General features: G+C 67.8%; 124 protein-coding genes, 1 tRNA gene and 1 pseudogene (1 of these 126 running past the window's edge). 88 read left to right on the top strand and 38 right to left on the bottom strand.

Annotation, left to right across the window (positions count from 1 at the left end):
* From EFY87_RS10700 to EFY87_RS10690, 3 genes and pseudogenes are all read right to left on the bottom strand, one after another.
* Positions 1-396, bottom strand: a pseudogene (locus EFY87_RS10700) (adenosine deaminase) (it extends 668 nt beyond the left edge of the window).
* A gap of 105 nt (positions 397-501) precedes the next feature.
* On the bottom strand, positions 502-2,280 hold the full coding sequence (locus EFY87_RS10695) for an RICIN domain-containing protein (RefSeq protein WP_123271472.1): 1,779 nt from the start codon (positions 2,278-2,280) through the stop codon (positions 502-504).
* A gap of 114 nt (positions 2,281-2,394) precedes the next feature.
* Positions 2,395-3,342, bottom strand: a complete 948-nt coding sequence (locus EFY87_RS10690; RefSeq protein ID WP_123271471.1) for a GNAT family N-acetyltransferase — start codon at positions 3,340-3,342, stop codon at positions 2,395-2,397.
* A 179-nt stretch (positions 3,343-3,521) separates the two neighbouring features.
* Here EFY87_RS10690 and EFY87_RS10685 point away from each other — a divergent pair.
* The 5 genes from EFY87_RS10685 to rplA all read left to right on the top strand — a co-directional run bounded on the left by EFY87_RS10685 (position 3,522) and on the right by rplA (position 6,555).
* Positions 3,522-3,594 (top strand) — tRNA-Trp (locus tag EFY87_RS10685).
* Positions 3,595-3,633: 39 nt separating this feature from the next.
* Entirely contained in the window at positions 3,634-3,873 is a 240-nt protein-coding gene (gene secE / locus EFY87_RS10680; RefSeq protein WP_245988583.1) for a preprotein translocase subunit SecE, read from the top strand.
* A 343-nt stretch (positions 3,874-4,216) separates the two neighbouring features.
* The gene (nusG, locus tag EFY87_RS10675; RefSeq protein ID WP_181445476.1) at positions 4,217-5,116 is read left to right on the top strand and encodes a transcription termination/antitermination protein NusG; all 900 of its coding nucleotides are present in this window, start codon (positions 4,217-4,219) and stop codon (positions 5,114-5,116) included.
* 100 nt (positions 5,117-5,216) lie between these two features.
* Complete coding sequence (gene rplK / locus EFY87_RS10670; RefSeq protein ID WP_123271470.1) at positions 5,217-5,648, top strand: 50S ribosomal protein L11; 432 nt, start codon at positions 5,217-5,219, stop codon at positions 5,646-5,648.
* Between the two features lie 190 nt (positions 5,649-5,838).
* The gene (rplA, locus tag EFY87_RS10665; protein WP_123271469.1) at positions 5,839-6,555 is read left to right on the top strand and encodes a 50S ribosomal protein L1; all 717 of its coding nucleotides are present in this window, start codon (positions 5,839-5,841) and stop codon (positions 6,553-6,555) included.
* 106 nt (positions 6,556-6,661) lie between these two features.
* Here rplA and EFY87_RS20305 read toward each other — a convergent pair whose 3' ends face one another.
* Positions 6,662-6,898: a hypothetical protein gene (locus EFY87_RS20305; RefSeq protein WP_158607589.1), complete on the bottom strand. Its 237-nt coding sequence runs from the start codon at positions 6,896-6,898 to the stop codon at positions 6,662-6,664.
* Between the two features lie 19 nt (positions 6,899-6,917).
* Here EFY87_RS20305 and EFY87_RS10655 point away from each other — a divergent pair, with 19 nt between their 5' ends.
* Positions 6,918-7,526 (top strand): hypothetical protein, encoded by a 609-nt coding sequence (locus EFY87_RS10655; protein WP_158607588.1) that lies wholly within the window; start codon positions 6,918-6,920, stop codon positions 7,524-7,526.
* Between the two features lie 20 nt (positions 7,527-7,546).
* Here the strand turns inward: EFY87_RS10655 and EFY87_RS10650 are convergent, their stop codons facing one another.
* Both EFY87_RS10650 and EFY87_RS10645 read right to left on the bottom strand, forming a co-directional pair.
* A complete protein-coding gene (locus EFY87_RS10650) occupies positions 7,547-8,731 on the bottom strand; it encodes a GNAT family N-acetyltransferase (RefSeq protein ID WP_123271466.1) in 1,185 nt (394 codons plus the stop codon).
* Positions 8,732-9,245: 514 nt separating this feature from the next.
* On the bottom strand, positions 9,246-9,851 hold the full coding sequence (locus tag EFY87_RS10645; protein ID WP_148043306.1) for a DUF3800 domain-containing protein: 606 nt from the start codon (positions 9,849-9,851) through the stop codon (positions 9,246-9,248).
* A gap of 408 nt (positions 9,852-10,259) precedes the next feature.
* On the opposite strand from EFY87_RS10645, the gene rplJ reads away from it, so the two are divergent.
* The gene (rplJ, locus tag EFY87_RS10640) at positions 10,260-10,880 is read left to right on the top strand and encodes a 50S ribosomal protein L10 (RefSeq protein WP_123271464.1); all 621 of its coding nucleotides are present in this window, start codon (positions 10,260-10,262) and stop codon (positions 10,878-10,880) included.
* Positions 10,881-10,966: 86 nt separating this feature from the next.
* Complete coding sequence (gene rplL / locus EFY87_RS10635; protein WP_123271463.1) at positions 10,967-11,353, top strand: 50S ribosomal protein L7/L12; 387 nt, start codon at positions 10,967-10,969, stop codon at positions 11,351-11,353.
* A gap of 61 nt (positions 11,354-11,414) precedes the next feature.
* Here rplL and EFY87_RS10630 read toward each other — a convergent pair whose 3' ends face one another.
* Together EFY87_RS10630 and EFY87_RS10625 are read right to left on the bottom strand one after the other, a co-directional pair.
* Positions 11,415-11,843 carry a cupin domain-containing protein gene (locus EFY87_RS10630; RefSeq protein ID WP_245988581.1) on the bottom strand — a complete coding sequence of 143 codons (429 nt, stop codon included), beginning with the start codon at positions 11,841-11,843 and terminating at the stop codon, positions 11,415-11,417.
* 10 nt (positions 11,844-11,853) lie between these two features.
* Positions 11,854-12,111, bottom strand: a complete 258-nt coding sequence (locus EFY87_RS10625; RefSeq protein WP_123271462.1) for a peptide deformylase — start codon at positions 12,109-12,111, stop codon at positions 11,854-11,856.
* 43 nt (positions 12,112-12,154) lie between these two features.
* On the opposite strand from EFY87_RS10625, the gene EFY87_RS10620 reads away from it, so the two are divergent.
* The 11 genes from EFY87_RS10620 (at position 12,155) to EFY87_RS10570 (ending at position 26,716) form a co-directional block, all read left to right on the top strand.
* Entirely contained in the window at positions 12,155-12,391 is a 237-nt protein-coding gene (locus EFY87_RS10620) for a type II toxin-antitoxin system VapB family antitoxin (protein ID WP_123271461.1), read from the top strand.
* Positions 12,388-12,813, top strand: a complete 426-nt coding sequence (locus EFY87_RS10615; protein ID WP_123271460.1) for a type II toxin-antitoxin system VapC family toxin — start codon at positions 12,388-12,390, stop codon at positions 12,811-12,813. Before EFY87_RS10620 ends, EFY87_RS10615 begins: the two co-directional genes overlap by 4 nt.
* A gap of 47 nt (positions 12,814-12,860) precedes the next feature.
* A complete protein-coding gene (locus EFY87_RS10610; protein WP_158607587.1) occupies positions 12,861-13,625 on the top strand; it encodes an acyl-CoA thioester hydrolase/BAAT C-terminal domain-containing protein in 765 nt (254 codons plus the stop codon).
* A gap of 102 nt (positions 13,626-13,727) precedes the next feature.
* Positions 13,728-14,492, top strand: coding sequence for an META domain-containing protein (locus tag EFY87_RS10605; RefSeq protein ID WP_123271458.1), 765 nt, complete (start codon positions 13,728-13,730; stop codon positions 14,490-14,492).
* A 155-nt stretch (positions 14,493-14,647) separates the two neighbouring features.
* Positions 14,648-14,917, top strand: a complete 270-nt coding sequence (locus tag EFY87_RS10600; protein WP_148043305.1) for a hypothetical protein — start codon at positions 14,648-14,650, stop codon at positions 14,915-14,917.
* Complete coding sequence (locus EFY87_RS10595; protein ID WP_123271456.1) at positions 14,899-15,168, top strand: hypothetical protein; 270 nt, start codon at positions 14,899-14,901, stop codon at positions 15,166-15,168. The genes EFY87_RS10600 and EFY87_RS10595 overlap by 19 nt, the downstream gene beginning before the upstream one ends.
* 452 nt (positions 15,169-15,620) lie before the next feature.
* Positions 15,621-16,802: an acyl-CoA dehydrogenase family protein gene (locus EFY87_RS10590; protein ID WP_123271455.1), complete on the top strand. Its 1,182-nt coding sequence runs from the start codon at positions 15,621-15,623 to the stop codon at positions 16,800-16,802.
* Positions 16,803-16,808: 6 nt separating this feature from the next.
* Positions 16,809-17,897 carry an acyl-CoA dehydrogenase family protein gene (locus EFY87_RS10585; RefSeq protein WP_123271454.1) on the top strand — a complete coding sequence of 363 codons (1,089 nt, stop codon included), beginning with the start codon at positions 16,809-16,811 and terminating at the stop codon, positions 17,895-17,897.
* A 181-nt stretch (positions 17,898-18,078) separates the two neighbouring features.
* Complete coding sequence (locus tag EFY87_RS10580; protein ID WP_123271453.1) at positions 18,079-18,813, top strand: S1 family peptidase; 735 nt, start codon at positions 18,079-18,081, stop codon at positions 18,811-18,813.
* Positions 18,814-19,226: 413 nt separating this feature from the next.
* A complete protein-coding gene (rpoB, locus tag EFY87_RS10575) occupies positions 19,227-22,712 on the top strand; it encodes a DNA-directed RNA polymerase subunit beta (protein WP_123271452.1) in 3,486 nt (1,161 codons plus the stop codon).
* Between the two features lie 110 nt (positions 22,713-22,822).
* A complete protein-coding gene (locus EFY87_RS10570) occupies positions 22,823-26,716 on the top strand; it encodes a DNA-directed RNA polymerase subunit beta' (protein ID WP_123271451.1) in 3,894 nt (1,297 codons plus the stop codon).
* Between the two features lie 388 nt (positions 26,717-27,104).
* Here EFY87_RS10570 and EFY87_RS10565 read toward each other — a convergent pair whose 3' ends face one another.
* A complete protein-coding gene (locus EFY87_RS10565) occupies positions 27,105-28,091 on the bottom strand; it encodes a glycosyltransferase family 2 protein (protein WP_281276199.1) in 987 nt (328 codons plus the stop codon).
* 338 nt (positions 28,092-28,429) lie between these two features.
* Here EFY87_RS10565 and rpsL point away from each other — a divergent pair, with 338 nt between their 5' ends.
* The 6 genes from rpsL to EFY87_RS10535 all read left to right on the top strand — a co-directional run bounded on the left by rpsL (position 28,430) and on the right by EFY87_RS10535 (position 34,908).
* Positions 28,430-28,804, top strand: a complete 375-nt coding sequence (rpsL, locus tag EFY87_RS10560; protein WP_123271449.1) for a 30S ribosomal protein S12 — start codon at positions 28,430-28,432, stop codon at positions 28,802-28,804.
* A complete protein-coding gene (rpsG, locus tag EFY87_RS10555; protein WP_123271448.1) occupies positions 28,804-29,274 on the top strand; it encodes a 30S ribosomal protein S7 in 471 nt (156 codons plus the stop codon). The genes rpsL and rpsG overlap by 1 nt, the downstream gene beginning before the upstream one ends.
* Before the next feature lie 146 nt (positions 29,275-29,420).
* Entirely contained in the window at positions 29,421-31,535 is a 2,115-nt protein-coding gene (gene fusA / locus EFY87_RS10550; protein ID WP_123271447.1) for an elongation factor G, read from the top strand.
* A gap of 132 nt (positions 31,536-31,667) precedes the next feature.
* Positions 31,668-32,861: an elongation factor Tu gene (gene tuf, locus EFY87_RS10545; protein ID WP_123271446.1), complete on the top strand. Its 1,194-nt coding sequence runs from the start codon at positions 31,668-31,670 to the stop codon at positions 32,859-32,861.
* A gap of 179 nt (positions 32,862-33,040) precedes the next feature.
* Positions 33,041-33,685, top strand: coding sequence for a transcriptional regulator (locus EFY87_RS10540; RefSeq protein ID WP_158607586.1), 645 nt, complete (start codon positions 33,041-33,043; stop codon positions 33,683-33,685).
* Positions 33,682-34,908 carry an MFS transporter gene (locus tag EFY87_RS10535; protein WP_158607585.1) on the top strand — a complete coding sequence of 409 codons (1,227 nt, stop codon included), beginning with the start codon at positions 33,682-33,684 and terminating at the stop codon, positions 34,906-34,908. Before EFY87_RS10540 ends, EFY87_RS10535 begins: the two co-directional genes overlap by 4 nt.
* Here EFY87_RS10535 and EFY87_RS10530 read toward each other — a convergent pair.
* Positions 34,813-35,670: a DUF2785 domain-containing protein gene (locus tag EFY87_RS10530; RefSeq protein ID WP_123271443.1), complete on the bottom strand. Its 858-nt coding sequence runs from the start codon at positions 35,668-35,670 to the stop codon at positions 34,813-34,815. The two genes, EFY87_RS10535 and EFY87_RS10530, sit on opposite strands and share 96 nt — an antisense overlap.
* 36 nt (positions 35,671-35,706) lie before the next feature.
* Entirely contained in the window at positions 35,707-36,414 is a 708-nt protein-coding gene (locus EFY87_RS10525; protein WP_123271442.1) for a TylF/MycF/NovP-related O-methyltransferase, read from the bottom strand.
* A 210-nt stretch (positions 36,415-36,624) separates the two neighbouring features.
* On the opposite strand from EFY87_RS10525, the gene EFY87_RS10520 reads away from it, so the two are divergent.
* Positions 36,625-37,599 (top strand): glycosyltransferase family 2 protein, encoded by a 975-nt coding sequence (locus EFY87_RS10520; protein ID WP_123271441.1) that lies wholly within the window; start codon positions 36,625-36,627, stop codon positions 37,597-37,599.
* A gap of 13 nt (positions 37,600-37,612) precedes the next feature.
* Positions 37,613-38,917, top strand: coding sequence for a glycosyltransferase family 2 protein (locus EFY87_RS10515; RefSeq protein ID WP_123271440.1), 1,305 nt, complete (start codon positions 37,613-37,615; stop codon positions 38,915-38,917).
* Here the strand turns inward: EFY87_RS10515 and glf are convergent.
* Positions 38,877-40,016: a UDP-galactopyranose mutase gene (gene glf / locus EFY87_RS10510; protein ID WP_123271439.1), complete on the bottom strand. Its 1,140-nt coding sequence runs from the start codon at positions 40,014-40,016 to the stop codon at positions 38,877-38,879. The two genes, EFY87_RS10515 and glf, sit on opposite strands and share 41 nt — an antisense overlap.
* A gap of 84 nt (positions 40,017-40,100) precedes the next feature.
* Between glf and EFY87_RS10505 the strand changes: the two genes are divergently transcribed.
* The 6 genes from EFY87_RS10505 (at position 40,101) to EFY87_RS10480 (ending at position 47,842) form a co-directional block, all read left to right on the top strand.
* Positions 40,101-41,114, top strand: coding sequence for a glycosyltransferase (locus EFY87_RS10505; protein WP_158607584.1), 1,014 nt, complete (start codon positions 40,101-40,103; stop codon positions 41,112-41,114).
* Between the two features lie 45 nt (positions 41,115-41,159).
* Complete coding sequence (locus EFY87_RS10500) at positions 41,160-42,440, top strand: aspartate aminotransferase type Ic (protein ID WP_123271437.1); 1,281 nt, start codon at positions 41,160-41,162, stop codon at positions 42,438-42,440.
* Between the two features lie 70 nt (positions 42,441-42,510).
* Positions 42,511-43,365: a pyruvate, water dikinase regulatory protein gene (locus EFY87_RS10495; RefSeq protein ID WP_281276197.1), complete on the top strand. Its 855-nt coding sequence runs from the start codon at positions 42,511-42,513 to the stop codon at positions 43,363-43,365.
* Between the two features lie 34 nt (positions 43,366-43,399).
* Positions 43,400-45,781: a phosphoenolpyruvate synthase gene (ppsA, locus tag EFY87_RS10490; protein ID WP_123271435.1), complete on the top strand. Its 2,382-nt coding sequence runs from the start codon at positions 43,400-43,402 to the stop codon at positions 45,779-45,781.
* A gap of 147 nt (positions 45,782-45,928) precedes the next feature.
* Complete coding sequence (locus EFY87_RS10485) at positions 45,929-47,146, top strand: CynX/NimT family MFS transporter (RefSeq protein ID WP_181445473.1); 1,218 nt, start codon at positions 45,929-45,931, stop codon at positions 47,144-47,146.
* A gap of 36 nt (positions 47,147-47,182) precedes the next feature.
* Positions 47,183-47,842: a hypothetical protein gene (locus EFY87_RS10480; RefSeq protein ID WP_220093598.1), complete on the top strand. Its 660-nt coding sequence runs from the start codon at positions 47,183-47,185 to the stop codon at positions 47,840-47,842.
* 13 nt (positions 47,843-47,855) lie between these two features.
* Here EFY87_RS10480 and EFY87_RS20670 read toward each other — a convergent pair whose 3' ends face one another.
* The 5 genes from EFY87_RS20670 to EFY87_RS10450 form a co-directional block, all read right to left on the bottom strand.
* Positions 47,856-48,899: a mycothiol transferase gene (locus tag EFY87_RS20670; protein WP_220093597.1), complete on the bottom strand. Its 1,044-nt coding sequence runs from the start codon at positions 48,897-48,899 to the stop codon at positions 47,856-47,858.
* A gap of 133 nt (positions 48,900-49,032) precedes the next feature.
* Positions 49,033-49,755, bottom strand: coding sequence for an ABC transporter permease (locus tag EFY87_RS10465; protein ID WP_123271434.1), 723 nt, complete (start codon positions 49,753-49,755; stop codon positions 49,033-49,035).
* A gap of 13 nt (positions 49,756-49,768) precedes the next feature.
* On the bottom strand, positions 49,769-50,683 hold the full coding sequence (locus EFY87_RS10460; protein ID WP_123271433.1) for an ABC transporter ATP-binding protein: 915 nt from the start codon (positions 50,681-50,683) through the stop codon (positions 49,769-49,771).
* 64 nt (positions 50,684-50,747) lie between these two features.
* Positions 50,748-51,665: an ABC transporter permease gene (locus EFY87_RS10455; RefSeq protein WP_123271432.1), complete on the bottom strand. Its 918-nt coding sequence runs from the start codon at positions 51,663-51,665 to the stop codon at positions 50,748-50,750.
* Positions 51,662-52,579 (bottom strand): ABC transporter ATP-binding protein, encoded by a 918-nt coding sequence (locus EFY87_RS10450; RefSeq protein ID WP_123271431.1) that lies wholly within the window; start codon positions 52,577-52,579, stop codon positions 51,662-51,664. The genes EFY87_RS10455 and EFY87_RS10450 overlap by 4 nt, the downstream gene beginning before the upstream one ends.
* A 384-nt stretch (positions 52,580-52,963) precedes the next feature.
* On the opposite strand from EFY87_RS10450, the gene rpsJ reads away from it, so the two are divergent.
* From rpsJ to map, 24 genes are all read left to right on the top strand, one after another.
* A complete protein-coding gene (gene rpsJ / locus EFY87_RS10445) occupies positions 52,964-53,272 on the top strand; it encodes a 30S ribosomal protein S10 (RefSeq protein WP_114930053.1) in 309 nt (102 codons plus the stop codon).
* A 19-nt stretch (positions 53,273-53,291) separates the two neighbouring features.
* Positions 53,292-53,957 carry a 50S ribosomal protein L3 gene (gene rplC / locus EFY87_RS10440; protein WP_181445472.1) on the top strand — a complete coding sequence of 222 codons (666 nt, stop codon included), beginning with the start codon at positions 53,292-53,294 and terminating at the stop codon, positions 53,955-53,957.
* A gap of 5 nt (positions 53,958-53,962) precedes the next feature.
* Entirely contained in the window at positions 53,963-54,616 is a 654-nt protein-coding gene (rplD, locus tag EFY87_RS10435) for a 50S ribosomal protein L4 (RefSeq protein ID WP_123271430.1), read from the top strand.
* 2 nt (positions 54,617-54,618) lie between these two features.
* Positions 54,619-54,918, top strand: coding sequence for a 50S ribosomal protein L23 (gene rplW, locus EFY87_RS10430; RefSeq protein ID WP_123271429.1), 300 nt, complete (start codon positions 54,619-54,621; stop codon positions 54,916-54,918).
* Positions 54,919-54,956: 38 nt separating this feature from the next.
* On the top strand, positions 54,957-55,793 hold the full coding sequence (rplB, locus tag EFY87_RS10425) for a 50S ribosomal protein L2 (protein ID WP_123271428.1): 837 nt from the start codon (positions 54,957-54,959) through the stop codon (positions 55,791-55,793).
* Positions 55,794-55,796: 3 nt separating this feature from the next.
* Entirely contained in the window at positions 55,797-56,078 is a 282-nt protein-coding gene (gene rpsS / locus EFY87_RS10420; protein ID WP_123271427.1) for a 30S ribosomal protein S19, read from the top strand.
* Between the two features lie 56 nt (positions 56,079-56,134).
* Entirely contained in the window at positions 56,135-56,503 is a 369-nt protein-coding gene (gene rplV / locus EFY87_RS10415) for a 50S ribosomal protein L22 (protein ID WP_123271426.1), read from the top strand.
* Positions 56,503-57,336, top strand: a complete 834-nt coding sequence (rpsC, locus tag EFY87_RS10410) for a 30S ribosomal protein S3 (RefSeq protein WP_123271425.1) — start codon at positions 56,503-56,505, stop codon at positions 57,334-57,336. Before rplV ends, rpsC begins: the two co-directional genes overlap by 1 nt.
* Entirely contained in the window at positions 57,336-57,755 is a 420-nt protein-coding gene (rplP, locus tag EFY87_RS10405) for a 50S ribosomal protein L16 (protein WP_123271424.1), read from the top strand. Before rpsC ends, rplP begins: the two co-directional genes overlap by 1 nt.
* A complete protein-coding gene (rpmC, locus tag EFY87_RS10400; RefSeq protein ID WP_281276195.1) occupies positions 57,755-57,997 on the top strand; it encodes a 50S ribosomal protein L29 in 243 nt (80 codons plus the stop codon). The genes rplP and rpmC overlap by 1 nt, the downstream gene beginning before the upstream one ends.
* Positions 57,994-58,296: a 30S ribosomal protein S17 gene (rpsQ, locus tag EFY87_RS10395; protein ID WP_123271423.1), complete on the top strand. Its 303-nt coding sequence runs from the start codon at positions 57,994-57,996 to the stop codon at positions 58,294-58,296. Before rpmC ends, rpsQ begins: the two co-directional genes overlap by 4 nt.
* Before the next feature lie 201 nt (positions 58,297-58,497).
* The gene (rplN, locus tag EFY87_RS10390) at positions 58,498-58,866 is read left to right on the top strand and encodes a 50S ribosomal protein L14 (RefSeq protein ID WP_123271422.1); all 369 of its coding nucleotides are present in this window, start codon (positions 58,498-58,500) and stop codon (positions 58,864-58,866) included.
* Positions 58,867-58,869: 3 nt separating this feature from the next.
* Positions 58,870-59,220 (top strand): 50S ribosomal protein L24, encoded by a 351-nt coding sequence (gene rplX / locus EFY87_RS10385; protein WP_123271421.1) that lies wholly within the window; start codon positions 58,870-58,872, stop codon positions 59,218-59,220.
* A 2-nt stretch (positions 59,221-59,222) separates the two neighbouring features.
* Entirely contained in the window at positions 59,223-59,792 is a 570-nt protein-coding gene (rplE, locus tag EFY87_RS10380; protein ID WP_123271420.1) for a 50S ribosomal protein L5, read from the top strand.
* Positions 59,793-59,794: 2 nt separating this feature from the next.
* On the top strand, positions 59,795-59,980 hold the full coding sequence (locus EFY87_RS10375) for a type Z 30S ribosomal protein S14 (protein ID WP_123271419.1): 186 nt from the start codon (positions 59,795-59,797) through the stop codon (positions 59,978-59,980).
* Between the two features lie 187 nt (positions 59,981-60,167).
* Positions 60,168-60,566, top strand: coding sequence for a 30S ribosomal protein S8 (rpsH, locus tag EFY87_RS10370; RefSeq protein WP_123271418.1), 399 nt, complete (start codon positions 60,168-60,170; stop codon positions 60,564-60,566).
* Positions 60,567-60,592: 26 nt separating this feature from the next.
* Positions 60,593-61,132 (top strand): 50S ribosomal protein L6, encoded by a 540-nt coding sequence (rplF, locus tag EFY87_RS10365; protein WP_123271417.1) that lies wholly within the window; start codon positions 60,593-60,595, stop codon positions 61,130-61,132.
* Between the two features lie 3 nt (positions 61,133-61,135).
* A complete protein-coding gene (gene rplR / locus EFY87_RS10360; protein ID WP_123271416.1) occupies positions 61,136-61,510 on the top strand; it encodes a 50S ribosomal protein L18 in 375 nt (124 codons plus the stop codon).
* Positions 61,511-61,544: 34 nt separating this feature from the next.
* A complete protein-coding gene (gene rpsE, locus EFY87_RS10355; RefSeq protein WP_123271415.1) occupies positions 61,545-62,219 on the top strand; it encodes a 30S ribosomal protein S5 in 675 nt (224 codons plus the stop codon).
* Complete coding sequence (gene rpmD, locus EFY87_RS10350) at positions 62,219-62,401, top strand: 50S ribosomal protein L30 (RefSeq protein WP_123271414.1); 183 nt, start codon at positions 62,219-62,221, stop codon at positions 62,399-62,401. Before rpsE ends, rpmD begins: the two co-directional genes overlap by 1 nt.
* A 74-nt stretch (positions 62,402-62,475) precedes the next feature.
* Positions 62,476-62,934 (top strand): 50S ribosomal protein L15, encoded by a 459-nt coding sequence (gene rplO / locus EFY87_RS10345; RefSeq protein ID WP_123271413.1) that lies wholly within the window; start codon positions 62,476-62,478, stop codon positions 62,932-62,934.
* Between the two features lie 308 nt (positions 62,935-63,242).
* Positions 63,243-64,562 carry a preprotein translocase subunit SecY gene (gene secY / locus EFY87_RS10340; RefSeq protein ID WP_123271412.1) on the top strand — a complete coding sequence of 440 codons (1,320 nt, stop codon included), beginning with the start codon at positions 63,243-63,245 and terminating at the stop codon, positions 64,560-64,562.
* Positions 64,562-65,137 (top strand): adenylate kinase, encoded by a 576-nt coding sequence (locus EFY87_RS10335; protein WP_123271411.1) that lies wholly within the window; start codon positions 64,562-64,564, stop codon positions 65,135-65,137. Before secY ends, EFY87_RS10335 begins: the two co-directional genes overlap by 1 nt.
* Positions 65,137-65,979, top strand: coding sequence for a type I methionyl aminopeptidase (map, locus tag EFY87_RS10330; RefSeq protein WP_123271410.1), 843 nt, complete (start codon positions 65,137-65,139; stop codon positions 65,977-65,979). Before EFY87_RS10335 ends, map begins: the two co-directional genes overlap by 1 nt.
* 6 nt (positions 65,980-65,985) lie before the next feature.
* On the opposite strand, the gene EFY87_RS10325 is transcribed toward map, so the two are convergent.
* A complete protein-coding gene (locus tag EFY87_RS10325) occupies positions 65,986-67,857 on the bottom strand; it encodes a putative nucleotidyltransferase substrate binding domain-containing protein (RefSeq protein WP_123271409.1) in 1,872 nt (623 codons plus the stop codon).
* Between the two features lie 156 nt (positions 67,858-68,013).
* On the opposite strand from EFY87_RS10325, the gene EFY87_RS10320 reads away from it, so the two are divergent.
* Both EFY87_RS10320 and EFY87_RS10315 read left to right on the top strand, forming a co-directional pair.
* Positions 68,014-69,621, top strand: a complete 1,608-nt coding sequence (locus EFY87_RS10320) for an amino acid permease (protein WP_220093595.1) — start codon at positions 68,014-68,016, stop codon at positions 69,619-69,621.
* 11 nt (positions 69,622-69,632) lie between these two features.
* On the top strand, positions 69,633-70,463 hold the full coding sequence (locus EFY87_RS10315; RefSeq protein ID WP_158607583.1) for a glutamate ABC transporter substrate-binding protein: 831 nt from the start codon (positions 69,633-69,635) through the stop codon (positions 70,461-70,463).
* Positions 70,464-70,472: 9 nt separating this feature from the next.
* On the opposite strand, the gene EFY87_RS10310 is transcribed toward EFY87_RS10315, so the two are convergent.
* The 3 genes from EFY87_RS10310 to EFY87_RS10305 all read right to left on the bottom strand — a co-directional run bounded on the left by EFY87_RS10310 (position 70,473) and on the right by EFY87_RS10305 (position 71,805).
* Positions 70,473-71,321, bottom strand: coding sequence for a metallophosphoesterase (locus EFY87_RS10310; protein WP_123271407.1), 849 nt, complete (start codon positions 71,319-71,321; stop codon positions 70,473-70,475).
* 83 nt (positions 71,322-71,404) lie between these two features.
* A complete protein-coding gene (locus tag EFY87_RS21140; RefSeq protein WP_281276194.1) occupies positions 71,405-71,533 on the bottom strand; it encodes a hypothetical protein in 129 nt (42 codons plus the stop codon).
* Positions 71,530-71,805: a hypothetical protein gene (locus tag EFY87_RS10305; protein ID WP_123271406.1), complete on the bottom strand. Its 276-nt coding sequence runs from the start codon at positions 71,803-71,805 to the stop codon at positions 71,530-71,532. The genes EFY87_RS21140 and EFY87_RS10305 overlap by 4 nt, the downstream gene beginning before the upstream one ends.
* Positions 71,806-71,815: 10 nt before the next feature.
* Here EFY87_RS10305 and EFY87_RS10300 point away from each other — a divergent pair, with 10 nt between their 5' ends.
* From EFY87_RS10300 to rplQ, 8 genes are all read left to right on the top strand, one after another.
* Entirely contained in the window at positions 71,816-72,130 is a 315-nt protein-coding gene (locus EFY87_RS10300; RefSeq protein ID WP_123271405.1) for a hypothetical protein, read from the top strand.
* Positions 72,131-72,374: 244 nt separating this feature from the next.
* On the top strand, positions 72,375-72,596 hold the full coding sequence (infA, locus tag EFY87_RS10295) for a translation initiation factor IF-1 (RefSeq protein WP_006946284.1): 222 nt from the start codon (positions 72,375-72,377) through the stop codon (positions 72,594-72,596).
* A 64-nt stretch (positions 72,597-72,660) separates the two neighbouring features.
* Entirely contained in the window at positions 72,661-72,774 is a 114-nt protein-coding gene (gene rpmJ, locus EFY87_RS10290) for a 50S ribosomal protein L36 (RefSeq protein ID WP_019286332.1), read from the top strand.
* 203 nt (positions 72,775-72,977) lie between these two features.
* On the top strand, positions 72,978-73,352 hold the full coding sequence (gene rpsM / locus EFY87_RS10285; protein ID WP_123271404.1) for a 30S ribosomal protein S13: 375 nt from the start codon (positions 72,978-72,980) through the stop codon (positions 73,350-73,352).
* Between the two features lie 62 nt (positions 73,353-73,414).
* Positions 73,415-73,816, top strand: a complete 402-nt coding sequence (gene rpsK, locus EFY87_RS10280; RefSeq protein WP_123271403.1) for a 30S ribosomal protein S11 — start codon at positions 73,415-73,417, stop codon at positions 73,814-73,816.
* A gap of 33 nt (positions 73,817-73,849) precedes the next feature.
* Complete coding sequence (rpsD, locus tag EFY87_RS10275; RefSeq protein ID WP_123271402.1) at positions 73,850-74,458, top strand: 30S ribosomal protein S4; 609 nt, start codon at positions 73,850-73,852, stop codon at positions 74,456-74,458.
* A 283-nt stretch (positions 74,459-74,741) separates the two neighbouring features.
* Positions 74,742-75,761: a DNA-directed RNA polymerase subunit alpha gene (locus tag EFY87_RS10270; RefSeq protein WP_123271401.1), complete on the top strand. Its 1,020-nt coding sequence runs from the start codon at positions 74,742-74,744 to the stop codon at positions 75,759-75,761.
* 67 nt (positions 75,762-75,828) lie between these two features.
* Entirely contained in the window at positions 75,829-76,560 is a 732-nt protein-coding gene (rplQ, locus tag EFY87_RS10265; RefSeq protein WP_123271400.1) for a 50S ribosomal protein L17, sunset domain variant, read from the top strand.
* 280 nt (positions 76,561-76,840) lie between these two features.
* Here rplQ and EFY87_RS10260 read toward each other — a convergent pair whose 3' ends face one another.
* Positions 76,841-78,001, bottom strand: coding sequence for an MFS transporter (locus EFY87_RS10260; protein ID WP_245988579.1), 1,161 nt, complete (start codon positions 77,999-78,001; stop codon positions 76,841-76,843).
* Between the two features lie 83 nt (positions 78,002-78,084).
* Between EFY87_RS10260 and EFY87_RS10255 the strand changes: the two genes are divergently transcribed.
* Together EFY87_RS10255 and EFY87_RS10250 are read left to right on the top strand one after the other, a co-directional pair.
* Positions 78,085-78,915 (top strand): tRNA pseudouridine synthase A, encoded by an 831-nt coding sequence (locus EFY87_RS10255; RefSeq protein ID WP_123271398.1) that lies wholly within the window; start codon positions 78,085-78,087, stop codon positions 78,913-78,915.
* A gap of 33 nt (positions 78,916-78,948) precedes the next feature.
* The gene (locus EFY87_RS10250; protein ID WP_123271397.1) at positions 78,949-79,449 is read left to right on the top strand and encodes an NUDIX hydrolase; all 501 of its coding nucleotides are present in this window, start codon (positions 78,949-78,951) and stop codon (positions 79,447-79,449) included.
* On the opposite strand, the gene EFY87_RS10245 is transcribed toward EFY87_RS10250, so the two are convergent.
* The 4 genes from EFY87_RS10245 to EFY87_RS10230 are packed head-to-tail and all read right to left on the bottom strand — an operon-like array spanning position 79,355 to position 81,926.
* Entirely contained in the window at positions 79,355-80,293 is a 939-nt protein-coding gene (locus EFY87_RS10245) for a 5-oxoprolinase subunit C family protein (RefSeq protein ID WP_123271396.1), read from the bottom strand. The two genes, EFY87_RS10250 and EFY87_RS10245, sit on opposite strands and share 95 nt — an antisense overlap.
* Positions 80,290-80,937 carry a 5-oxoprolinase subunit B family protein gene (locus EFY87_RS10240; protein ID WP_158607582.1) on the bottom strand — a complete coding sequence of 216 codons (648 nt, stop codon included), beginning with the start codon at positions 80,935-80,937 and terminating at the stop codon, positions 80,290-80,292. Before EFY87_RS10240 ends, EFY87_RS10245 begins: the two co-directional genes overlap by 4 nt.
* On the bottom strand, positions 80,927-81,691 hold the full coding sequence (locus tag EFY87_RS10235; protein WP_123271394.1) for a LamB/YcsF family protein: 765 nt from the start codon (positions 81,689-81,691) through the stop codon (positions 80,927-80,929). The genes EFY87_RS10240 and EFY87_RS10235 overlap by 11 nt, the downstream gene beginning before the upstream one ends.
* A 34-nt stretch (positions 81,692-81,725) precedes the next feature.
* A complete protein-coding gene (locus EFY87_RS10230; protein WP_123271393.1) occupies positions 81,726-81,926 on the bottom strand; it encodes a hypothetical protein in 201 nt (66 codons plus the stop codon).
* Positions 81,927-82,043: 117 nt separating this feature from the next.
* Between EFY87_RS10230 and EFY87_RS10225 the strand changes: the two genes are divergently transcribed.
* Positions 82,044-83,744 (top strand): ABC-F family ATP-binding cassette domain-containing protein, encoded by a 1,701-nt coding sequence (locus tag EFY87_RS10225; RefSeq protein ID WP_123271392.1) that lies wholly within the window; start codon positions 82,044-82,046, stop codon positions 83,742-83,744.
* A gap of 49 nt (positions 83,745-83,793) precedes the next feature.
* Entirely contained in the window at positions 83,794-84,315 is a 522-nt protein-coding gene (locus EFY87_RS10220; protein ID WP_123271391.1) for a cupin domain-containing protein, read from the top strand.
* Between the two features lie 11 nt (positions 84,316-84,326).
* Here the strand turns inward: EFY87_RS10220 and EFY87_RS21340 are convergent, their stop codons facing one another.
* Positions 84,327-84,611 carry a double zinc ribbon domain-containing protein gene (locus EFY87_RS21340; protein WP_425459360.1) on the bottom strand — a complete coding sequence of 95 codons (285 nt, stop codon included), beginning with the start codon at positions 84,609-84,611 and terminating at the stop codon, positions 84,327-84,329.
* Between EFY87_RS21340 and EFY87_RS20910 the strand changes: the two genes are divergently transcribed.
* Positions 84,576-84,749 carry a hypothetical protein gene (locus EFY87_RS20910; RefSeq protein WP_245988578.1) on the top strand — a complete coding sequence of 58 codons (174 nt, stop codon included), beginning with the start codon at positions 84,576-84,578 and terminating at the stop codon, positions 84,747-84,749. The genes EFY87_RS21340 and EFY87_RS20910 overlap by 36 nt on opposite strands.
* 54 nt (positions 84,750-84,803) lie before the next feature.
* On the opposite strand, the gene EFY87_RS10210 is transcribed toward EFY87_RS20910, so the two are convergent.
* Entirely contained in the window at positions 84,804-85,376 is a 573-nt protein-coding gene (locus EFY87_RS10210) for a winged helix-turn-helix domain-containing protein (protein ID WP_123271389.1), read from the bottom strand.
* Positions 85,377-85,592: 216 nt separating this feature from the next.
* On the opposite strand from EFY87_RS10210, the gene rplM reads away from it, so the two are divergent.
* The 3 genes from rplM to glmM all read left to right on the top strand — a co-directional run bounded on the left by rplM (position 85,593) and on the right by glmM (position 88,773).
* Positions 85,593-86,042, top strand: a complete 450-nt coding sequence (rplM, locus tag EFY87_RS10205; RefSeq protein ID WP_123271388.1) for a 50S ribosomal protein L13 — start codon at positions 85,593-85,595, stop codon at positions 86,040-86,042.
* A 32-nt stretch (positions 86,043-86,074) separates the two neighbouring features.
* Positions 86,075-86,578 (top strand): 30S ribosomal protein S9, encoded by a 504-nt coding sequence (gene rpsI, locus EFY87_RS10200; RefSeq protein WP_123271387.1) that lies wholly within the window; start codon positions 86,075-86,077, stop codon positions 86,576-86,578.
* Between the two features lie 839 nt (positions 86,579-87,417).
* Positions 87,418-88,773, top strand: a complete 1,356-nt coding sequence (glmM, locus tag EFY87_RS10195) for a phosphoglucosamine mutase (RefSeq protein ID WP_123271386.1) — start codon at positions 87,418-87,420, stop codon at positions 88,771-88,773.
* 3 nt (positions 88,774-88,776) lie between these two features.
* On the opposite strand, the gene EFY87_RS10190 is transcribed toward glmM, so the two are convergent.
* On the bottom strand, positions 88,777-89,322 hold the full coding sequence (locus EFY87_RS10190) for an NADPH-dependent FMN reductase (protein WP_123271385.1): 546 nt from the start codon (positions 89,320-89,322) through the stop codon (positions 88,777-88,779).
* 104 nt (positions 89,323-89,426) lie between these two features.
* On the opposite strand from EFY87_RS10190, the gene EFY87_RS10185 reads away from it, so the two are divergent.
* Together EFY87_RS10185 and EFY87_RS10180 are read left to right on the top strand one after the other, a co-directional pair.
* A complete protein-coding gene (locus tag EFY87_RS10185) occupies positions 89,427-90,026 on the top strand; it encodes a TetR/AcrR family transcriptional regulator (RefSeq protein WP_158607580.1) in 600 nt (199 codons plus the stop codon).
* 61 nt (positions 90,027-90,087) lie between these two features.
* On the top strand, positions 90,088-90,513 hold the full coding sequence (locus tag EFY87_RS10180; protein ID WP_123271383.1) for an organic hydroperoxide resistance protein: 426 nt from the start codon (positions 90,088-90,090) through the stop codon (positions 90,511-90,513).
* Between the two features lie 4 nt (positions 90,514-90,517).
* Here EFY87_RS10180 and EFY87_RS10175 read toward each other — a convergent pair whose 3' ends face one another.
* The 3 genes from EFY87_RS10175 to EFY87_RS10165 are packed head-to-tail and all read right to left on the bottom strand — an operon-like array spanning position 90,518 to position 93,646.
* Entirely contained in the window at positions 90,518-91,330 is an 813-nt protein-coding gene (locus tag EFY87_RS10175; RefSeq protein ID WP_123271382.1) for an MOSC domain-containing protein, read from the bottom strand.
* Between the two features lies 1 nt (position 91,331).
* Entirely contained in the window at positions 91,332-91,964 is a 633-nt protein-coding gene (locus EFY87_RS10170; RefSeq protein ID WP_123271381.1) for a carbonic anhydrase, read from the bottom strand.
* The gene (locus tag EFY87_RS10165; RefSeq protein ID WP_123271380.1) at positions 91,964-93,646 is read right to left on the bottom strand and encodes a fumarate hydratase; all 1,683 of its coding nucleotides are present in this window, start codon (positions 93,644-93,646) and stop codon (positions 91,964-91,966) included. Before EFY87_RS10165 ends, EFY87_RS10170 begins: the two co-directional genes overlap by 1 nt.
* 210 nt (positions 93,647-93,856) lie before the next feature.
* On the opposite strand from EFY87_RS10165, the gene EFY87_RS10160 reads away from it, so the two are divergent.
* Genes EFY87_RS10160 through EFY87_RS10140 form a run of 5 tightly spaced genes read left to right on the top strand, consistent with a single transcriptional unit; the run spans position 93,857 to position 99,050 of the window.
* Entirely contained in the window at positions 93,857-95,167 is a 1,311-nt protein-coding gene (locus EFY87_RS10160; protein ID WP_123271379.1) for an extracellular solute-binding protein, read from the top strand.
* Entirely contained in the window at positions 95,164-96,120 is a 957-nt protein-coding gene (locus EFY87_RS10155) for a carbohydrate ABC transporter permease (RefSeq protein WP_123271378.1), read from the top strand. Before EFY87_RS10160 ends, EFY87_RS10155 begins: the two co-directional genes overlap by 4 nt.
* A gap of 3 nt (positions 96,121-96,123) precedes the next feature.
* Positions 96,124-96,984: a carbohydrate ABC transporter permease gene (locus EFY87_RS10150; RefSeq protein WP_281276189.1), complete on the top strand. Its 861-nt coding sequence runs from the start codon at positions 96,124-96,126 to the stop codon at positions 96,982-96,984.
* Between the two features lie 46 nt (positions 96,985-97,030).
* Positions 97,031-98,293, top strand: coding sequence for an ABC transporter ATP-binding protein (locus tag EFY87_RS10145; protein ID WP_123271376.1), 1,263 nt, complete (start codon positions 97,031-97,033; stop codon positions 98,291-98,293).
* 37 nt (positions 98,294-98,330) lie between these two features.
* Entirely contained in the window at positions 98,331-99,050 is a 720-nt protein-coding gene (locus EFY87_RS10140; RefSeq protein WP_220093594.1) for an SDR family oxidoreductase, read from the top strand.
* A 117-nt stretch (positions 99,051-99,167) separates the two neighbouring features.
* On the opposite strand, the gene EFY87_RS10135 is transcribed toward EFY87_RS10140, so the two are convergent.
* Both EFY87_RS10135 and glpX read right to left on the bottom strand, forming a co-directional pair.
* The gene (locus EFY87_RS10135; protein WP_123271566.1) at positions 99,168-100,085 is read right to left on the bottom strand and encodes a carbohydrate kinase family protein; all 918 of its coding nucleotides are present in this window, start codon (positions 100,083-100,085) and stop codon (positions 99,168-99,170) included.
* Between the two features lie 16 nt (positions 100,086-100,101).
* Positions 100,102-101,109, bottom strand: a complete 1,008-nt coding sequence (glpX, locus tag EFY87_RS10130; RefSeq protein WP_123271374.1) for a class II fructose-bisphosphatase — start codon at positions 101,107-101,109, stop codon at positions 100,102-100,104.
* Positions 101,110-101,216: 107 nt separating this feature from the next.
* Between glpX and EFY87_RS10125 the strand changes: the two genes are divergently transcribed.
* Entirely contained in the window at positions 101,217-101,858 is a 642-nt protein-coding gene (locus tag EFY87_RS10125; protein ID WP_158607578.1) for a DUF4245 family protein, read from the top strand.
* Here EFY87_RS10125 and EFY87_RS10120 read toward each other — a convergent pair.
* Both EFY87_RS10120 and xseA read right to left on the bottom strand, forming a co-directional pair.
* A complete protein-coding gene (locus EFY87_RS10120) occupies positions 101,855-102,097 on the bottom strand; it encodes an exodeoxyribonuclease VII small subunit (protein WP_123271372.1) in 243 nt (80 codons plus the stop codon). The two genes, EFY87_RS10125 and EFY87_RS10120, sit on opposite strands and share 4 nt — an antisense overlap.
* Positions 102,098-102,141: 44 nt before the next feature.
* Complete coding sequence (gene xseA, locus EFY87_RS10115; RefSeq protein ID WP_123271371.1) at positions 102,142-103,371, bottom strand: exodeoxyribonuclease VII large subunit; 1,230 nt, start codon at positions 103,369-103,371, stop codon at positions 102,142-102,144.
* A gap of 79 nt (positions 103,372-103,450) precedes the next feature.
* Between xseA and EFY87_RS10110 the strand changes: the two genes are divergently transcribed.
* The 3 genes from EFY87_RS10110 to EFY87_RS10100 are packed head-to-tail and all read left to right on the top strand — an operon-like array spanning position 103,451 to position 106,409.
* Complete coding sequence (locus EFY87_RS10110) at positions 103,451-104,170, top strand: 4'-phosphopantetheinyl transferase family protein (RefSeq protein WP_123271370.1); 720 nt, start codon at positions 103,451-103,453, stop codon at positions 104,168-104,170.
* Positions 104,171-104,175: 5 nt separating this feature from the next.
* Entirely contained in the window at positions 104,176-105,147 is a 972-nt protein-coding gene (locus EFY87_RS10105; RefSeq protein WP_123271369.1) for a phosphotransferase enzyme family protein, read from the top strand.
* 5 nt (positions 105,148-105,152) lie between these two features.
* Positions 105,153-106,409, top strand: a complete 1,257-nt coding sequence (locus tag EFY87_RS10100) for an alpha/beta fold hydrolase (protein ID WP_123271368.1) — start codon at positions 105,153-105,155, stop codon at positions 106,407-106,409.
* A 10-nt stretch (positions 106,410-106,419) separates the two neighbouring features.
* Here EFY87_RS10100 and EFY87_RS10095 read toward each other — a convergent pair whose 3' ends face one another.
* Positions 106,420-107,484 (bottom strand): NAD(P)-dependent alcohol dehydrogenase, encoded by a 1,065-nt coding sequence (locus tag EFY87_RS10095; protein ID WP_123271367.1) that lies wholly within the window; start codon positions 107,482-107,484, stop codon positions 106,420-106,422.
* 220 nt (positions 107,485-107,704) lie between these two features.
* Here EFY87_RS10095 and EFY87_RS10090 point away from each other — a divergent pair, with 220 nt between their 5' ends.
* The gene (locus EFY87_RS10090) at positions 107,705-108,745 is read left to right on the top strand and encodes a 4-hydroxy-3-methylbut-2-enyl diphosphate reductase (protein WP_123271366.1); all 1,041 of its coding nucleotides are present in this window, start codon (positions 107,705-107,707) and stop codon (positions 108,743-108,745) included.
* A gap of 54 nt (positions 108,746-108,799) precedes the next feature.
* On the opposite strand, the gene EFY87_RS10085 is transcribed toward EFY87_RS10090, so the two are convergent.
* Positions 108,800-109,996, bottom strand: a complete 1,197-nt coding sequence (locus EFY87_RS10085) for a DNA recombination protein RmuC (RefSeq protein ID WP_123271365.1) — start codon at positions 109,994-109,996, stop codon at positions 108,800-108,802.
* Between the two features lie 268 nt (positions 109,997-110,264).
* Between EFY87_RS10085 and EFY87_RS10080 the strand changes: the two genes are divergently transcribed.
* Positions 110,265-110,501 (top strand): hypothetical protein (locus EFY87_RS10080; RefSeq protein WP_148043304.1); only part of this gene is annotated, 237 nt, incomplete at its 3' end.

The raw sequence follows: 110,501 nt of genomic DNA, 5'->3' as shown, positions 1-110,501 counted from the left end.
CGGCAGCTCGGCGCTTGCGGCCTTCGCCTCGTCCAGCACGATCTCCAGTGCCGGGGTGATCCCGCCCAGCCGTGCGGCGTATGACGTGGGGTCGACCTGCAGTTCGAGCCACCGCGACCCTTCCGCGAGGTCGTCCTGTGCGGCCTCCCGCACCAGCCGCCGCAGGTCGGATTCGTCGCGCACGCACGCGCGGGCTGCGTCATACAGGCGCTGGAAGCGGAACCAGCCGCGCTCGTCCCGGGCCGACAGTTTCGGCGGCCACTGCGCCAGCAGTGCCTCGGGCAGCCGGACGCGGTGCTTGGCGGCCAGCTCGCGCAAGCTCGCGATCCGCAGTGACCCGGTGAAGTGGAGATGGAGATGCGCCTTGGGGAGCGTGGTCACCGGGCGGTCGGGCATGCCCAGAACCTACTGGACCCGGTCGAGTGGACCCCATCGGCAACGAGCGGACCCGATATGCGGTGCCAATGTCGGGTCCGCTCACTGCGTTGCGGGTCCCCTCGATCAGCCGACCGGAACGAAAGACAGCTCCTGGGTCGCCGGCTTGCGGGCGAAGCCGTTGCTCCCCTTCGGACCGGTCCAGTTGCGGTAGGGCTCGGTCCGGGCGAAGCTGCCGCTGCCGCCGCCCAGGTCCAGGACGAGCCCGCTGTAGCGGTTGACCAGCCGGAAGTCCCGCGTGCCCTTGTCGGTCGTCGCCTGGATGAACCACTGCTGCCCGGCGGTCGGACCCGACTTCGGGATCGCGGCCAGGTTGGTCGCCGCGCCCCACGCGCGGCCCGCGTTGCTGGTGTCGGTGACGCCGAGGGCGAGGCCGGAGAGCGTGTTCACGACCTCGTAGGAGCCGTCCCCGTTGGCCCGGAACGTCCACCGCGCGAACGGCGAGGTCCGGCTGGCCAGTGCCGTCCGCGTGCTGTGCCCCGAGGCCTGACCGAGGACTGCGCCCGAGCCGGACACCAGCAGGTAGTTGCGGCCGGTGCGTACCGGCGAGGTGGCGGGCGCGTTCGTGTCGACCGTGATGGTCGCGTAGTCGCCGTCGGACCCATTGGCGCACGCGATCGAGCAGTAGCTGTCGAACGTCCTGCCCACCGTCTGGCCCTGGGTCTTACTGACCGGGTCGATGAACCAGCGATACCAGGACTCGGTCTCGTATGCCGCGCCGGTGTCGCCGATGAGAGTCCACTTCGGGTGCGCGAGTGAGGTGGTGGCGTAGATGCGCTGCGGCTCGTTCGGCGTCAGATGCTCCGGTGTGCCGATGTACTTGCCGAGGTAGGCGTCATACGCGACGTTCAGGATGAACAGGTCGGAGTTCGCGGGGATGGTGCCCGCCGACTGCTGTTGCGCGATGCTGCCGGAGTTCCTGGGGTTGTATTGCTTGCCCGGTGCGACATACCCGGTGGCCGACCGCTGGGTGGAGACCAGGTCGCTCTCCTTGCCGCCGATGCCGGGCTGGTGCCAGGAGCCGTTGTAGTACTTCTGCCAGGTGCCGGTCGCCATCTTGCCGCTGATCGGAGCGCGTGCGACGTGCTCGGCGAAGCCGCCCCAGCTGCCGTTCTTGTCGACGATCCGTGAGCCGTAGTAGACGTAGAAGTAGCCCGATCGCATGTCGACGAACAGCCGCGGGTCGCCGTCGCCGTAGTAGTAGGTCTGCTGCGGGAAGGCTTTGGTGTCACCGCGTTTCGTGCTGTATGGCGAGGTGATCGCGTGCCCGGTGATCTTCCAGGTCTTGCCGTGGTCGGTGGACACGGCGTAGTCGATCGCGTCGTAGTGCAGCCCGTCGCCGAACGGTTGCGGCGTGAACTCGTTGTGCACGAGGCCGATCCAGTTGCCGGTGTCCGGGTCGACCCAGGTGCCGACCAGATCGCAGTAGTTCGCGAACGCATAGCCGGAAGGGGTCGGCGCCTGGGTCGCCTCACGACCGGTCGGGCCGTTGAGGCAGCGCCATACGGTGTTGTTGTTGGCATCCTGCGGGTTCGCCGGGTTGACGGCGTTCGACAGCGCCTTGTCCTCGGTCGCGGTGTCGATGTTCCGGCCGGTGTAGAAGTCCCACTCGTGCAGGTCGGTCGCGCCATACAGCGACGCGGACTCCTGGAAGTGGAAGGTGCCGTTGGCATCGATGAACGGCGACGCGGGCGTGTCCGTGGGGTAGTTGAAGGTGCCGATGCTCCCGACGCTGATCCGGTATGACGGTGCTGTCGCGGCATGCGCGCTCGGTGTGAAGGCGGTGGCACAGGCCAGGCCGGCGATCGCGACGGTGGCAATGCGCAGGGTGCTGGTGCGGTGCATGGGGACGACCTCGATTCTCTGCGGAACGGGCGGGGGAGTGCGCGCCCGACGCCATCGACGCTAGCCAATTTATGACGTTAAGCGATCGTTAGAGGTCGATTGATTCATCAATAATCATTCCAGCATGGGCTGCACCACCTTGGTGAACGCCGCACGGGTGCGCACGGGCGTGAAACCGACCGACGCGTAGAGCCGTCCCGCCCCGGTCGGGTTCGCGGTGTCGACCTCGAGGGTTGCCACGTCATACGAGCCGGACTCGATCGCCGCGTGAAGCGACGCGACCAGCACCCCCCGCGCGAGGCCGCGGCCTCGCGCTCGCTGCACGGTGCCGATCAGGCCGAAGTAGCACTCCCGCGCGACCCACTCCTCCACCAGTGCATAGGCCAGGACGGCGCCGTCGTCGTCGACCACGAGACGGGAGACCCCCGGGCGCAGGCCGCGCGAGCCGAGGTAGTCCTGCCACATCGCCGGCGTCTGTGCGGTCGAACCCCAATGCGTGGAGAAGGCGTCGTTCTGTGCCTGCCGCAGCGCCTCGCCGTGTTCGGCGGCCAGTGGCACCGTGTGTGCGGCCGCAGCCGGTAGTGCCTCGCCGGGAAGCGGCCGGCGCATGTCGGTGAACCACCGGGAGGGTGCGAAGCCACGCCGCGCGAACAGTGTTGCCGCGTCGCTGTCTTCGCGGGTCTGGGCCGGCCGCACCTGGATCGGCGCACCCGGATGGCGGGTGGCCGCCAGCCGGAGCGCCCGCGGCTCCATCCGGTCCAGCAACGCCGTGCCGATGCCGCGACCGCGCCACTCGGGGTGTACCCCGCCGTCGAGGCCGGCTCGCGCGAAACCGTCGGCGGTGAGCGAGCCGCTGACCCGCAGCTGCCCGTAGGCGACCAGCGTTTCGCCGTCCCAGACCGTCCAGCTGTCGGCCGCCGGCTCGAAGCCGTGCTCGGTGAGCTCTTCGGCCAGGTCCGCCGGCTCGTAGAACTCGCCGGTGTCGTCATACGCGGCGAGCAGGTTGGTCAGTTCGGCCCAGTGCGGCACGATCTGCGGGCTCAGGTGATCCCAGCGCAACATGGCTGCCAGGCTGCTGCATTGCCTGCCGGGCTGCAAGCGCGCCGCCGTCCGGAACCACGATCGGCCGGTCGTCGTTTTGTTGGGAGCGGGGCGCACCCCGTATGCTTGACCCACCGATCAATCTCAAGCTGATGCGGCATGCCCGGAAAACGGGCGCACCGCGGCGGTTTGAAGCTCGGAGGGCACTAGCTCAATTGGCAGAGCACCGGTCTCCAAAACCGGGGGTTGGGGGTTCAAGTCCCTCGTGCCCTGCAGGACAGGTCCATCAGCACCGACAAGGCAGGAACCATCGTGAGCACGAGCACCGCCTCCCCGCGTGGCTCGACCGAGGAGAAATCCCCGCGCGGGCTCGGGAAGATCTGGCTGTTCATCCGGCAGGTCATCGATGAGCTGCGCAAGGTCGTGCGGCCGACTCGGGACGAGCTGGTCAGCTACACGATCGCGCTGATCGTCTTCCTGGCGCTGATCATGGCCTACGTCCTCGGCTTGGACCAGCTGATGGAGCGCTTCGTCAGCTGGATCTTCGGCTGACAGGTGGCAGGTGCCGTCGCGACGAGTGACGGCCACCCGGTCCGACACGAACTTCAAGGAAAGCAGGGCAATGACTGGCGAGCTGAACCCGCAAGAGGCACAGGCCTTGGACGCGGTGCGCGCCGAGGGTGAGGCGTGGGACGCCGACACCGCGACCGAGGACGCACAGGACGTCGACGCACTCGACGACGCCCACCTGTCCGACGACGAGGCACCTGCGGACGACCTGCGGGAGACCTTTGAGGACGACCTCGACCTGGCCGACGGCGACAGTGACAGCGAGCAGACGCTGGCCAGCGCGCACGAGGGAGCCGACCCCGAGGACCCCGCGGAGATCGCCGCCATCCACCAGGACTATGACGGCGCGGACGGCGACGACGAGATCGACGCCGACGCCGACGAGGCCGGTGACGACCCCGAGATCGAGGCCGAGATCGCCGAGGCGGAGAGCGACGCTGCCGCCGAAGCCGACGCGGAGCGCGATGAGGAAGAGGTCGACGGAGCCGAGGGTTCCGGTGAGGCCGAGGCCGAGGTTGCCGCCGAGGGTGCGGACCTGGGCGAGGACGTCGCCGCCGACGAGTCGGCTGACGAGGACGAGGCCCCGGCGCTGAGTGTCGAGGAGCAGCGGGCGGCATACATCGCCGATCTCAAGATGCAGTTCGGCGAGTGGTATGTCGTGCACTCCTACGCGGGCTACGAGAAGCGGGTCAAGGCCAACCTCGAGACCCGTATGACGAGCCTGAACATGGAGGATTACATCTTCCAGGTCGAGGTGCCGATGGAGGAGTTCACCGAGATCAAGAACTCCCAGCGCAAGACCGGCACGCGGGTGCGGATGCCCGGATATGTGCTGGTTCGCATGGATCTGACCGACGAGAGCTGGGGTGCGGTGCGCCATACCCCCGGCGTGACGGGCTTCGTGGGCAACGCCCACCAGCCGTCGCCGCTGTCGATCGACGAGGTCGTCACCATGCTCAACCCGGTCTTCGAGGAGCCGGCCGGCACCGGCGACGCCGCTGCCCCCAGTGGTGGCACCGCGACACAACCGGGCAAGGCCGCGGCCGGCGCGGAGGTCGACTTCGAGGTCGGCGAATCCGTCACCGTCATGGAGGGCCCGTTCGAGACCCTGCCCGCGTCGATCTCCGAGATCAACACCGACACCCAGAAGCTCAAGGTGCTCGTGTCCATCTTCGGCCGGGAGACCCCGGTCGAGCTGTCCTTCAACCAGGTCGCCAAGATCTGAGTCGAGGCACGGCATACCGCCCGCGAGGAATGCTCGCCGGGCACAGCAACCGGGTCATCGCCCTGCGGCGTCGGCCCACCACCAGGAAGAGAACATCAGCATGCCTCCCAAGAAGAAGGTCTCCGGCTTCATCAAGCTGCAGATCCAGGCCGGCCAGGCAACGCCCGCCCCGCCGGTCGGTCCCGCGCTCGGTCAGCACGGCGTCAACATCATGGAGTTCGTCAAGGCGTACAACGACGCCACGGCGGACAAGCGCGGCAACGTCATCCCGGTCGAGATCACGGTCTACGAAGACCGCTCGTTCACCTTCATCACCAAGACCCCGCCGGCCGCCGAGCTGATCAAGAAGGCCGCCGGTGTCGCCAAGGGTTCCGGCGAACCGCACAAGACCAAGGTCGCGAAGCTGACCAAGGACCAGGTGCGCGAGATCGCCCAGGAGAAGATGGCCGATCTGAACGCGAACGACATCGAGATGGCCTCGCGGATCATCGCGGGGACGGCGCGCTCGATGGGTATTGACACCGAGCTCTGACGAAGGACGCAGCGGAGGTTGGCGCGAGCTTGTGAGTGCCGGCCGTAGCGGAGTCCGAGGAAGAGCGACAAAAGGTACTGAGTTCGGCGTAGTACCAACACACCGTGGATGGGCCCGCTTCGGCCCGGACAACCACACTCCCGAAGGAAGGATCGGCTGTGCCGATCGTTCCGATCAGATAGGACAGAACATGAAGCACAGCAAGAACTACCGCGCAGCGGCGGAGCAGATCGACAAGAGCACGGTCTACACCCCGCTGCAGGCGGTGCGCCTGGCCAAGTCGGGTGCGAAGACCAAGTACGACTCGACCGTGGAGGTCGCGTTCCGTCTCGGCGTCGACCCGCGTAAGGCCGACCAGATGGTGCGCGGCACTGTCAACCTGCCGAACGGCACCGGCAAGACCGCTCGGGTGCTGGTCTTCGCCAACGGTGACAAGGCCGCTGCAGCCGAGGCCGCGGGTGCGGACTTCGTCGGCTCGGACGAGTTGCTCGACAAGGTCGCCGGCGGCTGGACCGACTTCGACGCGGTCGTCGCCACCCCGGACCTGATGGGCAAGGTCGGCCGGCTCGGCAAGGTGCTCGGTCCGCGTGGCCTGATGCCGAACCCGAAGACCGGCACCGTCACGATGGACGTCGCCAAGGCGGTCACCGACATCAAGGGCGGCAAGATCGAGTTCCGTGTCGACAAGCACGGCAACCTGCACTTCATCATCGGCAAGGTCTCCTTCGACGAGAAGGCCCTGATCGAGAACTACGGTGCGGCGCTGGACGAGATCCTGCGACTGAAGCCGGCCGCGTCCAAGGGTCGCTACATCACCAAGGCGACCATGGCGACCACGATGGGCCCGGGCATCCCGCTCGACGCCTCGGTGACCCGCAACCTGATGGAAGAGGGCGCCGACGCCTGATCCGTCGCACGCACGAAGCGGCCGCTGCCCGGTGGGGCGGCGGCCGTTTTCGTCGTATGACGTGGGCGAGCCGGGCGAGACGATACGCTCCGGCTATGGGGATCTGTCATACTCGGCCGGCGCTTGCCTGCGCAGGCGTCGCCGTGGCCGTCGCGTTCGTCGGCGGTTGCAGCTCAGGGCATTCGGCCGGTGCCACGCACCCGGCCGGAGGTAGCCGGTCCACCACTTCGGCGGCGACAGCCAGCACGCCGGCCGCGCACCCTTCGGGATCGGCAACCACCAGTTCATCGCCGCGCCCGCCCACCAGTGGTTCGGGCTCGTCGGCGGCCGTCGTGCGGCTCACTGCGAAGGTCGGGGACCCGGTGCCAGGGGCGAAGCTCGCGGCGGCGGTCGAACGTGCCCGGAAGGGTAAGTCTGCCCAGATGACCCAGAGCGGTGCTGGCGGTGCCATGCGGTCCACGGGCATCGTGTCCTTCGCGCACGACGGCACCGCAGCGACCAAGCTGACCGAGCACGTCGGCTCCCAAGAGTTCGGAGTGGTCTATGTCGACAAGGTGCTCTATTTCAAGGTGGTGAGTGCCGGCACCGGCTGGCTCGCGATCCGTCAGGGTGCCTCTGACGCGCTTGCCAAGCAGTTCGGGCCGTTGGTGCAGGCGATGCAACAGAGTCAGCGTGGGGGGACGGCCGGATCTCCGGATGCGGTGTGGAAAGTGGTGGCGGTGACGCCGGCTGCCATCACCTACCGGACCCATGCGACACAGCGCCAGGTGGCGGCTGCGTTGGACAAGACGGGCATGTCGCAGGTCCAGGCACCGCCCGGTGGGGAGGACATTGTGGAGGCCATCGCGCCGAACGGGCTTGTCCGACAGGTTGACACGATCATCAATGGTGCCGTCACGCTGCAGGTGGACTACCGCGGGTGGGGTCCGGCGGTCACCATCAGCGCGCCCCCTGACTCGACCGACGCCTGACCTGGAAGCTGCCTGCACCGTCAGAAGTAGTCACAGATCTGGAAGGGCGTGCTGCACAGCGCATCCCACACCGGGTCATCGCCGGCGGGACCGTGCAGCAGCCCGGCGTGACGCAGGGCGGAGCAGCGTTGCGCCCCGCCATACAAGGCGGCGAGACCGCGCGCGGTGAAGACCGGTCCGTCGGCGGATGTGGTTGTACTGCAACGAAGTTCGCCGCCTTGGGCGACGAGTTCGTAGCCGCCGTCGACGCCCTTGGCGAAGCCGCCTTCGACCCGGAACGGCAAGGTCGCCGCGAGGCCGGGTATGCCGCGGCGCGCCCCGAATGCCGCGGACACGTCGAGCAGGGCGAGCATGCACCGGTGCTCGTGGACCGAAGGCGCGGGCTCGACAGGTAGCGCGGTCAATGCCTCGTCGCCGGACGGCAACTCAACGGTGATCCGGCCGCTGGTCGACGCGAAGCCGCCCAGGAGCCGCCACAGCGCACGGGTCGCCTCCGGGCTGACGCCGATGAGATCATCGACCTCGATCACCGAGGTCGCTGCATCGTCCCCGACTCCGCGAGTCCAGCGGACACTGCCGACAGGCCGGCCGGCTACGTCCAGCGCAAGCGTCACCTCCGCGGCGCCGGTGAGGTAGTCGGCGGTCAGCATCGGTTCGGCCGGGCCCGTGCGGGTCAGCGGGCCGAGGCGATCGGCCGCCCACTCGCCATACAGCCGCAGGAGCGCGGGTATGTCGGCCGGAGTCGCGCGGCGGAGCGTAATCCCTTGCGGCGCAGGGATTCTGGCGAGGTCAGCGGACGCGACCCTGCGTTGTTCGAGGCTGCCGACCACCTCGTAGCCGAACCGCCGGTAGATGCCGGCAGCGCTTGGGAAGAGGATGCTGATCGGTCGGCCTGCTTCCTGCGCGTCCCTGAGCCCGGTTCGCAGGAGTGGCGTGAGCAGGCCGCTGCCGCGCCATTCGGGCTGCACGGCAACCCCCGCGATGCCGCAGGCAGCGATGCGCCGGCCGCCGGGAAGGTGCACGTCGTAGTCGTGTAGCCGGATCTTGGCGACCGGCACGCCCTCGACGAGCGCGCCGAACACGCGACCGCCCTGCGGCGGCAACGTCGCGGGCTGCTGATCCTGCGGATAGCCGAATGCCTCCGCGCCGAGCCGGTGATTGGTCTCGCGGTCGGCGTCGGTCAGCTCCCGGATCTGTGGTTCCACCCGCTCGAGCCTACGAGGTGCCGGTGCTCGGCCTCCGCGCTATACAGAACGGGCGTCATACCGCGCGATCTGTATAGCGCCCGTTCCATACGCTGCCCGCGGGGCCGCCAACGCTCTTCACACCTTCGTCCACCTTCCCTTCGCGGCGACACACCGACATAAGGGCCCTGCGACCCCTGTCGCAATGCGTTAGCGCGGGAACTGGGCCGGCGCGTGCCGTGGCCGGCCGCTGTGAGACGGACGTCCCGCCGCCTGGCCGGTGCCCTCACCTGGTCTGGAGCCGCCCTCTGACATGACCTACGCCGATCACGCGACACGGGCCAATGATGCCCCGACAACAACGTGCAGGGCCCGCCGCCCCAGGTCAGATACTGACCTGGGTAGACCTGGGTTGACCTGGGTTGACCTTTCGTGGACGATAGAGGCGTAGCTAGTTCCACTGCGGTGAGAACTGGAAGTGAGCCTCAGGAGATCCTGCCGGATGACAGGGCCTGGGGCTTGCGTCGTGTACGGGTCAAATCTCCACGAGTTCGATCTTGCCCGCGAGCTGCTCGTAACAGAACGCGTTGTCCCATCGTGATTCCGATACCGCACCGCACACGGCGTCCGCGATCCACAGCATCGGGTCGCTGGGCCCGGGTGCGTGATCAAGGCGGATCGTGGCAGGCAACGCGCGCGTCCTGCGCAGGTGATCGAGCATCGCGCGGTCCCGTCTGTCGTCTGCGGGGCCTCGCGACTCCATGATCGCGTGACCGACATCCATCGACGTCAGCTCGAACAGGATCCGTTCAAGACACTTGCGACGGCGACGCTCAGGAGAGTCAGCACTATTGGTGGGCCGAGACCGAACCACCACGAGATGCTCGACCTGCAGACCGGCCACAACCTCAATCACGGCCCGGTGCCGCTTATCGTTGTCATCGCGCCAATGGATCTTCCGCTGGCCCTTGAGCGAAGCCTCCGACATCGCTGCGCGTGCCGTCTCGACGTTCTCCGCACGACAGATCGCAGCCGCCAGCATGTACGTATTCGGATCCAAGGCACTATTCGAACCTGATTCATCCAGCCAGGCGACGATAGGCGACGTCAACTGCACCGGGCCCACGGACGAATACGACACCTCGGAAGTGTGCCAGCCGCGGTCCGACACCCCAAGCGCACGTCTGGCTCACCCGGACGCGGCCGTGCGAGTACAGCCTGTCTTACAGCAAAAATTGAGAGTGGGCCGGTTCCCAGGAGCCACTGGCTCGCCGGTGGTGGAAGCCTCGATTTGGCGCCACCGCACGTTCGCCCCTACCATGGACAGACCGAAGACCGCCGGTTGTCACGTGGCAACACGTGACCGAAGGTTCCGCAGACGAGCGGGCGACCAGCGCAGGTGAACCTGGCAGCACGAATGTGCACGTCATACGGGTCGTATGACGTGCATCGTCTTGTGAGCCCCGGGCCATCTGCGCCGGGGCTCTTTTTCGTATGGCGAGCCGCGGCGATCTCTCGGGACGATCATTCACCGAACAAGGAGGTCCGCATGGCCACGTCCGACAAGTCGGCAGCCATCGCCGAGCTCACGGACAAGTTCCGTGACTCGGGTGCGGCCGTGCTGACGGAGTACCGCGGTCTGTCCGTGGCACAGCTCACCGAGCTGCGTAACTCTCTACGTGAGCACGCGACCTATTCCGTGGTGAAGAACACGCTGACCAAGCGCGCCGCCGCCGAAGCCGAAGTCACGGCATTCGACGGCCAGCTGCAGGGTCCGTCCGCGATCGCCTTCATCACCGGGGAACCGGTCGAGGCGGCCAAGGTGCTGCGTGACTTCGCCAAGGCAAACCCTCTCCTGGTGATCAAGGGCGGCGTGCTCGACGGCAAAGCCCTGTCATCGGAGGACATCACCAAGCTTGCGAGCCTCGAGTCTCGCGAGACCCTGCTCGCCAAGCTGGCCGGCGCGATGAACGCGTCGCTCAGCCAGGCGGTCTACCTCTTCGCCGCGCCGCTGTCGCAGACCGCACGGGTCGTCGACGCGCTGCGCGCCAAGGTCGAGACCGAGGGCCCGGTTGCCACCGACGCCCCGGCCGCTGCCGCCGAAGAGACCGCTGCCGAGGCTCCGGCCGAGGCTGCATCCGACGTCGCCGAGGGTGGCGACGAGAGCTGAGCCGCACGGCCCAGTTTGCTTAACGATCAACGCCACTCACGGCATACGGCCCGATCGGCCGTAGAAACGAACGAAAGGTTGCCACCATGGCAAAGCTCAGCACCGAAGAGCTCCTTGACCAGTTCAAGGAGATGACCCTGATCGAGCTCAGCGAGTTCGTCAAGGAGTTCGAGGACACCTTCAACGTCACCGCCGCGGCCCCGGTCGCCATCGCTGCCGCTGGTGGCGCTGCTGGTGGCGCCGCCGAAGAGGTCGAGGAGAAGTCGGAGTTCGACGTCGTCCTCACCGCTGCCGGTGACAAGAAGATCCAGGTCATCAAGGAGGTCCGCGCGCTGACCTCCCTCGGCCTAAAGGAAGCCAAGGACCTCGTGGACGGCGCCCCCAAGGCCGTTCTGGAGAACGTCGACAAGGACGCCGCCGAGAAGGCCAAGGAGCAGCTCGAGGGCGCCGGCGCCACCGTCGAGCTCAAGTGAGCTGACGCGTCACTGCTTCCCGAAAGGCCCCGATCCACTACGGATCGGGGCCTTTTCGCGTTCAGCAGTACAGGCTGAAGTCGGCGAAATCGAAGCCGGGAGAGACGACGCACGCCGCGAGCGTCGCGCGCTGTGGGTCGGCAGGTATGGCGCTCTGCCATTCGTCGGCCGCGACGACATGCTGGCCGCCGGGGCCGAGCGTCACGACGCCGGTCTCCTCAGGGCCCGCGCCTGTTCCGCCGAGGGTCAGGTGCACGGGCCCGCCGCCCTGCCAGATCCACAACTCCGCGGACCGCACGCGGTGCCAGGCGGAGATCTCTCCGGGGCGGAGCAGGAAGAGCACCGAGGTCGCGAGCGCCCTTGTGCCGTATGGCGTTTCGACCGTCTCGGGGTGCCGCCAGGTCTCGCGGAACCAGCCGCCTTCCGGGTGCGGTTGCAGTCCCAGCTCCTTCGGGTCTGCGGGGATCGGGTCGGACGGATAGGTGGGCACGGGTGTCTCCTCAGGCCGGCCAGTTCGCTGGATAGCTCACTGCGCGTTCGTCATGGTCGCTGCGCAACTGCCGCCGGGCCCTCTTCGACAGCCGGTCTCCCATCACGATGCCGTTGATGTGGTCGGTCTCGTGGTGCAGGCACCGTGCGATGTAGCCACGCCCGTGATCGTGACCGGCTGATCTTCGCGCAGCAACTGATCGAAGGGCATGACCCAGTTCTACCGCACCCGCTTTCCTCGAGACACAAGACCACTGAGGACCGGTCACCGTGCTGCATCATGATGCAGCACGGTGATTCTATGATGCGTCTGTGCGCACGACGGTGACCATTGATGATCAACTGCTCGCCGAAGCGAAGATGGCTGCGGCGCGTGACGGGCGATCGCTGGGCTCAGTGGTGGATGACGCGCTTCGGGTGCTGCTTCGTGGCCGAGCTCAGTCGCCGGATCAGGTCGACTGGACGTTTCCGACGAGCGGGGCAGGCGGACTCCAGCCCGGTGTCGATCTGAACGACAAGGATGCACTCGCAGACCTGTTGGACCGATGATCAGCCCCGACGTCAACGTCCTGCTCTATGCCTTCCGAGAAGACAGCGCCGACCATGAGCGCTACCGCGATTGGTTGCGTGCAGTGCTCACCGGTGCCGAACCGGTGGGCATGAGTGAACTCGTGCTCTCGGGAGGCGTGCGGATCGCGACTCATCATCGCGCCTACCGCCAGCCAAGTTCGGTTGCCGACGTACTTGCCTTCTGCGACGCGATGCTGAGCGCACCTTCGGTGGTGCCGATCCGCCCCGGAGCGCGACGCTTCGCCATCTTTGCGGAACTCTGCCGCATTGTCGGTCCGAGAGGGCACGTCGTTCCGGACGCCTACCACGCGGCGCTGGCAATCGAGCAGGGCGCGACGTGGATCACCACGGATCGCGGGTTCGCGCGGTTCCCGGGTCTCTCCTGGCGTCTTCCGGCGTAAGGCCGGGCCCTGCCATGGCATCCACCCACGCTTGGACGCTGCGTCCCGTGACGGACGGCGTCTACGGGACGCTGATGACGCCTGGCGCATCCGCGCCTGACGTCGGGGTTCTGCTGATCGGGGGATCGGGCGGCAACGAACCGTCATACCTGGCCGAACCGTTGGCCCGCAACGGGATTGCGGCGATGTCGGTCGCCTACTTCGGCCAGGAAGGTCTGCCCGCCGGACTTGGGAGGATTGAGCTCGGCTATTTCCGCACTGCTCTCGAACTCCTGCGCTCTACGCTCGATCGCCCGAATCTCCCGGTGGTGGTGCTGGGGCAGTCGCGCGGCAGCGAAGCGGCCGTGCTGGTCGCCGTGCACTTCGCCGAACTGGTCGACGCGGTGGTGGTGACGGTGCCGAGCAACATGGTGATCGGTGGGTACCCGATGGGCGGGCCAGCATGGCTGCTGAACGGTACGGCGCTGCCGTACAGCGACGAGTCCGGGCCGACGTGCGACGATCCTCGCGCGGTGCTGCCCGTGGAGCTGGTGCGCGGTCCAACGATGTTCGTCGCGGCGAGTGCCGATGAGGTCTGGCCATCTGGGCCCATGGCTACCGCTATGGCCACGCGACTCGTCGACAAGGGCATCTACAGCCACCGGTTGCTCACGTATGCCGATGCCACTCACGCGCTGGGTTACCTCCTCCCGGTGCTGCCCGACGGCCTCCTGCCCGAGAACATCGCCGACCCGCCGCAAACCCGTGCTGCCCGGGCTGATGCTTGGCCGAAGGTGGTGCAGTTCATCCGTTCGGTGGCCGAAGGGAGGTGACCTTGGCGTCGCGAGGGTTTGTTGCGACAAGCCGCGAGTTTGGTTGTCACGGTTTTGCGTCATCGTGTCGCCCGCCACGAGGGCTGTGGCACGTTGACAGTCATGGGAAGTGATCCAGGAGCGCGCGGGTCCAGTGGCTCATTGACCGGCGAGTTGGAAGGACGCGCGTTTCTCTCCACCGCGGTAGCCGGTCGCGTCCTGGTGCAGGGGAGCCGCATTCGGCTCGACTTCGGTGCCCGCGGACGGCTGAGAGCACACGCCGGCTGCAACCACCTCGCCGGTGAACTGCGGTGCGACGGGCAGCGGCTGACCGTCGAGGCGTTGTCAATGACCGAGATGAGTTGCGGGCCTGCGTTGGACGATCAGGACTCGTGGCTTCAGGATCTCTTGCAATCGGGTCTGGACGCGGAGCTGGATGGCTATGTCCTCACGCTGACCGGACGGGGAGTGCGATTGGAGCTTCTCGACCGTCGTGTCGCCGATCCGAACCGGCCGCTGGAGCGGACCGCCTGGATGCTGGACGGCCTGATCATCGGCACCGGGCCGACCAGGGCACTTACGTCGACACCATTCGAGGTGACTGCGTGGCTGGCGCTCGAGCACGGCCGGATGCGCTTCTTCGACGGAGCCCACGACTACGACAGCGCGGTGACTGTCGGCAGCGACGCCGTGCACCTACACGGGGAAGTCACGCGCCGTACGGCGGGGGACATGAGTGCGCACTCCGTCGACCTATCCGTACTTACCCGAGACTTCCGCTACCTGATCACCGGGCGCTATCTCACGGTGACGGGTGCCGGAGGGGCGGGGTTGATGTTCGTCGCGATCGACACAGCCTCGGTGTCGGTCACGTCCACGGGTATATGACGGGGCGGTCGCGGTTCGGTAGGTGACTCGGTATCGAGGGTGGCGCCTGCTGTGATTATCCGAAAATTTATCCGATAGAACCGTTGTGCTATCAGGATGCGTTCAGATGTCCTGCAGGTACGGCGAAACGCCCTGAGCGGTAAGGAGGTTCGGGTATGACGAGCAACAATCCGGACCCCTGCCGCCCGGCCCGGATGAAGGTTCGGCGACGCGTAGTGGTGACGTTTCCAGCGACCGATTGGTTCCCCCCGGTGGTGCCGGGTCGTGCTGCGGAGATCGTGGAGTTGGCTCGGGAGTTCCGGGCTGCCCTGGATGAGGTGCCGGGTGCGCTGTACCAGGTGGGTGAGGCCGGGTTGTCCGACCTGATGACCCAGCTGATGGGCGTGCATTTTCCCGTGCTGCGCAGGTGGCGACCGTGGTCGTGACGGAGGCGCATATCCGGGGTGAGGTGAATACGTCGGTGTCGGCATCGGCGGTGCAGTGGATCACCGCCCACGCGGCCGAAGCGGGCACGATGGTGGAACCACAGGACGCGAAGACGATGGCCGTGGTCGCCGAAGCCTACGGTGACCGCCGCAACGCGGTGGTGGCGGGCGCTGTGCGGGAGGGTTCGTGCACGTTGGCGGTGGCACTGGGACCTCACCCAGACCGGATGCCAACCCCCGGCGCAGCCTGACCTGGGGCCGGCGGAGCACCTGCCTCAGCGGCACCTGCCTCAGCGGCACCGGACCAGCGCGGCAAGCCTGGCCCCCGCGGCGCCTGATGCTGGCCGTCAGGATCACGTCTCATCGAACGGGGTAGAAGCCCACCGAGCGGGGTAGAACCACGCACGCTCAAGCCCCGGATATCTACCCCGCTCGACACCGAAGTACCCCGCTCGGCGCGAGGGCGCCGACCCGATGCGAGCGTCGCCCGCTTCGACCTCCGATGCGCTCCTCCGCCAGCTGACCGTCAACCGCCGCGGCGGCCGGGTCTCGGAAGCACTCCTCGGCGCCTTTCGGCACCGCTCCTCCACCTCTACTCGGCGGACGAGGTGCGCGGCGGGTGACCGGCGATCACTAAGCAAGCGCTTAGCGAGTGGGTTACTGTGAAGTAGCACACGCCGATCAACCGAAGGGTCGTTCGATCATGCACCTACACCTGTCCGAGGAGGATGCTGCCTTCCAGCAGCAGATGCGCGACTTCTTCACCACGCAGGTTCCTGCAGACTTGCGCGCCCGATGGGCCGCCGGGGGAGAACCCAGTGCCGACGACATGCGCGAGGCGCAGCGGCTGCTCAACGCCGCCGGGCTGGCGGTGCCGCACTGGCCGGTCGAGTGGGGCGGCAAGGACTGGACCCAGTTGCAGCGCCATATCTACCTGCAGGAGATGCAGGCGGCCAGCGTCCCGCCACCACTGGCCTTCAACGCGAACATGGTCGGCCCGGTGATCGCGACATTCGGCAGCCAGGAGCAGAAGGAGCGCTTCCTGCCGCCGACGGCCAACCTCAACATCTGGTGGTGCCAGGGCTTCTCGGAGCCAGGTGCCGGATCCGACCTGGCCGGTCTGCAGATCCGGGCGGTGCTGGACGGTGACGAGTGGGTGGTCAACGGTCAGAAGACCTGGACCACCCTTGGGCAGCACGCCGACTGGATCTTCGCGCTGGTGCGCACCGAGCCGGACGCACCCAAGAAGCAGCAGGGCATCTCGTTCCTGCTGATCGACATGACGACGCCCGGCATCACGGTGCGGCCCATCCAGCTCATCGACGGTGGCCACGAGGTCAACGAGGTCTTCTTCGACGACGTCCGGGTGCCGGCCGACCAGCTGGTCGGCGAGCGCGGCCAAGGCTGGACGATCGCGAAGTTCCTGCTCGGCAACGAGCGGGTGGGTGTTGCCCCAGTCGGGACCATCAAGCGCGCGCTCGCCAGCGCCAAACAGCACGCGGCCCAGATCGCCTCCGGCGACGGCACCCTGCTGCAGGAGCCACTGGTGGCGGCACGGTTCGCCGAACTCGAAACCCAGCTCGCCGCACTCGAACTCACGGTGCTGCGCGTCGCGGCCAACTCTCACGGCGACAAGCCCGAGCCCGCCTCCTCGATCCTCAAACTGCGGGGCTCCCAGCTGCAGCAGGACGTCTTCGAGTTCACCGCCGACATCGCCGGACCCGCGTCCCTGGAGTGGCACCAGCCGGACGACACCGACCTCGCGGCCTGGACCGCGCTGGCCACCAGGACCTACCTCAACTTCCGCAAGGCATCCATCTACGGCGGATCCAACGAGGTGCAGCGCAGCATCATCGCTTCCGGCATTCTCGGACTGAAAGGCTGAGCAGACATGGATTTCACCATCGACGACGACCAGAAGGCCCTGCAGGACGCTGTCCACGAGCTCGCCGCCCGGCACGCGCCCGCCGAAGCGCACGGCGACGTGCCCGTCGGCCCCGCTGCGCATGACCCGAAGACCTGGGCCGCGATCGCCGAGATGGGTCTGCTTGCGCTGCCCTTCGGTGAGGACGTCGGCGGCGCAGGTGCCTCGACCGTCGAAGTCGCCCTGGCAGCAACGGAACTCGGCAAAGCCAGAGTCGTCACGGCATACGCCGACGCACTCACCGCTGCCGGACTGATCGCCCATGGCGGCACCGCCGCCCAGCGCGACGACCTGCTGCCCGGGCTGCTGGACGGCAGCGTGCTGATCGTCCCGGGCCTCGCCGAACCGGGTCGGTCCTGGTCGCTCGAGGCGTATGACGTGACGGCCTCCGGAGCCGCCGGCGAGGTCACCCTGAGCGGCGCCAAGGAACCGGTGCCCTACGCCGACGCCGCCGACAAACTGGTGGTCACAGCACGCGCCGGGGACCGCACGGGGCTCTACCTCGTCGATGCCGCCGACGTCACGAGCACGCACGTCCGTTTCGACGGGACGCCCGCCGTCGCCCTCGGCAGCCTCGACGACGCGCCGCGCGCACTTCGGGCCGGTCTCAATCTCGGCATCCTCGCCGTCACTGCGGAGGCGCTCGGCGCGATGGACGCGGCACTGCCGATGACCGTCGAATACCTCAAGACCCGCAAGCAGTTCGGGGTGCCGCTGGCGGCGTTCCAGACGCTCACCCAGCGCGCTGCCGACATGTACGTCTCGCTGGAACTCGCGCGCAGCACCGTGCTCTACGCGGGTATGGCGCTCGCCGCCGACCCGGATGACGCCACCGCCGCGTCCCGGGCCAAGGTGGTCACGGGGCAGTCCGGCCGGCACATCGGCCAGGAGGCGATCCAGTTGCACGGCGGCATCGGCATGACCGCGGAGTATGCCGTGGGCCACTACACCGCCCGCCTCACCGCGATCGAGCACACCTTCGGCGACACCCGGTGGCACTTGGCCCGGCTCGCGGCGACACTCGACGACCACCAGCAGGTCGACGTGCTGGCCTGATCCCGAATGTTGCGCCCGTTTCTGCGGCGCGTCAACACTTGGTCAAGCCTCCGTCCAGCTTTGGCAAGGGTTGCCCCCTGATCATTGCGCCCGACTGCTCGACACACGAAAGTGGCTACGCCGCAAGCGCATTCGCGCTTGCGGCGGTCCCGATCCGTCACATCGAGAAGAAGGCAACCCCATGCGCAGCATCACCCGTCTCGCATTCGCAACCGCCGCGACGGCCGTCTTGGCCGCCACCGGCACCGCGTCGGCATCCGCCGCCACCCCGACCGGCGACGCCGTCAGCCCACACATCATCGGCGGCTCCAGCGGCACCTCGCCATACATCGTCCAGCTGGTCTTCGGGCAGAGCGACGGCACCTACGGCTGCACCGGCGAGGCGATCGCGCCCCACTGGGTGCTGACCGCCAAGCACTGCATCGACGGCACCCAGTGGATGGACGTCTACTACAGCAACTCGGTCACCAGCCCCGGCACCGCGATCGCCGCCGACCAGGTGGCCGGTTCGTCGTCCGGCGACGTCGCCCTCGTGCACCTGTCGAAGGCGAAGAAGCTCTCCGGCGGGTACGCGCCACTGGCGTCGTCATACACCCCGAAGTCCGGCACCAGCGGCACCATCTGGGGCTACGGGCTCACCGCCGGTGGTGCCCAGCCGAAGCACCTCAACAAGGCGACCGTCAACGTCCTCGGGTCCAGCACCGACGCGTATGGCGGCAAGGCCGTGCACGTGAAGGGCTCCAACGGCGCCTCCAACCACGGTGACTCCGGCGGCCCGCTCTTCGTCGGCGGTGTCATCGTCGGGGTCTGCTCCACCGGCGACGTGGCCGACCCGGGCAGTGACATCCATGCCGGTTCCAACTACGCCAACCTGACCGCGAGCCGGTCGTGGATCCGGTCCGTCGCGAGAGTATGACGGGCTGATTCGCGGCCCCGATCCGCCGGCGCCGCCGCACCTGATTCCTCCCCAGGAGGCGGCGGCGCCCGCGTCGTCCGACACGCCTACTTCTCCGTATCCCTTGACCCCGGTGTGCCGAAGGGTGCACTCTCATGGCGTCGGATCTCATCGCCGGGGGGCTTCTGGGACCCGACCGCTACCGCGTGTGGACACGCGGGTCCTTTTCGGGTATGGTGTTGCTTTGCGCTGCCCGTATCCAGCCAACCCACCTTTGACCTGCTGACATCGACGCGCCCGATTCGCCTCGGACGTGCACGAGCCAAGCACCTGTCGTCGCGCCGTGAGACGCGTCGAGGTCGCGATGGGAAAGCCAGGCTGCGGCTGCGTCATACGAATCGCCCGCTTTGAAATGCCTGTGGAAGGATCCATCCTTGGCTGCCTCGCGCACTGCGACCCAATCCCTCTCCTCGGCAAAGACGGCTTCCGGCCGTCTGTCGTTCGCCAAGATCCGCGAACCCCTGGAAGTCCCCGATCTGCTCGCCCTGCAGACCGACAGCTTCGACTGGCTGCTCGGGAACGAGCGTTGGCAGGCCCGCGTGGCCGACGCCAAGGCCGGCGGCAAGGTCGACGTCCCGGACCGCTCCGGTCTGGAGGAGATCTTCGAGGAGATCTCCCCGATCGAAGACTTCTCCGGGTCTATGAGCCTGTCCTTCCGCGACCACCGGTTCGAGGAAGTCAAGTACTCCATCGAGGAGTGCAAAGAGCGCGACATGACGTATGCCGCGCCGCTGTTCGTCACCGCGGAGTTCATGAACTCCGGCACCGGTGAGATCAAGAGCCAGACGGTCTTCATGGGCGACTTCCCGCTCATGACCGATCGCGGCACTTTCATCATCAACGGCACCGAGCGTGTCGTCGTCTCCCAGCTGGTCCGCAGCCCGGGGGTCTACTTCGAGCGGTCGCTCGACAAGACCTCGGACAAGGACATTTACACCGCCAAGATCATCCCGAGCCGTGGCGCGTGGCTAGAGTTCGAGATCGACAAGCGCGACCAGGTCGGCGTCCGCGTCGACCGCAAGCGCAAGCAGTCGGTGACCGTGCTGCTGAAGGCGCTGGGCTGGTCCGAGGCGCAGATCCTGGAGGAGTTCGGCGACTACGAGTCGATCCGGCAGACGCTGGAGAAGGACCACACCGCCACCCAGGACGAGGCACTGCTGGACATCTACCGCAAGCTGCGTCCGGGCGAGCCGCCGACCCGTGAGGCCGCCCAGAACCTGCTGGACAACCTCTACTTCAACGGCAAGCGCTACGACCTGGCCAAGGTCGGCCGCTACAAGGTCGACAAGAAGCTCGGCCTCGAGGCGTCGATCTCGCAGAGCACGCTGTCGGTCGACGACATCGTCGCCACCATCAAGTACCTCGTCGCGCTGCACGCCGGCGAGGAGACCATCGCCGGGCGCCGTGACGGCGACGAGGTGGAGCTGCGCGTCGAGGTCGACGACATCGACCACTTCGGCAACCGCCGCATCCGCAACGTCGGTGAGCTGATCCAGAACCAGGTCCGCACCGGCCTGTCCCGCATGGAGCGGGTGGTCCGCGAGCGGATGACGACCCAGGACGTCGAGGCGATCACGCCGCAGACCCTGATCAACATCCGGCCGGTCGTCGCCTCCATCAAGGAGTTCTTCGGCACCAGCCAGCTGTCGCAGTTCATGGACCAGAACAACCCGCTGTCGGGTCTGACCCACAAGCGGCGGCTCAACGCGCTCGGCCCCGGTGGTCTGTCGCGCGACCGCGCGGGCATGGAAGTCCGTGACGTGCACCCGAGCCACTACGGCCGCATGTGCCCGATCGAGACGCCGGAAGGCCCGAACATCGGTCTGATCGGGTCGCTCGCGTCATACGGGCGGATCAACGCGTTCGGTTTCATCGAGACGCCCTACCGCAAGGTCTCCGGCGGCCAGGTCACCGACGAGATCCACTACCTGTCCGCCGATGAGGAGGACAACTTCGTCATCGCGCAGGCCAACGCGGCACTGACCAGCGACAACCACTTCGCCGAGGACCGGGTGCTGGTCCGCACGCGCGGTGGTGAGGCGAGCGACGTGCCGGCCGACGAGGTCGACTACATGGACGTGTCCGCACGCCAGATGGTGTCGGCAGCGACGGCGCTGATCCCGTTCCTGGAGCACGACGACACCTCGCGTGCGCTCATGGGCGCCAACATGCAGCGTCAGGCCGTGCCGCTGGTGCAGTCCGAGGCGCCGCTGGTCGGCACCGGCATGGAGCAGCGCGCCGCGCTCGACTCCGGTGATGTCGTGCGTGCCGAGAAGGCCGGTGTCGTCACCGAGGTCTCGGCCGACCTGGTCACCGTCATGAACGACGACGGCACCCAGACGACCTACCGCATCAGCAAGTTCCTGCGCTCCAACGCGGGCAACTGCTACAACCACCGCGTGGTCGTCAACGGTGGCGACCGGGTCGAGCAGGGCGCGGTCATCGCCGACGGTCCCGCGACCGACGGTGGCGAGATGGCCCTCGGCAAGAACCTCCTCGTGGCGTTCATGTCGTGGGAGGGTCACAACTTCGAGGACGCGATCATCCTGTCCCAGCGCCTGGTGCAGGACGACACGCTGAGCTCGATCCACATCGAAGAGCACGAGATCGACGCCCGGGACACCAAGCTCGGCCCGGAGGAGATCACTCGCGACATACCCAACGTCAGCGAGGACGTGCTGGCCGACCTGGACGAGCGCGGCATCATCCGCATCGGGGCCGAGGTCCGCGACGGCGACCTGCTGGTCGGCAAGGTCACCCCGAAGGGCGAGACCGAGCTGACCCCGGAGGAGCGCCTGCTCCGTGCGATCTTCGGTGAGAAGGCGCGCGAGGTCCGCGACACCTCGATGAAGGTGCCGCACGGCGAGACCGGCACCGTCATCGGCGTCAAGGTCTTCGACCGCGAAGAGGGCGACGAGCTGCCGCCGGGTGTCAACCAGCTGGTCCGTGTGTATGTCGCGAACAAGCGCAAGATCACCGACGGCGACAAGCTGGCCGGACGCCACGGCAACAAGGGCGTCATCTCCAAGATCCTGCCCGTCGAGGACATGCCGTTCCTGGAGGACGGCACCCCGGTCGACGTCGTGCTCAACCCGCACGGCGTGCCGCGCCGGATGAACCTCGGCCAGATCCTGGAACTGCACCTGGGCTGGGCGGCGTCCCGTGGCTGGAAGATCGAGGGCAGCCCCGAGTTCGCCACGCAGATCGCGCCGGACGCGCAGGAAGCCCCCGCGGGCTCGCGCGTCGCGTCGCCGGTCTTCGACGGCGCGTCCGAGGACGTCATCACCGGTCTGCTCGACGCCACGCTGCCGACCCGCGACGGGGTGCGCCTGGTGGACCACACCGGCAAGACCCGGCTCTTCGACGGCCGCTCCGGCGAGCCGTTCCCGGAGCCGGTGTCGGTGGGCTACATGTACATCCTCAAGCTCCACCACCTGGTCGACGACAAGATCCACGCTCGCTCCACCGGCCCCTACTCGATGATCACCCAGCAGCCGCTCGGCGGTAAGGCCCAGTTCGGTGGCCAGCGCTTCGGTGAGATGGAGGTCTGGGCACTGGAGGCGTATGGCGCCGCCTACGCCCTGCAGGAGCTGCTGACGATCAAGTCGGACGACGTGACCGGCCGCGTGAAGGTCTACGAGGCCATCGTCAAGGGTGAGAACATCCCCGAGCCCGGCATCCCGGAGTCGTTCAAGGTCCTGATCAAGGAAATGCAGTCGCTGTGCCTCAATGTCGAGGTGCTCTCCAGCGACGGCACCCTGATCGACCTGCGCGACTCCGACCAGGAGGTCTTCCGCGCAGCGGAGGAGCTCGGCATCGACCTGAGCCGGCGTGAGCCGAGCTCGGTCGAGGAAGTCTGAGAACTTCATCACCGGTGCGGTATGCCGGGAGGCCTCTCGGCATACCGCACCAAAATCCTTGAACACCAGAACTTTTCAGACTTCGTAAGACACGAGAAGGAAGGCACAACGTGCTGGACGTCAACTTCTTCGACGAACTGCGTATCGGCCTCGCCACCGCTGACTCGATCCGTCAGTGGAGCCACGGTGAGGTGAAGAAGCCCGAAACCATCAACTACCGCACCCTCAAGCCGGAGAAGGACGGGCTCTTCTGCGAGAAGATCTTCGGTCCGACCCGCGACTGGGAGTGCTACTGCGGCAAGTACAAGCGCGTCCGCTTCAAGGGCATCATCTGCGAGCGCTGCGGCGTCGAGGTGACCCGTAGCTCGGTGCGCCGTGAGCGGATGGGCCACATCGAGCTGGCCGCACCGGTCACACACATCTGGTACTTCAAGGGTGTGCCGTCGCGCCTGGGCTACCTGCTCGACCTTGCCCCGAAGGACCTGGAGAAGGTCATCTACTTCGCGGCATACATGATCACCTCGGTGGACACCGAGCAGCGTCACAAGGACCTGCCGTCCCTGGAGGCGCAGATCGAGGTCGAGAAGAAGGAACTCGAGAACGCTCGCGACAACGCGGTCAACACGCGCGCTGCCAAGCTCGAAGCCGACCTGGCCGAGCTGGAGAAGGAAGGCGCGAAGGCCGACGCCCGTCGCAAGGTCCGCGAGTCCGCCGAGCGCGAGATGAACCAGATCCGCAAGCGCGCCGACCAGCAGATCGAGCGACTGGAGCAGGTCTGGGACCGCTTCAAGAACCTCAAGGTCCAGGACCTGGAGGGCGACGAGGTGCTCTACCGCGAGATGCGCGACCGCTTCGGCCTCTACTTCGAGGGCGGCATGGGCGCCGAGGCGCTGCAGAAGCGCCTGGAGACGTTCGACCTGGACGCCGAGTCCGAGTCGCTGCGCGAGATCATCGCGACCGGCAAGGGCCAGCGCAAGACGCGTGCCCTGAAGCGGCTGCGCGTGGTCACCGCGTTCCTGCAGACCAAGAACAACCCGAGCGGCATGGTGCTGGACTGCGTGCCAGTCATACCGCCGGACCTGCGCCCGATGGTGCAGCTGGACGGTGGCCGTTTCGCGACCTCCGACCTGAACGACCTCTACCGCCGGGTCATCAACCGCAACAACCGGTTGAAGCGGCTGCTGGACCTCGGTGCGCCCGAGATCATCGTCAACAACGAGAAGCGCATGCTGCAGGAAGCTGTCGACTCGCTGTTCGACAACGGCCGTCGTGGCCGCCCGGTGACCGGGCCGGGCAACCGCCCGCTGAAGTCGCTGTCCGACATGCTCAAGGGCAAGCAGGGCCGCTTCCGCCAGAACCTGCTCGGCAAGCGCGTCGACTACTCGGGCCGTTCGGTCATCGTCGTCGGCCCGCAGCTGAAGCTGCACCAGTGCGGTCTGCCCAAGCAGATGGCGCTGGAACTGTTTAAGCCGTTCGTGATGAAGCGGCTGGTCGACCTCGACCTCGCGCAGAACATCAAGTCGGCCAAGCGCATGGTCGAGCGCCAGCGCGCCGAGGTGTGGGACGTCCTCGAAGAGGTCATCACCGAGCACCCGGTGCTGCTGAACCGCGCGCCGACGCTGCACCGTCTCGGCATCCAGGCCTTCGAACCGCAACTGGTCGAGGGCAAGGCCATCCAGATCCACCCGCTCGTCTGCACCGCGTTCAACGCGGACTTCGACGGTGACCAGATGGCCGTCCACGTGCCGCTGTCCGCGGAGGCGCAGGCCGAGGCGCGCATCCTGATGCTGTCGAGCAACAACGTCCTCAAGCCGGCCGACGGCCGTCCTGTGACCATGCCCAGCCAGGACATGATCACCGGTCTCTACTTCCTGTCCGCGCAGGACGGCGAGGCGCGCGTCGACGACGAGCACCTGCGGGCGTTCTCGTCGCCCGCCGAGGCACGTATGGCGTTCGACCGTCACGAGATCAAGCTCGGCTCGCTGGTGACCATCCGGTTGCGCGACCAGGTGCCCCCGACCGGTTTCGCGCTGCCCGAGGGCGCCGAGCCGGACGAGCTCGGCCGCCTGGCGTCATTCGAGCTGGACACCACCCTCGGTCGCGTCCTGTTCAACCAGGCGCTGCCGGAGGACTACCCCTTCCTCAACCAGGACATCGACAAGAAGGCGCTCTCGGGCGTCGTCAACGACCTGGCCGAGCGCTACCCGAAGGTGCAGGTCGCTGCATCGCTGGACGCGCTGAAGGAAGCCGGCTTCCACTGGGCCACCCGTTCGGGCTGCACCGTCGCCATCAGCGACGTGCAGACGTCCTCGAACAAGTGGGGCATCCTGGCCGGCTACGAGGAGAAGGCCGCCAAGATCCAGACACAGTACGACCGTGGTCTGATCACCGACGACGAGCGCCGTCAGGAGCTCGTGGAGATCTGGACGCAGGCGACCAACGAGGTCGCCACGGACATGCAGCACAACTTCGACGCCAAGAACCCGATCTACCGGATGGTGTCCTCGGGCGCCGGCGGTAACTGGTTCCAGGTCCGGCAGATCGCCGGTGCGCGTGGGCTGATGGCCAACCCGAAGGGTGAGATCATCCCGCGCCCCATCAAGGCGAACTTCCGCGAGGGCCTGTCGGTGCTGGAGTTCTTCATCTCCACGCACGGTGCCCGTAAGGGTCTGGCCGACACCGCGCTGCGCACCGCCGACTCGGGATATCTGACCCGACGCCTGGTGGACGTGTCGCAGGACGTCATCATCCGCGAGGACGACTGCGGCACCGACCGCGGGCTGCTGCTGCCGATCGGGCAGCGTGGCTCCGAAGGTGGCCTGGTCGAGCACGAGAACGTCGAGACCTCGGTCTACGCGCGCACTCTCGCGACCGATGTGGTCGTCGACGGTGAGGTGCTCGCGCAGGCGGGCGCCGACCTGGGTGACGTCAACCTGGACAAGCTGCTCGCGGCCGGGGTCGAAGAGGTCAAGGTCCGCTCGGTGCTCACCTGTGAGTCCCGGGTCGGCACCTGCGCCATGTGCTACGGCCGTTCGCTGGCCACCGGCAAGCTGGTCGACATCGGTGAGGCCGTCGGCATCATCGCGGCCCAGTCGATCGGTGAGCCCGGCACCCAGCTGACGATGCGCACCTTCCACACCGGTGGTGCCGCGGGTGACGACATCACCCAGGGTCTGCCGCGTGTGGTCGAGCTCTTCGAGGCCCGCACCCCCAAGGGTGTCGCGCCGATCGCCGAGGCGACCGGCCGGGTGCAGATCGAGGAGACCGACAAGGCTCGGCGCATCCTGCTCACGCCGGACGACGGCTCGGAGGAGCACGCTTACCCGGTGAGCAAGCGCGGCCGGCTGCTGGTGCAGGACGGTCAGCACGTCGAGGTCGGCACGCTGCTCGTGCAGGGTGCCATCGACCCCAAGCAGGTGCTGCGCATCCAGGGTGCGCGCGACGTGCAGAAGCACCTCGTCGACGAGGTGCAGAACGTCTACCGCCAGCAGGGTGTGTCGATCCACGACAAGCACATCGAGGTCATCGTGCGGCAGATGCTGCGCCGGATCACGATCATCGAGGCGGGCGACACCGACCTGCTGCCCGGCGAGCTCGTCGAGCGCAGCCGCTTCGAGGACGCGTCCCGTCGGGCGCTGGCCGAAGGTGGTCGCCCGGCGTCCGGTCGCCCGGAGCTGATGGGCATCACCAAGGCGTCGCTGGCCACGGACTCGTGGCTGTCGGCGGCCTCCTTCCAGGAGACCACGCGAGTGCTCACCGAGGCTGCGATGCACGCCAAGAGCGACCCGCTGCTCGGCCTGAAGGAGAACGTCATCCTCGGCAAGCTGATCCCCGCCGGCACCGGCCTCCCGCGTTACCGCAACGTGAAGGTCGAGCCGACCGAGGAAGCCAAGGCTGCGCTCTACGCCCTGCCGGACTACCAGCCGTACGACTACCCGGTCTTCGGCCCGGGCTCCGGCGAGGCGGTCCGTCTGGACGACGCGTCGCTCGGGTTCGACAGCTGATCGACGATCGTTGAGGAAGGAAGCCCCCGGCCACTGCGGCCGGGGGCTTCCTCGCGTCCGGGCGCGGGTTTCGGCGGCCTCGACGGTCGAGGGTTCGGTATGGCGTGAGGCGTCATACGTGACGTAACCCTCGACGGTCGAAGCTTTGGGGACCGGACACCGCGCGGGGCGTCCCGAAGTCTCGACGGTCGAGGGTTGGGGACGGGAGACCGGGCTGGGGGTGTCCCGAAGTCTCGACGGTCGAGGGTTGGGGACGGGAGACCGGGCTGGGGGTGTCCCGAAGTCTCGACGGTCGAGGGTTGGGGACGGGAGACCGGGCTGGGGGTGTCCCGAAGTCTCGACGGTCGAGGGTTGGGGACGGGAGACCGGGCGGGACGGGAAATCCCCGTCAGTCACCCGGCTCGTCCGGCCCACCCCGGGGGCCGTGGTGCTCGGAGTCGTAGGCGACGTAGTAGCTGGGGCGCTGTTGCAGGGCCGAGTACGTGCGGCCGACATACTCCCCGAGTATGCCGAGGCACAGCAGTTGCAGCGCCGAGAAGACCGCCAGGATCACGACCGTCGATGCCCAGCCGGACGCGGTGCCGCCGGAGAGTTTGCTCCACACGCCATACACCAGCACCAGCGCGGCCACCACGAACCCGAGCAGGCTGAACCAGGTCGCGAACCGCAGCGGTGCCTGCGAGAAGCCGGTCACCGAGTCGAGTGTCAGCCCGACCATCTTGCGCAGCGGATATTTGGACTCTCCGGCAGCCCTGGCCTCCCGCTTGTAGTCGACCGTCGTGGACGGGAAACCGAGCGCCGGTACGACGAGCCGCAGCACCCGGCCCTGCTCGGGCAGCGCATTGATCGCGTCGACGGTCTCGCGCGACATCAGCCGGAAGTCGCCGGCGTCCTGGGAGATGTCCAGCTTGGCCAGGCGGCGCATCAGCCGGTAGAACGCGCCGGCCGTATGACGCTTGAACGCCGAGTCGGTCGTGCGGTCGCTGCGCACGCCATACACGACATCGACGTCCTGGGACACCGCGGCGGCATACATTCGCGCGATCGTCTCGGGCGGGTCCTGCAGGTCCGCGTCGATGGTGACCACCCAGTCGCCGCGCGAACGTTGCAATCCGGCGGAGATCGCCGCCTGGTGACCGGAGTTGGCCCGCAACCGGACCACCCGCAGCGCGGGCCATTCCCGCAACGCCCGCTGCAGCAGCACTGGTGTCGTGTCCGTCGAGCCGTCGTCGACGGCCAGCACTTCGTAGGGGACGGGAAGCTCGTCGAGCACCGGCCGCAGCCGGCGGACGAACAACGGAAGCACCGCCTCCTCGTTGAACATCGGGACGACGACCGTCAGCACGGGCCGGCCGGGTGGTTCGGATACCCTCACGGGCGCAAATCTGCCAGATCTGCGCGGCGGCGGTCGCGGCGCGGTGCCGGATTGCGCCGATTTTGCCGTCATACCACGGACAGGTAGGATTGTCATTCGTGCGTGGGCTCTGCCCTGCCCGCTGATCGGTCGCCGCTTTCGGGTGTATGACGGGTCGCGTGGCACCAGACCACCACACGCTCTCGCCGGGCAGCCTTTGGGAAGAGGAAGTGCGGGGGAGAGCGCCGGTCCGACACTCCCGAGCGCGGGGGTCGGCGGAGCGGGAAATCCAAGGAGTTGGCCCGGGGTGTGAACCCCTGCCGACAGACAAGAATCGATCAGTTAGGAAAGGCAGTAGGTTGCCTACAATCAACCAGCTCGTCCGCAAGGGGCGGCAGGACAAGGTCGCCAAGGTCAAGACGCCTGCCCTCAAGGGCAGCCCGCAGCGACGCGGTGTGTGCACCCGCGTCTACACCACGACCCCCAAGAAGCCGAACTCGGCGCTGCGCAAGGTCGCGCGTGTGCGCCTCACCTCGGGCATCGAGGTCACGGCATACATCCCCGGCGTGGGCCACAACCTGCAGGAGCACTCGATCGTGCTCGTGCGCGGCGGTCGTGTGAAGGACCTGCCGGGTGTGCGTTACAAGATCATCCGCGGCGCGCTCGACACCCAGGGTGTCAAGGGCCGCCAGCAGTCCCGCTCCCGGTACGGCGCGAAGAAGGAGAAGAAGTAATGCCTCGCAAGGGCCCCGCTCCCAAGCGCCCCCTCGTCGTCGACCCGGTCTACGGTTCCCCGCTGGTCACCCAGCTGGTCAACAAGATCCTGCTCGACGGCAAGAAGTCCATCGCCGAGCGCATCGTCTACGGCGCCCTGGAAGGCTGCCGTGAGAAGACCGGCACCGACCCGGTCGTCACGCTCAAGCGCGCACTCGACAACGTCAAGCCGAGCCTCGAGGTCAAGAGCCGCCGCGTCGGCGGTGCGACCTACCAGGTTCCGGTCGAGGTCAAGCCCGGCCGGGCGACCACGCTGTCGCTGCGCTGGCTGGTCGGCTACGCCCGGCAGCGTCGCGAGAAGACGATGACCGAGCGCCTGATGAACGAGATCCTCGACGCCAGCAACGGCCTGGGTGCCGCAGTGAAGCGCCGCGAGGACACGCACAAGATGGCCGAGTCCAACCGGGCCTTCGCGCACTACCGCTGGTGATGCGTGCCGCCGCCGGTGCAACTGCCCCGGCGGCGGGCCTCGGGCGGCATACGCCGTTCATGGGGCGCAGGGCGGCATATGCCGTTCGCTGGGCCCCAAGGCGGCATACGCCGTTCATTTGATACGAGTCGAAGGAAGAAGAAAACGTGGCACTCGACGTGCTGACCGACCTGAACAAGGTCCGCAACATCGGCATCATGGCGCACATCGATGCCGGTAAGACCACGACCACCGAGCGCATCCTGTTCTACACCGGCGTCAACCACAAGATGGGCGAGACCCACGACGGTGCGTCGACCACCGACTGGATGGAGCAGGAGAAGGAGCGGGGGATCACCATCACCTCCGCGGCCGTGACCAGCTTCTGGGACGGCAACCAGATCAACATCATCGACACCCCCGGCCACGTCGACTTCACCGTCGAGGTCGAGCGCTCGCTGCGCGTGCTGGACGGCGCGGTTGCGGTGTTCGACGGCAAGGAAGGCGTCGAGCCGCAGTCCGAGACCGTATGGCGCCAGGCCGACAAGTATGACGTCCCGCGCATCTGCTTCATCAACAAGATGGACAAGATGGGCGCCGACTTCTACTTCACCGTGCAGACCGTCATCGACCGCCTCGGCGCGGAGCCGCTCGTGCTCCAGCTGCCGATCGGCGCCGAGGCCGACTTCGTCGGTGTCGTCGACCTGCTGCTGATGAAGGCCCTGGTCTGGCCGGGCGACGCCAAGGGTGACGTGACCCTGGGCGCGAAGTACGAGGTCCAGGACATCCCGGCCGACCTGCTGGAGCAGGCGGAGGAATACCGCTCCAAGCTGGTCGAGCGGGTCGCCGAGGCCAACGACGCGCTGATGGAGAAGTACCTCGAGGGCGGCGAGCTGACCATCGACGAGCTGAAGGCCGGCATTCGCAAGCTGACCGTCAACTCCGAGGTCTACCCGATCCTGTGTGGCTCGGCGTTCAAGAACCGCGGTGTGCAGCCGATGCTCGACGCGGTCGTGGACTACCTGCCGTCGCCGGTCGACGTGCCGGCCATGGTCGGTCACAAGCCGGGCGACGAGACGATCGAGGTGCTGCGTCACCCGAGCACGGACGACCCGTTCTCCGCGCTCGCCTTCAAGATTGCCGCGCACCCCTTCTTCGGCACGCTGACCTTCATCCGGGTCTACTCGGGCAAGGTCTCCGCCGGCAGCCAGGTCTACAACACGACCAAGGGCAAGAAGGAGCGCATCGGCAAGCTCTTCCAGATGCACGCCAACAAGGAGAACCCGGTCGAGGAAGCTCTCGCCGGTCACATCTACGCGGCGATCGGTCTGAAGGAGACGACCACCGGCGACACCCTGTCGGACATGAACGACCAGGTCGTGCTGGAGTCGATGAGCTTCCCCGAGCCCGTCATCCACGTGGCGATCGAGCCGAAGACCAAGGGTGACCAGGAGAAGCTGGGCACCGCCATTCAGAAGCTCGCGCAGGAGGACCCGACGTTCTCGGTCCGCCTGGACGAGGAGACCGGCCAGACCGTCATCGGCGGCATGGGCGAGCTCCACCTCGACATCCTGGTCGACCGCATGCGGCGGGAGTTCAAGGTCGAGGCCAACGTCGGTGCGCCGCAGGTCGCCTACCGCGAGACGATCCGTCGTCCCGTCGAGAAGTACGACTACACGCACAAGAAGCAGACCGGTGGTTCGGGCCAGTTCGCGAAGGTCCAGCTGTCGATCGAGCCCCTGGACACCGAGGAAGGCGAGCTCTACGAGTTCGAGAACAAGGTGACCGGTGGCCGTGTGCCGCGCGAGTACATCCCGTCGGTCGACCAGGGCATCCAGGAAGCCATGCAGCTCGGCGTCCTGGCCGGTTACCCGCTCGTGGGTGTCAAGGCCACCCTGCTCGACGGTGCCTACCACGACGTCGACTCCTCGGAGATGGCGTTCAAGATCGCCGGTTCGATGGCGCTGAAGGAAATGGTCCGCAAGGCCGACCCCGCGCTGCTCGAGCCGATGATGGCCGTCGAGGTCCGCACGCCCGAGGACTACATGGGCGACGTGATCGGTGACCTCAACTCCCGCCGTGGCCAGATCCAGGCCATGGAGGACATCAGCGGCGCGAAGGTCGTCAAGGCCGTCGTCCCGCTGTCGGAGATGTTCGGGTATGTCGGTGACCTGCGGTCCAAGACCCAGGGTCGTGCCAACTACACGATGCAGTTCGACTCGTACGCCGAGGTTCCCAAGAACGTCGCGGACGAGATCATCAAGAAGATCCGGGGCGAGTGACGCGGGTGCTGCGGCATACCGAATTGATCCTGGTATGCCGCAGCGCCTATCGTCAGCCCGGTTTGAAAACACCACTCAACCATCCAGGCGCCGCCCCGGCGTCAGCAATTGTCCTTGAAGGAGGACCCCACAGTGGCTAAGGCCAAGTTCGAGCGGACCAAGCCGCACGTCAACATCGGAACGATCGGTCACGTCGACCACGGCAAGACCACGTTGACGGCCGCCATCACCAAGGTGCTTGCGGACAAGTACCCCGACCTGAACACCGCGGCTGCGTTTGCCGACATCGACAACGCACCCGAGGAGCGTCAGCGCGGTATCACGATCAACGTCTCCCACCAGGAGTACGAGACCGAGAAGCGTCACTACGCACACGTTGACGCTCCGGGTCACGCCGACTACGTCAAGAACATGATCACCGGCGCGGCGCAGATGGACGGCGCCATCCTCGTGGTCGCCGCCACCGACGGCCCGATGCCGCAGACCCGTGAGCACGTGCTCCTCGCGCGTCAGGTCGGCGTCCCCTACATCCTGGTGGCGCTGAACAAGGCCGACATGGTCGACGACGAGGAAATCCTCGAGCTCGTCGAGATGGAGGTCCGTGAGCTGCTGTCGAGCCAGGAGTTCGACGGCGACAACGCCCCGGTCGTGAAGGTCTCGGCGCTCAAGGCGCTCGAGGGCGACCCGGAGTGGACCAAGTCGATCGAGGAGCTCATGGACGCGGTCGACGAGTCGATCCCGGACCCGGTCCGCGACACCGACAAGCCGTTCCTGATGCCGATCGAGGACGTCTTCACGATCACCGGTCGTGGCACCGTCGTCACCGGCCGTATCGAGCGCGGTGTGCTCAACGTCAACGAAGAGGTCGAGATCGTGGGCATCCGCGAGGCCTCGCAGAAGACCACCGTCACCGGCATCGAGATGTTCCGTAAGCTGCTCGACGAGGGTCGTGCGGGCGAGAACGTCGGTCTGCTGCTGCGCGGCACCAAGCGCGAGGACGTCGAGCGCGGCCAGGTTGTCGTGAAGCCGGGCTCGATCACCCCGCACACCGAGTTCGAGGGCCAGGTCTACATCCTGGGCAAGGACGAGGGTGGCCGGCACACGCCGTTCTACGACAACTACCGCCCGCAGTTCTACTTCCGCACCACCGACGTGACCGGTGTCGTGAAGCTGCCTGAGGGCACCGAGATGGTCATGCCCGGTGACAACACCGAGATGACCGTCACGCTGATCCAGCCGATCGCCATGGAGGACGGCCTGCGCTTCGCCATCCGCGAGGGCGGCCGCACCGTCGGCGCCGGCCGGGTCACCAAGATCCTCAAGTGATCTCGGCGCCCGCCTGATCGAGCGGTACAGAACGCTCACGAGCGGCACAGCAAATCTTCGTGATTTGCTGTGCCGCTCGATGCGTTTGTGTGCCGTTCGATCGTGTGGGCTGCGCGGGCACGAGTGGAGTTATACAAGGGCTCTTGTGTATGACACGCGCGGCTCGCACGATATATCGCATGACTCGCAAGACGGCGGCCGAGCGCCATACCGACTCGGCACCCGCGGACGACGTGACCGGACAACCCGCCGGCGCCGCGCTGGTCGACGCGCTGCTCGCACTGCACCACCCAGTGCGGCGGCGCATCTACGAGGTGCTGACCAACGAAGGCCCGGCGACCGTGGGGCAATTGGCCGGCCGGCTGGAGCTCGCGGTCGGCTCGGTCAGCCACCACCTGAAGCCGCTGCACAAGAATGGGTTCATCGAGCCCGCGCCCGAACTCGCCCGTGACACGCGCGAGTCGTGGTGGCGCGGCATCAACCGCCGGCTGTCCTGGAGCGGCGACGACTACCCGGACGGCAGCTTCGCCCGGCAGGTGACCGATGCCGCCGAACGCGCCAACCTCGAATACCTCAACGCCGTGACGGTGCAGTGGCTGCGCACCCGAGACCAGCTCCCGGAGGTATGGCGGGAGAGCCTGGCGACCGACACGTTCGTCCCGGCGACCGTGCAGCAACTCAAGGACTTCGTGCGGCGGATCGACGCGGTACAGCAGGAGTGGTACCGCGAGGTGCGGGCGGATGCCGACCGGAACCCGTCCGCCGAGCGCCGTCCGGTGCGCTTTATCGCGCGCGTCTTCCCCGGCGACCCGGGTGCGGTGTGACGACCACCGCAGCCCCGACCCTCATCGCCGGCGAGCCACCCGCGGTCCGGCGCGACCGGATGGTGCAGATGTACGTCGTGGCGGCGCTGGTGTCGGCGGCTGGCGACACAGTCTTCTCGATCGGGCTGGCCTGGACCGCGGTGCACCTGCTGTCGCCGGGTATGGCGGGGCTCGTGCTCGGCATCGAGACTCTCCCGCAGGCGCTCTGCACGCTGCTCGGCGGGGTGATCGCGGACCGCTTCGACACCCGCCGGGTGATGGTGCTCGGCGAGCTCGCCCGGATCGTCGTGCTCGGGTTCGCAGCGGTGGCGTGGCAGAGTGGATTACACTCTGGCGCAGTGCTTTTCGCGGTCGCGATCTGCTTCGGCACAGCAGCCGGACTGAGCAGTCCGGCCGCCCGGACGCTGGTGCGCCAATTGGTGCGTGGCAGCGACCTGGTGACGGTCAGTGGCTGGACACAGGTCGGCTCCCGGCTTGCGCGGCTGCTCGGCGCGCCGCTCGGTGCGGTGATCATCCAGTGGGGGTTCGGGTTCTCCATGCTCCTCGACGCGCTGAGCTTCCTCGGGGTTGTCCTGGTGCTGTGGCTGGTGGTGCGCCCGCGCTTCCGGCTCCCGCGCCACGTCGACGAGTCGGTGCGCGCCTCGCTACGGTCCGGCTGGGATTACGTCCGCAGTTCCCAGGTGGTGCGCGTCTTTCTGCTCGGGCTCGCCGCTCTCAACGTCTTCCTCACACCGGTCTTCGCCGTCGGAGTAGCCCTCCGAGTGACCGAATCCCATTGGGGTTCGACGTGGTTGGGCGTCTCTGAAGCCACGTTCGCGATCGGTGCGATCCTTGGCTCGATCGCGGGGACACGATGGCAAGGCGATTACTTGCCACGACGGTCGTTCGTGGCGCTGGTGCTGCAAGGGATCGGCCTGGCCGCGGTCGGTTTGCCGACGCGCATCGGACTGGTCGCCGGTATGGCGCTCGTCGGTGTCACGGCGGGGCTCGCCTCGGTCTGGATCAGCGGATCATTCCAGCGGATCATCGCACCGAGCCACCTCGGCCGGGTCGGGTCGATCAGCAATCTCGGTGACCTCGTGCTCACCCCGGCGGTCACGCCGCTCTTCGGGCTGCTGGCCGCTGCCTCATCTGTACTGGTCGCGACGGCAGCATGCGGTGTGGCGATGAGTGCGTTGTGCGCGACGTTCGCGGCCAATCGCGAGATCCGCGGGCTGCGTTGACTTACGGTGCGGTGGTGAAGAGCCACGGTGTCGTCGGCTGCAGCGTGGCAGCGATGGCTCTCTGGTGGCGCGCGGCGTGCGGGATCTCCTGTGGCGCACCGGAATCCGGGTGCAGCACGTGATTGCCGAGGGCGACATACAGGCTGCGGAGCGTGTGCATGGCGTTGGTCGCTGCGCCGGCACCGGACCGGGTTCGCCGCCGGCGAACAGGTCGGCGACCGGATCCAGCAGCGGCTCCGGCCCGGCATTCGGATCACCGAGGAGTATGGCGCAGACGGCTCCCGCGACGCGGTCGTCCTCCTGATCGTGCCAGACGAATTCGGTGTGGGCAGTGAGGCGTTCGGCAATCACAGCCAAGAGACGATCGGCCGGCACGAGACCGGCCAGACCGAACGTGCCGATCGCATCGGCACCGTGCGCGACGGCGTGAATCCAGCCGAGCTCTCCGTCATACCCACGCAGGTCGGTCTCCGCCGGCCACCAGGCCAGGACGGCGTCGGACCACTCGCTCGGCCATCCGCCGTCGCCCGCCGGCCATGAGCCAGCCAGCACGGCGAAGATCAGCGGCGCGAACGACCGCGCGAATGCATCCGGGTGAGACAGTCTTTCGACCATCCGATCGCCGAGCCAGCGGCGCTGGGCCGTGGTGAGGTTCCCGCCGGAGATCGCATCCGCGAGCGCCGCGAAGGCGCCGTCGTCGCGGGTCGCCGGATCGGGGGAGGCGAGGTCGGTGACGTGCTGCTCGAGGGTGGCCTGGTCCATGTCTCACAGTGTGCCAAGGCCCGTCGGTCAAGCGGGTCAGCGTGCCCGCAGGCGGACCGCGAGATTCATGTGGCCGATCGCGACGGCGTCGAAGTCGAGGTCCGGCCGTGCGGCGAGAAACTCGGAGAACGCGCGGTGCTCGTGCTGCCGCCACCCGTGGTAGCCGAAGTATTCGTCGAAGATGACGACCGTGCCGGGGATGAACCGGTCGCCGAGAGCCTCGAAGACGGTCGTGGTCGAGCTGTAAAGGTCGGCATCCAGGTGGGCGAGCCGCAACGGCTCGGTCGTCGTCGCTGCGAAGGCGGGGACGGTGTCCTCGAACCAGCCCACGTGGAACTCCACGTTCGTGACGGGCAGCTGCGGTGGCTCGCCGCCGACGTCGAACGCGCCCGCGCCCTCCCGGCTGCCCGTCCAGGCCTCGGGCAGCCCCTCGAACGAGTCGAAGCCATGGACCAGCTGGTCAGGGAAGTGATCGGCCAGCAGCGTCAGGCTTGCGCCCTTGTGCACGCCGAACTCCGCGATCAGCCCGGCGAAATCCGGAGCCACGGAAGCGGCACGCAGCAGCGCCGCCGGGTTGTGCTGGTGCACCTGCGCGTCGGCGAACCGGCGATCCGCGCGGATGTGGTCGACCGAGTCCTGGACGGCAGCCTGCCGCAGGCCCAGTGCGGTCGAGGGCACCTCGCGGGTCGTGCGCACCTGCTTCACCAGCTGCCGCAGCAGCTCGTCGGTGGAACTCTCGGTCATCGCCTCCGGCCTTCCCAGGCCACGGAAAGGCCTGAACCCCAGGGAAATTAGCCCCTGGGGACAAACGTGAGGTGGACAGTCGATGACGGACCGGCGACAACCTCGCGCACGACCGTTGTGACGGTAATCGGGGCGCGTCTCGTGAGGTAACGTCGCCGGCGTTCAGTGTGTGCCCAGCCGCCACTCCGAAACGAAAGCAGTCAGCTTCACGTGACCTCCGTTGCTCAGCCGCCCGACCTGTCCGTGATCATCCCGATGTGCAATGCGGCAGCGACCGTCGGTGCGGTGCTCACGTCTTTCCTCGACGTCCCCGGCTATCGGACGGAGGTGATCGTCGTCGACGACGGTTCGACCGACGACTCCGTCCCCGTGGTGGAGGCGCTCGGCCGCGAGATCGATCTCGTCCGGCTGGCCGGCAACCACGGCGCCGGTCACGCGCGCAACGTCGGCTTCGGGCGGGCCACCGGCCGCTACACGATCTTCTTCGACGCCGACGACGAACTGCACCCGACGGCGCTGGCACACGCCATCGACGGACTCGACGGCGCGGATGCCGATGTCGCGATGATGCCCTACACCTACCGGCGCGGCTGGACCACCGACTACACCGGGATGAACTCGTTCGACGAGGTCGTCTGGGAGCGCTACCTCGCCGGTGCGGGCCGCCGTCTGGTGCGGCTTTCCGAGGTGCCCCGGTTGCTCGGCTTCTCCAACTACCCGTGGAACAAGGTGCTGCGCACTGCCCGCTTCCGTCGAACGGGCCTGCGGTTCAGCGAAACTCAGGTGCACAACGACATCCTCGGGCACTGGATGACCCTGCTCGACGGACGCACGATCCTGCTGCTCGACGAGGCCGTGTGCACCCACATCGTCGGCGACGGCGGCGGCAACCTCTCACATCGGATGGGCCGGGAGCGGCTGGCGCTCTTCGACGCGCTCGACGAGACGTATGACGTGCTGCAGGCCCGTGCCGAACTGCGCAACCGATACTCGCACCACTACTGGGACTTCGTGCTGCGCTCCTCGGGGTGGGCGCTGGACCGGCTCGCGCCCGAGGTCGCCGACGAAGGACGCCAGCGCCTGCAACAGCACCTGCTGCGGATCAACCTGGCCGACTACCTGCGGATCCGGGAGCGACGCGACCCGTCCCTCGCCGACCGCATCGTCCGCCGCTCGCTCGCCTGACCGGAGATCCTTCATGCCCACCGCAAGCATCATCGTCACGTCCTACAACATCGAGCCCTACATCGAGGAGTGCCTGGAAAGCGTTGCGGCGCAATCGCTTCAGGACATTGAAGTGCTGGTCGTCGACGACGGGTCGAGCGATGGAACACCCGACAAGATCCGTGAGTTCGCCTCGCGTGACTCACGATTCGTCCCTGTGCTGCTCGGCGAGAACAGCCCGGGCGGCGTCGCGACTGCGGCCAACGCGGGGCTGGAGCGCGCCACGGGGCGCTGGGTCGGCTTCGTCGACGGGGACGACTTCGTCGAGCGCGACATGTTCGAACGCCTCGTGCAGGCAGCCGAATCCGAGGGTGCCGAACTCGCCATGTGCAAGTATGCCGAGGTCGACGACGCCTCCGGACAGCGCAGCGAGCCGGCCGACGCGCACCGCTGGGCCGCGCTCGACCGCGCGTCATACGACCTCGACCCGACGACTCGGCAGCAGTTCCTGCGCTTCATCGCGGTGCCCTGGCGCAAGCTCTACCGCCGAACCCTCCTGGAACAGAACGCAATCCGCTTCCCGGTCGGCGACTACTTCTACGAGGACAACCCGTTCCACTGGTTCGCCCTCGTCAGCGCCCGCTCGATCGCCGTGGTGCCCACGGTGCTGGCCTATCACCGGGTAGCACGTGCGGGACAGACGATGTCCACGGCCGATGAACGCCTGTTCCGCATCTTCGCGCACCACGACACCATCCACGACTGGCTGGCCGCCCGGAACGTGCTGGAGATCTACCAGACCACGCTGCTGACCTGGGTAATCTCCCAACTGGAGTGGATCTCCCGGCGCACCCCGGAGCCGTTGCGCCCGGCGCTCTACGACACGGTGCGCCCGATCTTCGGGCACTACCCCGTCGGCACCGTCCAGCGGGCGCTGACGGAGGGCAGCAAGGGGGAGCAGACCCGCCGGCTGACCCTGGCTGTCGCCAAGGACAACCGGGCCGGCTTCCTGAAGGTGCTGTCCGGACGGCCGGCGACGGACAACAAGGTGCTCGTCGGCTGGCATCACCTGCGCTACTCCGGGGTGCGCGAGACAGCGTCGATGACCCGCAAGTACGCCCAGAACCGGCTGGAGGCGAATCCGCGGTTGCAGACGGTGGCACGACTGGGCGGCAGCAAGGCGCGCGTCGACCATGCCGACCTGTTCTTCGGGCTCGCGGTGCTGCAACAGCAGGTCGCCTGCCTGCAGGAGCAGGTCGCCCGGCTGGCGGAGGCACAGGATGCCGCCGCCGCGCCGGTCAATCCTGCAGTAGCGCCGGAAGTGGCCGGCCCGCGCTGATCGCCGATGTCAGCGCGTCGGCGGCGTGCAGCGCGTCGGCGATGGTGACGTCCATGTCGAGGTAGCGGTAGGTCCCCAGGCGTCCTAGGAACGTCACGCGTGGCTCCCGCCGGGCAGCGTCGAGGTACTGCTGCAGCAGGGTCTTGTCCTGTGCCATCCGGATCGGGTAGTAGGGGATGTCGTCCTCGCCGGCGAGCCGGGAGAACTCCCGGAAGCACACCGTGCTCTCGTGCTCCTCCCACGGCGCGAAGTGCTTGTGCTCCGAGATGCGGGTATAGGGCACGTCGATGTCGCCGTAGTTCATCACCGCGCAGCCCTGGTAGTCGCCGGTGGCGCGGATCTCCTCGAAGTCGAGCGTCCGGTAACCCAGCCGTCCGAAGCGGTGGCCGAACCAGGCGTCCAGTGGCCCGGTCCAGATCGAGTGGTCGAAACGGTCGTGGTCGGCGTGGGTGTATGGCGTGCCCAGCCGCACCTCGACGCCGGGATGGTCCAGGATCTGCTCGACCAGCGCCGTGTAACCGTCCCGCGGAATCGCCTGATAGGGATGCGCGAAATAAGAATCCTCGTAGCTGAAACGCAATGGAAGGCGACGCAGCACGGATGCGGGGATCTGGGTCGGCTCCAGTCCCCATTGCTTGCAGGTATATCCGTAAAAGAATGCTTCGTAGAGTTTGCGGCCCATCATCTTCAGGGCTTGTTCCTCGAAATTCTGCGGCTCGTCGATGGTCTGATCGGATTGCGATCCGATGAATTCGCGAGCCTGTGCCGGAGTGAGTGAGGTGCCGAAGAGCTGGTTGATGGTCAGCAGATTGACCGGCAAGGAATAGGTGCTCCCGCCGACGGTGCTGATCACTCTGTGCCGGTAGGGCTGCAGCACCCCGAATCGATTGACGTAGCGCCATACCCGCTCGTCGCCGGTGTGGAAGATGTGCGGTCCGTAGCGGTGGATCATGATGCCGGTCTCGGCGTCGCGCTCGGTGTGGCAGTTGCCCGCGACGTGGTCGCGGGTCTCGTGGACGACGACCTGATGGCCGGCCTCCGCCAGTTCGCGGGCGAGCACCGCGCCGGAGAATCCGGCACCAGCGATTCCGATCTGCATATCTCTTCCTGTCTTTACTCTGCTGTTCACTGTGCGCTTCCGAAACGGTTACCGGGCGCGCTTAATGTCGCGAATGTGATCGAGATGGGACGACACCTGAGCCGCAATGCCGACATGGTGCAGCGCGGGAGTGAACGCAGGGAGAAGCTGCGGTGGTCGGTCGTTGTACCGGTGCACAACTGTGCGCACTTCCTGCCCGAGACCCTTGCCGAGGTGGTCGAACAGCTCGGCGGGCGCGACGACGCGGAGATCATCGTGGTCGACGACGCCTCGACCGACGACGTCGCATCGGTGGTGCGGACGGTCGGCCGCGGCACCGTCCGCTATGAGCGCAACCCGGCCAACCTGGGTGCGGTCGCGACCTTCAACCGGTGCATCGAGGTGTCGCGCGGGGAGATCGTGCACATCCTGCACGGCGACGACACCGTGCTGCCGGGCTTCTACGTCGCGATGGAGCTGGCCCTCGAAGGCAGCCCCGCCCTCACCGCGATGTGCCGCACCCGGCACATCGACGGCGAGGGCCGGACGCTGCACGAAACGCGCCGTTACCGTGAAGGGACCGGCATCTGGGAGGGTGCCTTCGACGCGTTCGCGGTGTCCAACCGGGTCCGCGCGCCCGGCATGGTGGTGCGCCGGGCGGCATACGACGCCTTCGGCACGTTCCGCACCGACCTGCCGCACGCGGCGGACTGGGAGCTGTGGACGCGGATGGCGTCCCGCGGCCCGGTCGTCTTCGTCGACGAGATCCTGGCGGGCTATCGCAAACACGGGGAGTCCGACACCTCCCGCCGGATGACGAGCGGCGAGAACATCCGCGAACGGGTCACCGCGATCGGGCTGATCAGCGGGCACGTCCCGCCGCGGCGCCGGCGCGCCACGACCCGCAAGGCGCTCGCCTACTCGGTCGTGTATGCCGGCCGCAGCGCGCTCGACATGGCCCGGCGACGGGAGTGGCGGGCGGCGCTCGCGCAGACGAGGGAAGGCGCGCGCTGCGTGCTGCGTGCACCGTTCGGGGTCGGGTGCGACCCGAGGACCGACGCGCACTCCGGCGACGCGTCCGTCATCCGGTCCCGGACCGGGCGGTCGGTGCGGGTTTGAGAGACTGGGGTGACCGCTTCGGATACCCCTGAGGAGAACGCTCCCGTGTCCCCAACACGCCCGCTGCACGAGCTGTCCGCCGACGAGATCGCTGCCTTCCGGCAGGAGCAGCAGGCGGCATACGACAGGCTGTTGGCCAGCGGCCTGAAGCTCGACCTGACGCGTGGCAAGCCGTCCGCCGAGCAGCTGGACCTGTCCAATGCGCTGCTCGAACTTCCGACGACCTACCGGGACGCGGCCGGCACCGACACCCGCAACTACGGCGGGCTGCTCGGCCTCACCGGGCTGCGGGAGATCTTCGCCGAGGTGCTGCGGGTGGAGACCAGCCAGCTCATCGCCGGCGGCAACTCGAGCCTGACCATGATGAAGGACGTCCTGACCTACCTGCTGCTCTTCGGCGGCGTCGACTCGGCGCGCCCGTGGATCCAGGACGAGCAGCGCCGGTTCATCTGCCCGGTGCCCGGCTACGACCGGCACTTCCTGCTCACCGAGACCCTCGGCTTCGAGCCGGTGACCGTGCCGATGCGCGAGGACGGCCCGGACGCCGACGCGATCGCCGCGCTGGTGGCCGACGACCCGACCATCAAGGGCATGTGGCTGGTCCCCACCTACGCCAACCCGAGCGGTGACGTCTGCAGCCAGGAGGTCGCCGCGAAGCTCGCGTCGATGTCGACCGCCGCGCCCGACTTCAAGATCCTGTGGGACAACGCATATGCCGTGCACCACCTGACCGCGCAGGAGACCAAGAGCGCCGACATCCTCTCGCTCGCGGCGGCCTCCGGGCACCCGCATCGCCCGGTGCTGTTCGCGTCCACCTCGAAGATCACCTTCGCCGGCGCCGGCGTCGCCTTCCTCGCCGCGTCGCAGGAGCAGGTGGCGTGGTTCGTCAAGTACCTCGGCATCGGCTCGATCGGCCCCGACAAGGTCAACCAGTTGCGGCACCTCGAGTTCTTCGGCGACGCCGAGGGAGTGCTGGCGCACATGGCCAAGCACCGCGCGATCCTCGCGCCGAAATTCGCCGAGGTGCAGCGCATCCTGAACGAGCGGCTCGGTGGTCTCGGCGTCGCGAAGTGGACCGACCCGGTCGGTGGCTACTTCGTGAGCGTCGACGTGCTGCCCGGCACCGCGTCGCGAGTGGTCGAGCTCGCCAAGGAGGCCGGCATCGCGCTGACGCCGGCCGGCGCGGCATACCCCCAGGGCAACGACCCGGACGACACCAACCTGCGCCTGGCGCCGTCGTTCCCGGTGCTGGAGGAGGTCACGGCCGCGATGGATGCAGTCGCGACCTGCATGCTGCTCGCCGCCGCCGAGAAGCTCTCCGCCTGAATGCGCCCGCGATCGCCCGGCATGCGAGCCAGGTCACGTCGGCCCGCGGGCGTATGGCAGAGTTCGCCCTGTGGATCTCCCGGCTGAAACGCCTGCGACCCCGGTCTTCTTCGTGGCCGGTGGCACGGGAATTTCTGCCGAAACCCTCGGCAACATGATGCTCCAGCAGTTTCCGAGCGTGCGATTCGTGCGCGAGAAGCTGCCGTTCATCAAGACGCCCGAGCAGGCGCACGACGCCGTCGCGCAGATGGACGCCGCCAAGACGCAGGACGTGACGCCGCTGGTGTTCTCCACCGTGGCGGTCGAGGAGATCCGCGGGATCCTGTCCGGCACGCAGTGCGCGTTCATCGACCTTTTCGGCTCGCACCTGGACATGGTCGAGCGCGTGCTGCACGTCAATGCGGCGCACAACGCGAGCAGTGCACACGGAGTGCGGGACCTCGGGGAGTACGACGCCCGGATGAAAGCCGTCGAGTTCGCGATCGAGCACGACGACGGGCAGAGCCTGCGCCAGCTGGAACGCGCCGACCTGATCCTCACCGCGCCGTCGCGCTGCGGCAAGACCCCCACCACGATGTATCTCGCGCTGCAGTACGGCCTGCGCGTCGCCAACTACCCGTTGGTGGAGGAGGACTTCGAGCGTGGCGGGCTGCCCCGCCCGATCGCCCCGTATGCCGACAAGTGCTACGGCCTGCTGTCGACCGCGCAGCGCCTCAGCCAGGTCCGCTCGGAGCGGCGACCCGGCTCGCCATACGCGACCCTGGCGCAGTGCACCTACGAGTTGCGCCGGGCCGAAGCGCTGTTCCGCGCCCACCGCATCCCCTATATCAACTCCGCTGCCATGTCGGTGGAGGAGATGGCTGCAACGATCATGCAGACGCGCAAGCTGAGCGCCGGAGGCACTTCGAGCGCCGTTCGACGGTGACGTGAAAGTCACGTCATACGAAAGGAATTCCGACATGACGAACATCGAGTGGTTCGCCGATCTCGGCATGAACGACGTCGAGACCGTGGGTGGCAAGAACGCCTCGCTCGGTGAGATGGTGCAGCACCTGAGCAAGGCGGGGGTGCGGGTGCCGACCGGGTTTGCGACGACGGCGGACGCCTACCGGCGGTTCCTCACCGAGACCGGGCTGAAGGCTGAGATCGACGAATTGCTCGACGGGCTGGACGTGGACGACGTGCAGGAGCTGGCCCGCGTCGGCGCGAAGATCCGCGACGACATCGAGCAGCAGACCTTCCCGGAGGACCTCGCTGCCGACATCCGCTCGGCATACGAGCGGCTCACCGCGGAGCAAGGCGCCGACGCGACGTTCGCGGTGCGTTCGAGCGCGACTGCCGAGGACCTGCCGGACGCGTCGTTCGCCGGCCAGCAGGAGACGTTCCTCAACATCAGCGGCATCGACAACGTGCTACACGCCATCAAGCTGGTCTTCGCCTCGCTCTACAACGACCGGGCGATCGCCTACCGGGTGCACGCCGGCTATGACCACTCGCTCGTCGCGCTGTCCGCCGGCATTCAGCGGATGGTCCGTTCCGACATCGGCTCCTCGGGTGTCATGTTCACCATGGACACCGAATCCGGTTTCCGCGACGCGGTTTTCGTCACTTCCAGCTACGGCCTCGGGGAGGCCGTGGTGCAGGGTGCGGTCAACCCCGACGAGTTCTACGTCTACAAGCCGGCGCTGCGTGCCGGGCGTGCGGCGATCCTCAAGCGCGGTGTCGGTTCGAAGGCGACCAAGATGGTCTACACCGGCGACGACACGGTGGGGGAGACCATCCACTTCGTGCCGGTCGACGAGGCCGACCAGGCGCGGCTGTCCCTCACCGACGCGGAAGTCACCGAGCTGGCCACGCATGCGCTCGCGATCGAGGAGCACTACGGCCGCCCGATGGACATCGAGTGGGGCAAGGACGGTGTCGACGGTTTGCTCTACGTGCTGCAGGCGCGTCCGGAGACCGTGCAGTCACGCGCGAACACCTCGATGCTGCAACGCTTCCGGATCAAGGACCGCGGACCTGTCGTGGTCGAGGGCCGGGCCATCGGCCAGAAGATCGGTGCCGGTGCGGTGCGGACGCTCACGTCGATCGACGCCATGCATCAGTTCCAGCCCGGTGAGGTGCTGGTCGCCGACATGACCGACCCCGACTGGGAGCCGATCATGAAGCGCGCGTCGGCGATCGTGACCAACCGCGGCGGCCGCACCTGCCACGCGGCGATCATCGCGCGCGAGCTCGGCATACCCGCGGTCGTGGGCACCGGATCGGCGACCACCGACCTGGCCGACGGGCAGGAGGTGACGGTCTCGTGCGCCGAGGGTGACACCGGGTTCGTGTATGACGGCAAGCACGACTTCGACATCGAGGAGACCGCGCTCGATGAGATGCCCGAGGTGCCGGTCAAGATCATGATGAACGTCGGAACCCCCGACCAGGCATTCGAATTCAGCCGGCTGCCCAACAAGGGCATCGGGCTCGCGCGCCTGGAGTTCATCATCAACCGGCAGATCGGCATCCACCCGCGTGCCCTGCTGGAACTGGACGACCAGGAGCCGGAGCTGCAGGAGCAGATCCGGGCACTGATCGCGGCATACGACAGCCCGCGGGAGTTCTTCGTCAAGCGGGTCGCCGAAGGTGTCTCGACCCTCGCGGCGGCGTTCGCGCCCGAGCCGGTGATCGTGCGCATGTCGGACTTCAAGTCCAACGAGTATGCCGGGATGCTCGGCGGCGAGCGCTACGAGCCGCACGAGGAAAACCCGATGATCGGCTACCGCGGTGCATCTCGTTATCTGTCAAAGGATTTCGAGGACTGCTTCGCCATGGAGTGCGAGGCGCTGCGTTTCGTCCGCGAGGACATGGGGCTGACCAACGTCAAGGTGATGATCCCCTTCGTGCGCACCCTCGACGAGGCCGAGGGCGTCATCGCGCTGCTCGCCAAGCACGGCCTCAAGCGCGGTGAGAACGGGCTGCAGGTCGTCATGATGTGCGAGGTGCCGAGCAACGCAGTGATCGCCGAGCAGTTCCTGGAGCACTTCGACGGCTTCTCCATCGGCTCCAACGACATGACGCAGCTGACGCTCGGGCTGGACCGCGACTCCGGTTTGGTGGCAGCGGGTTTCGACGAGCGCAACCCCGCGGTCAAGGCCATGCTCGGTATGGCGATCAAGGCGTGTCGCGAGCAGGGCAAGTACGTCGGCATCTGCGGCCAGGGTCCATCCGATCACCCCGACCTGGCGGACTGGCTGCTCGACCAGGGCATCGAGTCGATGTCGCTCAACCCCGACACCGTCGTCGAGACCTGGCTCCGGCTGGCCAAGCGCGCTGAGGACGCCGGCGTCTGAGACTGGGTGCGGCGGCGCGGCTGCGAAACCCGGCCTGGAGCGTACGTAACTTTCGACGGTCGAGGGTTCGGTCGGCGCGGGTGCGATCCCTTCTCGTCATCCGGGCCGGCGTCTCGGCATACGGCCGACCGGGGATAGGTTCGGTAGGTGGGAGCGCGGGAGGAGTCGGGTGCGGCGAGCCCCTCCCGGACCCGCGGCAGCACCGCGCTGGTCGCGGTGGTGGGCGTCCTGTTGGTTGCCGCGAACCTGCGCCCGGCCGTCGTGTCGGTGTCGCCGGTCATCGACTCGATCACCGCCAGCTTCGGGTTCAGCAGCTTCGCCGCTGGGCTGCTGACCACACTGCCGGTCCTCTTCTTCGGCCTCAGCGCTCCGGTCGCGCCGCGGCTCGCGCACCGCTTCGGGATCGAGCGCACCATCTTCGGCTCGCTCGTGGTGCTGGTGGCCGGGATTGCGCTGCGGCTGATCCCGTCCGCGGCGGCGCTCTTCCTCGGCTCGGCGCTGATCGGCGTCGGCATCGGGATCTGCAATGTGGTCCTGCCCGCACTGATCAAGCGGGACTTCGCGCACCGGTCGGGGCTGATGACCGGGCTTTACTCGATGATGCTGTCCGGCGGCGCGGCGGTCGCGGCCGGACTCACCGTGCCCATCGACGACGCACTCGGCGGGAACTGGCGGCTGACCCTCGCGGCGTGGGGTCTGCTGGTCCTGGTGGCGATGGCGCAGTGGCTGCCGCAACTGCGGCGCGAGCACCGCATCGACCCCGCGAAGCCGTCAGGTGCCCTGTGGCGGGATCGCACCGCCTGGGCGATCACCATCTACATGGGCAGCCAGTCGCTGATCTTCTACACCTTCGGCGCCTGGCTGCCGAAGTTCCTGATGGACGAGCGCGGTATGTCGGCCGGCTCCGCCGGAGCGGTGCTTGCGGTCGGCCAGGTCGTCGGCCTGTGCTGTTCGCTGTGCGCGCCCATCCTCGCCGGCCGGAGCGCCGATCAACGCGCCATCACGCTTGGATCACTGGTCATCAGCGTGCTCGGCTTCGTCGGCCTGCTCGCCGGTCACGGGCCGGCGGTGCTCTGGGCCGGGCTGGTGATGGTCGGTCCGGGCTGCGGCATCGGGCTCGCCCTGCTCTTCATGGTGCTGCGCAGCAACTCCACCGCACAGTCCGGTCAGGTCTCCGGTATGGCGCAGTCCGTCGGCTACGGACTCGCCGCGATCGGGCCGATCCTCATCGGCGCGCTGCACGACAGCACCGGCTCCTGGACGGTCGCGATGACGGTCCTGGGCTGTTTCGCCATACCGCAGGGGATTGCGGCGCTGCGTGCCGCGCGTCCCGGGCGGATGGCCGACGAGCCTGCCGGCGGCTGAATGCCGGTCCCAGGTCGTATGCCGAGGATCGTCTCCATGATCGATCGTCGCGCCGCACTACGGCTGTCCGGTGTCGCACTCGGCACGTCCGCGCTCGCCGCCTGCTCCTCGGCCAAGCCTGCTGCGGCGAGCCCGTCCGCTGCGGCGAGCTCAGCCGACAGAGCGGGTTCGTCCCAGGTCCTCTACCTGATCCGGCATGCGGAGAAGCCGCAGGGCGGCGCGCCATACGGGGTGCAGGAGAGCGGGGAGCGGGACAAGCGCTCGCTGACGATTCGCGGGTGGACCCGGGCGGGCGCACTGATCGGGCTGTTCACCTCCGGTGAGCGCGGCATCACGCCCCCGCAGCACCTTGTCGCGGCGCGGCCGGTCCAGAGCAGGCGCCCGCTGGAAACCCTGACGCCGCTGTCCGGGAAGGCCGGGTTGCCCATCGACTCCGCCATCGACCCGGACGACATCGCGCAGCTGGCCGCCACACTCCGCCGGACTCCTGGAGTCACGCTGACGGCCTGGGAACACGAGCACCTGCCCGCGATCGCCGTTGCACTCGGCACGGTCACGCCCACGCCGCCCACGAAGTGGCCGGGCGACCGCTTCGACGTCGTCTGGGTCTTCCGCAGGAAGGCCGGCGCATCGACGTGGCAGTTCAGCCAGATTCCGCAGCTCCTGCTCGGCGGTGACCAGGACCGCGTGATCTGAGACCCGGCGCCGGTCAGCGCCCAGCGAGCCGGGTTTTCCCGTCGAGGAGTTCGCGGGCGATCTCCAGATGCCCCGAGTGCGTGGCCGTTTCCTCGATGAGGTGCAGCACGACGTCGCGCACGGTGCCCAGCTGGCTGGTCCCCGGTCCGCCGTGCCAGCCGCGCGGCGCCGCGTCGAGCGCCGTGCGTGCCAGCATCCGATCGGTCGCCGCGGCCTGGTCCCGGTAGTAGGCGAGGACCTTGGCGGACGGCCAGTCGATGACGAACGGCGCATCGGGGTCGTACGGTTCGTCGTCGCCGTCTTCATCGAAGGGGTGACCGGGGTCGTCGTCGAGGACAACCCCGCAGGTCCAGTGTCTTTCGGCGCCGCCGAGATGCGCCACCAGCCCGGCGGGCGTCCAGCCCGACGGGACCACCGACGTGTGCCAGTGCTCCTCCGGCATACCGGCCACGATCGCGCGCACCCCCGCGCGCTGCCGTTCCAGGCAGGCCAGCAGGGCGGCCCGGTCGGGCTCCCCGAAGGCTGAGGCGCCGTTCAGGGCGACGGCGCGGGACTCGTATGCCGGCAGCAGGGCGGTCCACCGTTGCTCGTCGTCGCCGCGGGGGAGTCCGGTCAGGTGAGCGGCGAGGTTCTCCAGGTGGATCTGGACTCCGGCGCCATATGCCGGCAGCAGTGGCGTCGGCAGTCCGCGCTCCTCGACGACCAGGATGGTGCCGTCGCCGTCCGGCGTGAGCGTCGCCTCGGTCACGGTCTCTTCCGGCTGGCCGGGCCGGGCGTCGGCGTCGAAGGTGCGCACCAGGAGCCGGCGCGGTGGCTGGCACGCATCCACTCGGCCGGTCGCCTCGATCGCGCCCGGGATGCGCAGCCGGTATTCCCCGCCGACCCGAAGGTCGCCCTCGACCTCGCCGAACCAGCGTGCGAGGCGTTCGGGATCGGTCAGCGCGGACCAGAGGTCCTCGATGCCGGTGTCGTAGCGTTCCTGCATCCGCACGACGCCCAACCCGTTCGTCGTGCGCAGCGTCCCGAGGATTCGAGTGCTGCCGGTGTCGTCGGTCATGGGTCACTCCTTTGTCGCGGCACCCGCACCTTGCTCGTATGTCGCTGGGTGGTTACGTACCGATACCGTTACATACGGTACGCTCGCGACTCCGCAGCGATCAACCCCTTGAATCCGGTCCGCGGTCGCCGCGCTATTCCTCGGAGATCGTCATCGACGCGAGCCGCTGGCCGGCCAGGGCGATGCCGACGGCGAACGCGACGAGGGCGCCCACCACGGCATACGTCAGCGGCACCGCGGGCTTGCCGTCGCCCGCCGCCGCCACGTGCTGGATGACGGCATTGCCCCACGCTCGCGCGGACAGCCACTTCACCGGCGAGAGCAGGGAGGAGATCGTCGACTCCCACAGCAGCCAGAAGAGCAGGCAGCCGATGATGCTGCGCTTCATCGTGGTTGCCAGTGCGGTGAAGATGCCGACGTAGGCGAGCGTCGACACCGCGCCGCCCAGCAGCGCCGCGACGGCGACGTCGTGCGAGCCGCCGGCCATCACCAGCCCGGCCAGCAGCATCGGCAGCGCCGCGAACACGACCCCCGCGCCGAAGACGACGATCGCCTTGCTCGCGATAATGCTCAGCCGCGAAATCGGTTTGGTGAGAAGGTAAATGATCGATCCGTCGTCGAACTCCGAATTGATCAGCGTCGTGGTCGCGACCAGGGCGACCACCGGCACGACGATGCCGACGCCGAAGACCCGCAGGAACGCCTCGGCGGACGACGCATCGTCCCCGCCGCTGGAGGTCCCTTTCACCACCGCTGAGAGCAGCAGCATGATCACCGGCAGCGCGACCATCAGCCAGACGCGGGCGCGGCCGAAGAGCGAGCGCAGCCCGAGGCGCAGGATCGGCCCGTTCAGCATGCGACAGCCCCGCTCATGAGTTCACCAGATAACTGAACACGCTCTCCAGCGACTCGTCCGTCGGCGTCAGCTCGAGGATGCGAATCCCGTTCTCCTGCGCCAGTTTCGGCACTGCATGGGTAAACGCTCCGAAGTCGTCCGCCTCCACCTCGAGCGCCTTCCCGCCGCGCAGCCGCACCCCGCGGACTGACGGCTCGGCGACCAGCAGGGTCGCGAGCCGGCGGTCGTCGGAGCTGCGCACGACATACTGATTGGGCCGGTCGGTCATCAGCCGGCGGATGGCCGCGAAGTCACCGCTGGCGGCGTGGCGCCCCGCGACGACCACCTCGACCTGGCGGGCGATCTGCTCGACCTCCTCCAGGATGTGCGAGCTGAAGACGATCGTGCGGCCCTGCGCGGCGAAGTGCGTGAGCAGCCCCATCATGTGCCGGCGCTGGATCGGGTCCATGCCGTTGAACGGCTCGTCGAGCAGCAGCACCTCCGGGTCGTGCACCAGTGCCGAGGCGACCTTGATGCGCTGCTTCATGCCCTTGCTGTACGTCGAGATCTTCCGGCTCGCGGCACCGGCCATGTCGACCAGGCCGATGGCGCGTTCGGTGGCCTTGTCCGGCTGGATGACCCGCTGCAGGTCGGCATTCAGCCGCACGAACTGCGCCCCGGTGAGGAAGTCGTAGAGCGACTCCTGCACCGGGACCAGCCCGATGCGCCGGTAGATCGCGACGTTGCCGCGGGTCGGCTGGCCGTCGATGGTCACCGTGCCACTGGACGGCGGAAGGAGGCCGGCCATCATCGACAACAGGGTCGACTTGCCCGCGCCGTTCGGGCCGAGCAGGCCGGTGATCCCCGGCCCGATCTGCATGTTGACGTCGTTGACCGCGACGACGTTGCCATACCAGCGGGACACGTCGGTCAGCATCAGATCGCTCATGAGGGTCTCCTCCTTCGTCGGAGACCCTCACTCGCCTGAGCCTTCGGTCGCTCGCTGCGCTCGCTCATAGCGACGCCGCCTTCCGGGTGCGCCGGATCAGCAGGTATGCCGAGCCGAACGCCCAGCACGCGATCGCCACGGCATACCCGATGGTCCAGCCGGTGCCCGGGTGCGGCATGGACGCAGAGGGCGTCGGCTGGTGGAACGCGCCGCTGACGAACTCCGCGACGACGGTGAACGGGTTGAAGAGCGCGGCCGTGAGACCAAGGCCGCGGTGGTGGCTGTCGTATGCCGCACCCTGCACCGACGTCACGACCCCCGAGGTCAGCATCAGTGCGACGATGACCGCGGTGACGGCGAGCCCGGAGCGGGTGGTGATCGCCGAGACCATGCCGGAGAATGTCGCCAGCACGATGGCGAGGATCGCGACGCCGACGATCGCGGCCAGGTAGTTCTTGGTGTGCTCGCTGTGGTCGACCTTCGTGCTGAGCGCCGCGGCATACCAGATCGTCAGCGGTATGGCGATGACGGCGAACAGTGCCGTGGTGAGTGCTGCGAGCCGCATGAGTACGTAGGCCGTGCGGGACAGCGGTCGCGCGAAGTAGAGCACGATCGTGCGGTAGCGCAGGTCGCGTGCGAACAGCACCGGTGCCTGCGCGGCGGCGAAGACGGTGATCAGCAGTTGGGTCCAGTAGGGGAAGCCGAAATAGTTCGCCAGGGGCCCGAAGAGGTCCGCCTGGCTGGACAGCGACATCTTGTTCAGCTGCAGCAGCAACCCGGCCAGCACGAGCGCCGGCACCAGGAGGACGGCAGCGATCAGCCAGGGCATCACCTTCGATTTGCCCGAACGTCCCAGCCCGAAGCAGTGCCGCAGCGAGGTGAGGTAGAGGGACCAGGCGATCGCGCCGGTGCCCTGTCGTTTTCCGGTGAACGGCCGGAAACCGATGTCGTGGATGACGCCACGACCCGCGGGAGTCGTCATCGTTGCCCACCTCCCTGGGCGAAGACTTCTTCGAGGCTGTGGTGGACCTCTTGCAACCGCACCAGGCCGAGACCGTGCCCGGCCACGAGGTCGCGGATCAGGTCGAGGGTCTCCGGGCGGTCGATCCGGACCTCGATGCGGTCACCGACCGGCCACGCCTGCACCCCGCGCTCGACGAGGGCCTGACCGATGCGCTGATCGCTGCCCGGGGGACCGAGCACCTCCACGAGCACGTTACCGGTCGTCTCGGTCAGGTCCTGGGTGCGCTCGGAGCGCAACAGGTGGCCGGCGTCGATGACGATGACGTGGTCGACGGTGCGCTCGAGCTCGCCCAGCAGGTGGCTGGTCACCATCACCGAGATGCCGAAGTCGTGTCCGATGCGGCCGATCAGGTCGAGCATGTCGTCGCGTGCGCGGGGGTCCAAGCCGTTGGTCGGCTCGTCGAGCAGCACGAGTTGCGGGCTGTGCACGATGGTCTGGGCGAGCTTGGCGCGCTGCTTCATGCCGGTGGAATAACCGCCCATCGGGCGGTGGCGTTCCTCGGCGAGACCCACGTGCCGCAGCGCGTCGGACGTGCGCTCCCGGGCTGCGGCCCGCGGCAGCCCGGACATCATGGCCATGTGCATCACGAAGTCCGCCGCTGACACGTCCGCAGGCAGCACGTCGTGCTCGGGCATGTAGCCGACGCGCGCGCGAATCGCCGAACCCTGCGTGGCCGGATCGAGGCCCAGCACGCGCACCGCGCCACCGGTCGGGCGCAGCAGCCCGAGCAGCACCTTGATCAAGGTGGACTTGCCGGCGCCGTTGACACCGATCACACCGGTGATCCCTTCCGGCACGCTCAGGGTGAGATCATCGAGCGCACGCACCTGCCGGTATTGCATCGTCAGATGCTGTGTGTCGGCGACCCCCATGGGTGTGGAGCTTAACCGTGGTGCACCTCACGCGGCTCGATTTGGACCCTGTGGCCGTGTCTGGCAGACTGTTCAAGTTGCTTGACGTGCAGTGATCAGGTGCGTCGCCATACGACTCGGAGTGATCTGAGGCGGGCGAGCCCCGGCACTGCCGCCCCGAAAGCGCCCCGTTCGTCGCCAGACGAGCCATGCGGGCGAGGTCGGGAAACGCGAGTTACAGGTGCGGGACCAGTGGTCCTCGCCCGGCCATCCACGCCAGAACTGTCGGCGTCGTGCTGCGAAGCACGCGCGACACACCCGAGCGCGGGGGTCGGAGGCGAGTGCTGGGAGTGCGCCAACAGACCTAGTAAGTAAACGAGTACGGCGAGAGAGAGACACGGGCGAATGGCGGGACAGAAGATCCGCATCCGACTGAAGTCGTATGACCACGAGGTCATCGACAGCTCGGCGCGCAAGATTGTCGACACGGTCACTCGTGCCGGTGCAACGGTGGTCGGCCCGGTGCCGCTGCCGACGGAGAAGAACGTGTACTGCGTCATCCGGTCACCGCACAAGTACAAGGACAGCCGCGAGCACTTCGAGATGCGCACCCACAAGCGGCTCATCGACATTGTTGACCCGACGCCGAAGGCCGTCGACTCGCTGATGCGGCTCGACCTGCCGGCCGACGTCAACATCGAGATCAAGCTCTGATCGGAAGGGTTGACTCGACATGACTCACACCACTGAGCGTTCCGTGAAGGGCCTGCTGGGCGAGAAGCTCGGCATGACCCAGGTATGGGACGAGAACGGCCGGCTGATCCCGGTCACCGTCGTCCAGGCCGGCCCGTGCGTCGTCACCGCTGTGCGCGGCGAGGACGAGGGTTACCACGCGGTGCAGATCGGCTACGGTGCGATCGACCCGCGCAAGGTCACTAAGCCGCTGACCGGACACTTCGAGAAGGCCGGCGTGACGCCGCGCCGTCACCTCGCGGAGATCCGCACCTCCGACGCCGCCAGCTACGAGCTCGGCCAGGAAGTCACCGTCGCTGCCTTCGAGGCCGGCCAGACGGTCGACGCCGTCGGCACCACCAAGGGCAAGGGCTTCGCCGGCGTCATGAAGCGGCACGGCTTCGCCGGCGTCAGCTCCTCGCACGGTGCGCACCGCAACCACCGCAAGCCGGGTTCGATCGGCGCGTGCGCCACCCCCGGCCGCGTCTTCAAGGGCGTGCGTATGGCGGGCCGCATGGGCGGCGTGCGCCAGACCACCCAGAACCTCACGATCCACGCGATCGACGCCGACAAGGGCCTGCTGCTGATCAAGGGTGCCGTTCCCGGCCCCCGCGGTCACATCGTGCTGGTCAAGACCGCGGCGAAGTCGTCCGTCAAGGAGGCCTGAGCCAGATGACGACCGTTGACATCACCAGCGCCTCGGGCGCGAAGGCAGGCAGCGTCGAGCTGCCGGCCGAGGTCTTCGACGTGCAGACCAACGTGCCGCTGATCCACCAGGTTGTGGTGGCGCAGCTGGCTGCCGCACGTCAGGGCACCCACTCCACCAAGACCCGCGGCGAGGTTCGCGGTGGTGGCCGCAAGCCGTACCGCCAGAAGGGCACCGGCCGCGCCCGTCAGGGTTCGACCCGCGCACCGCAGTTCGCCGGCGGTGGCATCGTGCACGGCCCGAAGCCGCGCGACTACGCGCAGCGGACCCCCAAGAAGATGAAGGCCGCCGCACTGCGTGGCGCTCTGTCCGACCGGGCCCGGCACGACCGCATCCACGTGCTGAGCAGCGTGGTCGAGGGTGACACCCCGTCCACCAAGGCCGCAGCCGGCCTGCTGGGCGGACTGACCGAGCGCAAGAACCTCCTCGTGGTCCTCGGCCGCGACGAGCAGACCGCGCTGCTGTCGGTGCGCAACCTCGCCGACGTGCACGTGCTCTTCGCCGACCAGCTCAACACCTACGACGTGCTGTGCGCCGACGACCTGGTCTTCACCCAGGCTGCGCTGGAGCGCTTCCTGGCCGGCCCGGCCGCCGCGCAGCAGAGCGACAAGGACAAGTGACCATGACGCAACTGGGCAAGAACCCGCGCGACATCCTGATCGCGCCGGTCGTCTCGGAGAAGTCCTACGCCCTGCTCGACGAGGGCAAGTACACCTTCCTCGTCGACCCGCGGGCGAACAAGACCGAGATCAAGATCGCCGTCGAAGAGATCTTCGACGTCAAGGTCTCCTCGGTCCACACGATGAATCGGCAGGGCAAGACGCGTCGGACCCGCTTCGGCACCGGCAAGCGCAAGGACACCAAGCGCGCCATCGTCTCGCTCAAGGAAGGCGCGATCGACATCTTCGGCTCGCAGAGCTGACGATCGACCGCCGCAGACAAGACTCCTAAGGACAGACAATGGCTATCCGCAAGTACAAGCCGACGACGCCGGGCCGTCGTGGCTCGAGCGTGGCCGACTTCGCCGAGGTCACCCGCACCACGCCCGAGAAGTCGCTGGTGCGTCCCCTGCCGAAGACCGGCGGTCGCAACGCCTCGGGTCGCATCACGACTCGCCACATCGGTGGCGGTCACAAGCGTGCCTACCGCGTGATCGACTTCCGCCGCCTCGACAAGGACGGCATCCCCGCGAAGGTCGCACACATCGAGTACGACCCCAACCGCACCGCTCGCATCGCGCTGCTGCACTACGCAGACGGTGAGAAGCGCTACATCATCGCGCCGAACCGCCTCAAGCAGGGCGACCCGATCGAGAACGGCCCCGGCGCCGACATCAAGCCCGGCAACAACCTGCCGCTGCGCAACATCCCGACCGGCACCGTCGTGCACTGCATCGAGCTGCGGCCTGGTGGCGGCGCGAAGATCGCCCGCTCGGCCGGCGCGCGCGTGCAACTCGTGGCCAAGGATGGCCCCTACGCCCAGCTGCGTATGCCGTCCGGCGAGATCCGCAACGTCGACGTCCGCTGCCGCGCGACGGTCGGCGAGGTCGGCAACGCCGAGCAGAGCAACATCAACTGGGGCAAGGCCGGCCGCATGCGCTGGAAGGGCAAGCGCCCGACCGTTCGTGGTGTCGCGATGAACCCGGTGGACCACCCGCACGGTGGTGGTGAGGGCAAGACCTCCGGTGGTCGTCACCCGGTCAGCCCGTGGGGTCAGGCCGAGGGCCGCACCCGTCGCCCGAAGAAGGAGAGCGACAAGCTCATCGTGCGTCGCCGTCGTACTGGAAAGAAGCGGTAAGAAATGCCCCGTTCACTGAAGAAGGGCCCCTTCGTCGACGACCACCTCCAGAAAAAGGTGGACGCCCAGAACGAAGCTGGCACCAAGAACGTCATCAAGACCTGGTCCCGCCGGTCGATGATCACTCCCGACATGCTCGGCCACACGCTGGCCGTGCACGACGGCCGCAAGCACGTCCCGGTCTTCGTGACCGAGTCGATGGTCGGCCACAAGCTCGGTGAGTTCGCCCCGACTCGCACCTTCAAGGGTCACGAGAAGGACGACCGGAAGGGTCGCCGCCGCTGAGGCGGCGGGGTGAACTGCCGATGGCAAACAAGACTGAAACGAACGAAGGAACGACTGTGGAAGCCAAGGCGCAGGCTCGGTTCGTCCGGGTGACGCCGACCAAGGCCCGCCGCGTTGTGGACCTGGTGCGTGGCAAGAACGCCCAGGAGGCGATCAACGTGCTCACCTTCGCGCCCCAGGGTGCGAGCGAGCAGGTCCTCAAGGTGCTCAACAGCGCCATCGCCAACGCCCGCCAGAAGGCGGACCAGGCGTCGGTCGCGTTCGACGAGCGGCTGCTGGTCGTCAGCGAGGCGTATGTCGACGAAGGGCCGACCATGAAGCGGTTCCGTCCGCGTGCGCAGGGTCGCGCCAGCCGCATCCTCAAGCGCACGAGCCACATCACGTTGCACGTTGCCCAGCCCGAGCGAAAGGACGGTGGCCGCTGATGGGTCAGAAGGTCAACCCGAACGGTTTCCGTCTCGGCATCACGACGGACCACAAGAGCCGCTGGTTCGCCGACTCGTCCAAGCCGGGTCAGCGCTACCGCGACTACGTCAAGGAAGACGTCGCGATCCGGGGTCTGATGTCGACCGGCATGGAGCGCGCCGGCATCAGCAAGGTCGAGATCGAGCGCACCCGTGACCGCGTGCGCGTCGACATCCACACGGCGCGCCCGGGCATCGTCATCGGCCGCCGCGGCGCCGAGGCCGACCGCCTGCGTGGCTCGCTGGAGAAGCTGACCGGCAAGCAGGTGCAGCTGAACATCCTCGAGGTCAAGAACCCCGAGATCGACGCTCAGCTGGTCGCCCAGGGCATCGCCGAGCAGCTGTCGGCTCGCGTGAACTTCCGTCGCGCCATGCGCAAGGGCATGCAGACGGCCGAGCGCGCCGGTGCCAAGGGCATCCGGGTCATGGTCTCCGGGCGGCTGAACGGCGCCGAGATGAGCCGCACCGAGTTCTACCGCGAAGGCCGGGTGCCGCTGCACACGCTGCGCGCGAACATCGATTACGGGTTCTACGAGGCCCGCACCACCTTCGGCCGCATCGGCGTGAAGGTCTGGATCTACAAGGGCGACCTGACCGCCAAGGAGCTGGCGCGCGAGCAGGCTGCGGCCCCGAGCCGTCCCGCACGTGGCCGTCGTGACGACCGTCGCGGCGGTGGCCGTGACGACCGTCGCGGTGGCACCCGTAGCCGTCGTGACGCAGCTGCTGAGGCCCCGGTCGCCGAAGACGCCGTCGTCGCGGCACCCGCCGCGACGACCGAGGGAGCTGAAGCCTGATGTTGATTCCCCGTCGTGTGAAGCACCGCAAGCAGCACCACCCCCGTCGCCGCGGTATGGCGAAGGGTGGCACCGCTGTGTCGTTCGGTGACTACGGCATCCAGGCACTGGAGCCGGCATACGTCACCAACCGGCAGATCGAGTCCGCTCGTATTGCCATGACCCGCTACATCAAGCGTGGCGGAAAGGTCTGGATCAACATCTACCCGGACCGTCCGCTCACCAAGAAGCCGGCCGAAACCCGCATGGGTTCCGGTAAGGGCTCGCCCGAGTGGTGGATCGCCAACGTGAAGCCGGGCCGGGTCATGTTCGAGCTGTCCGGTGTGTCCGAGGAAGTTGCTCGTGAGGCGATGCGCCTGGCGATGCACAAGCTGCCGATGAAGTGCCGCTTCGTCGCGCGTGAAGGTGGTGACATCTGATGGCAGTGGGTTCGAAGGAACTGCGCCCCGCAAAGCTGCGGGAGCTGGACGACGCAGCACTGGCCGACGAGCTGGGCAAGGCGAAGCAGGAGCTGTTCAACCTGCGCTTCCAGTCGGCGACCGGCCAGCTGGAGAACAACTCGCGGCTGCGTGCGGTCCGCAAGGACATCGCCCGCATCTACACCGAGCTGCGCGAGCGTGAGCTCGGCATCGGTCGCGCGCAGGAGAAGACCGAAGCATGAGTGACGAGAACAAGGAAGCAACTGTGACCGAGGCCAAGGAAGCGGGCGAGCGCAACTACCGCAAGACCCGCCAGGGCTACGTCGTCAGCGACAAGATGCAAAAGACCGTCGTGGTCGAGGTCGAGGACCGCGTCAAGCACGCCCTCTACGGCAAGGTGCAGCGCAAGACCGCACGGCTGAAGGCGCACGACGAGAACAACGAAGCCGGTGTCGGCGACCGCGTGCTGATCATGGAGACCCGTCCGCTGTCGGCGCAGAAGCGCTGGCGCGTCGTCGAGATCCTCGAGAAGGCCAAGTAAGAAGACCCACCAAGTTCCTCCCCCGCTTCGCTCCTCCGGATACTTGGCGGGGGCCCCGAACGAGGTACACATCGTTCGCGCGGCATGGACGGTTTCCGTTCCGGTCTCGCGCACCACCGCGGTGGCAACACCGCAACCAACATTGACCGTTCCACAAGGCTCGCTTCGGGCGAGAACCAGTGAGACGACAGGAGAAGAAACGTGATCCAGCAGGAGTCGCGACTGCGCGTCGCCGACAACACCGGTGCCAAGGAGATCTTGTGCATCCGGGTTCTCGGTGGCTCGGGACGTCGCTACGCCGGCATCGGTGACACCATCGTGGCGACCGTCAAGGACGCCATCCCGGGCGGCAACGTCAAGAAGGGCGATGTGGTCAAGGCCGTTGTCGTGCGCACCCGCAAGGAGAAGCGCCGCCCGGACGGCAGCTACATCAAGTTCGACGAGAACGCAGCGGTCATCCTCAAGAGCGACGGTGACCCGCGCGGCACCCGCATCTTCGGCCCGGTGGGCCGTGAGTTGCGCGACAAGAAGTTCATGAAGATCATCTCGCTGGCGCCGGAGGTGCTGTAGCCGATGGCAGGCAAACCGAAGCTGAAGATCAAGAAGAATGACCTGGTCCAGGTCATTTCCGGCAAGGACAAGGGCCTGCAGGGCAAGGTCATCTCGGTCGACCCTGAGCGCCAGCGCGTGCTGGTCGAGGGCGTCAACCGGATCACCAAGCACGTCAAGGCCGGTCAGCCGGGTGGCGGCGCTGGTGGCATCGAGGTCACCGAGGCGCCGATCCACGTGAGCAACGTGATGATCGTGGACCCGGAGACAGGCAAGCCGACCCGCATCCGCATCCGTGAGGACCAGGTGGAGCGTGACGGTCGGACCAAGACCGTGCGCACCCGCGTGGCGGTCAAGTCCGGAAAGGACCTCTGAAGATGACTGCGACCACCACCGAAAAGGTGGCGCCCCGCCTCAAGGCGCGCTACCAGTCCGAGATCAAGGGTCAGCTGCAGGACGAGTTCCAGTTCGCCAACGTCATGCAGGTGCCGACGGTGACCAAGGTTGTCGTCAACATGGGTGTCGGCGACGCCGCCCGTGACTCCAAGCTGATCGAGGGCGCCATCAAGGACCTCGCGGCGATCACCGGTCAGAAGCCGGCCGTCACCAAGGCCCGCAAGTCGATCGCGCAGTTCAAGCTGCGTGAGGGTATGCCGATCGGCGCGCACACCACGCTGCGCGGCGACCGCATGTGGGAGTTCCTGGACCGCCTGGTGTCGATCGCACTGCCGCGCATCCGCGACTTCCGCGGCCTGTCGCCCAAGCAGTTCGACGGCAACGGCAACTACACCTTCGGGCTGACCGAGCAGTCGGTGTTCTACGAGATCGACCAGGACAAGATCGACCGCGTGCGCGGTATGGACATCACGGTCGTCACCACCGCGAGCAACGACGACGAAGGCCGGGCGCTCCTGAAGCACCTCGGCTTCCCCTTCAAGGAGAACTGAGCATGGCCAAGAAAGCCCTGGTCAACAAGGCCGACAAGAAGCCGAAGTTCGCGGTGCGCGGCTACACCCGCTGCCAGCGCTGCGGCCGCCCGCACTCGGTCTACCGCAAGTTCGGCCTGTGCCGGATCTGCCTGCGCGAGATGGCGCACCGCGGCGAACTGCCCGGCGTCACCAAGTCCAGCTGGTGACATCACCCCACGAAGTTTCTCCTCCGCTTCGCTCCCCGAACACTACGCGGGGGCCTCGATGTGGAGCACGGATCTTCGTGAGGCGCGTCCCCAGCACATCCAGCAACACACCACGTACCAACGACACCGAAGGTCCGCACCGGCTCCGAGCCAGCAGAAACCACGGTGAGAAGGGCAAGTGCCCACGATGACCATGACCGACCCGATCGCGGACATGCTGACCCGCGTCCGGAACGCCAACTCGGCGCACCACGACTCGGCGACCATGCCGCACAGCAAGCTCAAGACGCACATCGCCGAAATCCTCCAGACGGAGGGTTACATCGCCGGTTTCCGCGTCGAGGGCGAGGGCGTCGACAAGACGCTCACGATCGACCTGAAGTACGGCCCCAACCGGGAGCGCTCCATCGCCGGCGTCCGCCGCGTGAGCAAGCCCGGCCTGCGGGTCTACGCCAAGTCCACCAACCTGCCCAAGGTGCTCGGTGGTCTCGGCGTTGCCATCCTGTCCACATCGTCCGGCCTGCTGACCGACAAGCAGGCGGCGAGCAAGGGTGTTGGCGGGGAAGTCCTCGCCTACGTCTGGTGACCCGGAACAGTTAAGGAGAGATTCAGATGTCGCGTATCGGACGTCTTCCCGTTCCGGTGCCCAGCGGTGTCGAGGTGAAGATCGACGGCCAGGCGGTCGCGGTCAAGGGCCCCAAGGGCCAGCTCGAGCTCACCGTGCCGGAGCCCATCAGCGTCGCCCAGGGCGACGACGGCGTGATCACTGTCACGCGCCCCAACGATGAGCGTGAATCGCGGTCGCGCCACGGCCTGACCCGGAGCCTCATCAACAACATGGTCGTCGGTGTGACCGACGGCTTCACCAAGAAGCTGGAGATCCACGGCACGGGTTACCGCGTGACCGCCAAGGGTTCGGACCTCGAGTTCGCCCTCGGTTACAGCCACCCGATCCTGGTCAAGGCTCCGCAGGGCATCACCTTCGCGGTCGAGAACCCCACCCGGTTCTCGGTCAGCGGTGTCGACAAGCAGCAGGTCGGCGAGGTTGCCGCCAACATCCGCAAGTTGCGCAAGCCCGACCCCTACAAGGCGAAGGGTGTCCGCTACGAGGGCGAGCACATCCGTCGCAAGGTCGGAAAGGCTGGTAAGTAAGCCATGGCAAAGATTGTGAAGCGTTCCACGAGCAAGGCCGCGGCCCGCGCTCGGCGCCACTTCCGGCTGCGCAAGCGCCTGTCGGGCACGGCCGAGCGTCCCCGCCTGGTCGTCAACCGCTCCTCCCGTCACGTGTTCGTGCAGGTCGTCGACGACACCGTCGGCAAGACCGTCGCGTCCGCGTCGACGATGGAGGCGGACCTGCGCGCGCTCGACGGTGACAAGACCGCCAAAGCCCGCAAGGTCGGCGAGCTCGTCGCCGAGCGCGCGAAGGCAGCCGGAGTCGACGCCGTCGTCTTCGACCGTGGCGGCAACAAGTACGCCGGTCGGGTCGCCGCCATCGCGGACGGCGCCCGGGAAGGCGGACTGACACTGTAATGGCAACGTTCAACGTCGAAATGAGGAAGCACTGATGCCTGGACCCCAGCGTCGAGGCGCTGCCGGCACCGGCAGCAGCTCGAACGACAACACCAGCAACGACCGTCGCGACAACCGTCGCGGGGGCCGGGACAACGACCGCGGCGGACGCCGTGGTGGTGACGACCGCAACCAGTACCTCGAGCGCGTCGTCACCATCAACCGGGTCGCCAAGGTCGTCCAGGGTGGCCGCCGCTTCAGCTTCACCGCGCTCGTGGTCGTCGGTGACGGCCAGGGCACCGTCGGTGTCGGATACGGCAAGGCCAAGGAAGTTCCCGCTGCGATCGCCAAGGGCGTCGAGGAAGCGAAGAAGTCGTTCTTCCGTGTCCCGATGATCGGCGGCACAATCCCTCACCCGGTCCAGGGTGAGGCCGCAGCCGGCGTCGTTCTGCTTCGCCCGGCCAGCCCCGGTACCGGTGTCATCGCCGGCGGTCCGGTGCGCGCCGTCCTGGAGTGCGCCGGCATCCACGACGTGCTGTCCAAGTCACTCGGCTCGGACAACGCGATCAACATCGTGCACGCGACCGTGACCGCGCTGAAGGAGCTGGAGCGCCCGGAGGCCGTCGCGGCTCGCCGTGGGCTGCCGCTCGACCAGGTCGTGCCGGCCCGCATGCAGCACGCCATGGCGGACGCTGCGGCGGCCGCGCAGGGCGAGAAGGCAGGTGCCTGATGGCCACGACACTCGTGGTGACCCAGATCCGTTCGGAGATCGGTGGCAAGCGCCAGCACCGGGAGACCCTGCGGTCCCTCGGTCTGAAGCGGATCGGCCACACGGTCGAGAAGCCGGACAGCCCGGAGGTCCGCGGCATGGTTCGTGCGGTCCGTCACCTGGTGACGGTCGAGGAGAAGTGAAGATGAGCGCCGACCTGAGTGAGGAAACGAGCGAAGCGGGGCCCGGAGCGAAGGAAAGAGGCGCGACGGAAAGTATGACTGAAGAGAAAACGCATGCACTGAAGGTGCACCACCTGCGTCCGGCCCCCGGAGCCAAGACCGCCAAGACCCGCGTGGGTCGCGGTGAAGGCTCCAAGGGCAAGACCGCCGGTCGTGGCACCAAGGGCACCAAGGCCCGCTACCAGGTGCCGGAGAGCTTCGAGGGTGGCCAGACGCCGCTGCACATGCGGCTGCCGAAGATGCGGGGCTTCAAGAACCCGTTCAAGGTGACCTTCCAGGTCGTCAACCTCGACAAGATCTCGGCGCTGTTCCCCGAAGGCGGCGACGTCGCCGTCGCGGACCTGGTCGCCAAGGGCGCGGTCCGCAAGGGCCAGCCGGTCAAGGTGCTTGGCACCGGCGAGATCACCGTCGCGGTGAACCTCACCGTGGACAAGTTCTCGGCCTCGGCCAAGGAAAAGGTCGAGGCAGCGGGCGGCTCGATCACCGCTGCGTGATCGTGGTCCTCGCGCCCCGGACGCCCCGAGGGAACGACGAGAGCGGCACTCTCGTTCTTCCCGCGGGGCGTTCGTGCGCTTCCGGTCCGGCGGCTGCGCCGGGGCCGGTCCGCCCAACTGCACTCCCCAACGGCTCGCGCCGCGAGTCGGCCAGGTAATCTCTGGCCAAGCCCAGCTGAAATTCCGGCCCGCCCGCCCATGACGCGGACCGGCCGGCCCGATGGTTCCGTCCACCCGGACGAGAGCCGCCGGGATCGTCACGGCGCCACACCTTCCCGAGCGGGCAGGTCGGCCCAGGAGGACTCACCTTGCTCAACGCTCTCGGCCGCGCGTTCCGCACGCCCGACCTGCGGAACAAGATCCTGTTCACGCTCGCGATCGTCGCCGTCTTCCGGCTGGGCTCTCACATTCCTGCGCCAGGCATCGACTACAAGCAGGTGCAGCTCTGTCAGCAGGGCTCCGGCGGGCAGCAGTCGCTGCTCGGCCTGGCCAACCTGTTCTCCGGCGGCGCGCTGCTGCAGCTGTCGATCTTCGCGCTCGGGATCATGCCCTACATCACCGCCACGATCATCGTGCAGCTGCTGACGGTCGTGATCCCCAAGTTCGAGCAGCTGAAGAAGGAGGGGCAGGCCGGTCAGACCAAGATGACGCAGTACACGCGCTATCTGACCATCGGCCTGGCCATCCTGCAGTCCTCGACGCTGGTGACCGCAGTGCACAACAACCCGCAGTCGATCCTGGGCAACGGTCCGGCCTGCGCCAACATCATGACCGACGGCGCCTGGCCGACCCTGGTCATCATGGTGCTGAGCTTCACCGCGGGCACCGGCCTGATCATGTGGCTCGGCGAGCAGGTCACCGAGAAGGGTGTCGGCCAGGGTATGTCGCTGCTGATCCTGGTCTCGGTCGCCGCGCGCGTGCCGTCCGAGATCTGGTCGATCCACACCCAGGGCTGGGGCAAGTTCTTCCTGGTCGTGGTGATGAGCCTGGTCATCCTGACCGTGGTGGTCTACGTCGAGAACTCCATCCGCCGCGTCCCGGTGCAATACGCCAAGCGGATGATCGGCCGCCGGATGTATGGCGGGACGTCCACCTACATCCCGCTCAAGGTCAACATGGCCAACGTGATCCCGATCATCTTCGCCAGCTCCCTGCTGTCGTTGCCGGTCATGGTCGCGCAGTTCACCAATCCGCAGACCAACCCGCATCAGGCGGCGTGGGCGACCTGGGTGTTCAACAACCTGGCCAAGAGCGACCACCCGTCATACATGATCGTCTACACCGTGCTGAACGTCTTCTTCACGTTCTTCTACGTGTCGATCACCTATCAGCCCGACGAGGTTGCGGACGGGCTGAAGCAGTCGGGCTCGTTCATCCCGGGGGTCCGCGCCGGCAAGGCGACGGCGAAGTACATCAACTATGTGCTGACCCGGATCACCGTTGGCGGTGCGATCTATCTGGCGATCATCGCGCTGATTCCGCTGATCGCGCTCGCCTTGGTGGGTACCAACCAGAACTTCCCGTTCGGTGGCGCATCCATCATCATCCTCGTAGGTGTCGGTCTCGATACCGTCAAGCAGGTTGACTCCAAGCTGCAGCAGCATCACTACGAAGGGTTCTTGAGATAATGCGCCTCATCATTCTGGGACCGCCGGGAGCCGGCAAGGGAACGCAGGCCGAGCACATCGCGCAGCGCTGCGGCATCCCGCACATCTCCACCGGAGACATCTTCCGCGACAACATCCGCCGCGAGACCGAGCTCGGCACCAGGGTGAGCAGCATCTTGGCCGCCGGTGGTTACGTGCCGGACGAGGTCACCAACGAGATCGTCGCTGACCGGCTCGCCCAGGATGATGCCCGCGAGGGGTTCCTCCTCGACGGCTACCCGCGCACCGTCGGGCAGGTCGAGGCGCTCGACACGCTGCTGTCCGGTTGGGGGCATGGCCTGGACGCGGTGCTGGAGTTGCAGGTGCCGGAGCAGGAGCTGGTCTCCCGGCTGCTCAAGCGTGCTGAAACCAGCGGCCGCAGCGACGACACCGAGGAAGTCATCCGCGAGCGTCAGCGCGTTTACCGCGCGGAAACCGAACCCCTGGTGCGCGTCTATACCGAGCGACGGCTGGTCGTCGAGATCGACGGTGTCGGCGAACTCGACGAAGTGACCGACCGGATCGCCGCCGCGCTGGACGCGTTGCCGCGGGCCTGATGTTCGGCCGGGAGAAGCTGCCGGTCAAGACGCCGCAGCAGATCCGGCTGATGCGGCGCGCCGGCGTGGTCGTCGGAGAGTGCCTGGAACTGCTCGCGGGCTCCGCCCGGGCGGGTATGACGACAGGGGCGCTGGACTCGCTCGCCGAGGAGTTCATCCGCGCCCAGGGCGGCATTCCGAGCTTCCTGGGCTATCACGGGTTTCCGGGCACGCTATGCGTGTCGGTCAACGACGAGGTCGTGCACGGCATACCGGGGTCGCGTGTCCTGGCCGACGGCGATTTGGTCTCGATCGACTGCGGCGCGATCGTCGAGGGCTGGCACGGCGATGCCGCGATCACGGTCGTGGTCGGCGGGGATGCCGCGGCTCGGCCGGAGGACCTGCAGTTGACCGCGGCGACCCGGCGGGCGCTGTGGGCCGGCATCGCCGCGCTGCGGCCGGGCATCGGCATCTATGAGCTCGGCGGTGTGATCGAGGATTCGGTGATGGCCAGCGGTCACGCCGACGGGCGCGATTACGGCATCCTGGACGGTTATACCGGGCACGGCATCGGCACCGAGATGCACATGGAGCCGACGGTCTACAACGAGCGGGTGCGGCCCACGGGTCCGGTGGTGCGGACCGGCGCGACGGTCGCCATCGAGCCGATGCTGACGCTCGGCACCTACGAGTCGCACGAGCTGGCCGACGAGTGGACGGTCGTGACCGAGGACGGATCGCGTGCCGCGCACTGGGAGCACACAGTCGCCGTCACCGATGGCGGGCTGTGGGTGCTGACCGCGCCGGACGGTGGCGCAGCCGACCTGGCTGCGGCCGGCGCGGCATACGCCCCGCTGGACTGATCGCGCTCACCGCGACCGGGAGTCGAACCATTCGGCCGGGTCGACTCGTTCGGCGATCGAGCCCATCCGGCGCTGATTGGCCGCGATCTCGCGCACGGCCTTGGTGATGGTGGACCGGTCGATCGGGGAGAGCCGGTCGAGCGCCATGACGTCGGTGGGGCGCAAATCGCCCGCGAGCTGGCGCAGCTGGTAACGCAGGCGGACCCGCTGGAGCACCTCGAACACGTCGATCAAGGTGGCGGCGTTCACTTCGGGCAGCATCAGCCCGCGGCCGCCGGCGTCGCGCAGCCGCGCGGTGGTCGGCAGCGCCGCCGACCCGGTGACCAGCGCCGCCCACCGGGCGATGTTGATGACCGGCACCAGCGCGTGCTCCTTGATGTCGAACGTCCCGGCCCGCCGGGCCAGGACAGCGCCGAGCGAATGCAGCCGGGCGCGCTTGGACAGCGACTCGCTGAGCAGCAGCCGCATGGTCGTGGGGTGTGCCCGTATGTCGGCGAAAACCTTGGTGACAGTGGACAATCCGGGGTCGCCGTGCACCGGTCGCGCGTCGACCATCAGCGACGTCATGATGGCGCCCTGCTCGGCCACCGGGTCGGCCATCCAGGTGCGGCTGGCCGCGCGCCACTGCGCGGTGGTGCGGGCGAACGGCGCGCGGGCAGCGGTCGCGCCGTGCGGATCCGAGGGTATGCCGGCCCGCTCGACCAGTTCCAGCACCTCCGCGAACGCGGCCCGGTAGGCGCCCTGCTGCTCGTCGTTCAGCTGGTGCCGGAAGGCGACGGCCGAGTCGAGGTCGGAGCTGAGCACCGCCTCGCCGCGTGCGGTGCCGCCGAGCACGAACCAGGTGAACGCGTCGAGGTCGAGCTGCGGGTGCCGCGCGAAGGTCAGCACCAGCGCGCGCCGGACCACCGCGTCGACGGTCGCCGAATAGACGGACGTCACCTTGCTGGTCGCCAGGCCGCGTTCGAGCAGGCCGTCGACCATGCAGGGCACGCCCTGGCTGCGGGCGACCAGTTCGTCGGCTGTCGGTGCCTGGGCGAGCTGCTGCCGCAGCGCGATGTCGCCGCTCGACCCGGAGACGGCGAAGTCGGCGGGTTCCACCGCGCCGCGCATCCGGCCGTCCTGGTCGAGCACGAGCAGGAACTGCGCTGAGCGGTCGAGCAGGGTGATCAGCGCGCCCGCCGCCGACTCGCCCAGGTGGGTGGTCGCCGCCGGGTGGTCCATGACCTGGGAGGCGGGCGCATCCATCGGCGCGCCGTCGACGATCACCCGGATGCGCAGCGACCGGTCCGTCACGATGCCCCAGCTGTCGTCCGGCAGCTGCACCGCGGCATATCGCACGCCGTGCTCGGTCATCCGGCGCGCGACCTCACGGGCCGGGGCGTCGGGGGTGACGATCAGCGGCGGGTTGACGATCAGGTCGTCGACGACCTGGTATGACGAGTCGTGCAAGGGCCCGCCGCCCTGCGACAGCGCGATCTGCTCGGCGAGGAACTTCGCACCCGAGGTCGTCGAGAACGCCGTCGTCACCTGCTCGGCCGGCACGAACGCCGTGCTGGACGGCGCCAGCGCGACCGCCTTCGGGCCGATCAGGCGTCCGGTGAGCATTGCCGAGAAGCCGAAAACCCCTCCGGCGCCGATGAGTTCCTGCGCGTCGTGGCCGAGCGCGTCGCGCGAGTTCCACAACCCGACACGTCCGGACAGCACCACGAAGAGACCTTCGGCAGGCTCACGGAAACCGTCGACGACGGTGTCGCCCACGGCATACGTGCGCTGGGTCGCCGCCTGCGCGATGGCGGCGACGGCCGCTTCGTCCAGAGCGTCGAATGGCGGGTTCTCGGCGAGGAAACTCGCCAGCTCATCCGGTGTCACGTCCGACATCGTGCCAGCGTCCGGCCTCGCGTGGTGTCCAGTGGGTGGTCAGGTGAGCGCAAAGCGCCCATCTGGGGCCCTGCTGCGCCATACTGCTCAGCATTCTCCCAGAGGGTCCGGGCCGTCCGGCGCGGACCGTTCGGAGGGGGAGGAAGGAGAACATCGATGACCGACACCGCGGAGGCTGCGAGCGGCAGCCTGGATGCCGAGCAAGTCGGCTACGAACAATCGCTGGGCAAACGCCAGGTGCAGATGATCGCCATCGGCGGCGCCATCGGCACTGGCCTCTTCCTGGGATCGGCGACCCGGCTGCACTCGGTCGGCCCGGCGCTGGTGGTCAGCTACGCCATTACCGGCATCATCGCCTACCTGCTGATGCGTGCGCTGGGGGAGCTGGTGCTGCACCGGGCCACCTCGGGGGCGTTCGTGTCCTACATGCGCGAATTCTTCGGTGAGCGCTGGGCGTTCATCACCGGCTGGATGTACTGGCTCAACTGGGCGCTGACCGGCATCGCCGAGCTCTCGGCGGTCGCCCTCTACGTCCAGCACTGGTGGCCGAGCTTCCCCAAGCCGGTCTCGGTGCTGATCGGCCTGGCCGTCGTGCTGGTCGTCAACCTGTTGTCCGCGGCGGCCTTCGGCGAGTTCGAGTTCTGGGCTGCGATCGCCAAGGTCGGCGCCATCGTCGTGTTCCTGGTGGTCGGTCTGGTGATGGTCATCGGTCAGTTCAAGATCGGTGACCACCGGGCGGGCATCAGCAACCTGTGGAGCAACGCCGGCGGGTTCTGGCCGTCACACGGCGGGCCGGACCTGACGTCGTCATACAACTGGTACGGTCCGCTGCTCGTCCTGTCCGGCGTGGTCTTCGCGTACGCCGCGATCGAGCTGGTCGGTGTCGCGGCCGGTGAGATGAAGGACGCCGCGACCGAGGTGCCCAAGGCGGTCAACGCGGTCATCTTCCGCATCGGCGTCTTCTACTGCGGGTCGATCCTGCTGCTGGCCTGCATGCTGCCGACCAGCGTCTACGGCACCAACCCCAAGACGGGTGACACCGAATCGCCGTTCGTCACGGTCTTCGGCAAGATGGGCATGAACTGGATGGGCGACGTGATCCAGATCGTGCTGATCATCGCGGCCATGAGCTCGCTCAACTCCGGTCTCTATTCGACCGGCCGCGTGCTGCGCAGCCTGGGGATGTCCAAGGAAGCTCCGAAGTTCACCCTCAAGATGAGCAAGTCCGGTGTTCCGTGGGCCGGCATCATGATGACCGCGGTCGTCTACGTCTTCGGTGCGGTGCTCAATCTCTTCGACGCGTCCGCGTTCGAGACGGCGCTCGGTGCGACCTCGATCTGCATCCTGTTCACCTGGGGCACGATCTTCGCCTGCCAGCTGCAGCTGCGACATCTGGTCAACAAGGGCGTGATCGAGCGAAGTCCGTTCCAGATGCCGGGACATCCGTGGACAAGCATCATCGGCCTGGCGTTCCTCGGATACGTGCTGATCGCACTGGCCATCTCGGGATGGCAGGAGAGCACGCAGTTCTGGAAGAAGACCGATTTCCTGGTGGTCGTCTTCGGACTCCCCGTCATCGTCGTGCTGCTCGCCATCGGGTGGACGGCGGTCCGCAAGGCTGTCAGCGCCGATCGCGGCGGGCAACTCGGGCCGTACTGGACCGAGGAGGGTCCCGCGCCAGGGATGGACCTGCCGAAGTCGGTGCTGGCGTCGGCTGAGCGTGCGGCCGGCACCGAGGGCCGGGCCGAGGAGGAGGAGTCATGAGAATCCGCGGTATGACGGCCGTAGCCGGCGTGATCGCGCTCGCGTTCGCCGCCGCCGGGTGCAGCAGCAGCTCGTCCGGCGGCGGTCCGGTGAAGCCGACCTACGTCTGCAAGCTGTCCGGCAAGGGCAAGACACTCAAGGTCGGCATCGACACCGACCAGCCGGGTCTGGGCTATCAGGACAGCCAGGAGATCCACGGCCTGGACGCCGACATCGCGCGCTGCGTTGCCGGCGAACTCGGTTATGGCTCAGTCGATTTCGTGCCGACCAACGCGCCAGACCGGGAGAAGGTGCTGGAGAACGGCACGGTGCAGATGGTGGCCGCGACGTTCAGTATGACGGCGGCGCGCGAGCAGCAGGTGAGCTTCGCCGGGCCCTACTTCGTCACGGGTCAGGCGGTGATGGTGCGCACCGAGTCACCGATCAAGGGCGTGCAGGACCTGGCCGGCAAGAAGGTCTGCTCGGTCACCGGCACCACCTCGGTGGACAACCTGTTGGCCAAGCAGCCGAAGCTGGTGCCCGAGAAGTACAACTCCTTCACGCGGTGCGCGCTCGACCTCGCCGACGGCAAGGTCGACGCCATGACGACCGACGAGGCGATCCTGGCCGGCTATTCCGCCCAGCAGCAGTACGCCGGCAAGTTCAAGATCGTCGGCTCGACGTTCAGCGTGGAGAAGTACGGCCTCGGGCTGAAACACGGCGATCCCGCTTGCCAGCAGACGGCCAAGGCGTTGCAGAAGGTCATCGACGACGGCACCTGGAAGAAGATCGTCAAGAACAACCTCGGCAACTTCGCCTACGACAAGAGCCAGAACCCGCCGAAGAAGGTCAGTTGCGTGTGAGCTGACGGCTCATCGCGGGACGACGACACATGCGTCGTCAACGATCCAGGCCTCCCAGCCCGGCTGGGGGGCCTGGCCGTGTCCTGGGTCGCAGCCGACGAGGCGCGCGCCGCTGGGCAGCGTGATCGTTTCGATCCCCGCACCAGTGTCGGCCCGCAGCGCCGCACCGAAGGCGTCGGTGCGCGGTCGCCCGGTGCGGAAGTCCGTGACGGAGGAGTGACCGTGCACCTGGTCGAACGGCATACCCGGCTCGCCCGACCACCAACTGCTCGCCACCTCCGATCCTGCCTCCGCCCAGAGCGGACCGGCGGCGGGGTCGGGTGCCCCGCCGCCGAGCATGGTGCCACTGCGGAAGAGCGCCTCGTGCGTCTGGCGGCCGAGTTGATGTAGAGCCTGTGCCGTATGGCGTGCGTCGCCGGATCCCAGCCACTCCCAATAGCCCCGGGTCAGTCCGGCATGGGTGGCCAGGATCGCGCGGTCCGGTGTCTCGATCACTGCAGCCGCAACCATTTTCGCGGTGTTCCACCAGCGCACCAGGGAGTTGGCCGGGCTGCCCACGAGGAGCTCGGGCCAGTCGAAGTCCGGCTCGCGCAGGTATTGCGCCTCGTGGTTGCCGGCCAGTTGCACCCAGCGGCCGGGCTGCTCCACCAGCAGGCGATCGACGAACTCCACGACACCGGGGGAGTCAGGTCCGCGATGCACGAGGTCACCGACCTGCACGATGATCAGCCCGGGCGGCACCTCCCACGTCCCGGGCGAAACCCCGAGGCGGACGAGCAGGTCCTGCAGCGGTCCCAGATGACCGCCGACATCCCCGATGACGGCGACGCGACTACGGTGCTCGCTCCGCTCGCTCATCGGGTCAGCCTCGCACGCCGCGGCTGCCTCGTGCTGCGCGGGTTATTCGTTTACCATCCGGCTCAGAGGCTTGTTCTGACGGATCAGTTGGTTCCGCGGTAGGGGGAGCGCATGGCATACCGGCCCGTCCCGGCAGCGAGTCCGGCCGGTCCGCCCGGCACCGGCACTCGCAACGCGCTGATCGCCGCCATCGTCGTGTTCGTCCTGATCATCGGCGGTGGCCTTGTCTACATCGTGCACCGACCGGCCGGAGCACCCAGGTCAGCCCGCCGACGAATTCGTCCACCAGCCGGACCACTCGCACGGGCGCGCCACGGCCGGCCACCAGCACACCGCAGAGCCCGGCGCCGCAGACCTCGCCCGCGTCGGACGTCGCACCGACACCGGGAGCGCCGTCACCGGCGCCGACCAGCGACGCGGAAGCGACCCAGCAACTGAACGCCTGGGCGGACGCCGACGAACGCCGCTCTCCGCACAACTCCAAGTGGCAGGTCGTGCTCGACTCGAAGTACGTCGGTGTCGCCGACCTGCAGCAGCAGGCGACTCCCTTCACCGCCCTGGACATTTGGCAGCAGTTCCAGGGATACCGCCAGCAGTTCGCCGCGGACTCCGGCAAGTTCCGGGTGCTGCGCAGCACCGACTACGGCAACCAGAGCCGGCTGGACCACACCTACTGGGTCGCGATGCTGATGTTCAACTTCGACACTCAGGGCGAAGCGTTGTCGTGGTGTCAGAAGCAGTTCCACCAGACCGGGATGGCGCTGCAGGAATACTGCATCGAGGCGCAGTACTCCGCACCGACCAGCTAGACGCCTCCGCGTCCAGCGCCGCCGTGGTCCGCCGATTTGGGGCGCTCGCAGGTCGGCGGTAGACTAGCCGTTCGGGTCTGGAGTGTCTGCATTGTGCGGCGGCCGGCCACCACCTCCTGGTTCGGGGTTCGCCCCAAGCAGTGGGGTCGGTGTGTGTCCGGATGTGGTGCGCGCAGCGTCATACCCACGCAATCAGGGGCGTTCTCAACCGGAGAATGCCTCGCCGAGAATCAGTTAGGAAGGCATGGCCAAGAAGGACGGTGTCATCGAGATCGAGGGCACGATCGTCGAGGCCCTCCCGAACGCAATGTTCCGGGTGGAGCTGACCAACGGTCACAAGGTGCTCGCGCACATCTCCGGCAAGATGCGACAGCACTACATCCGGATCCTCCCCGAGGACCGCGTGGTGGTGGAGCTCAGCCCGTATGACCTGACCCGCGGCCGGATCGTCTTCCGCTACCGCTGATTCTTTCGGCACGTTCGCAACTCGCTGCCGCCCGCGGCAGCCCGACTTCAAGACAAAAGGTGCGATGAAGGTCCAGCCGAGCGTCAAGAAGATCTGCGACAAGTGCAAGGTGATCCGCCGCAACGGGCGGGTCATGGTGATCTGCGAGAACGCTCGCCACAAGCAGCGTCAGGGCTGATCACCCGCACGACTCGCGTTCTTCGCCAGGACGCACAAGAGCACAACTGAACATTTCGATTCGCGTGACCCACACCTCCCGTCATCCGTATGACGGGAACGTCACCCCGGGTGTAGAGGCCCGGGACCCAGCAACCAGCCACTCCGGCTGACGCGGGAACGGCCACGCACCAGACCTCTACGAGACAACAGGAGAAATGCCTGATGGCACGTTTGATCGGTGTCGACCTGCCGCGCGAGAAGCGCGTCGAGGTCGCACTCACCTACATTTTCGGGGTCGGGAAGACCCGCGCCGACGAGACGCTGGCCGCAACCGGCGTCAACCCGGACACCCGTGTCCGTGACCTCTCCGAGGACGAAGTCGTCAAACTGCGTGACTACCTCGAGGGCAACTACCGCCTCGAAGGTGACCTGCGCCGTGAGATCGCCTCCGACATTCGCCGCAAGGTCGAAATCGGTTCCTACCAGGGCCTGCGCCACCGCCGGGGTCTGCCCGTGCACGGCCAGCGCACCAAGACCAACGCCCGCACCCGCAAGGGTCCGAAGCGCACGGTCGCCGGTAAGAAGAAGGCCAAGTAATCCCGTCGCCTCTGCGACAGGGACACCTCACACTCTTTCGTCTTTAGTTTTCAGGAGAATTCATGCCTCCCAAGAGCCGTCAGGCTGGCGCCAAGAAGGTGCGCCGCAAGGAGAAGAAGAACGTCGCTGCGGGTCACGCTTACATCCGCAGCACCTTCAACAACACCATCGTCTCGATCACCGACCCGAGTGGCGCCGTGATCTCGTGGGCGTCGGCCGGTCAGGTCGGCTTCAAGGGCTCGCGCAAGTCGACCCCATATGCCGCGCAGATGGCCGCCGAGGCCGCCGCGCGCCGCGCGATGGACCACGGCATGCGCAAGGTCGACGTGTTCGTCAAGGGCCCGGGTTCGGGCCGCGAGACCGCCATCCGTTCGCTGGCCGCTGCCGGCCTCGAGGTCGGCACCATCGCCGACGTCACCCCGCAGCCGCACAACGGTGTCCGCCAGCCCAAGCGTCGTAGCTGAGCGACCAGACTTTTTCACTAGGAGATTTGACTCATGGCCCGTTACACCGGCCCGATCACCAAGAAGTCGCGTCGCCTCAAGACCGACCTCGTCGGCGGCGACAAGAACTTCGAGATGCGTCCCTTCCCGCCCGGCCAGCACGGCCGCGGTCGGGTGCAGGAGAAGGAATACCTCACCCAGTTGCAGGAGAAGCAGAAGGCTCGCTTCACCTACGGCGTGATGGAGAAGCAGTTCGTCCGCTACTACAAGGAAGCGGCCCGTCGTCAGGGCAAGACCGGTGAGAACCTGCTGGTCATCCTTGAGTCGCGGCTGGACAGCGTCGTCTACCGCGCCGGCCTGGCCCGCACCCGCCGCGCCGCCCGCCAGATGGTGACCCACGGTCACTTCGAGGTCAACGGCAAGCGCGTCGACGTCCCGTCATACCGCGTCGAGCAGTACGACATCATCACCGTCCGCGAGCAGTCCCGGGAGAAGTTCCCGGTGCAGCTGGCCCGCGAGACCTTCGGTGACCGTCAGCCGCCGGCCTGGATGCACGTCGTCCCCGGCACGCTGCAGATCCTGATCCACTCGCTGCCCACCCGTGAGCAGATCGACATCCCGCTCACCGAGCAGCTGATTGTGGAGCTCTACTCCAAGAATTAGCCCTCGTTCCTCGGGCCAATTCTTGTCGCCGATGCATATCGGCTCCGCCTCCTCGCGGCCGGCTCGTCGTGTGGGCAGGTTGGTCCGGGCCGTGACGTCGGGTATGGCGAGTGACGGCTTCTTCGCCGAGTGACGGTGGAAACTCACCGTCACTCGAGCGAATGACCGTCACTCGTCAGAACTGGCACGGCATACAACTGAATAACGGTCGGCGCATACCGAGTCGCCCACCGGATTGCACTAGGCCTCATATAGCGGTGGCCAGTGGAAAGGAAAAGAAGAAGTGCTTATCGCACAGCGCCCCCAACTCAGCGAAGAGGTCGTCTCCGACAACCGTTCGCGTTTCGTCATCGAGCCGCTGGAGCCGGGCTTCGGCTACACGCTCGGCAACTCTCTGCGCCGCACCCTGCTCTCCAGCATCCCGGGTGCCGCCGTCACCAGCCTGCGCATCGACGGTGTGCAGCACGAGTTCTCCACGATCCCCGGGGTCAAGGAGGACGTCACCGAGATCATCCTGAACGTCAAGGGCCTGGTCGTCTCCTCCGAGCACGACGAGCCGGTCGTCATGTATCTGCGCAAGCAGGGCCCGGGTGAGATCACCGCCGCCGACATTGCGCCGCCGGCCGGTGTCGAGGTGCACAACCCCGACCTGCACATCGCGACCCTGAACGACAAGGGCAAGCTCGAGATGGAGCTGACCGTCGAGCGCGGTCGCGGCTACGTCTCGGCCCAGCAGAACAAGTCGGCCGACCACGAGATTGGCCGCATCCCGGTCGACTCGATCTACTCGCCGGTCCTCGCCGTGACCTACAAGGTCGAGGCGACCCGTGTCGAGCAGCGCACCGACTTCGACAAGCTGGTCGTCGACGTCGAGACCAAGAACGCGATCGCCCCGCGCGACGCGATGGCGTCCGCCGGCAAGACCCTGGTCGAGCTCTTCGGCCTGGCCCGCGAGCTCAACGTCGAGGCCGAGGGCATCGACATGGGCCCAAGCCCGACCGACGCCGCACTGGCGGCCGACCTGGCGCTGCCGATCGAGGATCTCGACCTGACCGTCCGCTCCTACAACTGCCTCAAGCGCGAGGGCATCCACACCGTGGGCGAACTCGTCGGGCGCAGCGAAGCCGACCTGCTCGACATCCGCAACTTCGGTGCCAAGTCGATCGACGAGGTCAAGGACAAGCTGGTCGAGATGGGCCTGCAGCTCAAGGACAGCCCTCCCGGGTTCGACGCGAGCGCGATCGCCGACCGGTATGACGACGAGGACGTCGACGGCGGCTTCGCCGAGGATGAGCAGTACTGAGCAACCGCCACCACAGTTCGCTGAGTCGCGTTGCACGGCAACGTGATTCGACATACAAGGAGAAGTAATGCCTACCCCAACAAAGGGTCCCCGTCTCGGTGGCGGCCCCGCGCATGAGCGGCTGATCCTGGCCAACCTGGCGCAGGCACTGTTCGAGCACGACCGGATCACGACGACCGAGGCCAAGGCCAAGCGCCTGCGCCCGCTCGCCGAGCGCCTGATCACCTTCGCCAAGCGTGGCGACCTGCACGCGCGGCGTCGCGTGATGACGGTCATCCGTGACAAGGGCGTCGTCCACCGTCTCTTCACCGAGATCGCGCCGGACATGGCCGACCGTCAGGGCGGCTACACCCGCATCACCAAGATCGGTCCCCGCAAGGGCGACAACGCGCCGATGGCCGTGATCGAGCTCGTTCGCGAGCCGGTCAATGCCAAGCCGAAGCGCGCCGTCGTCGCCGAGGCCGAGGCCGCCACCAAGCGTGCGGTCAAGGAAGAGGCTGCGGCGCCCGAGCTGGAGGCGACGGAGGAGGGCAAGTACGGCCCCGAGTCCGCTGCACCGGTCGACGGTGGCCTCTCGCCCGACGCCGAGAAGTTCCCGGTCAAGGGCAACGAGGACTCGATGAAGTACCACGTCCCCGGTTCGCGCTGGTATGACGCGACGGTCGCCGAGGTCTGGTTCACCACCCCCGAGGCTGCCGAGGCCGCAGGCTTCGAGCCGGCCGGTGGCGAGGACGCCCAGCAGGTCGAGGACGCTGACGCCGAAGCATCCGCCGACGAGGAGAACTCCGACAAGGAGTGACCCACCTCTGCGAGTGACGGCTTCCTCGCCGAGTGACGCGCCAATTGCACCGTCATTCGGCGAGCGGACCGTCACTCGCGGGAAAGCAGCATCCGTGGCCCGGATCCGCACCAGCGGGTCCGGGCCAGTGCCATGTCTGACGGGTGAGTCCGCGATTGACGCCCCAGTTCTCCATTGACGGTCGAGCCGGCGGCTGACGGCGCAGCAGCACCGTCAACGGCCGGTTCAGCCGTCAATGGCGAAGGTCGGCTTCGAGGTATGGCGCAGCAGGCGCGCACCTTCAGCCGGCCGCAAGCCTGCTCCGCTCGAAGCTGGCGGCCAGCGGGAACAGCGCGATCACCAGGACGATGGGCACGGCATACCCGAGTCGCAGCGAGCCGGTGCCGATCGCGCCGGTGAGCACCGAGCCGATCAGCGCGCCGGCGTAGTTGAACTGGTTGAAGCGCGCGATGACGGCGTCGGTTCGGGCGCGGGCTACCTCCGGATCGAGTGCGGCGCCGCCCGACCGGGTGAGGGTCGCCGCCGCGGAGAAGGACAGCGGCGCGACGACGGCGATGCCGGCGCCGAGGACGAGGAAGCCGAGCACGCCGACCGGCCAGTTCGGCGCGAGCACCACGACGACCAGGCCCGCGACTGCCACGACCGCGCCGGAGCGCAACAGCCGGGGTGCGCCGAACCGGTCGGTGAACCGGTCGCCCGCGATCCGGGCCGCGAAGGACGCCACCAGATAGGGCAGCGTCGCAAGCGCGACAAGACCACTCGGCGCGTGCAGCGTGTGGTCGAAGTAGACCGAGCCCCACGTCGTCGACGCCGTGTCGACTGTGTAGAAGATGACGCACGCGGCACCGACCACGAGGATCGGCCGCCATGGGATGCCGTGCGCCGACTCGGGTGTCGGGACGCTGCCGGAGCCGGGCAGGAAGCGCGCGCAGCCCACGACCACCGGCAGGATCGCCAGCGCGCTCGACAGCATCGCGACCGACTCGTGCGGGAGAGCCAGGGTGAGCAGCGTGCCGACGATTCCGCCCGCGGTCCACGAGCCGTGGAATGACGGCAGCACCGTGCGCTGTACCTGGTGTTCCAGCGACACGGCCTGCATATTGGTGCTCGCGTCGACCATGCCGAGTGCCACGCCATACACCGCCAGTCCGACGACCAGAACGGGCACGTTCGGGGAGTTGCCGCTGACGAGTAGGGCGACCCCGATGGCGAAGAGCCCGGCGCGCAGCACGATCGCGCTGCCGCGGCGTGGGGCGACCTTCTCCGCCAGGAGCGAGCCGGCGCCGGCCAGCAGGACGATCATCAGCATGATGAGTGTCAGGCCCAATTGGGACAGACCCCAATGGTCTTCGAGCTTCGGCAGTCGTGTCGTCAGGGACAGGAACACGCAGCCTTGCGCGAAGTAGCCGGCTGTGATCCCGGCCCGGGGCGAGTAGCTCACGTGGGGCATCTTGGCACGGTGCGGGACCGGCGCGGGGCCGAATTGGACGATTGACCATGTATGCCGGCAGCTAGGCTGGCCGGATGCGGTTGCGGATCGACTTTGGGTATGACGGCACCGATTTCTCCGGCTGGGCCGCGCAACCGGGGCGCCGCACCGTCGAGCAGAGCCTCGCCGAGGCACTGGGCACGATCCTGCGCTGCGATCCGCCGAAGCTGACGGTCGCGGGGCGCACTGACGCCGGGGTCCACGCGCGCGGCGCCGTCTGTCACGTCGACGTCGACGAGCAGTTGTATGCCGCCCTGCCGGGTCGCTCCACACGCTCGCCCGACGAGGCCGCGGTCACCCGGCTGGGCGGGGTGCTCCCGCCCGATGTGGTGGTGCACCGGGTGTCCGTTGCTCCCACCGGATTCGACGCCCGCTTCTCGGCGGTCTCCCGCCGCTACAGCTACCGCATCGTCGACGACCCGGCTGCGGCGGACCCCACACGCCGGCGGGACACGGTCGCCATCCGGGGGCCGCTCGATGTGTCCGCAATGGCTGATGCGTCACGAAAACTCTTGGGACTGAAGGATTTTGCGGCGTTCTGCAAGAAACGTGAGGGCGCGACCACGGTCCGCGCCCTGCTCGACTACGACTGGCACCGCGACGCCGGCGGTGTGCTGGTCGGCACCGTCGTCGCCGACGCCTTCTGCCACTCGATGGTGCGCTCGCTGGTCGGCGCCGTCGTGCCGGTTGGGCTGGGCCGGCGGCCGGTCGACTGGCCGCTGGAGGTCCTGACCGCCGGGCGCCGCGACCCGGGCGTGACGGTGATGCCGCCGCACGGTCTGTGCCTGGAGGAGGTCAGCTACCCGCCGGACGACGAGCTCGCGACACGCGCCGACGCGTCGCGCGCGGTGCGCGAACTCCCTTGAGCAAGGAGTGCGTGGCCGTGCGATGCTGCCGGGATGACGAATCACGGTGCGGAGCCCTTGCCGCCACGCGGCGCAACCATCCGTCGCGACACCGGCCGCGTCATACCCTTACGCCGCGCTGACGGGCGCTGTCTGCTGCTGCACGGCTGGGACCCGGACCACACCGATGAGCCGTTCTGGTTCACGATCGGTGGCGCCGTCGAGCCGGGGGAGGATCTGCGAGCGGCTGCGGTGCGTGAACTCGCGGAGGAGGTTGGTCTGGTTGCGTCGCCCGCTGACCTGCGGGGACCATTGACAACCAACGAGATTCGCTTCGATTGGGCCGGTCGGCATATCGTCCAGCAGCAGACGTTCTTCGCGCTCGACGTCGATGACTTCGTCGTGTCGTTCGACGGTCAGGACGGCCTGGAGGCCGGCACGATCGACGAGCACGGTTGGTTCACGTATGACGAGCTGGCCGCGGACGGCGCGACGTTTCCCGAGGTGCTGGAGGCGGTGTGGCTGGCGACCGCGACAAGGCGCCCCGGAGCGTGAATCGCACCGGCTGCCCCGGCGCGCACTGGGCAAGCCGGTCCAGGTCGGGCAGGTCGACGACGCCGATCACCGGGTAGCCGCCGGTGGTCGGGTGATCGGCGAGGAAGACGATCAGTTCGCCGCTCGGTGGCGCCTGCACGGCGCCGAGCGGCAGGGCCTCGCTCGCTCCGGTGCCGGGTGCCGGGTCGACGTCGAAACCATTGATGCGTATGCCGATCCGGTCGCTCGCCGAGTCGATATGGCCCACGTTGGTCACCAGGCGGCGGCGCGCGTCGGCGTCGATCGAGCCGGCCCGCGGGCCGGGGGTGAGCGTCAGCGTCAGGTCGCCGACTGGCCGGGTTGCGGGCGGCACCGCGACGGCCAACGGTGCTCCAGCAGTCTGCCGCCCGACCGGAAGTCTTATGCCCGCCTGCACCGGCGGCGGGCCGATGCCGCTGGAGGTGTCGGTGCTCCACGAGCCGGCGAATGCTCCGGCCGGAGCCAGGCCGCCGCGCACCGCCAGGTAGGAACGCAGCCCGTGCTCGGCCCGGCCGACGCGCAGCACCGACCTGGCCGGGACGGGCACGGGCGTGCCGAACTCGGCAGCCACGTCGTCGATGGAGACCGGGCACCACGCACCCGTGACGGCGACCAGCACGTCGCCGTCAGCGCGGAAGGTGACCTCACCCAGCAGCATCTCCAGGCCAGGCGCGTCGATCTCGTTGCCCACTAACAGGTTTGCCTGCCGGAGAGACCGGCGGTCGAGCGCGCCGGAGAGGGTCACGCCTTCACCGGCATGCCCCGGACGGCCCAGATCTTCGACCAGGCACTGCGGCCCGGTCGCCAGGATCTCGACCTCGGTCATCGGCCGGCCCGGAACTGCACGCTGTCGGTCGCGCGCAGCAGTGCGCCAGCGCCGGAGGGGTCGAAGAGCACCGTGTCGGTGTGGCCGATGAGCTGCCAGCCGCCGGGCGACGTGCCGGGGTAGATGCCGCAGTAGCTTCCGGCGAGACCGACTGACCCGGCCGGTATGACGCTGCGCGGCGACTCGCGCCGGGCGACTCGCTCGGCGTGATCGGGCCGGGTGAGATAGCCGAAACCCGGCATGAAACCGAGGAATTCGACCATCCAGGGTGTCGCCGTGTGCCAGTCGATGAACGCGTCGACGGACCCGCCGAACAGCTCGGCGACCTCGGCGAGATCAGGCCCGTGATACTGCACGTCGATCGTGACCGGCGTGCCGCCGCGCACCTCCTCGGGCGGCAGCGCGGCCAGATCGAGCGCGTCGACCATGCGCCGCGCGTCGGCGAGTAACGCCCTCGCCGCGTCGTCGGGCACCGCCGGGTCGGAGATGTCGAGCAGGATCGTCGACTCTGCGGGCACGACGTCGACACCGGGCACCGTGTGGTCCTGCAACGTCCGCGTCACCGCCCGGCGGGTGCGTGCGTCGGGCAGTTCGACGAGCATCGCGCGCCGGCCGTAGGGCAGCACCCGAAGGTCAGGCTCCATCGGCGAACGACCTGATTTCGACGCCCGCCGCGGCCAGTGCCGCGCGGACTGCGCTGGCCATGGCAACGGCACCAGGTGAGTCCCCATGCACACAGACGGATTCGGGCGCCACGTCGATGACCGTCCCGTCGATCGCGACGACCTGGTGGTCGCGCGCCATACGCACCGCGCGCTGCGCGATCGTCGCGGCGTCGTCCAACACGGCACCCGGCTCGGTGCGCGGCACCAGTGTGCCGGCCGGCGAATAGGCGCGATCGGCGAATCCTTCTGGTATGACGCGCAGTCCGGCCGCACTTGCCGCTGCGAGCAGCGCGGAGCCCGACAGCCCGAGCACCGGCAGTTCACGGCCGGTGGCGACGACGGCGGCAACGATCGCGGCGGCTTGTTCTTCGTGGTGCACGACGGCGTTGTAGAGCGCACCGTGCGGCTTCACGTAGCTCACCCGGCTACCGGTGCTGCGCGCGATCTGGTCGAGCGCGCCGATCTGGTAGAGCACATCGGCATACAGGTCATCGGGTGTGACGTCGATGAAGCGGCGGCCGAAGCCGGCCAGGTCGCGATAGGAGACCTGCGCGCCGATCCGCACCCCCTGCGCTGCTGCGGCCGCACACGTCCGCACCAGCGTCGCTGGATCGCCGGCGTGGAAACCGCACGCGACGTTGGCCGAGGAGACCAGTGGCAGCAGCGCCTCGTCGTCGCCGAGGCGCCACCGGCCGAAGGATTCGCCGAGGTCGGCGTTCAGGTCGACGCGCACGACCTCAGCGTAGAACCGAAGCCTACGGGCCGGCTCAGAACGGGCTCCCCGGCGGCGGACCGCCGCCCCGGTTGTGGATCTGGTTCATCGCCGTCGCCTGCTGCTCCGAGGGGTGATCACGAGGATCGTTTCGCAGCCCGGGGATCGCGCCCATCCCGTGCCTGCGGTAGGCGGTCAGGGCGATCAGGCCGCCACAGAAGACGGCCACCACGATCAAGAAGTAGATCCAGAACATTGTTCCTCCTGCGACGGTTGGTAGTCAGTAGACCACCTGACAGCGGCATCCGGTTGTCATTGGCTGGATCGAAACCAAGATGACGCCGGACCGGTCGGTGCGTGATGCTTGACGGTCGTGGGCCATATCGACGTGAACAGCGTGCACTATTTCCTCCCCGACGGGCGTCCGCTGCTTGGTGGCGTCAGCCTGCGGGTGGGGGAGGGCGCGAAGGTCGCGCTGGTCGGGCCGAACGGCACGGGCAAGACGACGCTGCTGCGGATCATCTCCGGCGAGTTGGATGCGCATGAGGGCGCGATCACCCGATCCGGCGGTCTGGCGGTGATGCCGCAGTTCATCGGGCGCGGCCGCGCCGAAGGCGACGAGTTCACCGTCCGCGACCTGCTGCTCACGGTCGCACCGGAGCCGATCCGCCGGGCGGCGAAGACGGTGGACGACTCCGAGCTGGCGATCATGGAGCGCGACGACGAACCCGCCCAGCTCGCCTACGCTCAGGCGCTCGCGGACTGGGCGGAGATCGGCGGCTATGAGTGGGAGACGTTGTGGGATGTCTGCACGGTCGCGGCCATCGGCATTCCGTATGAACGGGCTCAGTTCCGTGACGTGTCAACGCTTTCCGGTGGCGAGCAAAAGCGCATCGTGCTGGAGGCGCTGCTGCGCGGCCCCGAGGAGGTGCTGCTGCTCGACGAGCCGGACAACTCACTCGACGTGCCGACGAAACGGTGGCTGGAGGAGCAGATCGTCGCCTCGGCCAAGACGGTGTTGTTCATTAGCCACGACCGCGAGATGCTGGCGAATGTCGCGACCCGCATCGCGACCCTGGAGCCGGCGGCGGCCGGAGCCAACGCCTGGGTGCATCCGGGCAGTTTCACGACCTACCACCAGGCGCGCATCGACCGCATCAACAAGCTGGAGGAGCAGCGCCGGCGCTGGGACGAGGAGCACGCGAAGCTCAAGCAACTGGTGCAGATGTACAAGATCAAGGCGGCATTCAACTCCGACATGGCCGCTCGCTACCGCGCTGCGCAGACCCGGCTGGCGCGCTTCGAGGACGCCGGGCCGCCCGAGGTGGTGCCGTTCGAGCAACACGTCAGCATGCGCCTCGCCGGCGGTCGCACCGCCAAGCGGGCCGTCGTCTGCGACGGACTCGAACTGACCGGGCTGATGCAGCCGTTCGACCTCGAGGTCTGGTATGGCGAGCGCGTCGCGGTGCTGGGCTCCAACGGGTCGGGCAAGTCGCACTTCCTGCGACTGCTCGCACGCGGCGGTTCCGACCCGGACATCGAGCACCGGCCGGTCGGGGACAACCCGCCGAGACCGGTGGCGCACCAAGGGATTGCGCGCCTCGGCTCCCGAGTGCGGCCGGGCTGGTTCGCCCAGTCCGCGCAGGCGGGCAGCACCGGCGCGTGGGACAAGCGGACCCTGCTGGAGATCCTGCACCGGGGCGACGAGCACCGCGACGGGATGGCGCGGGAGCAGGCTTCCCGCGCACTGGACCGCTACGAGCTGGCCCGCTCCGCCGAGCAGACCTTCGGCTCGCTGTCAGGCGGGCAGCAGGCGCGCTTCCAGATTCTCCTGCTGGAACTGTCCGGCGCGACGTTGCTGCTCCTGGACGAGCCGACCGACAACCTCGACCTGCACTCGGCCGAGGCGCTGGAAGCCGGGCTCGACGCGTTCGACGGCACCGTAGTCGCGGTGACCCACGACCGTTGGTTCGCAAGGGGATTCGACCGTTTCCTGGTCTTCGGATCTGACGGCAAGGTACGCGAGGCGCCGGAGCCGGTGTGGGACGAGGAGCGCGTGGATCGCGCGCGGTGACGACGTCATACCGTGGAAGGCACGCACCACCGCCGACAAGGAGAAGAGCATGCCCATCGAACACGTGCCGGCCGGCTCCGGCGACGGAGAGTTCATCCGCACCCCGAGCGGCGCGCTGGTGCCCGCGGTGATCGACCCGTTCCACCGCGCGCTGCACCACGTCGCGCCGTCCGGGTTGGTGGGCGACACCGGCCAGACGACGGGCATGCGGCGGCTGGAGGCGATCAGCGGCAAGACGGTGGGCGCGAAGAGTCTCTGGATGGGTCAGACCCATGTGCCCGCGTCCACCGCGTCCGCGAACCATCACCATGGTGCGTCGGAGACGGCCATCTACGTCGTGTCCGGGCATCCACGCTTCGTCTTCCTGGATGTCGAGGGCGGTGAACCGCGCGAGCAGGTGGTCGAAACCGGTCCTGGCGACTACGTGTTCGTCCCGCCATACGTGCCGCATCGCGAGGAGAACCCGGATCCGGACGTCGAGGCCGTTGTGGTGATCGCCCGCACCACCCAGGAAGCGATTGTCGTCAACCTGGACGACCTGGACTGGTCACAGGTGACGATCACCGGCTGACGTAGCAGAACTCAGCGGGATGAAAGCCCATCGAAGGCAGCCGGTTCAGGATCTGCCTGCCGAACGGTTTGGGACACATTCGTCGGGGGCGGCACTTCCAGCTCAGGACATTTTCGTCCCGCACTCGGCGCAGAACTTCGCGCCGGGGGGGCCAGCTCACTGTTGCACGACGAGCACTGGGTGTGTGCCGCGACGGGGGCGCCGCACTCCATGCAGAACTTGGCGCCGGGTGTCGTGCGCGCACCGCACGACGGGCAGCCGTGCCGGTTGTCGGCGGTGACGTCGACTCCGGTCAGCAGGTCCGTGGATTCCAGCTTGGTGCGGATCTGCTCCCGCTGGGCGTCGTGCTGCAGCCGGCTCAACTCGTCATCGAGGAGCGGCGCGCAGTTCACGCACTGGCCGAGGCGGTCATTCCAGCACCGGCCCGCTCCTAGCTCGCCGGGCAGGATATCCCTACTCGGTGGAAGGGGTTGCGGGACTGCCCATGCTCAGCGGGCCGGCGGCGGATCGATCGGCAACAAGGCGGTGTATGCCGCAACCCGTCGCGCGCCGGGAGTCCCAGCACCCGCGCGGCGGTAGCGCTCCAGCACCTCGGCGAGCTCGGCGGCGAGCGCGGTCAGTTGCTCGGGCGTGACCAGCACCGGGTGGTCGGTGAGACCGCAGTCGGCCCGCCAGCTGCCGGGCCAGTCGGCGGACGCGTCGACCCAGGCATTGGCACGTTCGGCAAAGTGCTCGACGTAGTCGTGCTGCAGCCACTGCGCAGCCGCCAGGTCGTCCTCGTCGAGCAGCTCCGGCTCCTCGGCTCGGTCCTGCTGGGCGGCGGCCGCCCAGACCCGGCGCTTGCCGACGCCCGTGCCGGTGCCCTCGATCAAGCCGGCCTCGGCCAGCCGGCGCAGGTGGTAGCTGGTGGCGCCGGTGTGCGTGCCGAGCGCAGCGGCCAGCTGGGTAGCGGTCGCGCTGCCGTGCACCCGCAGCTGGGCCAGCAGCCGGGAGCGCATCGGGTGGGCGAGTGCGCGCAGCCGGTCGGACGCGGCGGAGCGGGGGGCGGGTGCTGGCGGCATACGTGCACAATACTTGTGCACACTTCGGCTGTAAAGACGTGCAACTAGCCCGCCCAACCGCTGAAAAGCGTTGCGGGGCAGGGTTATCCGCACGATTTGGGCCGTATGGTGCAGCCCCGTAGACTTGATAACCGTTGTGCTTCGCGTGCAACCACCGACTCGTTGGGCGGCCCGCCGGTCGCCTTCAGTTCACGAACGACAAGAAAAGGCAGACTCGTGCGTACCTTCACGCCCAAGCCGGCGCAGGTCCAGCAGGACCGCGTGTGGCACGTCATCGACGCGACCGACGTCGTCCTCGGCCGCCTGGCTTCCCAGGCCGCCATCCTGCTGCGCGGCAAGCACAAGCCGACCTTCGCGCCGCACGTCGACACCGGTGACTTCGTCATCATCGTCAACGCCGACAAGGTCGCGCTGACCGGCGCCAAGCTGGAGAAGAAGAAGGCCTACCGCCACTCCGGTTTCCCGGGCGGGCTGAAGGTCACGTCATACACCGACCTGATGGCCAAGGACCCGGCCAAGGCCGTGGAGAAGGCGATCCGCGGGATGCTCCCGCACAACTCGCTCGCGCGCCAGCAGCTGACCAAGCTGAAGGTCTACGCCGGCCCGGAGCACCCGCACGCGGCGCAGCAGCCGCAGCCGTTCGAGATCACCCAGGTCGCGCAGTAAGCGCCCGCCGGACTTCCAAGGAGAAAGCAAAGATGACCGACCAGACTCAGGTCGACGTCCTGGAGGACGACGAGCCGCAGCTGACCAGCTACACCTCCGAGTCGAGCACCGCGCCGACCGGTGAGCCCGCCGCCCGTCCGAGCGCTTCGGCGCCCGGCGCCGGCACCGGCCGCCGCAAGCAGGCCATCGCCCGCGTGCGCATCGTGCCCGGCACCGGTGAGTGGAAGATCAACGGCCGCACGCTGGAGGAGTACTTCCCCAACAAGGTGCACCAGCAGATCGTCAATGAGCCGCTGAAGGTGCTCGAGCTCGACGGCGCGTATGACGTCCTCGTCCGCGTCCACGGTGGTGGACCCTCCGGCCAGGCCGGCGCCGTCCGCCTCGGCGTCGCCCGCTCGCTGAACGGTGTGGACCCCGAACTCAACCGCCCCGCGCTGAAGAAGGCGGGTTTCCTGACCCGCGACGCGCGCGTCCCCGAGCGCAAGAAGGCCGGTCTGAAGAAGGCCCGCAAGGCTCCGCAGTACTCGAAGCGCTGAGTCGCACCCGCAGCACACAGAACGGCCCCGAGCGCACGGTTCGCTCGGGGCCGTTCTGCGTATGCCGGGGCCGGGAAGTTTCCCGGAGGCGCGACGGTCGCGCTTTCGGGACGCGAAACCGGGGTGGGGCGTCCCGGAGTCGCGACGGTCGGGCTTTCGGGACGCGAAACCGGGGTGGGGCGTCCCGGAGTCGCGACGGTCGCGAGTTGGGGACGGCTGCGGCGGCTGGATTGGCGGTGACTGTCCCGAGTGGGCAGTTACTGGTGGAATCCGCCCGCGTGTACTTGGTAGTAAGTGCCCACTCGGGCGTCACGACGCTGCGGGACCAGCAGCCTGCGGGCGAGAATCCGGGCGCGGCGTACATTTCCGGCAACGGTCGCCGTTTCGGGACGCAATGTCACGTCGAACCTGTGCCTAACCGGCGACGGTCGCGTTTTCGGGACGCGAATGCGGCGGAAAGCTGTCCCGGAGTCGCGACCGTCGAGCCTTTGGGACGCGAATGCGGCGGAAAGCTGTCCCGGGGTCGCGACCGTCGAGCCTTTGGGACGCGAATGCGGCGGAAAGCTGTCCCGGGGTCGCGACCGTCGAGCCTTTGGGACGCGAATGCCGCCGAAAGCTGTCCCGTGGTCGCGACCGTCGAGCTTTTGGGACGCGAAAGCCCCGGCAGACGCGAAGCTCCGACATACCCGCACCGCTGACCTATCCTGAACGGTGTACCGGGGACGTGCGGCCGGCGCGCGATTCACGGCCGCCGCCCACTGTCGCTTACCCTGCTTTGGGCCGTTCCACGGCTGCCGGCGCGCACTCGCGTTCGGTCTGACGAGAGTTTGAGGTGATCCATGGCGCGCTTGTTCGGCACCGATGGTGTGCGCGGGCTGGCCAATCGGGACATCACGGCCGAGCTCGCGCTCGATCTGTCCGTCGCCGCGGCGCGGGTGCTGGCCGAGGAGGGCGAGTTTGCCGGGCATCGGCCCACCGCCGTCGTCGGGCGGGACCCGCGGGCGTCCGGGGAGTTCCTGGCCGCGGCGACGATTGCCGGCCTCGCGTCCGCAGGCGTGGACGTCTGGGACGCCGGGGTGCTGCCGACGCCGGCCATCGCGTTCCTCACGGCGGCGTCCGGTGCCGACCTCGGGGCGATGCTGTCCGCGTCCCACAACCCCATGCCCGACAACGGGATCAAGTTCTTCTCGCGCGGGGGACACAAGCTGCCCGACACGACCGAGGACGCCATCGAGCAGCACTTGCGCGGCGATTGGGAGCGCCCCACGGGCGCCGACGTCGGCCGGGTCAAGCAGTATGACGAAGGTGCCGAACGCTATATCGAGCACCTGCTCGGCGCGCTGCCGCACCGGCTGGACGGGCTGCACGTCGTGCTCGACACCGCCGACGGCGCGGCGAGTGGCATCGCCCCGCGCGCGTTCGAGCGTGCGGGAGCGAAAGTCACGCTGATCGGGGCGGAGCCCAACGGCCTGAACATCAACGACGGCGTCGGCTCGACCCACTTGGAGGGCCTCTGCGCGCTGGTGCCGCAGGTCGGTGCCGACTTCGGGCTGGCCTTCGACGGCGACGCCGACCGGTGCCTCGCGGTCGACGCCGCCGGCACACCGGTCGACGGCGACCAGATCATGGCGATCCTGGCGATCGACCTGCACCAGCGCGACGAGCTCGCTGCGGACACGCTCGTTGCGACGGTCATGAGCAACGAGGGCCTGCTGCAGGCGATGGCCCGCGAGGGGATCACCGTGCTGCGCACCGACGTGGGCGATCGCTACGTCCTGGAGGAGATGCGCCGGGGCGGCTACTCCCTGGGCGGCGAGCAGTCGGGCCACGTCATCATGCTGGAGCACGGGACGACCGGTGACGGGGTGCTGACCGGCTTGCTGCTCGCCGCTCGCGTCGCGAGAACCCGCCAGCCGCTCGCCGCACTCGCCGGCTGTATGACGCGCCTGCCGCAATTCCTGCTCAACGTTCCCGGCGTCGACAAGGACGCCGTGGACGGCCACCCCGTGGTCCAGTCCGCGGTGGCGGACGCCGAACGCGATCTCGCCGGGGCCGGACGAGTGCTGTTGCGCAAGTCCGGCACCGAGCCCGTGGTGCGCGTCATGGTCGAGGCCCCGTCCGCGGAGCGGGCCGAGCAGGTGGCGCAGCAGCTCGCGGCCGTCGTGGCCAGCGAGCTGGCACTCGCGCCGGCGTAGACTTCAGGCTGCCGCGGTGGCGGTGGCGGCCTTGACCAGCGCACCAACCGTGCTGCGCAGGGCGCTGTTCACCGGCTCGTGGCTGGCGAGGTCGACACCGTCCAGCTCGCCGAGCGCGAAGGTGGCGCTTGCATCCGCGAGCGGTTGCGCGCCGGCGATCGTCACGGCCAGGTGGGTGTGGTCGACGACCGTCGAGGTGTTGTGCGCTGCCGACGAGACCGCGATTGGCTTGCCACTCAGCGACGACTGGCCGTAAGGCCGCGACGCCCAGTCGATGGCGTTCTTCAGCACAGCGGACAGCGTGCCGTTGTTGGCCGGCGAGAGCAGCAGCACGGCGTCGGCGCCGGCGAGCTCGTCGCGCAGGCGCTGCACGGGCTCCGGAGCGATCTCGGTGTCGAGGTCCTCGTTGTAGAAGGGCAGTGCGGCCAGGTAGTCCACGATGGCGACCTGCGTGTCTGCGGGGGCGACGTGCGCGGCGACGTCAGCGAGCCGGCGGTGGATCGAGGCGGCGCGGGGGCTGCCGACCAGGATGGCGAGCTTGGTGGTCATGTCGGGTGCCTTTCACGATGTTGGTTACGACGATATAAACGGACCGTAGTCCGTTTTCCTTCCGGATGGCAAGCCCGGAACGGGGTAGGGAGGAGAATGTGGCCATGACCACACGCCGTGCACTGCCGCTCGCGGGCCCGCCGGTTCGGGTGCGTCGCGATGCGGTGGCCAATGCGGACCGCATCCTGTGCGCGGCACGCTGCGTCGTGGATGCTGACGGCGCCGACGCGCTGACCATGGACCGGCTCGCTGCCGAGGCGGGAGTCGGCAAGGGCACCGTCTTCCGGGCGTTCGGCAGCCGCGCGGGCGTGTTCGCGGCGTTGACCGACGACTTCGAACGGAATTTCCAGGCGGCATACCTCTCCGGCCCGCCGCCCCTGGGGCCTGGTGCCGAACCCCTCGACCGCTTGCTGGCGTATGGCGCAGGCCGGATCCAGCTGAATGGCATGCATGCCGCCCTGCTGCGTGCGGGCGCCCGGGCGCCGGACGGAAAATTCGAGGTGCCCGCGCGCAAGGTCTCCGCGATGCACGTGCGAATGCTGTTGCGGCAGTGCGGTGTCGAGGCAGACCTCGAGGTGCTGACCGAGGCTCTGCTGGCTCCGCTGGACGCCGACCTCGTGCACTACCTCACCTCCGAGCGGGGCCTGACACAGGACGATCTCGTCTCCGGCTGGAAAGCTCTGGTGCAGTCGGTCGCGGGCTGATCTCGGGTCGAGCGAAGTGAGGTCGTACTGTGAAGATCCCGCGACCGAGAAAGGCACCACGATGACCGACACAATCACCGACGCGCTCTACACCTCCGAGGCAACCTCAACAGGCGGACGCGAAGGCACCGTCAAGAGCGCCGACGGTGTCATCGACCTGGCGCTCGGCAAGCCGGGCAGCCAGGCCAATCCGAAGGCGAACCCGGAGACCCTCTTCGCCGCCGGCTATTCCGCCTGCTTCGGCGGTGCGCTCGCTGTAGTTGCCGGCAAGCAGGACGTCGATGTCAGCGAGTCGACCGTCACCGCCGACGTGACTCTCGGCACCAACGACGGCGGCTTCTTGCTCGCCGTGAAGCTCACCGCCAAGATCCCCGGCGTCGACGCGGCCAAGGCGCAGGAACTCGCCGACGCCGCGCATCAGGTCTGCCCTTACTCCAAGGCGACCCGCGGCAACATCGAGGTCACCGTCGTCGGCGAATCCGCCTGACCCATCAGTCGGTTCGCGCCACCACCTGATCCCCGACCCGGATCTCACCCTCGGTGTCGGGGATCAGGTGATGGCAGAACCATGTCTTGCCGTCCCACTTGCGATGCCGGCTGAGGGTGCGGATCGGCTCCTTGTTCTTGCGTGTCAGGTCGCTGGCGTCGACCAGCATCATCGCGCACCGGTCGACCGGTTTGGCTGCCCGGAACCCCACGTCCCCGATCTGCACCGACTGCCAGGCGTCCTCGGCGAACGCCACCTCACCGTCGATGACGATATTCGGCCGGAAGCGGTCGACCTGCACCGGCTCGCCACCACCCTCGACGATCCATGCGTTCAACTGATTCAGCGAGGCCAGCGACGCGACCGTGACCGGGTAGCCGTCCTGGAACGCCGCGTGATCGGCCGGCTGGGAGAAGTCCGGATTGAGTTGCCGGTCAGCCGGATTCGCACACCACACCAGCCGCAGTCCGCTCTGGCCAGTCACCTCCTCCAGCCAGGCCGCCGCATCTGGCGCCATCTCGCGGACCGCCAGTGGTGGTCGGCCGAACATGGTGGCTGGAACGTCGTCGCCGCTCGCGGCCACTTGGTATGGCGGCAAGCCCTCCGCCGTCAGCAGCACCGACCCGCCGGGTTCCTGCGGTACTGCTCGGATCGTGAAAAGCCGGGGCAGTTCACGCGCCGACACCATGGCGCCGTCGCTGTCGACCACCATCCATTCCCGGTCGCCCCGCAGCCCGGCCCTGCCGACATACGCATTCGAAACCCGCGTGATGGCAGTACTTTTCACCGGATGAATGCGAAGCGAGACGACCTGCATGTCACTCGGCCGGATCAGTGCCGGTGGTGAACGTCGAGGTGATCACCGAGGCCAGGCCGTCGCTGAGCGTGTAGGTCGCGCCCACGATGCCCAGCTCGCCGCGTTCGACGGCGTCGTGCACGATGCGCGAACGTTCGAGCAGCAGATCCGCCGTCGCGCGCACGTGCCGTGAGCCGACCTCGGCCGGCGTGCACGCGCCCGCAGCCTGGGCCGCGGCGACGCTCGGCAGCACCTCGACCACGATGTCCCGCACGTAACCCGGTGGCATCTTTCCGGATTCGGCGGCGTCGATCGCCGCAGCCACGGCGCCGCACGACTGGTGGCCGAGGATCACGATTAGCGGCACATCGAGCACGGCGACACCGAATTCGATCGAGCCCAGCACGGCGTCGTCGACGATATGGCCGGCCGTGCGCACCACGAAGATGTCGCCCAGACCCTGGTCGAAGATGATCTCGGACGCGACCCGGCTGTCGCCGCAGCCGAAGAGCACCGCGGTCGGGCGCTGGCCCGACTCCAGCAGGTGGCGTCGTTGCAGATCCTGATTGGGGTGCAGAGCGTCTCCGGAGACGAAACGTGCGTTGCCCTGGACCAGTTGGTCCCACGCCTGCTGCGGCGTGATGCCCACGGCCATCACAGGCCTGGCCGGGTGCTGATCGTGAAGGCGGTCGGCTTCGCGGTGGCGGCGAAGAAGTCGTCGCCTTTGTCGTCGACGACGATGAACGCCGGGAAGTCCTCGACCTCGATCTTCCAGATCGCCTCCATGCCGAGCTCCGGATATTCAAGAACCTCAACGTGTTTGATGCAGTCCTTGGCAAGTCGGGCGGCGGGCCCGCCGATCGAGCCCAGGTAGAAGCCGCCGTGCGCCCGGCAGGCGTCGGTCACCTGCTTGCTGCGATTTCCCTTTGCCAGCATCACCATCGAGCCGCCGGCGGCCTGGAATTGCTCGACGTAGGAGTCCATCCGGCCGGCAGTTGTCGGGCCGAACGATCCGGACGCATAGCCTTCGGGCGTCTTCGCCGGTCCGGCGTAGTAGACCGCGTGATCCTTCAGATACTGCGGCATGTCCTCGCCGGTGTCGAGGCGCTCCTTGATCTTCGCGTGCGCGATGTCGCGAGCGACAACCAGCGGACCGGTAAGCGAAAGTCGAGTCTTGACAGGGTGTTTGGTGAGTTCGGCGCGGATCTCGTCCATCGGCCGATTGAGGTCGATCTCGACCACGTCACCCGATTCGGCCAGGTCCGCGTGCGTCGTGTCGGGCAAGAAGCGCGCCGGGTCGGTCTCCAGTTGCTCGATGAAGACGCCGTCGGCGGTGATCTTGCCGAGGCACTGGCGGTCGGCCGAGCAGCTGACCGCGATCGCCACCGGCAGCGACGCACCGTGCCGGGGGAGTCGCACGACGCGCACGTCGTGGCAGAAGTATTTTCCGCCGAACTGCGCGCCGATGCCGAAGCCGCGGGTCAGCTCCAGGACCCGCTCCTCCAGCTCGATGTCGCGGAAGCCATGTGCGGTTGCGGCGTCGCCGGAAGTGGGGAGCTCGTCAAGGTACTTCGCGCTCGCGTATTTAGCTGTCTTCAAAGCAAATTCGGCACTCGTGCCGCCGATCACGATCGCGAGATGGTATGGCGGGCAGGCGGCGGTCCCGAGAGAGCGCAGTTTCTCGTCGAGGAAGCGCAGCATCGAGTCGGGATTCAGGATCGCCTTCGTCTCCTGGTAGAGGAAGGACTTGTTGGCCGAGCCGCCACCCTTGGCCATGAAGAGGAACTTGTAGGCATTCTCGTGCCCGGGAGCGGTGTCGGCATACAACTCGATCTGCGCGGGTAGGTTGGAGCCGGTGTTCTTCTCCTCCCAAGTCGTGATCGGAGCCATCTGCGAATAGCGCAGGTTGAGGCGTGTGTAGGCGTCATACACACCGCGGGCGATGGACTCCTCATCCGGAGCTCCACCGTCGACCAGGACCTGGGATCCCTTCTTGCCCATGACTATTGCCGTGCCGGTGTCCTGGCACATCGGCAACACTCCGGCGGCGGCGATGCCGGCGTTCTTCAGCAGGTCGAGTGCGACGAACTTGTCGTTGTTGCTTGCCTGTTCGTCGTCGAGGATCTTGCGCAGGAACGCCAGGTGCGCAGGTCGCAGGTAGTGCGCGATGTCGTGCATGGCCGTCTCGGTGAGCAACCGCAGCGCGTCCGGGTCGACTTCGAGGAAGGTGCGCCCGCCCGGGCCTTCGACAGTGCGCACGCCGTCGCCGGTGAGCTTGCGGTAGGTGGTGAGATCCGCGCCGATCGGCAGCAGGTCCTCATAGGCGAATTCGGCCATGGTGCTCGGCAATCTCCTTGTTCCGGGGTGTCTGAAGCGACGTCTCAGCGTAGTCCCGGAGGCCCGGCCGGCGCGGGGGTGGCGGTGCGGCGCCGAGTGTTTCGGCATGGCAACGTTCTGGATTCTCTGCCCGCAATGCGAGACAAGCAGCGCGATCTGGTGTAGACACCAAAGACGTGTAACTGCCCGACCCCTGACGGAGCGATACATATGAAACGTCTCAGGCCACCTCGTCGTGGCATAGCAATCTCCGCCGTGATGGTGATGGCGGCAACCGGACTCGCCGCGTGTGGTAGCAGCAGTGGCAGCAGTTCCGGGCCGGCTCACCTCACCTGGTACATCAACCCGGACGTCGGAAACGCCGACCCCAGCAAGGGCGGCCAGGCCACACTTGCCAAGGAGTGCTCGGACGCCTCCGGCGGGAAGTACAAGATCAAGGTGCAGCTGCTGCCGAACTCGGCCAGCGACCAGCGGATCCAGTTGCTCCGGCGCCTCGCCGGCGGCGACAAGACCATGGACCTGATGAGCGTCGACCCGGCGTTCGTCAGCGAGTTCGCCGCGGCCGGCTACTTCGCGCCGATGCCGCAGAACATGGTGAAGGAATTCACTGCGGACCGCGTCCAGTCGTCGATCGACGCCTCGACGTATGACGGCAAGCTGATGTCGGTGCCGTTCTGGTCCAACACCCAGTTGCTCTGGTACAAGAAGTCGGTCGCCCAGAAGGCCGGGCTGGACATGAGCAAGCCGGTCACCTGGGACCAGCTCATCGCGGCCGCGCAGAAGACCAAGATGCAGATCGGCGTGCAGGCCGCGCTCTACGAGGGCTACTCGGTCTGGATCAACGCGCTGATCGCCGGCGCGGGCGGGGAGATCGTCAAGAACCCGAACGCCACCTACGACAAGATCCAGCTCGGGCTCGACTCGGCCGCCGGCCGGGACGCCGCACGGATCATCAAGAAGGTCGCGTCGACCGGCGTCGGCGGCCCCGCGATGGGATCGTCGGAGGAGACGCAGTCGCTGAACCTCTTCATGAGCCCGCAGGGCGGGTTCCTGGTCAACTGGCCCTACACCTACGGCGCCTATACGGCCAAGGACAAGTCCGACGTGGCGGCCACGATGTACCCCGAGACCGTTGCCGGCAAGGCGGCGCGTCCGCCATACGGCGGCATCCAGCTCGCCGTCGGCAAGGACAGTCGGCACCCGGCGCTCGCCTACCAGGCGGCGGCGTGCATCACCAGCGTCAAGCACCAGGCGGACTACATGGCGGCGTCCGGCAACCCCGCCAGCAGCAAGGCCGCGTACGACACTGCCGAGGTCAAGAAGGCGTTCCCGAACGGCATCGCCGACCTGATCCGCAAGTCGCTGGACGTGGCCGCAGCCCGGCCGCTGACGCCATACTGGGGTGACATCTCGACGGCCTTGCAGCAGCGGTTCAGCCCGCCGAACTCCGTCAACCAGAATACTCCGAAGTCGACCCAGTCCTTCATTCTGAGGGTCCTGAACGGGAAGGCGCTGCTATGACCGCCGTTGCGGAAACGAACAAGGGAAAGCTCACCGCGGAAGAAAAGGCGCACCTGTCCGACCGGGCAAAGGGTGAGCGCAACCTTGGCTGGCGGCTCGCCGGCCCGGCGTTCGTCATCATGCTGCTGGTCACGCTCTACCCGATCTGCTACGCGGTCTACCTGTCGCTGTTCAACTACCGGCTGACCGACCCGGCGGGCCGCAAACTCGTCTGGCTGCAGAACTACATCACCGCGTTGTCCGACCCACTCTTCTGGCAGGCGTTCACCACGACGTTGATCATCGTCGTGGTGACCCTGGTCTTCGAGCTGGTCATCGGTATGGCGATCGCCATGGTGATGAACCGGGTGGTCTGGCCCCGCAAGACATTGCGCACCATCGTGCTGATCCCCTACGCGATCGTCACTGTGGTGTCCGGTTTCTCGTGGTTGTATGCCGCCCAGATCAGCACCGGTTTCTTCAACCGCTGGCTGCACTTCTTCACCTTCGGCGGGTTCAGCGAGAACTACAACTGGTTCGGCGGCAGGTGGTCCTCCCTGACCATCATCTGCCTGTCGGAGATCTGGAAGACGACGCCGTTCATGTCGCTGCTGCTGCTCGCCGGGCTGGCTCAGGTCGACTCGGCGCAGGAGGAGGCAGCCAAGGTCGACGGCGCCACGTGGTGGCAGCGCTTCACCAAGGTGATCCTGCCCAACATGAAGGCCGCGCTGATGGTGGCGCTGTTGTTCCGGACCCTGGATGCCGTTCGTATCTATGACAATCCGTATGTCATGACCGGCGGCGCGAACAAGACGGAGACGTTATCGATGCTCGTCGGCACCGAGACGGTCAGCCGGGTCGAGATCGGCATGGGTTCCGCGCTGGCGGTGATCCTCTTCGTGATCGTGCTGATCATCGCGTTCATCTTCGTCAAACTCTTCAAGGTCGATCTCACGACGAGCGGAAGGAGCTGACCCATGGAAACCACAATGAGCACCAAGGCGAAGAACGGTCTCGGCGTCGTCTCGATCGTCATCATGATCTGGACGCTGATCCCGCTGCTGTGGATCATCGCCACGTCGCTGAAGAGCACGGCCGCGCTCGCCGATCCGAGCCAGAACCTCTTCGGCAACTTCTGGCCGAAGCACATCAGCTGGGACAACTACAAGCTGATCTTCTCCGGCGGGGCGTCCGACCTCTTCCTCCCGGCGTTGTGGCACTCGATCGTCGTCTGTGTCGTCTCGACCTTCATCAGCGTGGTGCTGGCGACGTTCTGCGCCTACGCGATCTCGCGGCTGAACTTCCCGGGCAAGAAGCTGATTCTCACGACCTCGCTCGCGGTGTCGTTCTTCCCGGTCATCGCCATGGTGACGCCGCTGTTCAACCTATGGCGGCAGATCGGCCTCTTCGACACCATCCCCGGCCTGATCATCCCCTACCTCGCGCTGACGCTGCCACTGTCCATCTGGATCTTGTCGGCGTTCTTCCAGCAGATCCCGTGGGAGATGGAGCAGGCGGCACAGGTGGACGGTGCCACCAGCTGGCAGGCCTTCATCAAGGTGATCGCGCCGCTCGCGGCACCGGGTGTGTTCACCACGGCGATCATCGCGTTCTTCACGGCGTGGAACGACTTCGTCTTCAGCTCGAACCTCACCGCGCAGAGCGCGCAGACGGTGCCGGCGGCGCTGAACTTCTTCACCGGCGCCAGCCAGTTCGTCCAGCCGACGGGTGCTATCTGTGCCGCAGCCGTCGTCGTCACCATCCCCGTCGTGATCCTCGTCCTGGTCTTCCAGAAGCGGATCGTCGCCGGCCTGACGTCCGGCGCGGTCAAGGGATGACGGGCTGACGCCCCTCGCCATACGACTTGGTCATTAGGAGAAAACAATGTCGAGCATCGAGCTCAAGCACATAGTCAAGAAGTACGGCGACGGCTTCCCGGCCGTCAACGACGTCAACCTGGACATCAAGGATGGCGAGTTCGTCATCCTGGTCGGCCCGTCGGGCTGCGGCAAGTCGACCTTGCTGCGAATGATCGTCGGGCTGGAGGACATCACCTCCGGTGAGCTGGACATCGACGGCAAGCGGGTCAATGACCTGGCGCCGCGCGATCGCAACCTGGCGATGGTGTTCCAGAACTACGCGCTCTATCCGCACCTGACGGTTTACGAGAACATCGCCTTCCCGCTGCGGCTGCAGAAGGGCAAGCACAGCGACGCCGAGATCGATCAGAAGGTCCGTCAGGCGTCCGACATGCTGGAGCTGGACGAGCACCTGCAGCGCAAGCCGGGCAATTTGTCCGGTGGCCAGCGGCAGCGGGTGGCGATGGGGCGTGCGATCGTCCGCGAGGCGGACGCGTTCCTCTTCGACGAGCCGTTGTCCAACCTGGACGCGAAGCTGCGCGGTCAGATGCGCACCGAGATTGCGCGCATGCAGCGCCGCCTGGGCATCACGACGATCTACGTCACCCACGACCAGACCGAGGCGATGACGCTCGGTGACCGGGTCTGCGTGCTGAAACGTGGTGTGCTGCAACAGGTTGCCTCCCCGCGGGAGCTCTACGAACAGCCGGTCAACTTGTTCGTCGCCGGCTTCATCGGCTCGCCGCCGATGAACTTCCTTCCGGCGCGGGTGGACGGCAACAGGCTCAAGCTGCCCTTTGTCGACGTGCCCGTCGATGGCGAGCTCGCCGAGAAGGTGAAGGGCAAGGACGTCGTCATCGTCGGGTTGCGCCCGGAGCATCTCAAGGACTCCACCGTCGAGACGGCACCGGAGCACTCGGTGAAGTTCAACGCGGTCGTCGACCAGACCGAGTGGCTGGGCAACGAGCAGTACGCCTACATCCCCTACGAGGCGGATGGCGCGGTGCGCAAGCAACTCGAGGACCTCGACCGTGATCTCGACGGAGAGGGCCTGCGCACCCAGATGATCGTCAACCTCGACCCGCGCTCGCGCGTCATCGAGGGAGACGAGGCGCGCCTTGCGTTCGACCCGGCCGCGATGCACGTCTTCGACCCGCACACCGGCGCCAACCTCACGCGCGATGACGACAAGGCTGCGCAGATCGCCGCCGAGTCGGAAAAGCTGCGCAAGGCTGCCCTGGCACGGGCGCACAAGCGGGAGGTTGAGCAGGCGGAGAAGTCCGCCTGACCGGTCCGGGCGGCGGGTCGTGTCTAGGGTTTCACTCATGAACCAGACACGACCCGCCGTCATGATCACCGGTGCGACACGAGGCATCGGCCGCGCCGTCGCCGACGCGCTCGCTACCGACCACGAGCTGCTGATCGGTGGCCGGCAGCGCGCCGACGTCGAGGCGGTGTGCGCGCAACTGCCGCACGCGCGGCCGTTCGTCGCCGACCTCGCGGACGAGCAGAGCACTGCGGAAGCCGTCGCCGGGCTGGACCTGCAACGGCTGGACGCACTGGTGCACTCGGCCGGCATGAGCGTCGGCGTACCGACTGCCGAATCCTCCCGCGCCGTATGGCGAAAAATATTGGAGCTCAACGTGATTGCCGTCTCGGACCTGACCCGGCTGCTGCTCCCAGCGCTGGTCGAGGCGGCGGGTACGATCGTGATGATCAACTCCGGGTCGGGGCTGCGCGCTTCGGGCGCAGGCGGTCACTACCCGGCGTCGAAGTTCGCTCTCACCGCGTTGACCGACGTGCTGCGCGAAGAGCTGCGACCGGACGGAGTGCGCGTGGTCTCGGTGCACCCGGGGCGCGTGAACACCGACATGCAACGAGAACTCGTCGCTCGCGAAGGCCGCGAGTACGACCCGCTGGAGTTCCTCCGCCCCGAGTCGGTCGCGACCGCCGTGCGCACCGCGCTGACGGCCACGCCCGATGCAACCTACGAGACGATCTCCATCCGCCCGGCGCCGGCCGCCACGAACCGCCGGGCGGACTGACGGCGCCCCCGCGTGGGGTGCGTAGCCTTCGACGGTCGAGGTTTGCGCACGCGAGACCGCCGCGTGGGGTGCGTAGCCTTCGACGGTCGAGGTTTGCGGCAGACGGCAGGTGTGGCGTCAGGCGAGCTCGGCGCGCGTGGGTGGGTTGGCGCCGGCTCGGCTGACCGTGATCGCGGAGGCGGCAATCGCCCGGTCGACGGCCGGTCGCAACTCCGCAAGGCTCGCCCGGCGCAACCGGTCTCGGGCGGCGGCGGAGCCGAGCAACCCGGCATCAAGTAGTGCCGAGACCAGGCCGGACTGGAACGAGTCACCCGCACCCACCGTGTCGACGACGGAAACCCTTCTGCCGGAGACGGTTTCGGTCTGCCCAGTCGCGGAAACATGCATCAGGGCGCCGTCGCCACCACAGGTGAGAACCACCAGCGACGGGCCGAGACGCCCCCAGAGCGTCGCGATCTCGGTGAGGCCGACGCTCCCGCCATACAGCCAGGCGACGTCCTCCTCGCTCGCCTTCACGACATCGGAGAAGCCGATCAGCTGCTCGATGTGCGAACGCACTTCGTAGGCCGCGCCGATCAGCGACGGCCGCAGGTTCGGGTCGAACGACACCGTCGCGTGTGATCGGGCGGCGAGCATCGCGTCGGAGACCTTGGTCGCCCCGGGCTGCAGCGCCGCGGCGATCGAACCGGTGTGAAAGTGCCCGATGTCGTCCGGCAGGGGATAGGGGACATCCCATGCCAGGTTGAAGTCGTATGACGCAGAGCCTGTTTCGTCCAGCACAGCCAGCGCCGTCGGGGTCCGCGGTGCCGTCAGGCTGCCGTCGACAAGGGGCACCCCGTCGGCCGCAAGCTGCCGCTCGATCATCCGGCCATACGCGTCGTCGGCGAGGTATGCCGCCAGGCGCACGCGGTGTTCCAGGCGGGCCAGCCCGATCGCGACGTTGAGCGGGCTGCCGCCGACGTGCTCGGTCGCCGGGGCGTCCACCGGCTGCACGATGTCGATCAGTGCCTCGCCGACGACCAGGGTGTCGACCATCGAATCTCCTTGCGCCTCAGGCATTGAGTAGGCCGGCATTCAGTTGTTGCAGCTTGGCCATCGGGTGCACGGCCTCGATCGTGCGGATGGTGCCGCTCTTGGACCGCATCACCAGCGACTGTGTGGTGCAACCGCCGCCGCGGTAGCGCACCCCGCGCAACAACTCTCCGTCGGTGATGCCGGTCGCCACGAAGAAGCAGTTGTCGGAGCGGACCAGGTCGTCGGTGGTGAGCACCGCGTCCAGGTCGTGGCCGGCATCGATCGCGCGCTGCCGCTCGGCATCGTCCTTGGGCCACAGCCTGCCCTGCAGGACGCCACCCACACACTTCATCGCGCACGCGGTGATGATCGCCTCGGGGGTGCCGCCGACGCCGAGCAGCAGGTCGATGCCGGTATCGGGCCGCGCGGCCATGATCGCGCCGGCGACGTCACCGTCGGAGATGTAGCGGATGCGGGCGCCCGCTGCGCGGATCTGCTCGGCCAGCGCCACATGGCGGGGGCGGTCGAGCAGCACGACCGTCACGTCGGACACGCTGCCGTGCTTGGCCTTGGCGACACGCCGGATGTTCTCGGCGACCGGCAGGCGGATGTCGACCACGTCCGCGGCTTCGGGACCGGTGGCGAGCTTGTCCATGTAGAACACAGCGCTCGGGTCGTACATCGAGCCGCGCTCGCTGACCGCCATGACGGACACGGCGTTCGTCATACCCTTCGCGGTCAGCGTGGTGCCGTCGATCGGGTCGACGGCCACGTCGACGTCGGGCCCGGTGCCGTCTCCGACGTGCTCGCCGTTGAACAGCATCGGCGCCTCGTCCTTCTCGCCTTCGCCGATGACCACCTCGCCGTTCATCGAGACGGACGCGACCAGGTGCCGCATCGCGGCCACCGCGGCCCCGTCCGCGGCGTTCTTGTCACCGCGGCCGACCCAGCGGCCACCCGCCATCGCGGCGGCCTCCGTGACACGCACCAGCTCCAGCGCGAGGTTTCGGTCCGGGGCTTCCGGGGTGGCGGCGTCGGACGGCATGAGATCTCCTCGGAGCATTCACGAAAGTGGGTGCGTCCAGACTCTATCGGTCGCCGGGCACAGCCCGGGCCACCGCGGGCGGGAACCGGTTTGGGACCATGGTCGGCGTGAACGACACGAGCACCCCCACCGGCCTGCCGAGCGCGACGCCCGAGCCGGCTGCGGGACCCCCGCCGCGTCGTCGTGGGATGGGTTCGACGCGCAGCATGGTCATCTCCATGGTGATCGTGGCGTTCGCCGTGGTGGGGTGGTGGGCGTTCGTGCCGCGATCCACCCCGACGGCCCAGCCCGTCGCGGACGTTGCGGGCATCGCTCGCGAGATCGGCATCAGCCGGCACTGGGATCCCGCCGTCGCCGACGGGCTGCCGTCCACCTGGTCGCCGGTCAACGTGCGGCTGGTGACGCTCTCGGACCAGCCGCCGACCTGGCAGGCGGGGTATGACGTCCCGGGCGGCAAGTACATCCGTGTGCTGCAGACGGCGAACGGCAACACGTCGTGGGTGCAGGCACAGACCGGCAACGGTGCGGCGAAGGGCATCGTCACCATCGGCGGCGTGGTCTGGTCGAAGGTGGAGCGCGCCGACGGCGGCGAGCGGAGCCTGATCCGCTCCGCGCCGCTGGGCGGTCTCTCGACCGTGGTCGACGGCACCGGCAGCTGGTCGCAGCTCATCCAGTTTGCGGCGTCGGTGAAACCGCTCAGCAAGAGCGCACTGGCGACCAAGGGCCCGACGACCGCGCCGAGCAGTTAGTCCTCGGCCGTCATCGCGTCGATCTTCTGCTGGGCGCCGTTCAGCCAGCTCTCGCAGTGCGCCGCCAGCGCCTCACCGCGCTCCCAGAGCCGCATCGACTCCTCCAGCGTCTCCGTGCCGCCTTCGAGCCGGGCAACGATGGCCGCCAGCTCGTCACGGGCCTGCTCGTAGCCGAGCTCGGCGACGTCGGCGTTGGCATCGTTCGCGGACGCGGCATCCTCGGTCGGCTTCTTCGGCATACCGGCACTGTACGAGATGCCACCGACGACGCGGCGCCCCGCGATCAGGACACTGGTGTCACCGCGAAGTCGCCGGTGGCGACGGTCACGCGGAGCAGTTCGTCTGGGGCGACCGTCGCGACGTCGGTGACCACCTGTCCGTCGGTATGCCGCACCACGGCGTACCCTCGCTCCAGCGTCTGCAGCGGCGACAGCGCACGCAACTGCCCGCGCAGGTGCACCACCTGGTCGTGCGCGCGCTCGAGGCGGTGGGTCATCCGGGAACGGGACCTGTCGCGCAGCACCTCGACGGCGGCCCTGCGGGTCGCGACCATCGTCTCCGGCGCGACCAGCACCGGGCGACCGCGCAACTGCTCGAGGTGGCGGCGTTCGACGACCAGCCGCCGCTGCAGCCCGGCGGCGCCGCGGTGCCGCAGCTGCGCCAGACCGGCAAGCTCGTCGGCGAGGTCGGGCACGATCCGCTTCGCGGCGTCGGTCGGGGTCGAGGCGCGCACGTCGGCAACGAAGTCGAGCAGCGGGGTGTCCTCGTCGTGCCCGATGGCGCTGACGACCGGGGTGCGGGCCGTGGCGACGGCACGGACCAGCGTCTCGTTGCTGAACGGCAGCAGGTCCTCGAAACCCCCGCCGCCACGCGTAATGACGATGACGTCGACGTGCGCTGCGGCATCCAGCTCGGCCAGCGCCTCGATGACCTGTGGCACGGTGTCCTGTCCTTGCACGGCGACCTGGCGAATCTCGAATTGCGTTGCCGGCCAGCGGCGCCGGGCGTTCTCGACCACGTCCTTCTCTGCCGCGCTGGCCCGCCCGCAGATCAGCCCGACGGTGCGCGGTAGGAACGGCAGCCCCTTCTTGCGTGCCGGCTCGAAGAGGCCCTCACTGCGCAGCAGTTGCTTGAGGTGCTCCAGCCGCGCGAGCAGCTCGCCGACCCCGACCGGCCGCATCTGCCGGGCATCGAGGTGCAGTGTGCCGCGCTTGGTCCAGAAGGTCGGCTTGGCGTGCACCACGACGCGCGCGCCCTGCTGCAGGCCGGGCCCCATCGCGTCGAGGGTGTTGACGTGCACGGTCACCGACAACGACATGTCGACCTCGGCGTCCCGCAGCGTGACGTATGCCGTGGGCGCCCCCGGCCGGCGGTTGAGCTGCACGATCTGCCCCTCGACCCACAGCGGCGACATCTTGTCGACGTAGTCGCTGATCTTCACCGACAGGGTGCGCACCGGCCACGGCTGTTCTGCCGTGGTGTCGGCGGCCCGCTCCGGCAGAGGGCTGCTCACGGTCGTCGCGCTGGTTGCTCGGGCATGCCGACAGCGTATGACGTGCCGGTGACGCCCTGACTGCGCGAGGATAGCGGGTATGCCGATGGCCGCTCCCGAACCGCCGGCGTGCGTGGTGTGGTGCTGGCGCGGGGCCGCGACACCGGACGCGGCCGGCGCCGTGCTCACTGCCGCAGAGCGCGACCGTGCCCGGCAGCATCGGCGCGCCGTTGACCGGGCGGGTTCGGCGACGGCCGCCGGGCTGCTCCGGCTCGCGGTCGCCGATCACCTCACATCGCGGCCCGGCCGGCTGCGGCAGACCGCGCGCGAGCTGGTCGTGGACCGGACTTGCGCGAGGTGTGGCGGCCAGCACGGCAAGCCCGACGTCGGGGTCCGCGGTCTGCACGTGTCGGTCGCGCACAGCGGTATCGACGACACGTCGGTGGTCGTCGTCGCGATCACCACGGCCGGACCAGTGGGCGTCGACGCCGAGATGATCACCGATCGGGACTTCGCGCCGCTGGCGTCGCTGGTGCTTGCACCCAAGGAAGCCGCTCGGCCGCCGCGCACCCCGCGCGACTGGTTCGCCACCTGGTGCCGCAAGGAGGCCGTGCTCAAGGCGACGGGTGACGGACTGCGCACCCCGATGTCAGAGGTCGCGCTGACGGGACGATCCGACGCGCCCGGGATCGCCTCCTACTCCGGCCGGCCACTCGACTGCGACCTGCAGGATCTCGACCTCGGCGACGACATCGCGGCTGCCGTCGCCGTGCTCGGCCCGCGGACTCCCGTTTCCGTGCGGGTGGTCGAACTATCCTGAGTCGTATGACGATCCGCGATGCGGGCGAGAACTCGACGACGGCGCACTGGCTGGCTGAAACCTTCTCATTGGGACGGGCCCTCGACCTGAAGCGTGTCGCGCGTGGCGCGATGGGGGAGGTCTGTCAACTGATCACGACCTCGGGCAGGTACGCCGCGAAGCGCTACTACTGGCCAGACGGCCTGCCGCACGCCGAGTTCTCCGAGGTGTTTGCCGAACGCTGTCGCGGACTGGGCGTCCCGGTGCCCGAGGTGCACCGGGATCGGTCAGGTGCACTCTTGGTGCAGGCCAAAGGCGGCGCCTGGTGGCAGCTTGCAGACTGGGTGTCCGGATCGAAACCGGTTGCCGGAGATGCTGATTCGGCTCGGTGGTTGGTGCGTCAGACGGCGCGAATTCACAGCATCGGGCAACGGCCGGACTGGGATGCGCATCTCGATCCCTTCTATGCCTCATGTGCCGTGGATTGGTCGGCACTCGCCGCCCGCGCGCGGTGTGCCGGAGCCGACTGGGCGGGGCAGCTCACCGAAAGAGTTGAGGAGTTCACTCAACTCGGTGCGTGGGCGAGTTCAGTGCCAGTCGGGGAGTTACGGATCTCGCACAACGACCTGACCCTGGACAATGTGCTCGTCAGCGGCGGGAGTCGCTGGTTGATCGATTGGGACAACGTCGGCCCTCAGGATCCGATCCGGGAGCTCGGCGTCCAGCTTGCCGCTGTGCTGTCCGATCCGGACCTAGTGCGTGACCTCGTGCGGATCTACTGTGCCGCGGGCGGTGCCGAATTCCGTTGGAGCGAGGGCATTTTCGCATCAGCATTCGTCATTCGCCTGAACTACCTGGCCGTGCAGATCGAGACGTTGCTGGACGCTGCACAACTCGAGCACCACGACTTCGCCCGCACACAGGTGGTCCCTCTGCTTCGCGACGTCCCGAGCATGTCGGGACTCGACGAGCAACTCGCGGCGGTCGAACTACCCTGAGTCGTATGACGATCCGCATCCCCGGCCTCGCGCTGACCGATCACACGCTGCAGCTTCCGCTCGATCACTCCGACCCGGGCGGTGCGACGATCGAGGTATTTGGTCGCGAGGCCGTGGCGGTCGACAAGGCCGACCAGGATCTGCCGTGGCTGGTCTTTCTGCAGGGTGGCCCGGGTGGGGAGAGTCCGCGACCGATGCGCGCCGACGGCTGGCTGGCGCACATCACCAAGACGTACCGGGTGCTGCTGCTGGACCAACGGGGCTGTGGCCGGTCGACCCCCGTCACCGCGAAGTCGACGGAGGGAATGAGTGCGGCGCAGTTCGCGGCATACCTGCGCCACTTCCGGGCCGACAGCATCGTCGCGGACGCGGAGGCTTTCCGGCAGCAGATCGCCGGTGGCAAGCCGTGGACGACCCTTGGACAGAGTTACGGCGGCTTCATCACACTCACCTACCTGTCGCAGGCGCCGGAAGGGCTCGTCGGCTGCCTGGTCACCGGCGGGCTGGCGGGCGTCGAGGCGGACTCCGTGGACGTCTATGCGCGCACCTTCCCGCGGATCGCTCGCAAGAACGCCGCCTACTACGAGCGATATCCCGACGACGCTGCCGCGGTGCGCCGGATCGCCGACCACCTCACGGTGCACCGGGTGGCGCTGCCGGACGGTTCGCCGCTGACGCCCGAGCGGTTTCGGTTGATCGGCAGCATCTTCGGGATGAGCTACGGCTATGAACACGTGCACTGGCTGCTCGACACGGCGTGGGACGGCGACCAGTTGGCCGACCGCTTCCTGGAGACGGTGCTGACAGAGACGTCATACACCCAGGGTCCGATCTATGCACTGCAGGAATATTGCTACGGCGCTCCCGGCGTGCCGACCGGCTGGGCGGCCGATCGCGAGATCGCCCGGCGTCCGGAGTTCGCCGCCGACGCCGACCCGTTGCTCTTCACCGGTGAGACAATGTTCCGCTGGATGTTCGACCAGATCACGCTATTGCGGCCGTTCGCCGAGGCGGCCGATCTGCTTGCGGCAGTTGATGATTGGCCGCCCCTCTACGACCTGGACCGGCTCGCTTCCAACAAGGTGCCGGTCGTCGCCGCTGTCTACTTCGACGACATGTATGTCGATGCGGAGCTCTCGCTCGACACCGCGCGCCGGGTCGGCAACGTCCGGCCGTGGGTCACCAACGAATACGAGCACGACGGTCTGCGCACCGGCGCCGTCGTCGAGCGGCTGACCGACATGCTCGCGGGGAAGGTATGACGCGCCGGCCTCAGAAGGTGATCAGCGGCTTGATGATGTCGTCCTGTTTGTTCGCCATCATCTGGAAGGCATGCTCGACCTGATCGAAAGCGAAGCGGTGCGTCGTCATCGGCGTCGGGTCGACCCGGCCGGAGCTCATCAGACTGAACAACCGGCGCATGCGGTCGCTGCCGCCGGAGCACAGCCCGGTGCGGATGGACTTGTCGCCCATACCCAGCCCGAACGCCATCAGGTCGAGCTGAAGAGGGGCCGGGTTCTCGCCGTGGTAGCCGATGTTGGACAGCGTCCCGCCCGCCTTGAGACACGCCAGTGCGGCTTCGAAGGTCTGTGGAGCGCCGAGGGCCTCGATCGAGGCGTCGGCTCCGACGCCGTCGGTCAGGTCCATGATCTGTTCCACCGGGTCGCCCTGGGTGAAGTCCACGACGTCGTCGGCACCGAACCGCTTGGCCATCGCCATCCTGTTCGGCAACGACTCGACAGCGATGATCCGGCCCGCGCCACGCAACCCGGCGCCGATGGTCGCGCACAACCCGACGGCGCCTTGCGCGAAGACGACAACCGTGTCGCCGATCTGGATCTCGGCGTGCTCGGCCCCCATCAGGCCGGTGCTGAGCATGTCGCACGCGTAAGCGGCGGCTTCGTCGGTGAGGTCGTCGGGGATCGGCGCGAGGTTCCCCTTGGCGGCGGGCACCAGGAAGTACTCAGCCATGTTGCCGTCGACTTGTGCGGTGTATTTGTAGCCGCCCAGCAGCCCACCGCACTGGCTGGTGAAACCCCGCTGGCAGTAATTGCATTCGAAGCATGGCGTGACGGCGTTCACCGCCACTCGCTGTCCTTCCTGGAACCCGGTGACCGATGATCCCAACGCCGCGATGACCCCGACGGATTCGTGGCCGAGCGTGCGGCCGTTCTCCACCGGCAGCGCTCCGTTCACGGTGTGCACATCCGACGTGCAGATGAGTGCAGCAGTGGTCTTCACCAGTGCTTCGTCCGGTCCTGGCTCGGGGATCGGCTTTTCAACCACCTCGGTCTTCCCGACCTCGATCATGCTGAAGGTTTTCATCAGTTCGGGCACGGTTCCGTCTCCTCTGGTCGGTGGGACGGGCGGCAACCGGCCGGTTGCTCATGCTGTCAGGACCGCCCGTCCCCTGCATGTGGCGCAGGTCATATACGTGAATTGTCGCCTCGTTCCCTGCTGGTGTGCTGTCCCGAATTGACACACCGCGACGCGCTCGACCGGGGCAGTGGGTCGCGCCGCGTCGGCCGGGACCCGGCGTCCCGCTTAGCATGGACGCATGACTTCGACCGCCCCGACCGACACCGACCCGGCAGTCGCCGAGCAGACCAGGCGAGTGCTGCTCGCGGCTCCGCGGGGTTACTGCGCGGGAGTCGACCGTGCCGTGGTGACGGTGGAGAAGGCGCTGGATCTCTATGGCCCGCCGGTCTACGTGCGCAAGCAGATCGTCCACAACAAGCACGTCGTCGCGACATTGGAGAAGCGTGGCGCGATCTTCGTGGACGAGACGTACGAGGTCCCCGAAGGTGCCACTGTCATCTTTTCGGCGCACGGCATCGCACCCGAGGTCCGCGACCAGGCCAGAGAGCTGTCGCTGAAGACCATCGATGCGACGTGCCCGCTGGTCACCAAGGTGCACCGTGAGGCGCGGCGCTTCGCATCCGACGAATACGACATCCTGCTCATCGGGCACGAGGGGCATGAGGAAGTGATCGGCACCGCGGGTGAGGCTCCCGACAACATCGTGCTGGTCCAGTCGCCCGAGCATGCGGACACGGTCCAGGTCAGGCATCCCGACAAACTCGTCTGGTTGTCGCAGACCACCTTGTCGGTGGACGAAACGATGGAGACGGTGCGCCGGCTCAAGCAGCGCTTCCCCAAGTTGCAGGATCCGCCGTCGGACGACATCTGCTACGCCACGCAGAACCGCCAGCTGGCGGTGAAGCAGATGGCGCCGCGCACCGATCTGATGATCGTCGTGGGCAGCCGCAACTCGTCCAACTCGGTGCGGCTGGTCGAGGTCGCACTGGAGCATGGCGCGCGCGCCGGACATCTGGTCGACTACGCCGACGAGATTGAGGAGTGCTGGCTCGACGGCGTCACCACAGTCGGTGTGACGTCGGGAGCCTCGGTGCCGGAGGTGCTGGTGCGTGATGTGCTCGGCTACCTCGCGGAGCGTGGGTATGGCGAGGTTGAGACGATCACCGCTGCCGAGGAGAGTCTGCTGTTTGCCCTGCCCACCGAACTGCGCCGGGAGTTGAAGGCGCGTGGTCAGGGCGACTCGGGCAAGATCCAGCACGACGCCGGCTCGCTGCACTGAGCGCTTCGGCGACAGACCGGCGCTCGGGCGGTCGCGGCCGTGCCACCGTGGCGGTCATCCGGTTTCGGCGATGCCATCTCGCGGCGGTGGCGGTGTCTCGAAATCCAGTGCCGGTCGTGCCACCTCCTCGTCCAGCGCGTCGATCAGTTCGTGCGCGGTGAGCGGCCGGGTGGCCAGCTCGACCGGGCGCAGCTCCTGCGGGGGCTCGTCGTGCGCGAGCCCGAGATTGTGCAGCTGACGGGCCGTGACGAGCACGCGTGACTCCAGGGTGCCGACCATGGCGTTGTAGGCCTCGACTGATCTGGTGAGTGATTGACCCACGCGCGCCGTATGCCGGCTCATCGTGCCGAGCCGGTCATAGAGTGTCTGGCCGAGTTGCAGCAAGTCGCGGGCGCCGCGGGTGAGTGAGTCCTGCTGCCAGGCCGCGGCGGTGGTGCGCAGTAGGGCAAGCAGGGTGCTGGGGGAGACAGGCACGACCTGGCGACTCATCGCGCGGTCGAGCAACGCGGGGTCCTGGCGCAGGGCAGCGGCCAGCATGGCGTCGGCCGGGACGAAGCAGACGACCAGCTGCGGTGACTGGTCGAACGCGCTCCAATATTCTTTTGCGGCAAGGGAATCCACGTGCCGCACCAGTGCTTTCGCATGCTGGTCGAGCAGTCGATCGCGGTCCTGTGGTGGAATCCCGTCGGCTTGCGCGTCGAGGAACGCGCGCACAGGTGCCTTGCTGTCGATGACGAGCACCCGCTCGCCCGGCAGCCGCACCACGACGTCGGGCCGCACGCGTGCGTCGTGCCGGCTGACCGCAGTGACCTGCTCCTCGAAGTCGCAGTGGGCGATCATCCCGGCGTGCTCCAGCACGCGGCGCAGTTGGACTTCACCCCAGGTGCCGCCGGTCGACGTCGCCCGCAGAGCTCCCGCCAGTTGAGTCGTCTCCTGGTGCAGCGCGCCGGTCACCCGGCCGACTTCGGCCAGTCGGGCGCCGAGCTCGCCGAACTGCTCCACCCGGTCGCGCTCCAGCACGGCCACCTGTTGCTCAACCCGACTCAGCGTGGCACTCAACGGCGCGAGCACGGCGACCGCCTGCTGGTCGTCGGCGACCGTCGACTCCAGGTCGATCACGCGCTCGCGCAACAGGTTTCGCTCAGTGACGAGGGCCGCGCCGCGCGCGATGTGCGACTGGCGCAGCAGCGCCCAGGTGAGCGCCGCGGCGAAGACTGCGCCGATGAGGAGGCCGATCAGGAATCCGGTCATGGATGCACTCTGGCATCGGGCACTGACAGACGTGTTCGGCCGTGGTGCGGCTGACGGTCGCCACGACGTCGGTGGGCGCCGACGCGGAGTTGGGCGTGTACCCAGCTCGGTTGGCCCGGACTGGGCTGAGCTGGAGCCAGGGCGGCCACGTGGCCGCGAAAGTACGAGGGGTTGTCCACATCCCCTTGGGTTGGGGTGGGGGGTTGTGGATAAGGTTGTTCGTGAAAAGTGTTGCACCACAACGGGTTCCGTGGGTATACACGAACACATGGACGACGATGTGGCGGTCATCTTCGGGGACACTGCACCCCGCTGGGATGATGCTGCGGTCGCGTCGGTGCACCGGATGCTGACTGACGCGGTGGTCGGCGAGTCGGACGGCCTGGCGCAGATCCGGGTGTTGGAGGAGTTGAAGGGCGCGATTTGTGCCCGGCAAGCTAAGGTCACGGTCGCGGTGCATGAGCGGCAACGGGCTGCGGACGCGGCGCGGGGGTTGGACCGGGGG

The sequence above is a fragment of the Flexivirga caeni genome (genome assembly GCF_003724155.1).
GTDB lineage: Bacteria > Actinomycetota > Actinomycetes > Actinomycetales > Dermatophilaceae > Flexivirga > Flexivirga caeni.
Note: the sequence above shows the minus strand (reverse complement) of the source record. Positions and strands in the feature narration are given on the sequence as shown.

Bases quoted from the DNA above. Each gene is read 5' to 3' on its own strand.
- EFY87_RS10695 (WP_123271472.1), bottom strand. From the start codon at position 2,280: ATGCACCGCACCAGCACCCTGCGCATTGCCACCGTCGCGATCGCCGGC.
- EFY87_RS10690 (WP_123271471.1), bottom strand. From the start codon at position 3,342: ATGTTGCGCTGGGATCACCTGAGCCCGCAGATCGTGCCGCACTGGGCC.
- rplK (WP_123271470.1), top strand. From the start codon at position 5,217: ATGCCTCCCAAGAAGAAGGTCTCCGGCTTCATCAAGCTGCAGATCCAG.
- rplA (WP_123271469.1), top strand. From the start codon at position 5,839: ATGAAGCACAGCAAGAACTACCGCGCAGCGGCGGAGCAGATCGACAAG.
- rplJ (WP_123271464.1), top strand. From the start codon at position 10,260: ATGGCCACGTCCGACAAGTCGGCAGCCATCGCCGAGCTCACGGACAAG.
- rplL (WP_123271463.1), top strand. From the start codon at position 10,967: ATGGCAAAGCTCAGCACCGAAGAGCTCCTTGACCAGTTCAAGGAGATG.
- EFY87_RS10615 (WP_123271460.1), top strand. From the start codon at position 12,388: ATGATCAGCCCCGACGTCAACGTCCTGCTCTATGCCTTCCGAGAAGAC.
- EFY87_RS10605 (WP_123271458.1), top strand. From the start codon at position 13,728: ATGGGAAGTGATCCAGGAGCGCGCGGGTCCAGTGGCTCATTGACCGGC.
- EFY87_RS10600 (WP_148043305.1), top strand. From the start codon at position 14,648: ATGACGAGCAACAATCCGGACCCCTGCCGCCCGGCCCGGATGAAGGTT.
- EFY87_RS10590 (WP_123271455.1), top strand. From the start codon at position 15,621: ATGCACCTACACCTGTCCGAGGAGGATGCTGCCTTCCAGCAGCAGATG.
- EFY87_RS10585 (WP_123271454.1), top strand. From the start codon at position 16,809: ATGGATTTCACCATCGACGACGACCAGAAGGCCCTGCAGGACGCTGTC.
- EFY87_RS10580 (WP_123271453.1), top strand. From the start codon at position 18,079: ATGCGCAGCATCACCCGTCTCGCATTCGCAACCGCCGCGACGGCCGTC.
- rpsG (WP_123271448.1), top strand. From the start codon at position 28,804: ATGCCTCGCAAGGGCCCCGCTCCCAAGCGCCCCCTCGTCGTCGACCCG.
- EFY87_RS10540 (WP_158607586.1), top strand. From the start codon at position 33,041: ATGACTCGCAAGACGGCGGCCGAGCGCCATACCGACTCGGCACCCGCG.
- EFY87_RS10530 (WP_123271443.1), bottom strand. From the start codon at position 35,670: ATGGACCAGGCCACCCTCGAGCAGCACGTCACCGACCTCGCCTCCCCC.
- EFY87_RS10525 (WP_123271442.1), bottom strand. From the start codon at position 36,414: ATGACCGAGAGTTCCACCGACGAGCTGCTGCGGCAGCTGGTGAAGCAG.
- EFY87_RS10515 (WP_123271440.1), top strand. From the start codon at position 37,613: ATGCCCACCGCAAGCATCATCGTCACGTCCTACAACATCGAGCCCTAC.
- glf (WP_123271439.1), bottom strand. From the start codon at position 40,016: ATGCAGATCGGAATCGCTGGTGCCGGATTCTCCGGCGCGGTGCTCGCC.
- EFY87_RS10505 (WP_158607584.1), top strand. From the start codon at position 40,101: ATGGGACGACACCTGAGCCGCAATGCCGACATGGTGCAGCGCGGGAGT.
- ppsA (WP_123271435.1), top strand. From the start codon at position 43,400: ATGACGAACATCGAGTGGTTCGCCGATCTCGGCATGAACGACGTCGAG.
- EFY87_RS10480 (WP_220093598.1), top strand. From the start codon at position 47,183: ATGATCGATCGTCGCGCCGCACTACGGCTGTCCGGTGTCGCACTCGGC.
- EFY87_RS20670 (WP_220093597.1), bottom strand. From the start codon at position 48,899: ATGACCGACGACACCGGCAGCACTCGAATCCTCGGGACGCTGCGCACG.
- EFY87_RS10465 (WP_123271434.1), bottom strand. From the start codon at position 49,755: ATGCTGAACGGGCCGATCCTGCGCCTCGGGCTGCGCTCGCTCTTCGGC.
- EFY87_RS10460 (WP_123271433.1), bottom strand. From the start codon at position 50,683: ATGAGCGATCTGATGCTGACCGACGTGTCCCGCTGGTATGGCAACGTC.
- EFY87_RS10455 (WP_123271432.1), bottom strand. From the start codon at position 51,665: ATGACGACTCCCGCGGGTCGTGGCGTCATCCACGACATCGGTTTCCGG.
- EFY87_RS10450 (WP_123271431.1), bottom strand. From the start codon at position 52,579: ATGGGGGTCGCCGACACACAGCATCTGACGATGCAATACCGGCAGGTG.
- rpsJ (WP_114930053.1), top strand. From the start codon at position 52,964: ATGGCGGGACAGAAGATCCGCATCCGACTGAAGTCGTATGACCACGAG.
- rplC (WP_181445472.1), top strand. From the start codon at position 53,292: ATGACTCACACCACTGAGCGTTCCGTGAAGGGCCTGCTGGGCGAGAAG.
- rplD (WP_123271430.1), top strand. From the start codon at position 53,963: ATGACGACCGTTGACATCACCAGCGCCTCGGGCGCGAAGGCAGGCAGC.
- rplW (WP_123271429.1), top strand. From the start codon at position 54,619: ATGACGCAACTGGGCAAGAACCCGCGCGACATCCTGATCGCGCCGGTC.
- rplB (WP_123271428.1), top strand. From the start codon at position 54,957: ATGGCTATCCGCAAGTACAAGCCGACGACGCCGGGCCGTCGTGGCTCG.
- rpsS (WP_123271427.1), top strand. From the start codon at position 55,797: ATGCCCCGTTCACTGAAGAAGGGCCCCTTCGTCGACGACCACCTCCAG.
- rpsC (WP_123271425.1), top strand. From the start codon at position 56,503: ATGGGTCAGAAGGTCAACCCGAACGGTTTCCGTCTCGGCATCACGACG.
- rplP (WP_123271424.1), top strand. From the start codon at position 57,336: ATGTTGATTCCCCGTCGTGTGAAGCACCGCAAGCAGCACCACCCCCGT.
- rpmC (WP_281276195.1), top strand. From the start codon at position 57,755: ATGGCAGTGGGTTCGAAGGAACTGCGCCCCGCAAAGCTGCGGGAGCTG.
- rpsQ (WP_123271423.1), top strand. From the start codon at position 57,994: ATGAGTGACGAGAACAAGGAAGCAACTGTGACCGAGGCCAAGGAAGCG.
- rplX (WP_123271421.1), top strand. From the start codon at position 58,870: ATGGCAGGCAAACCGAAGCTGAAGATCAAGAAGAATGACCTGGTCCAG.
- rplE (WP_123271420.1), top strand. From the start codon at position 59,223: ATGACTGCGACCACCACCGAAAAGGTGGCGCCCCGCCTCAAGGCGCGC.
- EFY87_RS10375 (WP_123271419.1), top strand. From the start codon at position 59,795: ATGGCCAAGAAAGCCCTGGTCAACAAGGCCGACAAGAAGCCGAAGTTC.
- rpsH (WP_123271418.1), top strand. From the start codon at position 60,168: ATGACCATGACCGACCCGATCGCGGACATGCTGACCCGCGTCCGGAAC.
- rplF (WP_123271417.1), top strand. From the start codon at position 60,593: ATGTCGCGTATCGGACGTCTTCCCGTTCCGGTGCCCAGCGGTGTCGAG.
- rplR (WP_123271416.1), top strand. From the start codon at position 61,136: ATGGCAAAGATTGTGAAGCGTTCCACGAGCAAGGCCGCGGCCCGCGCT.
- rpsE (WP_123271415.1), top strand. From the start codon at position 61,545: ATGCCTGGACCCCAGCGTCGAGGCGCTGCCGGCACCGGCAGCAGCTCG.
- rpmD (WP_123271414.1), top strand. From the start codon at position 62,219: ATGGCCACGACACTCGTGGTGACCCAGATCCGTTCGGAGATCGGTGGC.
- rplO (WP_123271413.1), top strand. From the start codon at position 62,476: ATGACTGAAGAGAAAACGCATGCACTGAAGGTGCACCACCTGCGTCCG.
- EFY87_RS10335 (WP_123271411.1), top strand. From the start codon at position 64,562: ATGCGCCTCATCATTCTGGGACCGCCGGGAGCCGGCAAGGGAACGCAG.
- map (WP_123271410.1), top strand. From the start codon at position 65,137: ATGTTCGGCCGGGAGAAGCTGCCGGTCAAGACGCCGCAGCAGATCCGG.
- EFY87_RS10325 (WP_123271409.1), bottom strand. From the start codon at position 67,857: ATGTCGGACGTGACACCGGATGAGCTGGCGAGTTTCCTCGCCGAGAAC.
- EFY87_RS10320 (WP_220093595.1), top strand. From the start codon at position 68,014: ATGACCGACACCGCGGAGGCTGCGAGCGGCAGCCTGGATGCCGAGCAA.
- EFY87_RS10315 (WP_158607583.1), top strand. From the start codon at position 69,633: ATGACGGCCGTAGCCGGCGTGATCGCGCTCGCGTTCGCCGCCGCCGGG.
- EFY87_RS10310 (WP_123271407.1), bottom strand. From the start codon at position 71,321: ATGAGCGAGCGGAGCGAGCACCGTAGTCGCGTCGCCGTCATCGGGGAT.
- EFY87_RS21140 (WP_281276194.1), bottom strand. From the start codon at position 71,533: ATGATCAGGACGAACACGACGATGGCGGCGATCAGCGCGTTGCGAGTG.
- infA (WP_006946284.1), top strand. From the start codon at position 72,375: ATGGCCAAGAAGGACGGTGTCATCGAGATCGAGGGCACGATCGTCGAG.
- rpmJ (WP_019286332.1), top strand. From the start codon at position 72,661: ATGAAGGTCCAGCCGAGCGTCAAGAAGATCTGCGACAAGTGCAAGGTG.
- rpsM (WP_123271404.1), top strand. From the start codon at position 72,978: ATGGCACGTTTGATCGGTGTCGACCTGCCGCGCGAGAAGCGCGTCGAG.
- rpsK (WP_123271403.1), top strand. From the start codon at position 73,415: ATGCCTCCCAAGAGCCGTCAGGCTGGCGCCAAGAAGGTGCGCCGCAAG.
- rpsD (WP_123271402.1), top strand. From the start codon at position 73,850: ATGGCCCGTTACACCGGCCCGATCACCAAGAAGTCGCGTCGCCTCAAG.
- rplQ (WP_123271400.1), top strand. From the start codon at position 75,829: ATGCCTACCCCAACAAAGGGTCCCCGTCTCGGTGGCGGCCCCGCGCAT.
- EFY87_RS10255 (WP_123271398.1), top strand. From the start codon at position 78,085: ATGCGGTTGCGGATCGACTTTGGGTATGACGGCACCGATTTCTCCGGC.
- EFY87_RS10250 (WP_123271397.1), top strand. From the start codon at position 78,949: ATGACGAATCACGGTGCGGAGCCCTTGCCGCCACGCGGCGCAACCATC.
- EFY87_RS10245 (WP_123271396.1), bottom strand. From the start codon at position 80,293: ATGACCGAGGTCGAGATCCTGGCGACCGGGCCGCAGTGCCTGGTCGAA.
- EFY87_RS10240 (WP_158607582.1), bottom strand. From the start codon at position 80,937: ATGGAGCCTGACCTTCGGGTGCTGCCCTACGGCCGGCGCGCGATGCTC.
- EFY87_RS10230 (WP_123271393.1), bottom strand. From the start codon at position 81,926: ATGTTCTGGATCTACTTCTTGATCGTGGTGGCCGTCTTCTGTGGCGGC.
- EFY87_RS10220 (WP_123271391.1), top strand. From the start codon at position 83,794: ATGCCCATCGAACACGTGCCGGCCGGCTCCGGCGACGGAGAGTTCATC.
- EFY87_RS10210 (WP_123271389.1), bottom strand. From the start codon at position 85,376: ATGCCGCCAGCACCCGCCCCCCGCTCCGCCGCGTCCGACCGGCTGCGC.
- rpsI (WP_123271387.1), top strand. From the start codon at position 86,075: ATGACCGACCAGACTCAGGTCGACGTCCTGGAGGACGACGAGCCGCAG.
- glmM (WP_123271386.1), top strand. From the start codon at position 87,418: ATGGCGCGCTTGTTCGGCACCGATGGTGTGCGCGGGCTGGCCAATCGG.
- EFY87_RS10190 (WP_123271385.1), bottom strand. From the start codon at position 89,322: ATGACCACCAAGCTCGCCATCCTGGTCGGCAGCCCCCGCGCCGCCTCG.
- EFY87_RS10185 (WP_158607580.1), top strand. From the start codon at position 89,427: ATGACCACACGCCGTGCACTGCCGCTCGCGGGCCCGCCGGTTCGGGTG.
- EFY87_RS10180 (WP_123271383.1), top strand. From the start codon at position 90,088: ATGACCGACACAATCACCGACGCGCTCTACACCTCCGAGGCAACCTCA.
- EFY87_RS10175 (WP_123271382.1), bottom strand. From the start codon at position 91,330: ATGCAGGTCGTCTCGCTTCGCATTCATCCGGTGAAAAGTACTGCCATC.
- EFY87_RS10170 (WP_123271381.1), bottom strand. From the start codon at position 91,964: ATGGCCGTGGGCATCACGCCGCAGCAGGCGTGGGACCAACTGGTCCAG.
- EFY87_RS10165 (WP_123271380.1), bottom strand. From the start codon at position 93,646: ATGGCCGAATTCGCCTATGAGGACCTGCTGCCGATCGGCGCGGATCTC.
- EFY87_RS10160 (WP_123271379.1), top strand. From the start codon at position 93,857: ATGAAACGTCTCAGGCCACCTCGTCGTGGCATAGCAATCTCCGCCGTG.
- EFY87_RS10155 (WP_123271378.1), top strand. From the start codon at position 95,164: ATGACCGCCGTTGCGGAAACGAACAAGGGAAAGCTCACCGCGGAAGAA.
- EFY87_RS10150 (WP_281276189.1), top strand. From the start codon at position 96,124: ATGGAAACCACAATGAGCACCAAGGCGAAGAACGGTCTCGGCGTCGTC.
- EFY87_RS10145 (WP_123271376.1), top strand. From the start codon at position 97,031: ATGTCGAGCATCGAGCTCAAGCACATAGTCAAGAAGTACGGCGACGGC.
- EFY87_RS10140 (WP_220093594.1), top strand. From the start codon at position 98,331: ATGAACCAGACACGACCCGCCGTCATGATCACCGGTGCGACACGAGGC.
- EFY87_RS10135 (WP_123271566.1), bottom strand. From the start codon at position 100,085: ATGGTCGACACCCTGGTCGTCGGCGAGGCACTGATCGACATCGTGCAG.
- glpX (WP_123271374.1), bottom strand. From the start codon at position 101,109: ATGCCGTCCGACGCCGCCACCCCGGAAGCCCCGGACCGAAACCTCGCG.
- EFY87_RS10120 (WP_123271372.1), bottom strand. From the start codon at position 102,097: ATGCCGAAGAAGCCGACCGAGGATGCCGCGTCCGCGAACGATGCCAAC.
- EFY87_RS10110 (WP_123271370.1), top strand. From the start codon at position 103,451: ATGCCGATGGCCGCTCCCGAACCGCCGGCGTGCGTGGTGTGGTGCTGG.
- EFY87_RS10105 (WP_123271369.1), top strand. From the start codon at position 104,176: ATGACGATCCGCGATGCGGGCGAGAACTCGACGACGGCGCACTGGCTG.
- EFY87_RS10100 (WP_123271368.1), top strand. From the start codon at position 105,153: ATGACGATCCGCATCCCCGGCCTCGCGCTGACCGATCACACGCTGCAG.
- EFY87_RS10090 (WP_123271366.1), top strand. From the start codon at position 107,705: ATGACTTCGACCGCCCCGACCGACACCGACCCGGCAGTCGCCGAGCAG.
- EFY87_RS10085 (WP_123271365.1), bottom strand. From the start codon at position 109,996: ATGACCGGATTCCTGATCGGCCTCCTCATCGGCGCAGTCTTCGCCGCG.